At 40.6% G+C, this 115,343-nt stretch carries 114 protein-coding genes and 1 tRNA gene (1 of these 115 running past the window's edge); 80 read left to right on the top strand and 35 right to left on the bottom strand.

The annotated features are described in order from the left end of the window. The 6 genes from ACU0NF_RS06255 to ACU0NF_RS06230 form a co-directional block, all read left to right on the top strand. Positions 1–1,135 carry the 3' portion of a carbon starvation CstA family protein gene (locus ACU0NF_RS06255; RefSeq protein ID WP_445660500.1) on the top strand. The gene continues 971 nt to the left of window position 1, outside the view, so only the last 1,135 of its 2,106 coding nucleotides appear in the window; its start codon lies off the left edge, out of view; its stop codon occupies positions 1,133–1,135. Continuing rightward, entirely contained in the window at positions 1,132–1,434 is a 303-nt protein-coding gene (locus tag ACU0NF_RS06250) for a YbdD/YjiX family protein (RefSeq protein ID WP_370983067.1), read from the top strand. Before ACU0NF_RS06255 ends, ACU0NF_RS06250 begins: the two co-directional genes overlap by 4 nt. Positions 1,435–1,543: 109 nt before the next feature. Beyond that, positions 1,544–2,494 carry an AAA family ATPase gene (locus ACU0NF_RS06245; RefSeq protein WP_445660499.1) on the top strand — a complete coding sequence of 317 codons (951 nt, stop codon included), beginning with the start codon at positions 1,544–1,546 and terminating at the stop codon, positions 2,492–2,494. Positions 2,495–2,506: 12 nt separating this feature from the next. Beyond that, positions 2,507–3,412, top strand: coding sequence for a DUF58 domain-containing protein (locus ACU0NF_RS06240; protein WP_445660498.1), 906 nt, complete (start codon positions 2,507–2,509; stop codon positions 3,410–3,412). A gap of 2 nt (positions 3,413–3,414) precedes the next feature. Further along, a complete protein-coding gene (locus tag ACU0NF_RS06235; RefSeq protein ID WP_445660497.1) occupies positions 3,415–5,427 on the top strand; it encodes a transglutaminase family protein in 2,013 nt (670 codons plus the stop codon). A gap of 31 nt (positions 5,428–5,458) precedes the next feature. Beyond that, positions 5,459–5,535, top strand: a tRNA-Val gene (locus ACU0NF_RS06230). 132 nt (positions 5,536–5,667) lie between these two features. Here the strand turns inward: ACU0NF_RS06230 and ACU0NF_RS06225 are convergent. Together ACU0NF_RS06225 and ACU0NF_RS06220 are read right to left on the bottom strand one after the other, a co-directional pair. Further along, positions 5,668–6,138 carry a hypothetical protein gene (locus tag ACU0NF_RS06225; RefSeq protein WP_131315571.1) on the bottom strand — a complete coding sequence of 157 codons (471 nt, stop codon included), beginning with the start codon at positions 6,136–6,138 and terminating at the stop codon, positions 5,668–5,670. 94 nt (positions 6,139–6,232) lie between these two features. Beyond that, on the bottom strand, positions 6,233–7,483 hold the full coding sequence (locus ACU0NF_RS06220) for a YncE family protein (RefSeq protein WP_445660496.1): 1,251 nt from the start codon (positions 7,481–7,483) through the stop codon (positions 6,233–6,235). A 488-nt stretch (positions 7,484–7,971) separates the two neighbouring features. Here ACU0NF_RS06220 and ACU0NF_RS06215 point away from each other — a divergent pair, with 488 nt between their 5' ends. From ACU0NF_RS06215 to ahpF, 4 genes are all read left to right on the top strand, one after another. Continuing rightward, entirely contained in the window at positions 7,972–8,760 is a 789-nt protein-coding gene (locus tag ACU0NF_RS06215; RefSeq protein ID WP_445660495.1) for a tellurium resistance protein, read from the top strand. 19 nt (positions 8,761–8,779) lie between these two features. Next, a complete protein-coding gene (locus ACU0NF_RS06210) occupies positions 8,780–9,913 on the top strand; it encodes a toxic anion resistance protein (protein ID WP_445660494.1) in 1,134 nt (377 codons plus the stop codon). 42 nt (positions 9,914–9,955) lie between these two features. Then, positions 9,956–10,876, top strand: coding sequence for a hypothetical protein (locus ACU0NF_RS06205; RefSeq protein WP_445660493.1), 921 nt, complete (start codon positions 9,956–9,958; stop codon positions 10,874–10,876). Positions 10,877–11,104: 228 nt separating this feature from the next. After that, positions 11,105–12,670: an alkyl hydroperoxide reductase subunit F gene (gene ahpF / locus ACU0NF_RS06200; protein WP_445660492.1), complete on the top strand. Its 1,566-nt coding sequence runs from the start codon at positions 11,105–11,107 to the stop codon at positions 12,668–12,670. Between the two features lie 240 nt (positions 12,671–12,910). On the opposite strand, the gene ACU0NF_RS06195 is transcribed toward ahpF, so the two are convergent. Both ACU0NF_RS06195 and trhP read right to left on the bottom strand, forming a co-directional pair. After that, on the bottom strand, positions 12,911–13,165 hold the full coding sequence (locus ACU0NF_RS06195) for a YfhL family 4Fe-4S dicluster ferredoxin (RefSeq protein WP_445660491.1): 255 nt from the start codon (positions 13,163–13,165) through the stop codon (positions 12,911–12,913). Positions 13,166–13,178: 13 nt separating this feature from the next. Further along, positions 13,179–14,579: a prephenate-dependent tRNA uridine(34) hydroxylase TrhP gene (trhP, locus tag ACU0NF_RS06190; protein ID WP_445660490.1), complete on the bottom strand. Its 1,401-nt coding sequence runs from the start codon at positions 14,577–14,579 to the stop codon at positions 13,179–13,181. Between the two features lie 156 nt (positions 14,580–14,735). On the opposite strand from trhP, the gene ACU0NF_RS06185 reads away from it, so the two are divergent. The 4 genes from ACU0NF_RS06185 (at position 14,736) to arsH (ending at position 17,421) form a co-directional block, all read left to right on the top strand. Continuing rightward, on the top strand, positions 14,736–15,059 hold the full coding sequence (locus ACU0NF_RS06185; protein ID WP_445660489.1) for a metalloregulator ArsR/SmtB family transcription factor: 324 nt from the start codon (positions 14,736–14,738) through the stop codon (positions 15,057–15,059). Positions 15,060–15,074: 15 nt separating this feature from the next. After that, positions 15,075–15,548 (top strand): arsenate reductase ArsC, encoded by a 474-nt coding sequence (locus tag ACU0NF_RS06180; protein ID WP_445660488.1) that lies wholly within the window; start codon positions 15,075–15,077, stop codon positions 15,546–15,548. A gap of 11 nt (positions 15,549–15,559) precedes the next feature. After that, a complete protein-coding gene (gene arsB / locus ACU0NF_RS06175) occupies positions 15,560–16,615 on the top strand; it encodes an ACR3 family arsenite efflux transporter (RefSeq protein ID WP_445660487.1) in 1,056 nt (351 codons plus the stop codon). Between the two features lie 101 nt (positions 16,616–16,716). Beyond that, positions 16,717–17,421, top strand: a complete 705-nt coding sequence (gene arsH, locus ACU0NF_RS06170) for an arsenical resistance protein ArsH (protein WP_445660486.1) — start codon at positions 16,717–16,719, stop codon at positions 17,419–17,421. A gap of 1 nt (position 17,422) precedes the next feature. On the opposite strand, the gene ACU0NF_RS06165 is transcribed toward arsH, so the two are convergent. Next, positions 17,423–17,836: a MerR family DNA-binding protein gene (locus ACU0NF_RS06165; RefSeq protein WP_445660485.1), complete on the bottom strand. Its 414-nt coding sequence runs from the start codon at positions 17,834–17,836 to the stop codon at positions 17,423–17,425. Positions 17,837–17,915: 79 nt separating this feature from the next. On the opposite strand from ACU0NF_RS06165, the gene ACU0NF_RS06160 reads away from it, so the two are divergent. After that, positions 17,916–18,548 carry a cation transporter gene (locus ACU0NF_RS06160; protein ID WP_445660484.1) on the top strand — a complete coding sequence of 211 codons (633 nt, stop codon included), beginning with the start codon at positions 17,916–17,918 and terminating at the stop codon, positions 18,546–18,548. Between the two features lie 355 nt (positions 18,549–18,903). Continuing rightward, positions 18,904–19,986, top strand: a complete 1,083-nt coding sequence (locus tag ACU0NF_RS06155) for a reverse transcriptase domain-containing protein (protein WP_445660483.1) — start codon at positions 18,904–18,906, stop codon at positions 19,984–19,986. Positions 19,987–20,029: 43 nt separating this feature from the next. Here the strand turns inward: ACU0NF_RS06155 and ACU0NF_RS06150 are convergent, their stop codons facing one another. Next, a complete protein-coding gene (locus tag ACU0NF_RS06150) occupies positions 20,030–20,809 on the bottom strand; it encodes a ferredoxin--NADP reductase (RefSeq protein WP_131267450.1) in 780 nt (259 codons plus the stop codon). Between the two features lie 105 nt (positions 20,810–20,914). On the opposite strand from ACU0NF_RS06150, the gene tsaA reads away from it, so the two are divergent. Next, complete coding sequence (gene tsaA, locus ACU0NF_RS06145; RefSeq protein WP_445660482.1) at positions 20,915–21,637, top strand: tRNA (N6-threonylcarbamoyladenosine(37)-N6)-methyltransferase TrmO; 723 nt, start codon at positions 20,915–20,917, stop codon at positions 21,635–21,637. On the opposite strand, the gene ACU0NF_RS06140 is transcribed toward tsaA, so the two are convergent. Then, on the bottom strand, positions 21,634–22,884 hold the full coding sequence (locus ACU0NF_RS06140; RefSeq protein ID WP_445660515.1) for an MgtC/SapB family protein: 1,251 nt from the start codon (positions 22,882–22,884) through the stop codon (positions 21,634–21,636). The two genes, tsaA and ACU0NF_RS06140, sit on opposite strands and share 4 nt — an antisense overlap. A 257-nt stretch (positions 22,885–23,141) precedes the next feature. Between ACU0NF_RS06140 and ACU0NF_RS06135 the strand changes: the two genes are divergently transcribed. The 4 genes from ACU0NF_RS06135 (at position 23,142) to ACU0NF_RS06120 (ending at position 27,531) form a co-directional block, all read left to right on the top strand. Continuing rightward, a complete protein-coding gene (locus tag ACU0NF_RS06135; protein WP_445660481.1) occupies positions 23,142–24,899 on the top strand; it encodes a GspE/PulE family protein in 1,758 nt (585 codons plus the stop codon). A gap of 112 nt (positions 24,900–25,011) precedes the next feature. Then, entirely contained in the window at positions 25,012–25,374 is a 363-nt protein-coding gene (locus tag ACU0NF_RS06130) for a NirD/YgiW/YdeI family stress tolerance protein (RefSeq protein ID WP_445660480.1), read from the top strand. Positions 25,375–25,526: 152 nt separating this feature from the next. Then, complete coding sequence (locus tag ACU0NF_RS06125; RefSeq protein ID WP_131386346.1) at positions 25,527–26,186, top strand: response regulator transcription factor; 660 nt, start codon at positions 25,527–25,529, stop codon at positions 26,184–26,186. 1 nt (position 26,187) lies between these two features. Beyond that, complete coding sequence (locus ACU0NF_RS06120; RefSeq protein ID WP_445660479.1) at positions 26,188–27,531, top strand: sensor histidine kinase; 1,344 nt, start codon at positions 26,188–26,190, stop codon at positions 27,529–27,531. 81 nt (positions 27,532–27,612) lie between these two features. On the opposite strand, the gene hemP is transcribed toward ACU0NF_RS06120, so the two are convergent. Next, positions 27,613–27,783: a hemin uptake protein HemP gene (gene hemP / locus ACU0NF_RS06115; RefSeq protein WP_081406229.1), complete on the bottom strand. Its 171-nt coding sequence runs from the start codon at positions 27,781–27,783 to the stop codon at positions 27,613–27,615. A 155-nt stretch (positions 27,784–27,938) separates the two neighbouring features. Between hemP and ACU0NF_RS06110 the strand changes: the two genes are divergently transcribed. Continuing rightward, complete coding sequence (locus ACU0NF_RS06110) at positions 27,939–28,838, top strand: NUDIX domain-containing protein (RefSeq protein ID WP_445660478.1); 900 nt, start codon at positions 27,939–27,941, stop codon at positions 28,836–28,838. Positions 28,839–28,897: 59 nt separating this feature from the next. Here the strand turns inward: ACU0NF_RS06110 and ACU0NF_RS06105 are convergent, their stop codons facing one another. Beyond that, positions 28,898–29,446 (bottom strand): tetratricopeptide repeat protein, encoded by a 549-nt coding sequence (locus ACU0NF_RS06105; RefSeq protein WP_445660477.1) that lies wholly within the window; start codon positions 29,444–29,446, stop codon positions 28,898–28,900. A 33-nt stretch (positions 29,447–29,479) separates the two neighbouring features. After that, positions 29,480–31,876, bottom strand: a complete 2,397-nt coding sequence (mrcB, locus tag ACU0NF_RS06100; RefSeq protein ID WP_445660476.1) for a penicillin-binding protein 1B — start codon at positions 31,874–31,876, stop codon at positions 29,480–29,482. A gap of 445 nt (positions 31,877–32,321) precedes the next feature. Between mrcB and ACU0NF_RS06095 the strand changes: the two genes are divergently transcribed. Both ACU0NF_RS06095 and ACU0NF_RS06090 read left to right on the top strand, forming a co-directional pair. After that, positions 32,322–33,236, top strand: a complete 915-nt coding sequence (locus tag ACU0NF_RS06095) for an NAD(+) kinase (protein ID WP_445660475.1) — start codon at positions 32,322–32,324, stop codon at positions 33,234–33,236. Between the two features lie 3 nt (positions 33,237–33,239). After that, entirely contained in the window at positions 33,240–33,506 is a 267-nt protein-coding gene (locus tag ACU0NF_RS06090; RefSeq protein ID WP_131315514.1) for a YeaC family protein, read from the top strand. A 243-nt stretch (positions 33,507–33,749) separates the two neighbouring features. Here the strand turns inward: ACU0NF_RS06090 and ACU0NF_RS06085 are convergent, their stop codons facing one another. Then, positions 33,750–34,751 (bottom strand): glycosyl transferase family protein, encoded by a 1,002-nt coding sequence (locus tag ACU0NF_RS06085; protein ID WP_445660474.1) that lies wholly within the window; start codon positions 34,749–34,751, stop codon positions 33,750–33,752. Positions 34,752–35,176: 425 nt separating this feature from the next. Between ACU0NF_RS06085 and ACU0NF_RS06080 the strand changes: the two genes are divergently transcribed. Together ACU0NF_RS06080 and ACU0NF_RS06075 are read left to right on the top strand one after the other, a co-directional pair. Further along, complete coding sequence (locus ACU0NF_RS06080) at positions 35,177–36,523, top strand: dicarboxylate/amino acid:cation symporter (protein WP_284066941.1); 1,347 nt, start codon at positions 35,177–35,179, stop codon at positions 36,521–36,523. Between the two features lie 150 nt (positions 36,524–36,673). Further along, on the top strand, positions 36,674–37,816 hold the full coding sequence (locus tag ACU0NF_RS06075) for an acyl-CoA dehydrogenase family protein (protein ID WP_445660473.1): 1,143 nt from the start codon (positions 36,674–36,676) through the stop codon (positions 37,814–37,816). Between the two features lie 34 nt (positions 37,817–37,850). On the opposite strand, the gene ACU0NF_RS06070 is transcribed toward ACU0NF_RS06075, so the two are convergent. The 3 genes from ACU0NF_RS06070 to ACU0NF_RS06060 all read right to left on the bottom strand — a co-directional run bounded on the left by ACU0NF_RS06070 (position 37,851) and on the right by ACU0NF_RS06060 (position 40,236). Continuing rightward, entirely contained in the window at positions 37,851–38,369 is a 519-nt protein-coding gene (locus ACU0NF_RS06070) for a type 1 glutamine amidotransferase domain-containing protein (protein ID WP_445660472.1), read from the bottom strand. Positions 38,370–38,513: 144 nt separating this feature from the next. After that, positions 38,514–39,077 (bottom strand): AMP-binding enzyme, encoded by a 564-nt coding sequence (locus ACU0NF_RS06065; RefSeq protein WP_445660471.1) that lies wholly within the window; start codon positions 39,075–39,077, stop codon positions 38,514–38,516. Next, the gene (locus ACU0NF_RS06060) at positions 39,025–40,236 is read right to left on the bottom strand and encodes an AMP-binding protein (RefSeq protein WP_445660470.1); all 1,212 of its coding nucleotides are present in this window, start codon (positions 40,234–40,236) and stop codon (positions 39,025–39,027) included. The genes ACU0NF_RS06065 and ACU0NF_RS06060 overlap by 53 nt, the downstream gene beginning before the upstream one ends. A 454-nt stretch (positions 40,237–40,690) precedes the next feature. Here ACU0NF_RS06060 and pheA point away from each other — a divergent pair, with 454 nt between their 5' ends. The 4 genes from pheA (at position 40,691) to ACU0NF_RS06040 (ending at position 45,726) form a co-directional block, all read left to right on the top strand. Then, the gene (gene pheA / locus ACU0NF_RS06055) at positions 40,691–41,800 is read left to right on the top strand and encodes a prephenate dehydratase (protein ID WP_131215868.1); all 1,110 of its coding nucleotides are present in this window, start codon (positions 40,691–40,693) and stop codon (positions 41,798–41,800) included. Between the two features lie 79 nt (positions 41,801–41,879). After that, a complete protein-coding gene (gene hisC / locus ACU0NF_RS06050; protein WP_445660469.1) occupies positions 41,880–42,986 on the top strand; it encodes a histidinol-phosphate transaminase in 1,107 nt (368 codons plus the stop codon). 3 nt (positions 42,987–42,989) lie between these two features. After that, positions 42,990–45,236, top strand: a complete 2,247-nt coding sequence (locus ACU0NF_RS06045; RefSeq protein WP_445660468.1) for a bifunctional prephenate dehydrogenase/3-phosphoshikimate 1-carboxyvinyltransferase — start codon at positions 42,990–42,992, stop codon at positions 45,234–45,236. A 109-nt stretch (positions 45,237–45,345) separates the two neighbouring features. Next, complete coding sequence (locus tag ACU0NF_RS06040) at positions 45,346–45,726, top strand: hypothetical protein (protein ID WP_445660467.1); 381 nt, start codon at positions 45,346–45,348, stop codon at positions 45,724–45,726. Between the two features lie 194 nt (positions 45,727–45,920). On the opposite strand, the gene ACU0NF_RS06035 is transcribed toward ACU0NF_RS06040, so the two are convergent. Next, positions 45,921–46,550, bottom strand: coding sequence for an alpha/beta hydrolase (locus ACU0NF_RS06035; RefSeq protein WP_445660466.1), 630 nt, complete (start codon positions 46,548–46,550; stop codon positions 45,921–45,923). Positions 46,551–46,674: 124 nt separating this feature from the next. Between ACU0NF_RS06035 and yaaA the strand changes: the two genes are divergently transcribed. The 5 genes from yaaA to ACU0NF_RS06010 all read left to right on the top strand — a co-directional run bounded on the left by yaaA (position 46,675) and on the right by ACU0NF_RS06010 (position 51,132). Beyond that, on the top strand, positions 46,675–47,457 hold the full coding sequence (gene yaaA, locus ACU0NF_RS06030; RefSeq protein ID WP_445660465.1) for a peroxide stress protein YaaA: 783 nt from the start codon (positions 46,675–46,677) through the stop codon (positions 47,455–47,457). A gap of 194 nt (positions 47,458–47,651) precedes the next feature. Then, positions 47,652–47,885 carry a hypothetical protein gene (locus ACU0NF_RS06025; protein WP_445660464.1) on the top strand — a complete coding sequence of 78 codons (234 nt, stop codon included), beginning with the start codon at positions 47,652–47,654 and terminating at the stop codon, positions 47,883–47,885. A 380-nt stretch (positions 47,886–48,265) separates the two neighbouring features. Next, positions 48,266–49,588, top strand: coding sequence for an NCS2 family permease (locus ACU0NF_RS06020; protein ID WP_445660463.1), 1,323 nt, complete (start codon positions 48,266–48,268; stop codon positions 49,586–49,588). Between the two features lie 80 nt (positions 49,589–49,668). Then, a complete protein-coding gene (locus tag ACU0NF_RS06015; protein WP_445660462.1) occupies positions 49,669–50,670 on the top strand; it encodes an adenosine deaminase in 1,002 nt (333 codons plus the stop codon). Positions 50,671–50,772: 102 nt separating this feature from the next. Continuing rightward, on the top strand, positions 50,773–51,132 hold the full coding sequence (locus ACU0NF_RS06010; protein WP_445660461.1) for a hypothetical protein: 360 nt from the start codon (positions 50,773–50,775) through the stop codon (positions 51,130–51,132). A 68-nt stretch (positions 51,133–51,200) separates the two neighbouring features. Here ACU0NF_RS06010 and ACU0NF_RS06005 read toward each other — a convergent pair whose 3' ends face one another. Further along, a complete protein-coding gene (locus ACU0NF_RS06005; RefSeq protein WP_445660460.1) occupies positions 51,201–51,755 on the bottom strand; it encodes a cytochrome b in 555 nt (184 codons plus the stop codon). Positions 51,756–51,978: 223 nt separating this feature from the next. Between ACU0NF_RS06005 and ACU0NF_RS06000 the strand changes: the two genes are divergently transcribed. Both ACU0NF_RS06000 and rnhB read left to right on the top strand, forming a co-directional pair. Further along, positions 51,979–52,371 carry a hypothetical protein gene (locus ACU0NF_RS06000; protein ID WP_445660459.1) on the top strand — a complete coding sequence of 131 codons (393 nt, stop codon included), beginning with the start codon at positions 51,979–51,981 and terminating at the stop codon, positions 52,369–52,371. 66 nt (positions 52,372–52,437) lie between these two features. After that, positions 52,438–53,016 carry a ribonuclease HII gene (rnhB, locus tag ACU0NF_RS05995; protein WP_445660458.1) on the top strand — a complete coding sequence of 193 codons (579 nt, stop codon included), beginning with the start codon at positions 52,438–52,440 and terminating at the stop codon, positions 53,014–53,016. Positions 53,017–53,081: 65 nt separating this feature from the next. Here rnhB and csrA read toward each other — a convergent pair whose 3' ends face one another. The 3 genes from csrA to alaS form a co-directional block, all read right to left on the bottom strand. Beyond that, positions 53,082–53,345 (bottom strand): carbon storage regulator CsrA, encoded by a 264-nt coding sequence (gene csrA / locus ACU0NF_RS05990; protein ID WP_067723263.1) that lies wholly within the window; start codon positions 53,343–53,345, stop codon positions 53,082–53,084. Between the two features lie 250 nt (positions 53,346–53,595). Then, entirely contained in the window at positions 53,596–54,876 is a 1,281-nt protein-coding gene (locus tag ACU0NF_RS05985; protein ID WP_131383530.1) for an aspartate kinase, read from the bottom strand. Positions 54,877–54,941: 65 nt separating this feature from the next. Then, positions 54,942–57,635 (bottom strand): alanine--tRNA ligase, encoded by a 2,694-nt coding sequence (gene alaS, locus ACU0NF_RS05980; protein ID WP_445660457.1) that lies wholly within the window; start codon positions 57,633–57,635, stop codon positions 54,942–54,944. A 429-nt stretch (positions 57,636–58,064) separates the two neighbouring features. On the opposite strand from alaS, the gene ACU0NF_RS05975 reads away from it, so the two are divergent. Together ACU0NF_RS05975 and ACU0NF_RS05970 are read left to right on the top strand one after the other, a co-directional pair. Then, positions 58,065–59,090, top strand: coding sequence for a type I glyceraldehyde-3-phosphate dehydrogenase (locus ACU0NF_RS05975; protein WP_445660456.1), 1,026 nt, complete (start codon positions 58,065–58,067; stop codon positions 59,088–59,090). 415 nt (positions 59,091–59,505) lie between these two features. After that, on the top strand, positions 59,506–59,823 hold the full coding sequence (locus ACU0NF_RS05970; RefSeq protein WP_131267420.1) for a hypothetical protein: 318 nt from the start codon (positions 59,506–59,508) through the stop codon (positions 59,821–59,823). An 18-nt stretch (positions 59,824–59,841) separates the two neighbouring features. On the opposite strand, the gene ACU0NF_RS05965 is transcribed toward ACU0NF_RS05970, so the two are convergent. Next, complete coding sequence (locus tag ACU0NF_RS05965) at positions 59,842–60,141, bottom strand: AzlD family protein (RefSeq protein WP_131319285.1); 300 nt, start codon at positions 60,139–60,141, stop codon at positions 59,842–59,844. Then, a complete protein-coding gene (locus tag ACU0NF_RS05960) occupies positions 60,138–60,884 on the bottom strand; it encodes an AzlC family ABC transporter permease (RefSeq protein ID WP_445660455.1) in 747 nt (248 codons plus the stop codon). Before ACU0NF_RS05960 ends, ACU0NF_RS05965 begins: the two co-directional genes overlap by 4 nt. Before the next feature lie 158 nt (positions 60,885–61,042). Here ACU0NF_RS05960 and ACU0NF_RS05955 point away from each other — a divergent pair, with 158 nt between their 5' ends. The 5 genes from ACU0NF_RS05955 (at position 61,043) to ACU0NF_RS05935 (ending at position 65,658) form a co-directional block, all read left to right on the top strand. Continuing rightward, complete coding sequence (locus ACU0NF_RS05955; RefSeq protein WP_445660454.1) at positions 61,043–61,498, top strand: Lrp/AsnC family transcriptional regulator; 456 nt, start codon at positions 61,043–61,045, stop codon at positions 61,496–61,498. Between the two features lie 212 nt (positions 61,499–61,710). Beyond that, positions 61,711–62,877 (top strand): ATP phosphoribosyltransferase regulatory subunit, encoded by a 1,167-nt coding sequence (locus tag ACU0NF_RS05950; protein ID WP_131383520.1) that lies wholly within the window; start codon positions 61,711–61,713, stop codon positions 62,875–62,877. Positions 62,878–62,946: 69 nt separating this feature from the next. Further along, positions 62,947–64,266: an adenylosuccinate synthase gene (locus tag ACU0NF_RS05945; RefSeq protein WP_370983018.1), complete on the top strand. Its 1,320-nt coding sequence runs from the start codon at positions 62,947–62,949 to the stop codon at positions 64,264–64,266. Positions 64,267–64,457: 191 nt separating this feature from the next. Next, entirely contained in the window at positions 64,458–64,766 is a 309-nt protein-coding gene (locus tag ACU0NF_RS05940; RefSeq protein ID WP_131319277.1) for a hypothetical protein, read from the top strand. A 115-nt stretch (positions 64,767–64,881) separates the two neighbouring features. Further along, complete coding sequence (locus ACU0NF_RS05935) at positions 64,882–65,658, top strand: M48 family metallopeptidase (RefSeq protein WP_445660453.1); 777 nt, start codon at positions 64,882–64,884, stop codon at positions 65,656–65,658. A 109-nt stretch (positions 65,659–65,767) separates the two neighbouring features. Here the strand turns inward: ACU0NF_RS05935 and ACU0NF_RS05930 are convergent, their stop codons facing one another. Together ACU0NF_RS05930 and crp are read right to left on the bottom strand one after the other, a co-directional pair. Next, positions 65,768–66,817, bottom strand: a complete 1,050-nt coding sequence (locus ACU0NF_RS05930; protein WP_445660452.1) for an NADP(H)-dependent aldo-keto reductase — start codon at positions 66,815–66,817, stop codon at positions 65,768–65,770. A 192-nt stretch (positions 66,818–67,009) separates the two neighbouring features. After that, positions 67,010–67,717: a cAMP-activated global transcriptional regulator CRP gene (crp, locus tag ACU0NF_RS05925; protein WP_131383510.1), complete on the bottom strand. Its 708-nt coding sequence runs from the start codon at positions 67,715–67,717 to the stop codon at positions 67,010–67,012. Between the two features lie 146 nt (positions 67,718–67,863). On the opposite strand from crp, the gene ACU0NF_RS05920 reads away from it, so the two are divergent. From ACU0NF_RS05920 to ACU0NF_RS05890, 7 genes are all read left to right on the top strand, one after another. Beyond that, positions 67,864–68,286 carry an OsmC family protein gene (locus tag ACU0NF_RS05920; RefSeq protein WP_131383508.1) on the top strand — a complete coding sequence of 141 codons (423 nt, stop codon included), beginning with the start codon at positions 67,864–67,866 and terminating at the stop codon, positions 68,284–68,286. Positions 68,287–68,788: 502 nt separating this feature from the next. After that, complete coding sequence (gene clpB / locus ACU0NF_RS05915) at positions 68,789–71,371, top strand: ATP-dependent chaperone ClpB (RefSeq protein WP_445660451.1); 2,583 nt, start codon at positions 68,789–68,791, stop codon at positions 71,369–71,371. Positions 71,372–71,588: 217 nt separating this feature from the next. Beyond that, entirely contained in the window at positions 71,589–72,416 is an 828-nt protein-coding gene (locus tag ACU0NF_RS05910; protein ID WP_445660450.1) for a hypothetical protein, read from the top strand. Positions 72,417–72,418: 2 nt separating this feature from the next. After that, positions 72,419–73,963: a GH3 family domain-containing protein gene (locus tag ACU0NF_RS05905; protein ID WP_445660449.1), complete on the top strand. Its 1,545-nt coding sequence runs from the start codon at positions 72,419–72,421 to the stop codon at positions 73,961–73,963. Positions 73,964–73,983: 20 nt separating this feature from the next. Then, positions 73,984–75,153 (top strand): GNAT family N-acetyltransferase, encoded by a 1,170-nt coding sequence (locus ACU0NF_RS05900; protein WP_445660448.1) that lies wholly within the window; start codon positions 73,984–73,986, stop codon positions 75,151–75,153. A gap of 124 nt (positions 75,154–75,277) precedes the next feature. Next, entirely contained in the window at positions 75,278–76,555 is a 1,278-nt protein-coding gene (locus ACU0NF_RS05895) for a DUF945 family protein (RefSeq protein ID WP_370983009.1), read from the top strand. Positions 76,556–76,746: 191 nt separating this feature from the next. After that, entirely contained in the window at positions 76,747–77,193 is a 447-nt protein-coding gene (locus tag ACU0NF_RS05890; RefSeq protein ID WP_131383496.1) for a hypothetical protein, read from the top strand. 43 nt (positions 77,194–77,236) lie between these two features. Here ACU0NF_RS05890 and rlmKL read toward each other — a convergent pair whose 3' ends face one another. After that, positions 77,237–79,441, bottom strand: a complete 2,205-nt coding sequence (rlmKL, locus tag ACU0NF_RS05885; protein ID WP_131383494.1) for a bifunctional 23S rRNA (guanine(2069)-N(7))-methyltransferase RlmK/23S rRNA (guanine(2445)-N(2))-methyltransferase RlmL — start codon at positions 79,439–79,441, stop codon at positions 77,237–77,239. Positions 79,442–79,673: 232 nt separating this feature from the next. Between rlmKL and ACU0NF_RS05880 the strand changes: the two genes are divergently transcribed. From ACU0NF_RS05880 to ACU0NF_RS05845, 8 genes are all read left to right on the top strand, one after another. Next, positions 79,674–80,018, top strand: coding sequence for a hypothetical protein (locus tag ACU0NF_RS05880; protein WP_370983008.1), 345 nt, complete (start codon positions 79,674–79,676; stop codon positions 80,016–80,018). A 232-nt stretch (positions 80,019–80,250) separates the two neighbouring features. Further along, a complete protein-coding gene (locus ACU0NF_RS05875) occupies positions 80,251–81,267 on the top strand; it encodes an aspartate carbamoyltransferase catalytic subunit (RefSeq protein WP_131383490.1) in 1,017 nt (338 codons plus the stop codon). Positions 81,268–81,276: 9 nt separating this feature from the next. After that, the gene (locus ACU0NF_RS05870; protein ID WP_131383488.1) at positions 81,277–82,512 is read left to right on the top strand and encodes a dihydroorotase; all 1,236 of its coding nucleotides are present in this window, start codon (positions 81,277–81,279) and stop codon (positions 82,510–82,512) included. Between the two features lie 119 nt (positions 82,513–82,631). After that, positions 82,632–83,369, top strand: coding sequence for a hypothetical protein (locus ACU0NF_RS05865; protein ID WP_131383486.1), 738 nt, complete (start codon positions 82,632–82,634; stop codon positions 83,367–83,369). A 41-nt stretch (positions 83,370–83,410) separates the two neighbouring features. Continuing rightward, entirely contained in the window at positions 83,411–84,313 is a 903-nt protein-coding gene (locus ACU0NF_RS05860) for a lysozyme inhibitor LprI family protein (RefSeq protein WP_445660447.1), read from the top strand. A gap of 153 nt (positions 84,314–84,466) precedes the next feature. Then, a complete protein-coding gene (locus ACU0NF_RS05855; protein ID WP_445660446.1) occupies positions 84,467–85,951 on the top strand; it encodes an OmpA family protein in 1,485 nt (494 codons plus the stop codon). 154 nt (positions 85,952–86,105) lie between these two features. Next, positions 86,106–86,885 (top strand): Rossmann-like and DUF2520 domain-containing protein, encoded by a 780-nt coding sequence (locus ACU0NF_RS05850; protein WP_131383482.1) that lies wholly within the window; start codon positions 86,106–86,108, stop codon positions 86,883–86,885. A 64-nt stretch (positions 86,886–86,949) separates the two neighbouring features. Then, a complete protein-coding gene (locus ACU0NF_RS05845; RefSeq protein ID WP_445660445.1) occupies positions 86,950–87,624 on the top strand; it encodes a class I SAM-dependent methyltransferase in 675 nt (224 codons plus the stop codon). A 61-nt stretch (positions 87,625–87,685) separates the two neighbouring features. Here ACU0NF_RS05845 and trmB read toward each other — a convergent pair whose 3' ends face one another. After that, complete coding sequence (gene trmB / locus ACU0NF_RS05840) at positions 87,686–88,402, bottom strand: tRNA (guanosine(46)-N7)-methyltransferase TrmB (protein WP_131383478.1); 717 nt, start codon at positions 88,400–88,402, stop codon at positions 87,686–87,688. Positions 88,403–88,556: 154 nt separating this feature from the next. Further along, positions 88,557–90,005 carry a SulP family inorganic anion transporter gene (locus ACU0NF_RS05835; RefSeq protein WP_445660514.1) on the bottom strand — a complete coding sequence of 483 codons (1,449 nt, stop codon included), beginning with the start codon at positions 90,003–90,005 and terminating at the stop codon, positions 88,557–88,559. A 219-nt stretch (positions 90,006–90,224) separates the two neighbouring features. Between ACU0NF_RS05835 and ACU0NF_RS05830 the strand changes: the two genes are divergently transcribed. The 3 genes from ACU0NF_RS05830 to ACU0NF_RS05820 all read left to right on the top strand — a co-directional run bounded on the left by ACU0NF_RS05830 (position 90,225) and on the right by ACU0NF_RS05820 (position 91,952). After that, positions 90,225–90,836, top strand: coding sequence for a glutathione binding-like protein (locus tag ACU0NF_RS05830; protein WP_284066910.1), 612 nt, complete (start codon positions 90,225–90,227; stop codon positions 90,834–90,836). Between the two features lie 187 nt (positions 90,837–91,023). Next, positions 91,024–91,605 (top strand): NAD(P)H-dependent oxidoreductase, encoded by a 582-nt coding sequence (locus ACU0NF_RS05825; protein WP_445660444.1) that lies wholly within the window; start codon positions 91,024–91,026, stop codon positions 91,603–91,605. Between the two features lie 26 nt (positions 91,606–91,631). Beyond that, positions 91,632–91,952, top strand: coding sequence for a putative quinol monooxygenase (locus ACU0NF_RS05820; RefSeq protein ID WP_445660443.1), 321 nt, complete (start codon positions 91,632–91,634; stop codon positions 91,950–91,952). A 57-nt stretch (positions 91,953–92,009) separates the two neighbouring features. Here ACU0NF_RS05820 and ACU0NF_RS05815 read toward each other — a convergent pair whose 3' ends face one another. The 5 genes from ACU0NF_RS05815 to ACU0NF_RS05795 form a co-directional block, all read right to left on the bottom strand. Continuing rightward, positions 92,010–92,795, bottom strand: coding sequence for a thiazole synthase (locus tag ACU0NF_RS05815; RefSeq protein ID WP_445660442.1), 786 nt, complete (start codon positions 92,793–92,795; stop codon positions 92,010–92,012). 12 nt (positions 92,796–92,807) lie between these two features. Then, the gene (gene thiS, locus ACU0NF_RS05810) at positions 92,808–93,005 is read right to left on the bottom strand and encodes a sulfur carrier protein ThiS (protein ID WP_131383472.1); all 198 of its coding nucleotides are present in this window, start codon (positions 93,003–93,005) and stop codon (positions 92,808–92,810) included. Positions 93,006–93,041: 36 nt separating this feature from the next. Then, positions 93,042–93,407: a DUF423 domain-containing protein gene (locus ACU0NF_RS05805; protein ID WP_445660441.1), complete on the bottom strand. Its 366-nt coding sequence runs from the start codon at positions 93,405–93,407 to the stop codon at positions 93,042–93,044. Between the two features lie 147 nt (positions 93,408–93,554). After that, on the bottom strand, positions 93,555–94,424 hold the full coding sequence (gene rpoH, locus ACU0NF_RS05800; RefSeq protein ID WP_131267389.1) for an RNA polymerase sigma factor RpoH: 870 nt from the start codon (positions 94,422–94,424) through the stop codon (positions 93,555–93,557). Between the two features lie 136 nt (positions 94,425–94,560). Then, positions 94,561–94,794 (bottom strand): sulfurtransferase TusA family protein, encoded by a 234-nt coding sequence (locus tag ACU0NF_RS05795; RefSeq protein ID WP_131267388.1) that lies wholly within the window; start codon positions 94,792–94,794, stop codon positions 94,561–94,563. Positions 94,795–95,176: 382 nt separating this feature from the next. Between ACU0NF_RS05795 and ACU0NF_RS05790 the strand changes: the two genes are divergently transcribed. After that, positions 95,177–95,389 (top strand): cold-shock protein, encoded by a 213-nt coding sequence (locus ACU0NF_RS05790; RefSeq protein WP_004648643.1) that lies wholly within the window; start codon positions 95,177–95,179, stop codon positions 95,387–95,389. A 98-nt stretch (positions 95,390–95,487) separates the two neighbouring features. Beyond that, a complete protein-coding gene (gene rhlB / locus ACU0NF_RS05785; RefSeq protein ID WP_131319793.1) occupies positions 95,488–96,639 on the top strand; it encodes an ATP-dependent RNA helicase RhlB in 1,152 nt (383 codons plus the stop codon). Positions 96,640–96,776: 137 nt separating this feature from the next. On the opposite strand, the gene ACU0NF_RS05780 is transcribed toward rhlB, so the two are convergent. Continuing rightward, positions 96,777–97,157: a hypothetical protein gene (locus tag ACU0NF_RS05780; RefSeq protein WP_370982996.1), complete on the bottom strand. Its 381-nt coding sequence runs from the start codon at positions 97,155–97,157 to the stop codon at positions 96,777–96,779. Positions 97,158–97,383: 226 nt separating this feature from the next. Between ACU0NF_RS05780 and ACU0NF_RS05775 the strand changes: the two genes are divergently transcribed. The 14 genes from ACU0NF_RS05775 (at position 97,384) to ACU0NF_RS05710 (ending at position 110,608) form a co-directional block, all read left to right on the top strand. Continuing rightward, positions 97,384–97,959 carry a nitroreductase family protein gene (locus tag ACU0NF_RS05775; RefSeq protein ID WP_171535427.1) on the top strand — a complete coding sequence of 192 codons (576 nt, stop codon included), beginning with the start codon at positions 97,384–97,386 and terminating at the stop codon, positions 97,957–97,959. 33 nt (positions 97,960–97,992) lie between these two features. Beyond that, on the top strand, positions 97,993–99,066 hold the full coding sequence (locus tag ACU0NF_RS05770; protein ID WP_445660440.1) for an NAD(P)H-dependent glycerol-3-phosphate dehydrogenase: 1,074 nt from the start codon (positions 97,993–97,995) through the stop codon (positions 99,064–99,066). A gap of 76 nt (positions 99,067–99,142) precedes the next feature. Beyond that, a complete protein-coding gene (gene sixA / locus ACU0NF_RS05765) occupies positions 99,143–99,598 on the top strand; it encodes a phosphohistidine phosphatase SixA (protein WP_445660439.1) in 456 nt (151 codons plus the stop codon). Between the two features lie 30 nt (positions 99,599–99,628). Beyond that, a complete protein-coding gene (gspL, locus tag ACU0NF_RS05760; protein WP_445660438.1) occupies positions 99,629–100,768 on the top strand; it encodes a type II secretion system protein GspL in 1,140 nt (379 codons plus the stop codon). Beyond that, entirely contained in the window at positions 100,768–101,247 is a 480-nt protein-coding gene (gene gspM, locus ACU0NF_RS05755) for a type II secretion system protein GspM (RefSeq protein ID WP_445660437.1), read from the top strand. The genes gspL and gspM overlap by 1 nt, the downstream gene beginning before the upstream one ends. A 90-nt stretch (positions 101,248–101,337) precedes the next feature. Beyond that, positions 101,338–102,348, top strand: coding sequence for a quinone-dependent dihydroorotate dehydrogenase (locus ACU0NF_RS05750; RefSeq protein WP_445660436.1), 1,011 nt, complete (start codon positions 101,338–101,340; stop codon positions 102,346–102,348). Further along, complete coding sequence (locus ACU0NF_RS05745; RefSeq protein WP_171535421.1) at positions 102,345–102,932, top strand: CvpA family protein; 588 nt, start codon at positions 102,345–102,347, stop codon at positions 102,930–102,932. The genes ACU0NF_RS05750 and ACU0NF_RS05745 overlap by 4 nt, the downstream gene beginning before the upstream one ends. A 24-nt stretch (positions 102,933–102,956) precedes the next feature. Continuing rightward, positions 102,957–104,495: an amidophosphoribosyltransferase gene (purF, locus tag ACU0NF_RS05740; RefSeq protein ID WP_131383450.1), complete on the top strand. Its 1,539-nt coding sequence runs from the start codon at positions 102,957–102,959 to the stop codon at positions 104,493–104,495. A 131-nt stretch (positions 104,496–104,626) separates the two neighbouring features. Continuing rightward, on the top strand, positions 104,627–106,477 hold the full coding sequence (locus ACU0NF_RS05735; RefSeq protein ID WP_445660513.1) for a M48 family metalloprotease: 1,851 nt from the start codon (positions 104,627–104,629) through the stop codon (positions 106,475–106,477). A gap of 115 nt (positions 106,478–106,592) precedes the next feature. Beyond that, the gene (locus ACU0NF_RS05730) at positions 106,593–107,261 is read left to right on the top strand and encodes a hypothetical protein (RefSeq protein ID WP_445660435.1); all 669 of its coding nucleotides are present in this window, start codon (positions 106,593–106,595) and stop codon (positions 107,259–107,261) included. Then, positions 107,258–108,226, top strand: a complete 969-nt coding sequence (locus ACU0NF_RS05725) for a 2-hydroxyacid dehydrogenase (RefSeq protein WP_445660434.1) — start codon at positions 107,258–107,260, stop codon at positions 108,224–108,226. Before ACU0NF_RS05730 ends, ACU0NF_RS05725 begins: the two co-directional genes overlap by 4 nt. 86 nt (positions 108,227–108,312) lie before the next feature. Continuing rightward, entirely contained in the window at positions 108,313–109,752 is a 1,440-nt protein-coding gene (locus ACU0NF_RS05720; RefSeq protein WP_445660433.1) for a M48 family metalloprotease, read from the top strand. Positions 109,753–109,795: 43 nt separating this feature from the next. Beyond that, positions 109,796–110,164 (top strand): GFA family protein, encoded by a 369-nt coding sequence (locus ACU0NF_RS05715; protein ID WP_131383443.1) that lies wholly within the window; start codon positions 109,796–109,798, stop codon positions 110,162–110,164. 111 nt (positions 110,165–110,275) lie between these two features. Next, positions 110,276–110,608 carry a hypothetical protein gene (locus ACU0NF_RS05710; RefSeq protein ID WP_445660432.1) on the top strand — a complete coding sequence of 111 codons (333 nt, stop codon included), beginning with the start codon at positions 110,276–110,278 and terminating at the stop codon, positions 110,606–110,608. A 73-nt stretch (positions 110,609–110,681) separates the two neighbouring features. On the opposite strand, the gene ACU0NF_RS05705 is transcribed toward ACU0NF_RS05710, so the two are convergent. Next, entirely contained in the window at positions 110,682–111,128 is a 447-nt protein-coding gene (locus tag ACU0NF_RS05705) for a GatB/YqeY domain-containing protein (RefSeq protein WP_131267371.1), read from the bottom strand. A gap of 34 nt (positions 111,129–111,162) precedes the next feature. Continuing rightward, positions 111,163–111,378 (bottom strand): 30S ribosomal protein S21, encoded by a 216-nt coding sequence (gene rpsU, locus ACU0NF_RS05700; RefSeq protein ID WP_001136722.1) that lies wholly within the window; start codon positions 111,376–111,378, stop codon positions 111,163–111,165. A gap of 144 nt (positions 111,379–111,522) precedes the next feature. Here rpsU and tsaD point away from each other — a divergent pair, with 144 nt between their 5' ends. Beyond that, positions 111,523–112,539 carry a tRNA (adenosine(37)-N6)-threonylcarbamoyltransferase complex transferase subunit TsaD gene (gene tsaD / locus ACU0NF_RS05695; RefSeq protein WP_445660431.1) on the top strand — a complete coding sequence of 339 codons (1,017 nt, stop codon included), beginning with the start codon at positions 111,523–111,525 and terminating at the stop codon, positions 112,537–112,539. Positions 112,540–112,739: 200 nt separating this feature from the next. Beyond that, complete coding sequence (locus ACU0NF_RS05690) at positions 112,740–113,690, top strand: sensor domain-containing diguanylate cyclase (RefSeq protein ID WP_445660430.1); 951 nt, start codon at positions 112,740–112,742, stop codon at positions 113,688–113,690. Between the two features lie 335 nt (positions 113,691–114,025). Here the strand turns inward: ACU0NF_RS05690 and ACU0NF_RS05685 are convergent, their stop codons facing one another. Next, a complete protein-coding gene (locus tag ACU0NF_RS05685) occupies positions 114,026–114,592 on the bottom strand; it encodes a DUF4385 domain-containing protein (protein ID WP_445660429.1) in 567 nt (188 codons plus the stop codon). Positions 114,593–115,343 lie beyond the last annotated feature (751 nt).

Here is a 115,343-nt window from a genome sequence, read left to right as displayed (position 1 = left end):
TCCTGTATTTGCAGGCTCAATGTTCCCGTTCTTATTTATTACCATTGCCTGTGGTGCCATTTCAGGTTTCCATGCCTTGGTGTCTTCAGGCACCACACCAAAACTGGTCGATAACGAAGTGGATATTCGTGTGATTGGTTATGGCGGTATGTTGATGGAATCTTTCGTTGCTGTGATGGCAATGATTTGTGCCACCATTCTTGAACCGGGTGTCTATTTCGCTATCAATGCGCCTGCTGCCATATTGGGTACAACGGTTGAAAGTGCTGCTGAAGCGGTTCGTACTTTAGGCTTTGTGGTGACTCCGGAAGCATTAACATTGCTTGCGCAAGAAGTCGGTGAAACTTCAATTCTTTCGCGTACTGGCGGGGCGCCAACCTTTGCAATTGGCATGGCGCACATCATCACGGAAATTTTCAACAACCGTTCAATGATGGCATTCTGGTATCACTTTGCGATTCTGTTTGAAGCATTGTTCATCTTGACTGCGGTGGATGCTGGTACACGTGCTTGTCGTTTCATGGTTCAGGACACTGTCGGTATCGTGATTCCTGCAGTGAAAAAATCACACAGTTTCTTTGGTAACCTGTTGGGTACCGCAGTTGCGGTTGCAGGTTGGGGGTTCTTCGTTTATCAAGGTGTGGTCGATCCACTGGGCGGGATTAACAGCTTATGGCCGCTGTTTGGTATTGGTAACCAAATTTTGGCAGCGATGGCGCTGATTTTAGGTACAGTAATCCTGTTCAAAATGAAGAAAGAGAAATATGTGTGGGTAACGATTCTGCCGACCATTTTCCTTTTCATTACCTCAATGACGGCAGGTTGGCAAAAAATCTTCCATGAGAATCCAAAAATCGGTTTCCTGGCACAAGCCAACCGTTTCTCTGATGCAATTGCACGAAATGAAATACTGAAACCTGCTAAAGACATTGCTGAAATGCAGACCATTGTGTTCTCTAATCAGATCAATGCAGTGCTTTGTGGCTTCTTTATGATTGTGGCTTTTGTAATGCTGTTTGCTGCAATTGGCGTGATCCGCCGTGCATTGGCGAATCCAAATCCAAGCACGCATGAATCTAAAGCGATTTACAGTGATGAGATGAGTCCAAATAAAGTGGCAGGAGAGGTGAAATGAGTCTAAAAGATCAAATTCGCCAAAAACTGGCACTGGGTAAAATCATTAAATTTACTGTACTTGCGCAGCCGAAAAAGTTTTTGATGTTGAATGGTATTAAAACAATTCAACTGATTTGGCAACGCCTACAGCAAAGCTTTCGCTTGATGGTCGGTGTGCCGGATTATCAGACTTATCTAGAGCATATGCAAAAGAATCATCCAGACCTGGTTGCAATGGATGCCAAAACCTTTTACCGTCACTGTGTGGATGCACGCTATCCAAGCGCAGGCGGTGGAATGAAAAAATGTCCTTGCTAATGTGAGCAGACATTTGTCAGAAATCTTTTGATTTGTTTGGAAAAACCACAAAACGGTGTATGTTAATCATGCACCGTTTTTTATTGGGAAATAAGCTGTGATTTGGGGTATGAATAAGGTTCAAAAACAAGAACTCACACACGAACAGCAACAACTGAATGATCAAGTTGAATCGTATGCGGCAAAAATTCAGGTATTTCTGCATCAAATCAATAGCATCATTTTGGATAAACAACATCAGACCAAACTGGCTTTAAGTAGTTTGCTGGCCGGTGGCCACGTGCTGTTTGAAGATTTACCCGGATTGGGTAAAACCACATTATCCAGTGCCTTATCTCATATTGCAGGACTGAAGTTTCAGCGTATTCAGTTTACCAATGACATGCTTGCCAGTGATGTGATTGGCGTGAATATGTTTAATCAAAAACAGCATCAGTTTGAGTTCAAGCAAGGCCCAATCTTTACCCAAATATTATTGGCAGATGAAATTAACCGTTGTAGCCCAAAAACCCAGAGTGCGTTGCTAGAAGCGATGGAAGAAGGCTTGGTTACGGTGGATGGCGTTCGTTATGAGTTACCGCAACCTTTCTGGGTCATTGCAACACAGAACCCGCTTTTTCAAAGTGGTACGTATAGTCTGCCGGAATCGCAACTGGACCGTTTCCTGATGCGTTTGTCACTGGGTTATCCATCGCGTTCCGCAGAAAAACTGTTATTACAGCAAAACTCACGTTATGCCTTGATTGCAACCTTAGAGCACGTTTTTAGCGAGTACGAAATTTTAGAGATGCAACAACTGGTCACGCAGGTTCATATTGCCGATGTGGTGCTGGACTATCTGCTGGATCTGGCGACCGAGACCCGTAAAAGTCGGCATGGTTTATCCACGCGTGGACTATTGGCTTTGAAAAAAGCGTCACAGGCGCATGCCTTCATTGAACAGCGCAGCTATGTCACCCCCGATGATGTTCAAGCTGTATTTGTTGCCGTGGTTTCCCATCGGATTGGATTGAGTGAAGCAGAAACCTTGCAGATAATGCAGCAAGTGACGATTAGCTAAGGGAAGATCAAATTGGGCAAACCTTGGCAAAAATGGTTAGCGAAACGCTTTCAATTTGAAAAAGTAAAACAGCTTTCGCAAAAAGACATTCTGATTTTTATCTATCAGCAGGGCTATCTGTATCTGGTATTGATCTTGATTACTTTTATTGCCGGGATCAATTATGCCAACAATCTGATTTTGGGTTTTTGCTTTCTAATCAGTGCAATTTTATGCATTAGTTTTTATGTCACTTTTAAACAGTTACATGAGCTCAGGATTGAAATTTCAGTAAATGAAATCGGGCAAGTGGGAAATTTTCTTGATCTGGAATTACATTTTCAGCAGCCATACAAGCAATCGCGTTATTTATGGATTAAGACCGATCAGCATTTAGAAAAGGTCTCGATTGCTGAACTCAAGCAAAAAATCACCTTGTCTTTTTTTGCCGATAAACGCGGCAAGTTTCATTACCCGACTGTACAGATTTATGTGGTATATCCGTTTGGATTAGTTCGTGCCTGGAGCTATTTTTATTTAACAGAGTATTCATGGGTTGCACCCAAAGCTGCATTTTATAATGCGGAAAATAAACAGCATCAGCACAGTTTTGAACCCGATATGGATGAGTTTCGTGAACTGCGTAATTTTAAGTTGGGCGATAGCTTACAAGCCGTATCATGGAAGCAGGCTGCGCGTGGGCAAGGTTTATATATTAAAGTCTTTGAGCAGCATAATGATCAACCGAGTATGGAAATCCATTATGCAAACATGCCAAGTACCGAGCATGAAGAGAAACTGAGCTTAATGATGGGGCTGATTGAGCAATGTGATCAACTGCAATGCAGCTATGCGGTATTTTTACCTCAAGCTGAATTAGCTGTAGGCACAGGTGCAAACCAGTTGCTTCAGGCTAAAAAACTTCTGGCGCAGGCTTAATTATGATGCATGCTGATGTTAGAACATCGATTTTAATGACCTTACTATTATTACTGCTTGCACAAGTATTTTTTAATCCTGTTCTGTTAAGCGCAATTTTTGCCCTGATACTCCTCTGTTTATTTGTCAGCTTTAAAGATGAGACAAAAACAGTATCCAAAGTTTGGATCTTTGCCCTAGTAATTCTGGCTTTAATGACGATTTATTTTAGATATCAGAGTTTTATCGGAGTAGAAGCGGGCGTTGCGGTTTTATCCACTTTTTTATTTGCCAAAGCTTTGGAAACCAAGAATAAAAGAGATGTCATTATCTTATTTAATTTTGCTTTGTTTGTCGGGGCGAGTTCATTTCTATATAGCCAATCCATCTGGATGGCGATTGCGATTTTGCTATGCTTATTCAGTTGCCTGATCGGGCTTTACCGTTTACAGACCAGCGAATTTAAACAGCCACAGCATCAATCATCGGCATTAAAAACAGATGCCAAGCATGTAGGTAAATTTCTGATTTTGGCTTTGCCTTTTTTTATTTTGTTGTTTATCTTTTTTCCGCGCTTACCGCCACTTTGGCATATTCCAATTCCAGAACAAAAAAGTGTCACGGGGATGAGTGACAGCATGTCACCTGGGGATATTGCAGAACTTTCGCAATCTAGCAGTTTGGCTTTTCGCATTATTGGCAATATGAATAAACTGCCTTCCCGCAATGAGCTATATTGGCGGGCAATGGTTCTGGATCAATATGATGGCAGAACCTGGACCAGTAGTTTTGTCAATCAACAACCTGTCTTGAATCATAGGATTTCGATAAAAGCAGAACAGGGTTTTGATTATCAATACCTGGCTGCAGATTCAAGTGTGATGTGGATCATGGGACTAGAAAAGTCCATCCCCAAAAACCCTCAATACCAATTAAAGCAGGATTGGAGCATTAGCCCGATCCGCTCCATCACACGAAATCAGCCTATTACGCTACATTGGCTAGGCGATGCACAACTGCAAGGACAGGGCTTATCTACACCCAATTTACTGGAAAAAAGCAATACTCAAAGCAATACTCAAATCGATGAAAAATCACGTCAATTCGCTTTGGAAATGTTTCAGAAAAGTGGACGATTACCAGACCAGTATGTGCGTAATATTTTGCAGTGGTATAAGAACAATGATTTTGTATATACCTTAACACCGGGCTTACTGGGTGAAAACCGTATCGATGAATTCTTGTTTCAATCTCGGCAGGGGTTTTGTGAGCATTATGCTTCGAGTTTTGCCATGCTGATGCGATACGCGGGGATTCCTGCACGTGTGGTCATCGGTTATCAAGGCGGACAACTTGCACTGGACCGGGCAAGTTGGGAAGTGCGTCAACTGGATGCCCATGCGTGGACAGAAGTGCAATTAAATGGAAAATGGCAACGGATTGACCCAACCGCAATCATTGCTCCACAACGCATAGATGCGGGAATGCAAAATTATATTGAAAATGATCGAACTATTTTGGGAAGTAAAGAGCAGAAGTGGAAGTATCGTCAATTTTCAATGATGAAAAATATGCGAATCTGGAGTGACTATGCGAGCTATCAGTGGCAAAGCAAAGTTGTTGGATATGATGCTGAAAAGCAGCAAAGCTGGTTGGCGAAATTAGGTTTGAAAACGGCTTATGCCAGTATCCTGATATTATTCTCAAGCATTTTATTGGTGATGATTTCTTATTTTGTCTGGATTTATTATCGTAATAAACAGCACGGTTCGGCATATGAGCGTGCAGTTCAACAGTTCTCTAAGCAACTAGCGAAGCCATTACGTAAGCAGCCTGCTGAAACTTTCTTTAGCTGGATGCATCGTTTAGCCGAAGGGGTTAAAGAGGATGAACAAAAGATATTTATCCAGACAGCAGAATATTATCAGCAGCAGCGATTTTCTGTAGCGATAACTGGCCAACAAATGAAGCAATTTAAAGCAATGCTTAAAACTTGTACATATGCTTTAAAAAATAATAGAAAGTCCTTGTCTTAAAAAATAAAAATGAATATGATTCACAGCACTTAGGTGTATAGCTCAGTTGGTTAGAGCGCTACGTTGACATCGTAGAGGTCAGCAGTTCGAGTCTGCTTATACCTACCAAGATTCAATGCCATTAGGCATAAGGACTTTAAGCAAAAAAGCTTAAAGTCCTTTTTTATTGTCCCTAAGCTGGTTTTTAATTAAAAAATCTAGAATGCTAAATTAAATCCTACGGGATATTCGTAATTGAATTTATGAAGTCGCACGCTTAAGTTGCTCTAGTTGTAGAATATGTTGATTAATTTGATGATCCATAGCCGGCAAAATTTGTCTTAAAAATTGGCAATATGAAATTGCATCGTTTGCTGAAAGCACACCTGTTTTTACAAGCTGTTTTTGCTTGTCTAATAAATCACTTACCTGACGAAAATCAGGTTGCTGTCCTACACTCAATGAATTGCTGATTTCTTCAAAATCTTGATAAAGTCGGTCACGTTGTTGAATCAATTCTGCCTGATTTGATACTGTCACTGTATTTGCTTGAACCAGTGCGCTAAGTACCAATTTTTTTTCTAATATAATTTCAGTTGGAATCGGTTTTTCTTGTGGTTGTACTGTATTTGGTGGCGTTGTAGAGAGGGGTTTAAATATATAAACCACAATGATAAGTAACAAGGTCACAATAGATCCAATGATAAGACCAAGTCGTAGGGTGCTATTCATGCCAGAAATCCTGCTCTTGCATTTAAATTAAAAGCAGACCCAATCTAAAATCAGGTCTGTTCAATTCATCCATTATTCACTTATTAACTGTTTATTATTTGGTCGACCAGCCAGCCGGTGCATAACCGATACGAACACGCTGTGGATGATTACCCACTGGAACACTCAATACCTTTTCACCTGTAGCAAAATCAATGACAGTAACGACATCAGTCTCACTCTCTGAAATCACACAGCTTTTTCCATCAGCACTCTGTGTTGCCCAGTATGGCTTGCCTGCAGGAATCAGCTTGGCAGCTTTCAAGGTAGAGCGGTCGACAATAGTCGCATAGTCATCCATGGTACCTGCCACACATAATTTCTCGCCATCTGCACTAATGGATAATCCATGGTGACGTGAGTCATTTACATATTTTGTCCGGTTAGAAGGAATGGTAGAGCTACCCGGTAATTGACCAATACGAGTGACTTTATCCTGATTTAAGTCATATTCCACCAAGCCATTAAAAAACGAAACCTGTGCATAAATTTTACTTTCATCTTTACTAAATACGATGGGACGCACAGCATTGGATAAATCCTTACGACCGAATGCATCTAATGCAGGACGGAAATCAATTTTCTTGATCACTTTAAACGTATTGGCATCGGCAATGGTAATGAAGCGTTTACCCTTGGTGAAATCTTGCCATGATGCATCCATGGAGGTTTCTACATTTCCAATGGCTGAGTTCAAAATTTTTGAGCCGCCACTAAAGAAAATGTTTTCATGCGGTTTGTCGCCAGTGGCAAAGCGTCCTAATTCCTTACCCGTATTGATATCCAGAACATGAACGACGTTACCCGAGGAAGCCGATACAGCTAAGCGCTGACCATCTGGAGAAGCGGCCATATGATCGGCACGGAAACCTTCAACAGGGGTACGCCAGTTGATCTTACCCGTAGCAATATTGATAGACACTACATCTGCAAAACTTGGGCGAGATGCAACCACTGACTTGCCGTCTGGAGTTGAATACATGTCGTCAACCAATTGATCGTTACCTTCTCCAGCAGTGGCCTGAATATACGTATAGGCAATCAGTTTAATTGGATTGAGGTGGATTTCCTTCAAACGCTCTTTGCGATCAGGAATCATGTTAATCACACCGATCTTGCCAAAATCACCCGATGGACGAATGACGGTCACTGTTCCATCCCAGTTATTGCCAACAAAAAAAACTTGCTGACTATTGGGTGGAACAGGCATCGTTGGTGTAGCTGCATTTATACAAAGCGATGTGAATGCGGTAGATGCAAGCAAAACATTCGAAGTCCATTTAAAAAATAAATTTTTGTTTTTCATCTCATTTTTTTCCAGTTCAGTTCCATGAAAGCCATTTTTTATTCAAATTTTCATTATTGGCCAATACTCCTGTATTAGCAGAATAATAGAATAAAGAATTCACCCGTCAAATCTGTAGTAATCCGATAAAAAAGCGCTGATGATGAGATGAATGAATTTATAATTTTAAGAAGATTTTAATAATCAAAGCATTGACCGAATCGGGCAGATTATTTTTCCGACGGATTGTTATTTAGCCAGTATTGATTTTTTATTCAAGAAATTGATCTGACTTACTGAAATATAAGTCTTAAAACAATGGATGAAGTTATTAAAAAGAGGTGACTCATTTCTATAAATTGGATAGTGACTAAAATTGAATGAGGTTAAGAATTTGTTTAAATCTTTATCCAATTTAATATAAATATGCGCTGGAAATTGCAAAACACTACATGATATTTTCTATAAAAGCCGTAGTATAAAAATGATTTTATTGAGTTTCTAATATTATGTCACAGATAGATGTTCTTGTTCCTTTGGCTGAAATTGAGGTGAATCGGGCTGAACTTCTCTCCATTCAGCGTAATGATCTAGTGCCTTTACTGAATGATCAATATCGTCTGAATCATTATGCAGATCAAATTATTCAAGCTCAGTCGGTCTTGCTTAACGGGGTAGATCCACATCTTACCCAGCAACTCAGTTCGACGATTGAACAGTTGATTCAATCCTTGGCAGATTCAAAAAAATATTTAAAAGCCCGCAAGTTTAATGCCTTGCAAAAGTGGCTAGGTATTGATTTGGAATATGGGTCGGGGCAGGTCGAATATTATAAAAATCTGGATCAATTGCTTAATCGTGCCAATCATTTAAGTCAGAAATTGCAAATCGAGATTCAAAAGTCACAGGCACGTTTTCAACAGTTGCTGGGACACCGTGAACAAATGGCAAAATACATTCGGGCTGCGCAGGAGTTCTTGGTGGAATATCCAAAATTTGTCAAGAATCAGCATCCTCTGGATAATTTTTCAGAAAGATTATCTAAAAAAATTAATACATTACAAACTTTGCAAGCCAGTAATGATATTGCAATTACACAAATGCAGTTATCTCAACAACTTTCATTTAGCTTGCTGGATCGTTTTAAAGAGGCGCAGCAAGTCTTGATTCCGGCATGGCAATATCATGTTAAACAAAGCAATCAAAGCAATTCGACAATTGAGTTGGAAAAGCTGGATAATAGCCGAGAGAATCTGATTAAAAATTTAAGAAAATCACTACAGAAACCAACAGATTAATAATGATATTAGGTGAGATATGACCGATTTTGAGCATAAAGATTTACCGGCCGAAATAAGCACCGATGTGGTTCAGCAAAAATTTCAGCAACTGAACTTGCAAGAAATTGGTTTGCAGGATTCAGACTTTAATGAAGTAATGAATGCGCGTAAGGAACTGGCTGCAATGAGCCATAACGCCGTAGCTGAATATGGTAAAAATATTGCGACAAAAACATCAACCTATACCGATGAGTTGTTGAATCTTGTGCAAAATAAAGACCTGGACGCCACAGGTCAAAAGTTAAATCAGGTGGTGCAAGTTGCGCAGCAGTTGAATACCAGCAGTATTTTAAACAAGAAAAAAAGTTCGGGTTTTTTTGGTAGCTTGATTAGTAAAATGAAAGGTGCCAAGCAAAGTTTCGATCAGAATTTTAATAGCACCAAAGAACAAATTGATGTTCTGGTTAACGAAATTGAAACCTCACAATCGGGACTCAAAACTCGCGTTGATACCCTGGATAAAATGTTTCATGGGGTGCAGGATGAATATAAACAACTGGGGATTTATATTGCTGCCGGGAAATTGAAAGAACATGAAATTCAGCAGGAAATTGCAACTTTAAGTACCCAAACGCAAGATCAAACGTCAGTGCAAAAGGTTTATGACCTGAATCATCTGGCCAATAATCTGGAAAAACGGGTCAGTGATTTGCAGGTCTTGCAGCAATCGGCGATGCAAACCTTACCCATGATCCGAATTATCCAGTCCAATAATTTGATGTTGGTGGATAAGTTTTATGCCATTAAAAACATCACTTTACCGGCCTGGAAAAACCAGATCAGTTTGGCCATTTCCCTAAATGAGCAGAAAAATAGTGTGCAACTGGCCAATAGCATTGATGATGCGACCAATGATCTGTTACGCCGTAATGCAGACTTATTGCATCAGAACTCGGTGGATACCGCTAAAGCCAATCAACGTTCAGTGATTGATATCGAAACGCTTGAACATGTGCAAAACACCCTCATTAAAACAGTGAATGATGTGATTCAGGTGCAAAAAGAAGGCATGCAAAAACGTGCTGAAGCCACGACGCGTTTACGTGCCTTGCAAGAAAATTTGAATCATTTGGTTATAGAATCGAGTACCAGTGGAGTGAATAGATCTTAAGAATACGCTTAAGTTCATTGCCTGCACTTCAGGAGAAACCGTTTGCCTCCCTTAGATGAATATGCTGTGAATCCGCAACAGATTAAATCTGGTGTTGTGGCGCTGAAAAAGCGCCAACGCAATCTGACTTTATTTTGTATCACCAGCAGTACCGTTTTCCTTGCTTCTGTGGTGGCATTATTTTTACAACATGATTTTGTCTATAGTTTTTTTGGTGTTACCACCGAATTGAAACAACTGCATATGCCGATCAGTGTGGATGCAAATCTTGCTGAGCTCGGGCAACACACCGATTATTTTAGCAATCTGTTGTCATGGTTTGGCTGGTTGGTTCTAAAGCTGTTTGTTTCTTTTATCGGGGCATTTTTTGTCATTCATTTTTTAAAGAAAATACGCTTCTTCTATACCCGTTTTCAGTCTTTTATTTTGAAATTTGTCGGCTGGCTGGTGGCCTTTATTGTGTTGTGGTCAGGCTTAACCTTTTTGCAATATGACTTAAATGATGATGAAAATAATGCGTATAGTGAAGCGATTCAATACGATAAAAATATTCAGCAAAGTGAATTGGCTCAGGATTTACAAAAGAGCAATTTGGATGAGCCAGTGAAGGCTTATTTACTTGCACAAGCTGCGTTGTTGCATAAGCCTGTCGATAAAGATGCCGCCATTCCCCAGGTTCTGGCTTTGGTTAAAGCGGAAAAAACAGATCCTCAATTTATTGAATATGGATTTAAGCCTGAACAATTGTGGACCATGCAGCATCAACTTTATGGAAAGACCTTAACCCCGATGGCGGCAAGTGTCTCAAAGCAAGTAGATCAAGCGGAACAAATGAGCGATGTGGTGAATATCTTTATTATTGCCATGCTTATTTTATCTGCAATTTTGAGCTCAATTTTATTTCTTTTAGCGCAGCATTTAAAAGGGCGCGTGTTAAGAGTTGAACAGCGCATTGCACCTTAAATCATGCAATTCAAGAGCTCCTTAGGGGGCTTTTATTGTTTTTCACGATTATTTTATTGCAGTTTTGCTTAAGTATGGGAATGAGGCAGAGCTTATAGAAGATATGATAAATTATTTTTAATTCGATAATCCGATCTTAATAATAAAAACAAACTGTTTTACCTATTTACTAATTTACCCTAGTATAGCCTTATTAAATAAACATTTACTCCCTTGGAGACGTTAGCCATGTTAGACCAAAATACTTCAGCTCAACTTAAAACCTTATTACAACGTCTGGAAAGTCCGATTGAACTGGTGGCGTCACTCGATTCATCTGACAAATCGGACAAGATCAAGGAACTGGTGACTGAAGTTGCGGCACTGTCGGATCAGGTCACTGCCCGTTTTGACGGAACCAATAAACGTACCCCAAGCTTCGGGATTGCCAAAGTCGGTGAACAGCCGCGCGTAAACTTTGCCGGTCTGCCGATGGGGCATGAGTTCACCTCTTTGATCCTGGCATTGCTGCAGGTTTCCGGCTATGCACCAAAAGTCTCTGATGAAGTACTGGCTCAAATCAAGGGTCTAAATCTCACTGTTGATTTCGACGTATTCGTATCCTTAAGCTGCCATAACTGTCCGGACGTGGTTCAAGCCTTGAACCTGATTGCAATCAACAATCCGGGTACAACCGCGACCATGATTGACGGGGCCTTTTTCCAGGACGAAGTGGAAGAACGCAAAATCATGGCAGTGCCAATGTTGTTCCAGAATGGCGAGCACATTGGTCAGGGCCGTATGACGCTGGAAGAAATCGTGGCCAAACTGGATTCGGGTTCATCTGCCAAAGAGGCTGAAAAACTTAATGCCAAAGGCGCATTCGATGTATTGGTGATTGGCGGTGGCCCTGCAGGCAACACAGCTGCAATATACGCGGCACGTAAAGGCATCCAAACCGGGATTGTAGCGGAACGCTTTGGTGGTCAGGTCATGGATACCATGGACATTGAAAACTACACTTCGGTGCAAAAAACCCAAGGTCCAAAATTTGCCGCTGAAATGGAAGCCCATGTGCGTGCGTATGATGTCGACATCATGAACCTGCAAAAAGTGGCTGCCATTAAAGGTGCCGATGAAACCGCCAACGGTCTGGTTGAAGTCACTTTGGAAAACGGTGCGAAGTTAGAGTCAAAAACCATCATCCTGTCGACCGGTGCACGCTGGAGAGAGATGAATGTTCCCGGTGAGCAGGAATATAAAACCCGTGGTGTGGCATATTGCCCGCACTGTGATGGTCCATTGTTTAAAGGCAAACGTGTTGCGGTGATTGGCGGCGGAAACTCGGGTGTGGAAGCGGCGATTGACCTTGCGGGTATTGTCGAGCATGTGACTTTGGTAGAGTTCGATACCAAACTGCGTGCCGATCAGGTATTGCAGGACAAGTTGAATAGCTTGCCGAACACCACGGTGATTATGAATGCCTTGTCGACTGAAGTGGTTGGTGACGGTTCACAGGTGACGGCGCTGAAATACAAAGACCGTGCCACTGATGAAATTAAAACAGTTGAGCTTGCCGGGATCTTTGTACAGATTGGTCTGTTGCCAAACACCGATTTCCTGAAAGCCTCGAAAGTGGAACTCAGCAACCGCGGAGAGATCGTGATTAACGAGCGTAACGAGACTAATGTCAAGGGTGTGTTTGCTGCCGGTGACTGTACTACGGTTCCGTACAAGCAGATCATCATCGCCACTGGCGAAGGTGCCAAGGCATCGCTTTCTGCATTCGATTACATCATCCGTTCAGGGCAATAAGTAAAAAAGCCAAAGTGGCTATGTAGACTTAGACATAGACACTTTGGCTTTAGTTCCCCAAGTTTTTGTTTTACCCTTTTATAGGAGCTCAGGGCGCTAACGCTGAGTTCCTTTTTTTATCGCTACTATTTCCCTTGTTATTTTAATTTTCTACTTTTTTGTTTTGCCCTTTTTTATTGTTCTTTCCCCAAGGTTATTGCATTTAATTAAGCAAGTTTTATTCCAGTTTTATGTAAATTTCTAAGATTTGAATAAATTCAAGGTCTTAAACTTCTGAATCAACTGTTCTTGCGTTTCCACATGTTCAGGATGTGGAATAATGCACTCAATTGGACACACGGCTACACAGGTTTGGTGCTCATAAAAGCCGACACATTCTGTACAGCGCTTTACATCAATTTCATACACCTGATCGCCCTCATAAATGGCTTCATTCGGACATTCAGGCAAACACATATCGCAGTTGATACATTTGTCAGTAATCAGCAAAGCCATGGTGTCTGGACACTCAAACAGCTTGGTAAGCTAAAGATGAAGCCGAAATGTCTGCCGTTGAATTCGGCAAATTGCGAATCAGCAGGGCATAGTTCATATCGACATCCACAGGAACAGGAATATCGACGACATGGCCTGAACCTTTGGCGTCAATAATCAAGTTACCTTTTTTGTCTTTAATCTCAGTCAATGTGAAGGTGATATTGCCTGAAGTGGTCATCAGCTCAAGCGAGTCACCCACCACAAAACGGTTTTTCACCTCAATCTTGATATAGTCACCATTGCGTTCCAGAACTTCACCGACAAATTGTTGATGATCAAAACGCGATGAACCGGTTTCATAGTTTTGATATTCAGTATGCACATGACGGCGCAGGAAACCTTCGGTATAGCCACGATTCGCCAGGCCTTCCAGTTGAGTCATCAATGCTGGATCAAATGGCTTGCCCTCTAGCGCATCATCAATGGCTTTACGGTAAATCTGTGCAGTACGTGCACAGTAGAAATAGGATTTGGTACGACCTTCAATCTTCAGTGAATGAATGCCCATCTTGGTTAAACGGTCAACATGCTGTACCGCACGCAAATCTTTAGAGTTCATGAAGTAAGTGCCATGTTCGTCTTCTTCAGCGGCAAACATGTCTTCTTCATTGCGTTGTAATAAAACCGGCTCGCCAAATTGGTGTTGTTCTAGGGCGTGTTGCTCATCGGCATCTTTATTTTTGCAGCATGATGATGATTCTTCAATTTGTTGAACTGGAATGACATCTCCAGTTTCATCTTCAGCTGCTTCGTGAATTTTATAATCCCAACGACAGGCATTGGTGCACGCGCCTTGATTGGCATCACGTTTATTCATATAGCCAGAAAGTAAGCAACGACCAGAATAAGCCATACATAATGCACCATGCACGAAAACTTCAATTTCCATGTTAGGGACATTATTTTTAATTTCTTCAATTTCTTCGATAGAAAGTTCACGGGACAGAATGACACGTGTGAGTCCCATGTTTTTCCAGAATTTTACGGTTGCCCAGTTGACAGCATTGGCTTGTACAGACAGATGTACTGCCACATGCGGGAAGTTTTCACGCACCATCATGATTAAACCCGGATCGGACATAATCAGCGCATCAGGTTGCATGGCAACCACAGGTTCCAAGTCACGGATGAAATTCTTGAGTTTGCTGTTATGCGGTTGGATGTTCACCACCACATAGAATTTTTTGCCCAAAGCATGAGCTTCCTCAATACCTGTTTTTAGATTGTCATGATTAAAGGCATTATTACGTACACGTAAGCTATAACGCGGCTGACCTGCATAAACGGCATCGGCACCATAAGCAAATGCATAGCGCATGTTTTTGAGTGAGCCGGCAGGAGAGAGGAGTTCTGTTACGTGAGTAATGCTCATGACAAAATTAAAGGCATATAAAAAATATGGCTTTATTGTATGTATTTGAAAATTAGATTCAACCCAGTAAAAAGCTCGGAATTATCCGCTGTGTCATCGAAATGTCATTAAACTTAAGTTAATATATATGTAAATACGTATATACATATATATCTTATGGATCAGGTTAATTTTTTTAAATGTCTTGCCGATCAAACGCGCTTAGACATCCTCATGCTGATTGTGAAACAGGGTGAGCGATGCGTCTGTGATTTAACCGCAAGCTTAGATTTAAGCCAGCCGAAAATTTCAAGGCATCTGGCCTTGTTACGCACTAGCGGTGTTTTGCAGGATCGCCGCCAAGGGCAGTGGATTTATTACAGCTTGCAAGCGGATTTACCGCAGTGGTGTCTGGATGTTTTGAATAACGCGGCTAGCCAAGATCAGCGTTTTAATGCTGTGAATTTATCAGCCTGCGAATCTTTAAATTGTTGTGAATAAGTGATTGGAATAATAATGAATTTTCTTTTTTTATGTACCGGGAATAGCTGCCGTAGCATTTTGTCGGAAGCACTTTTTAACGCCCGTGCACCGCAAGGTTTTAGTGCCTGTAGTGCAGGCAGTAAACCGACTGGAAAGGTCCACCCTTTAACCCTTAAAACTTTACAAAATCTAGGAATTTCGACACAAGGTTTATCCAGTAAAACCATGCAGGATTGTGAACAGTTTAATCCGCAAGTGGTCATTACCGTGTGCGGCTCAGCAGCTGCAGAACCTTGTCCTTTATATCTGGGTAAAGCCATTAAAGCGCATTGGGGTCTGGAAGATCCTTCTCATTTAGAGGTGTCTGAAGATGAAAAAATGCAGGCATTCATGCAGACGGTAGAGCATATCAACCGTCGTTTTGATGCCTTTTTTGCCTTAGATTTGACCAATTTAAGCCCTGAAAAATTAATTGCTGAAATCAATAAAATTTCTGAAATTGCCTAATCGAGAAGGTCATGACTGCTAGAAAATTGTCTTTTCTTGATCGTAATTTAACCTTGTGGATTTTCATTGCCATGGCTTTGGGCGTGGCCATTGGCGTGTATTTGCCGCAAGCATCGTCTGCTTTGGATCAAATGAGCGTGGGATCGGTAAATTTACCCATCGCATTCGGCCTGATTTTAATGATGTATCCACCTTTGGCCAAGGTGGATTATGCCACTTTGCCACAAGTGTTTCAGGATAAACGCACTTTGGTTTTATCTTTGGTACAAAACTGGCTGATTGCACCATGCTTGATGTTTGGGCTTGCGATTATCTTTCTGCAAAATTATCCGGAATACATGACCGGTCTGATTTTGATTGGCTTGGCACGTTGTATTGCTATGGTTTTGGTCTGGAATAACCTCGCCTGTGGTGACAACCAATATGTCGCTGCATTGGTGGCATTTAACAGCATCTTCCAGATTCTGTTCTTTAGTACCTACGCATGGCTGTTTTTAAGTTACTTGCCGCCATATTTTGGTGTGGCAGGGCAAGTGATTGATGTCAGTTTCTGGACCATTAGCCAGGCGGTGCTGATCTATTTGGGCATTCCATTTTTGTTGGGCTTCCTAACTCGATTATTTCTGATTAAATACAAAGGGTTGCTGTGGTATCAAAGCCATTTTATTCCCAAGATTAGTCCCTTAAGTCTACTTGCCTTGCTATTCACCATTGTGGCGATGTTTAGCCTGAAAGGTGCAGATGTGGTCAGTTTACCCTTGGATGTTTTACGCATCGCCATTCCATTGACCATTTACTTTGTGCTGATGTTCTTTATCAGTTTCTTTATGAGCAAATGGATGGGTAATGACTATGCAAGAACCACCGCCATTTCCTTTACTGCTGCAGGCAATAACTTTGAACTGGCTTTAGCCGTTGCCATTGCCACATTCGGATTGGCTTCGCCTGTAGCATTTACCACCATTATTGGTCCATTGGTGGAAGTACCTGTACTGATTGCTTTAGTCAGTGTTTCACTTTGGCTGCGTAAAAAGTTTTATGGCAATGAGACCCGTATTGCTGATTAATTGGCAATGAATGAAAGAAATTCTTGTTTAAATCTTCTTAATCCTTTCTAACAACAGCGGGGGATTAAGAAGAATGTTCATAGAATAAATGTGAGCTTAAAATGTCATTACCCAATATTGATTTAAACCTGCTTGAAACTCCGGCTCTAGAGCAGGTACAGGCTAAAGCACTTGATCATCCACCACGAATTTTATTGCTTTATGGTTCAAACCGGGAACGATCTTATAGTCGTTTAGCCGTAATGGAAGCTGGGCGCATCCTTGAGCATTTTGGAGCCGAGGTGAAAATCTTCCATCCTAAAGGTTTGCCTTTGCCTGAAGATGCTGAAAGCACACATCCTAAAGTGCAGGAATTGCATGCCTTGCTGGCGTGGGCGGAAGGTATGGTCTGGTGTTCTCCAGAGCGTCATGGTTCGATGAGTTCAATCTTTAAGGCACAAATTGACTGGATTCCACTGGCGGCAGGAGCCATTCGTGCCACTCAAGGCAAAACCTTGGCCCTGATGCAGGTCTGTGGTGGATCGCAATCATTCAATGCTTTAAATCAAATGCGGGTTTTAGGACGCTGGATGCGGATGATCACCATTCCGAATCAATCCTCCATTCCTAAAGCATTTTTAGAGTTTGAGGAAGATGGGCGAATGAAAGCATCTTCATATTACGACCGAATTGTCGATGTGATGGAAGAGCTGTATAAATTTACCTTGCTCACTCGTGGACAGGCAGGCTACTTAACCGATCGTTATTCAGAACGTAAAGAATCTGCGGCTGAACTTTCAAAACGGGTGAATCAGAAGTCCATCTGATTCATTCAGCAGATTCCAGCCGTTTTAAAATCTCGCAATGATCAATGGTGGTTTGGGTAGCGCAAGATTGTTTGAGTTGTTGTAGTTGCAGCTGAAACTTTTGCAATTCGGAAATTTTGCGCTCAATATGGCTTAAATGTTCATCAATAACGTTGTTCACTGCACAACAGTCTTGCTCAGGTTTTTGTTCAAGTTCAATCAATAACTCAATTTCCTTGAGTGACATATCCAGTGCACGACAACGCTTGATAAAAATCAGTCGTTTCAGCGTTTCATCATTATAATAACGATAATTATTGACTGCCCGAAAACTCGGCTGGATCAGCTGCTTTTTTTCATAAAAACGGATCGTGTCAGTGCTGAGCTGTGTCTTATTGGCCAAATCTTTAATTAAATAATTTTTCTCTGATTTCATGGTATGGCTTGACCTTGGAGTTAGTCCATAGTTTTGAATAAGAATAATACACCTGATGTGGAAAGTAACGGAGAAAAACATGGCTTGCTGTTGCACACCTGAACCGCCAAAAATGAACAGTAAATTTCGTACCGCCTTGTGGATTGCATTGATTATTAATGCAGTGATGTTTTTGGTTGAACTGATTGGCGGAGCTTATGCACATTCATCGGCACTGTGGGCGGACTCCTTAGATTTCTTTGGCGATGCGGTGAACTATGCTATTTCACTTGCCGTATTGGGTATGAGTTTATATTGGAGAGCAACAGTCGCTTTGCTAAAAGGCATCACGATGGCTGTGTTCGGTTTTGTGGTGATGGGAAAAGTGATTTATGCCTATATGCAAGGGATTCCGCCTGAAGCAATTACCATGGGACTTATTGGCGTGTTGGCTTTAATTGCGAATGTGGTTTCAGCTGCCTTTTTATATGCATTTAGAGATGGCGATTCCAATATGCAGTCGGTCTGGTTGTGTAGCCGTAATGACGCGATTGGTAATGTCGCAGTGATTTTGGCTGCGGTAGGTGTATTCGGTACGGGCAGCATGTTGCCCGACATTATCGTGGCACTCATTATGTCAGTACTCGGTTTAACCGCAGGCTATCGGGTGATTCAAAGAGCTTTGCAGGAACGGAAGCAAAATAAAATTAAAATAATTGGAGAAAATATTTAAAATATATCCTTGAATTTAAAAAAGGTATCCCAATATAAGCTAGCAGATCTATTCATGCTCTTTCGAGCATAAAATCGCACCTAGAGGGCGAGGACGCAGAAGTGTGTTCTTGGCACTTGGCAATTGCAACCGACAAGGTTTCATCGTTGAGTAAGACCACTAGGAAGCGATCTGATGCTACTCTAAAACTATGTGACCATGACCTTGCAAGAGCGTAGTAAGACGAGAATGAAATTTGAACAATTTTGTGAACAAGAATTTGATAATATTTTGGATAGCTTTAAAACAAAAATAGTAAAAAGAAAAGCTTCTTGTAAATATCACTCAGAATATCAAACAGTTGAAAGCTTTTATAATGAAAAAAGATCAAAATAAATTAATTCTTATAAATGCTATCCGAGTAAATAATTTTAAATTCGATCCTCTGACACCTATATTTATTCCCAAAAATAGCTTTGGCGATTATCGGATGGTTTGTGTGCCATCAGTTAAAGATAGACTTATTCAATTACTTTTCATCAAATATCTAGAAGAAATACATCCTTTAAAATTTAAAAAATTTTCAACTAATGATTTTGCTTTAAAAGGTAATGGCGGTGTAAAAGCTGCACATGATAAATTATCAAAATTCAGAAAATTATATAAATTTGCTCTAAAAACAGATATTTCTTCATTTTTTGATGAATTAGATAGAAAAAAAGTTGTTGAATTATTTAAAGACAAAATTGATATTCCTGATTTAGATAAAATTTTTAATGAAATCATTAATGCAGATCCTAATTTTAAATTACTTCAAGCTACATCTGCCGAAGAGTTTAATAAGTTTTCGAGTATTATTAAAAAAAAGAGAGGTAGGGGAATTCGTCAAGGAATGCCTATAGCTTCGTTGTTAGCTTCATTTTATCTTCAGGATTTTGAAACAGTACTCGAAAATAATAGTATTAAATTTATAAGATATGCAGATGATTTGGTTGTTTTTGGTAATACTGAAAAAGAAATCGAAGATCTTTTTATTTTAATAAAAAATGAATTATCCAAAGTGAAATTAACTATCCCTGAAATTGGTATAGGTAAAACAGAAACTTATAATCAAAATCAAACTTTATTGTTCTTAGGTCTTGAATTGAGGAGGGTATCTAAAGAGTTTAAATTGTTTATTCCTAAAAAATCATTTCAAGATTTAAATACTAAGGTTATTCAATTTCAAGGCTACAGAAAGAATATCAAGGGCGGATTAAACTTTTATAAAACTTGTCAGAAATTGGATTTAATTTGTAATGGTTATTTGGCATGTTATGAACACGCGTCAAATTTAGTGGAATTTAAAAATTTTATACAAGATAAAAAGGTCTTTGTATATAAAAGGCTACTTGCCCCGATTGGGGTGGATTATGCAAGTTTAACAACTGAAAAGAAAAAGTATTTTTTTAATGAATAAAAAACCGAGGACTCAGCCTCGGTTTTTTTAATAATTAAGAATCTTATTTTTCAACGAATGCACGTTCAATTACGTAGTCGCCAAGAACACCCATTTTAGGAGATTCTTTAAGACCATGCTGATCAAGAAGAGCAACAACATCATCTAGGAATGCCGGGCTACCACACAACATTGCGCGGTCTGTTTCTGGGTTAAAACGTGGTAAACCGATTTTCTCGAAAAGAGCGCCCGTTTCAATCGCAGTCGTTACACGACCTTGAGTGTGGAAATCTTCACGCGTAACGGTTGGGTAGTACACTAATTTTTCTTTCGCGCCCAATTCTGAGAAGAATTCGTGGTTTGGAATTTCATTCAAGATCAAATCTTGATATGCCAATTCAGACACAAAGCGTGTACCGTGAACCACAATAATTTTTTCAAAACGTTCATACGTTTCAGGATCACGAATCGTAGAAAGGAAAGGAGCAAGACCCGTACCTGAAGAAAGAAGGTACAAGTTTTTACCTGGGTTTAAGTCGTCAAGGACCAAAGTTCCTGTCGGTTTACGTGATATCAAAATATCATCGCCAACTTTTACTTTTTGCAAAATAGAAGTTAAAGGACCATCTGGCACTTTAATAGAGAAAAACTCTAACTCTTCTTCATAGTTAGCGCTAGCAATAGAATAAGCACGCATTAAAGGCTTACCGTTTACTTCCAGTCCAATCATCACAAATTGACCATTTTTAAAACGTAGCGCAGTGTCGCGAGTGGTTTTAAAACTGAATAATGTGTCATTCCAGTGGTGTACGTGAGTAATCTTTTCGACGTTGAAAGCAGCCATTAAAGGTCTCAATAAATTATCAAATTAGAACAGCTTACTATTCTAATCTAAAAACATTCTCGATAAACTGAATATATTTAATTGAACTTATCAGAAAAATTGATTATGACTGAGCTTAAAGTGCCAATAATCGGGTATATGAATTCTCCTTACCGTGAAAAATTTGGCATCCCGCGACAACCGAATCTGGTTCAGGTCGAATCGTATATTGAAATGCTGGAGCCTTATAATGATTTATTGGCATTTGAAGGGATTGAGGAATTTAGTCACTTGTGGCTGATCTGGCAGTTCCATGACAATAAAAATCAACAAGATAACCCAAAATTTCGCCCACAAGTCCGTCCACCGCGTTTAGGTGGAAATAAGAAAATAGGCGTGTTTGCGACACGCAGTATGTATCGTCCAAGCCCGCTGGGTTTATCTGTGGTTCAGCTGAAAGAAGTGAAAAAAGTCGGTAAGTCGGTTCGGGTTTATGTCACAGGCAGTGATCTTCTAAATGGCACACCCATTATAGATATTAAGCCTTATATTCAATATTCAGATGCCGTGATGGATGCACAAAGTGGTTATGCTCAGGATGAACCTGAACGAATGGCGGTTATTTGGACAGAAGCGGCAGAACAGCAAAAGCAAAATTTAATCAAAAATCAAAACTTGGATAGTCGAATTGTGAGTGAATTGGAACAGGTTCTAGCGCTTGATCCAAGACCGGCTTATCAGGATGATGCAGAGCGGATTTATAAAATGAATTTCGCCCATTTTGATGTCAGCTTTAGGGTGGGATTGGCTTTTGTTACTGTGACAGAAATTATTGAACTTTCAGCTTAGCGCTGCACCATCCACCAAAGTACAGCAATTAAAATGGCCATATGTAGAATTTGCACAGGTGCAAAATAAAGGGCAAATTTTAATCCACCGCTGATGGCTGCATTAATGGATTTAGAAACAGCATGTGCAGCCAAGCCTATAATGAGGGCATACAGTAAGCTGGTATTTGAGGGGTCCCCCTGAACCACCACCGTAGCCATAGCGGCATGAATTTCAAACAGTGACGCTAAAAAGGTACCTGCAATCAACCCGGCATCACCTAATAAACGTTCCAGTCCATAAACACCTGCCTGAATCAGGGTTAAGGAAACGGCAATGATGGCTGCTTCTTTTAGGCTAAACATACGGCTATCTTCTGGTTGTGTTTCTTCAACCGGTTGTGCCTTGGCTAAAAGCCAATAAGCACAAAGCGCTAAAATAGCGATGGCAATCAGGGAAGGGACAATCAGCAGTTTTAGCCATACCAAAGACACCCCACCGATCACAATGAATAACAATACCAACGTTGAAATACAGGACATAAGTGCTGCACCGGCATTTGATCGAGCATCAGCTTCTCCACTACGGACTTGCATGCCTAAATGTGCAATCATTGCGGTACTGGAAACAAATCCAGATGCAATTGAAGAAAGAACCAGGGCTTTTTTTGTTGAAAGTAAGCGCTTGGCAATATGTGCCAAGGCTTGAACCACAAGAATTAAAGTCAGCAGTTTTAAAATAATATGCGGATTGAGCACTGCGCCCCATAAAGGTGTATTGGGGGTGAGCGGTAGACCGACTAGAATCAATGCTAGTAAAAATAAACCATCTTTAAATTCAGCTTCGGTGATCCATTTTCCGGCAAAACCATGTATCGAATGTTTCATCATGAGAATGACGGTCAGGACGACGGATAAGCTTGCTGCCAGTGTCACATTCCAGATACACAATGCTCCAATGAAATAAGTCATCACGAATGCCAGTTCAGTGGTCACACCCGGGTCTTTGAGCTGGTTTTTAAGCGAAAAAATACTGATCACAGCGACACTGATTGCGCCCACAACACCAAAAATAGGCCCAAAGATAAAGCAGAGTGCACCGAGTAATGCACAGATCACAAATGAGCGAACTCCGGCAAAACTGTGCTGATTTTCACGTTGCTTGCTGCGTTCACGTTCCAAACCAATCAGCAAACCACAGCCTAAGGCTGCTGCCATCATCATCAGCAACTCTTGAAACGATGTCTTTTGCAGGGACAGATTCAGCATATTATTCACAAGGCTCATCCAATCGCTTGGGTAGGGGAAAGAGTGCCGCATATTTGAGCAGCACATTTAGCATTATTTGCTATAAATGAGTGAAAGTAAAAGCGTAATCGTTTTCAAAAAAGTTACAGCTTGCATTTGAAAGACCGATGAGAAAAGGATCATTTTAGTAACTGGCACTGATGCTTTTTTCTAAAGCTGATTGAAGTCAGATGAAATTTAGTTTGCTATAGTGTGCTTAGGTTTTGGGGCTTAGAACAATGAATTTTAATTTTGAAATGGACACGGCTTGGTGTCTGGAACAACTACAAAAAGATGGACGTATTACCGAGCGTAACAAGCTGATGATACAAACCACACACCGCCAACGCGAACAGCTGAAATGGCATCCATTGCAGTGGATTGCACATTTTAATCTGGTCGATCTATCCCATCCACAATCTACATTGACCTTGAACCGTTTATGTCAATGGATTGCAGAAAAAGCCAAGATCCCGTTTTATATTATTGATCCCTTGAAGGCTGATGTCGGTGCTTTAACCAATATCATGTCGCAAGAATTTGCACTTCGAAATAAAATTTTGGCGGTTGAAATTCAGCCAGATAAAGTCCTGATTGCAACGGATCAGCCTTTTAAAACTGAATGGGTTGCAAATCTGGAACATACGCTGGCACCGAAAAAAATCCAGCGTGTGCTATTAAGCCCAGATCAATTACAGCGCTATTTGGTGGAATATTATCAGGTGAGTCGTGCGGTTAACTCATCACAAAAATCCAGCGCTTATGATCGTGACAACAAAGGCGTAGAAGCGCTTTTACAATTGGGCGATACGCAAAACCCAGATGCCAATGATCAGCACATTGTAAAACTTGTAGACTGGGTTTTACAGTTCGCTTTTGAGCAAGGGGCCAGTGATATTCATCTCGAACCGCGTAAAGACACAGGTAAGGTACGTTTTCGAATTGATGGGGTGTTGCATACCATTTATAAAATGCCGGCCAATACCCTAACCGCGGTGATTTCGCGAATTAAAATTTTAGGTCGCATGAATGTTGCGGAAAAACGCAAACCGCAAGATGGCCGTTTAAAAACCCGTACCCCAAAAGGACAGGAAACCGAGCTGCGTTTATCGACTTTGCCGACGGCTTTTGGCGAAAAACTGGTGATGCGTATTTTTGACCCAGAAGTGCTGGTACGCAGTTTTCAGCAACTGGGTTTTGAAGGTGGTTTACTCAAGGACTGGCAGGCTTTAACGGCGCATAGTCACGGGATTATCTTGGTGACTGGCCCGACCGGTTCGGGGAAAACCACGACACTATATTCTTCACTGAAACAGCTGGCCACAGAAGAAGTCAATGTCTGTACCATTGAAGATCCTATTGAAATGCTTGAACCAAGTTTTAACCAGATGCAGGTCAATCAAGGGATTGATTTAGGTTTTGCCGATGGAGTTCGTGCTTTAATGCGTCAGGATCCAGACATTATTATGGTCGGTGAGATTCGTGATCATGATACTGCCAATATGGCGATTCAGGCTGCATTAACCGGGCACTTGGTGTTATCCACTTTACATACCAATGATGCACCCTCAAGTTTGACCCGTTTACATGATTTGGGCGTGCAGCCATTTTTAACGGCCGCGACCATTTTAGGGGTGTTGGCACAGCGTCTGGTACGAAAACTTTGCCCGCATTGTAAAACAGAGACTTTTATTAACGAACAAGAATGGAAGCATTTGACCTACGACTTTAATATTGCGATGCCAGACTTTGTGTTTCAGGCAGTGGGCTGTGAAGAGTGTCGGCATACTGGTTATAAAGGACGTGTCGGCATTTATGAATTTATGCCTTTAAGTTTAGAGACCAAACAACTGATTAGTGCTAATGCCAATCTAAATGAATTGCGTCAACAATCCAAAAAAGAGGGTGTTGAACCGCTGCGTATTGCCGGGGCACGTAAAGTTCTGGACGGACTGACCACTTTGGAAGAAGTCTTAAGGGTGGTTCCCTTGAATTAAGGAATTTTTTGAAAATGATTTTTTGAAAATGAAGTAATCTTAAGATTCACCTCATCTTGATTTGTTTTAATAGCTTTATCGAAATGATCAACAAAAAGATGAGGGTTTCAAAATGAACATGATCTCAAAAGCAGCTTTAATTACCGGTTTGATCGGTGCAACAACATTTGCCGTCGCAAATACTGCCGTGAATCAAACTGCGATTGCACCTACAGCCACTACTACGGTTAAACAGGCTTTAAGCTTAAAAGATGACACTAAAGTACAGCTCAAAGGTTATGTGGTGAAAGCGGTCGGTGATGAAAAATACCAGTTCCGTGATAACACCGGCACGATTACAGTCGATATTGATGATGAGTTATGGAAGGGTAAACCTATAAATGCCAAAACTCCACTTATCCTGATTGGTGAAGTCGATATTGATTACAAACCTGCAAAACGTGTTGAAATTGATGTGGATGCGGTTCAATTTTAAAATAATTGAGCGGTTGAAATAAAGCGATCAGTGGCTGAAATAGCCTTTTACCAAGACCACATGAATGATTCCATGTGGTCTTTTTGATTTAAGCTCTTTTTTAAAACATGCTATGTTAAAAGCCAATCATGCCAAATACTTGAGAACAACATATGCGAATCTTACTGGCAGAAGATGATGCTTCCCAAGCAGAAAGCATCAAAACATGGTTGGAAATGGATGGTTATAATATTGACTGGGTCGAGCGTGGCGATCATGCCATTTTAGCCATTGAGCAGCATCAGTATGATTGTGTCTTGCTCGATCGCGGGCTACCCAAAGCCACTGGAGACAAGATTCTTAAAACGTTAAGAGCACAGCAGCAACAAACACCTGTGATTTTTATTACCGCGCGCGACAGTATTCAGGATCGTGTCGAAGGTTTGGATTTAGGCGCTAATGATTATCTGGTCAAACCTTTTAGTCTGGAAGAACTTTCCGCACGTGTACGTTCGCAATTAAGACAGCATCAAAGCAGTGCCGGACAAGATTTACGTTATGCAAATCTGGTTTTAGATCCGCAAGCCAAAACCCTGATTCAAGAGGGTCAAAGCGTGAATTTAACGGCCAAGGAATTTCAGATTTTGCATAAACTGATGCAAAAGCCGGAACATGTCATGACGCGTGAGCAACTGGAAGAGTCTCTCTATGCCTGGGGCGATGAAATAGAAAGTAATGCGATAGAAGTGTTTATCTATCAATTACGTAAAAAAATAGGCAGCCAATATATCAAAACCATTCGTGGTTTGGGCTATCGCATGAGTCAGGATTAATATGTCACAAGCCGTGTCGCTACAAAGCAAACTGATCAAGACATCATTACTGAGTTCAATAGTAGCTGGGGTAGTGGCATTGCTACTTTTTGTGGCGATTTCCCTGTATCAGACCATGCAAGTGCAAGATCAACTCATGGATGAAATTGCCGACATGCTGTTGATTTCGGATGTCACCGTCAGTTCAGGACAACAGGTGGATGAACTCAGCGATGAATTTGATATTCAATACCAACTCAAAGATCAGCAACAGGTGCTCACTCAATCAAAGAATTTCCAAATCGACAATCCATCTTCAAAGCTCAAAAATAATGTATCGGAAGGCTACGATTTTATTTGGCAGGAGCAGCAATTGTGGCGCATGTACACGGCTGAAGATAGCGAACTGAATATGTCAGTGTTGGTGTTACAACCGGTTGGAGAGCGCTTTAAAGATTTGATTCAAAATGTCATGGGTTATGGCCTGATTTTAGTCTTGCTCTGGTTCATCCAGTGGCTGATTTTACATTTTGCGGTAAAACGCCAATTCAAAGTGATTCACCAATTGTCCAAAGAAATTTCAGGAAAAAATGCCAATGATCTCGCTCCGATTCAGCAGCAAGTACCTGAGTTAAAAGAATTACAGCCGATGGTGTGGCAATTGAATCAACTCTTACAACGGCTCAAACAATCCTTAGTGGCAGAGCAGCGCTTTACCGCCGATGCCTCGCATGAGTTACGTTCACCGTTATCTGCCATTCAAATGCGCTTACAGGTACTGAAACGTAAATATCCAGATTTAGCACAGGACCTGGTCAGCATCCAAAATGATGTCAGCCGTGGAACACAAGTTTTAGAAAACCTGCTTTTACTTGCACGTTTAGATCCGACCAATACCAGTCAATTGCCTAAAACTGAAATAGATGTGCAACTTGTAGTGATGGATGTCATTCAAGCCTTGCAACCTTTTGCGCTTGAGAAAAATATTCAGATCCAGACCCAACTTTCGCCTCATCTTTATATTGTGGCTAATGAAAAACTGATTTTCAGTTGTCTACGCAATCTGGTGGACAATTCCATTCGCTATGCAGAGCAGGGTGGGCATGTATTTATTGATGTACAACAAAAGCAGCAATACATCATTATCAGCATTGAAGATGATGGGCAGGGCGTTACAGATGAAGTGCTACAAAGACTGGGTGAGCGCTTTTACCGCGCTTTGGGAACCAAAACTCAGGGTTCAGGTTTGGGGCTTTCGATCTGTCAAAAAATCATTGAATTGCATGCAGGGGAAATTCATTTTTCTCAATCCAATCATGGTGGATTAAAAGTCAAGCTGCAATTTCCATTTCATTTGCATCGCTAAAAAGCAGTATGTTTGCGCACATACTGCTTGTTTCCACGAATATTATTATTGGCTTGTGACTATATTTGGTCAGAATCAGTTTTATTTGGTCAGAATCAGTCGATTGTTACGGGTTAAACGTAAACGATATTCTTCGCCGGCATGCATGATTCGAATTTCTCGGCCCAAAGAAAATAGATTGTTCGAGTGCAACATCGGTAGTGAGTGTGCGACATCATTATTACGTGTAAATAGGCTAAATGGTGCGTTCATTCCTTCGGTTCCGTGGTATATAGTGAATGATTTAAATGATAATCATTATCGAATAGACCTGTCAATGAATTATTTAAGATTTCATAAAAAACTTAAATTTGCTTACACTCTGTAATATTTTCACGCAAAAACATTTTTACGTAAAGGAGTACGGCATGTCGAAACCCACGATTCACGTTGCAATTGCAATCTTGTTGCATCAAGACAAGGTACTTGTTGGATGGCGTGAAGCAAAACAGCACCAGGGAAATAAGCATGAATTTCCAGGAGGAAAAGTTGAAGAAGGTGAAAGCCCTTTAGCCGCCTGTCGCCGTGAAGTTTATGAAGAAGTGGGGATTGGTTTGCAGGGCTGGCATGCTTTTGATGTGATTCGCCATGAATATGACGATGTGATCGTCAACTTGCATTTATTTCATGCCATTGTACCGAGCGCTTTGCTGAATGAAATTCAACAGCCATGGAGATGGTATAGCCGTGATGAATTGCTCAGTTTAAATTTCCCCAAAGCCAATCAGGCTATGATCAAGCGCCTGCATTGGGCGCATCAGATTAAAATTTCAGATGGGTTAAATGCATTAGACGCATTAAAACTGGATCAGCTGATGTATTGGCGTGTTGAGGGGACTCAAGCTCAAATTATTGAAATTTCAGGATTAAGTGTTGAGCAGTTATCCAAGCTGATTGTGAATACTGAGCTTTACCAGCAGTTAAATTCAATTCAGCAACAGGCCATTTCAGCCATTCACTTAAAGCAGTCGCAAGTCATGGCTTTAATGCAAGGCGATTTAATCATGGGCAAACGCTATATTGCTGCCTGTCATGATTTAGTCTCGATGAAACAGGCAGAAAAAATAGGTTGTGATGCCATTCTATTGAGTCCGGTGCTGGCTACAGAAACGCATCCAGAAGCTCGGGCATTGGGGTGGGAACAGTTTAAAAATTTAGCTGCACAAGTCGAAATTCCTGTTTTTGCTTTAGGTGGCATGCAAGCCGGTGATTTGATGACGGCTCAGCAGCAGGGTGCTTATGGAATTGCAGGGATTCGATTTTTATAAAAAATAGAATAAAAGAATGTATTAAGCTCTGAATTGTTCATCTTAATACATCCAGAATTTTATAAGGCTTTCAGGGCTTTTTGCGCTTGCTGAATGGTTTTCTGATCTTTCTGCTGTTGTGCAGCTTTTAAAATGACCAGCCAAAGCTGCTTTTTCATGGCATTGCTTTGCGCATAACTCAGTCCACGTTGGGCTAAAGCTTCCGCATTTGCAGGCTTATTTTTTTTATTGGCCACCAAAGCCAAATACAAAAAAGTCTCGGCAGATTGGGGTGCCAAGCGCTGGGCCTGAAGTGCAGCCGCTTCAGCCTGATTCCATTGCCCCTGTTTATAGGCCAGTTGTGTTTGTTGCATCAATTTTTTAAATGCGGGAAGTTTACGACCATCATCAAATTGCTGTGTTCTTTTTTGCTCAGGAACAATCACCTGCATTTTTTTACGCTGGATTTCTTCGCGCTCATAAGGGGTAATGACCACACCAGAAGGCGTTTTAATTTCCTTTTTTTCAGAAGGTGCAGGTTTTGCCGGTTGCTTGGTCTCAGGAGCTGGCAGGCTTTGACAGCCCACCAAAGCGATTAGGCCTAAACCGGTCAGCGCCTGCTTATACATGTTGAATCGAACCTTCATTATGAATTGTCACCCTTAATTATTATAGCTACCGCTTGAAATGATCTGACTGTTATTAGATAAGTCACGTTGCATTTCAGTTTCACTTTCACGAATATAGTTTTCGATATTATCGTTTTCTACAGGTGCGGCCTGATTGTTTTCAGTGTCAGAATTGTAAACTGGCTCGACCTGATAATGCGGTAAACCACATGCGGTTGCCTGGCGTGGCACATTACTGCGCAGGATCGGAATGTACATGGCGCCTTCACAACCTTGGGCAGATAAATAGCCGCTCGCGCGATCAATCCAATGCCATTGTACATTTTCAGTTTGGCGTAAGTTCACAGGTTTTTGACGCAGCTGCTTCATCACATTGGTCCAAACAGGAAGGGCACCTGAAGAACCGGTTAAGCCAGTGACTTTATTGTCATCCAGACCCAGCCACACCACACTTAAATAATTACCCGAATAACCTGCAAACCATGAGTCACGCGTATCATTGGTGGTACCAGATTTCCCTGCCAGATTTAAATCGGTGGGCAAGGCGCTATAAGCCGAACGACCTGTACCAGAACTCATCACTTGTTGTAAGCCATAATTCAGAATATAAGCGGCAGAAGGATCAATGGTTTTTTGAACGGTCAGACCATAACGATCCAGTAAACGTCCGTTTGCATCCACCACAGAACGAATGGATTTGATTGGGTATTTAAATCCGCCCGTTGCAAAGTTGCTGTAAATGCTCATCACTTCCATAGGCGACATATCAATTGCACCGAGGAAGATAGATGGATAAGTGGGAATATCTGAAGTCACGCCAAATTTTTTCAGATGATTGCTAAACGTTGAAATTCCGAATTCCTGACCTAAACGGACTGCTGAAAGGTTGTAGGAATTTGCCAAAGCTTCGGCCATTGGTATGACACCATGATCACCGCCACTATAGTTTTTAGGCGTCCAGGTTTTTCCTTCACTGGCAATATTGAGGGCGCTGTCTTCAATTGGACTTGCCCAGTTGTAACGTCCCGATTCAATGGCACTTAAATAGATAACCGGTTTGAGTAAAGAGCCCACTTGACGTTTGGCATCTAAAGCACGGTTAAAGCCGGTAAAGTCTTGTGTAGAACCCACCGCTGCAACCAGTTCGCCATTTTCAGGATGAGAAATTAAAACTGCACCTTGCAAGTCTTTTAAACGTTTAGGATTGGCATTGGCTAAACCGGAAACAGACGCCTTAAATGCCTCTTGAACCTTGGTTTGTGCAATGGGATCAAGGGTGGTGAAAATTCTTAAGCCTTGATTGGTCAAATCACCTTCTTGATATTCAGTCCGCAATTGTCGACGGACAATGTCCAGGAAATCAGGGAAGCGGGCAGGACCCAAAGTCGGTTTTGCAATCACATTGAGTGATCGTGCCACTTCTTGCTCAAACTGTTCCTGAGTCAGATAACCCATCACCAGCATATTGTTCAGGACAATGTCACGACGTCTTCTTGCACCTTCGGGATTTCTCCAGGGATTGAACAGCGTTGGTCCTTGAACTAAACCGACCAGATACGCTTGTTGAGCTGTATTCAATTCTCTGAGCGGTAAACCAAAGTAAAACTGTGAAGCGAGACCGTAACCATTAATTGAATAACTGCCATTTTGACCCAGGTTCACTTCATTTAAATAAGCTTCCAAAATTTCATCTTTATCATAATGCAGCTCAATTAACAGCGCCATCAAGGCTTCATTGACCTTACGTTTTAAGGTTTTTTCTGGACTTAAATAGAAGTTTTTCACCAATTGCTGGGTCAGGGTTGAACCCCCTTGACGCTTGCCACCCGTGACATTACTCACTAATGCACGTGCTGTACCGCGAACTGAGACCCCATGATGATGATAGAAGTTACGGTCTTCTGTCGCAATGAGCGCTTCAATTAAAGGTTTAGGCACTTTATCCAGTTTAATCAGGACACGGTCTTCATTGTGCTGCGGGTAAATGCCGCCAATCAATAAAGGCTCTAAACGAGCGATCCCGGTAGAGGATGGTTTGGTCGCACTGACTTCACCCACCTGATTATTGTTAAAAGTGACTTTTAAAACCTGTTCAGGTTCTGCGCTATCGCCAAAGTCGAAACCACGGGTATGCACATACAGTGCATCACCTGAGCTAACGTAACTTCCTGATTTGGTGTAGCTATCAGAATTTTTATAGCCGAGTAACTTCAGCTCTTGAGTAAAGTCTGATTGATTGACCGGGGCATTGGTATAGATTTCTAAAGGACGGGCAAATACTTTTGCCGGAATATCCCAGCGCTGTCCTTCAAACTTGTCCCGCACAATATTATCCATTCGTATTAAATAGATGCTAAAAGCCAAGAAAGCAGCAATGACTAATATTGAAAAAATAAGCGCTAGTAAACCAATCCCACGTTCAGACTTCATCAATTAATATAAGATCCTGATAAATTGTGCTAATCATGCGAAGCTTTTCGTTTTTTTGCAATAATTAATCTGTGAATGAAGATAAAATAGGGTGATAAAAAACCCGCTAAACCTGTAATGAGTTATTGATTTTATAAAAGATGTTATTTTTACAGCTTGGGCTATCTTTGCAGATATTGGGCCAATTTTAAACCACCTTTCCAGAACTGAATCATTCAGCAGCGCTAAAGATCTCAAGATGCTGCCTAGAAAATGTGATTTTTATCATAACAAACCAATATTGCTCAAACTTGCAGGACTGTTTATTGTAATTCTTGTATGTAAGTAAGATAAATCATTCTTTATTAACTAATCAATTAATCTATATAGAGTGCGATATAGAACTTTAAAGTTTTTTAAAATGAATAGGGTTAATGCTATTATAGGCAGGAATCGTAGCGGAGCGATGACTCAGGTGCAAATTTCACATAAGACTTTTCGAAACATTGGATTAGTAGGACGTCCAGATAAATCCTCCGTCGTTGAAACTTTAAGTCTCATTCATGACCATCTTTTAAGTTTAGGGCTTCATCCTGTTTTTGATTCTCAAACAGCGGCGCTGGTTCCTTACCCAAATACGCAAACGGTTAGCCGTGCCTTACTGGGTGAAGTGGTGGATTTGGTCATTGTGGTAGGTGGCGATGGCTCTTTATTGCATGCCGCACGCGCACTGGTAAAACATAATACGCCTGTGATAGGCGTGAACCGGGGTCGTTTGGGCTTTTTAACCGATATTAAGCCGACCGAAGTATTATTCAAGCTCGATCAGGTGCTTAAAGGCGAGTACCAGTTGGATCGCCGTTTCTTGCTGGAAATGGAAATTCGTTCCAAAGGCGAAAGTATTTATGATGCCATTGCGCTGAATGATGTGGTTTTACATTCGGGTCGATCGGTTCATATGATTGATTTCGAAATGAATATTGATGGCCAGTATGTCTATCGCCAGCATAGTGATGGCCTCATTGTTTCTACACCTACCGGTTCTACGGCATATGCCTTATCCGGTGGTGGACCGATTGTCCATCCCGGTATGGATGCTATTTCTTTAGTGCCGATGCATCCGCATACCTTGTCTTCACGTCCTATTGTGGTCGGCGGGCATAGTGAAATCAAGATTATCATTCGTGAAAATCGCGTGTTACCGATGGTCAGTGCCGATGGTCAACATAGCGTTTCACTCAATGTTGGGGACAGTTTGCATATCCGTAAACATCCATTTAAATTGAATTTACTTCATCCACCCGGTTATGACTTCTATATGGCGTGTCGGACCAAACTTGGTTGGAATCAAGATTTTGACTCTTTACAACAGCAGGATTAAATGATGAATATTGAACAAATGCTGACCGTGCTCGATCCTGAAATTGTTTCGCGTTTAAAAACAGCAGTAGAAATTGGTAAATGGCCGAACGGTGTTGCATTAACGCGTGAACAGCGTCAGACCTGTATGCAAGCGGTATATGCCTGGGAAATGAAACATTTACCTGAAGCCGAGCGCAGCGGTTATATTGACCGAGGCACCAAAGAAGAAGATGAACATTGCGATTCGCATGTTGAAGAACCTGAATTCAAACCGATTCGTTTTGTTTAATGATGAGTTGTTTGAGTAGCTAAACTTTAAATTGAAGTTTAGCTACACGTAAAAGCCATTCGCAATTGTTCGAGGCAGGACTATATTCATATAGTCCTGTTTTTGCGAGAGATGACACTCGGTGGTATTTGCCGAGTTTTGCGAATGGAAAAAGTTTTGGTTACTTTTTAAAAAGTAACACAACGAGCTCCCGTTATTTGCTAATAAACAGTAAGACTCCGCAGAGCCTGACACTTTAAGCTATTAAACAACTTTTCGGTTTTGCCAAAGCTGTTTCGCTTTTAACATTGCCTGCTCATAAGAATCACAAGCGCCCATGGTATATAAAGCAATGCCCATGGTTTCAGTGACTGCAATTTCACCGTACTCATGACTTTGCTGACCTTCCCAGACTGCTTTAAAAACTGACAGATCCAGTTCTTCTTCAATCTGGCTACGGTTTTCAGTCAACTTTGGTAATTCGTGCTCGTATAGTTCGCCATTTTTAATACCGCAAATTAAAGTTTTAGCATCAGGGTTGCGTTCAAATTCACCACCTTCACCTTTAATGACGGCACTATTTTTATAGCCTAATTTAAAAGCCGCCTGTTGGTGCGAACCTCGATAGGCAGGATGGAAGATCGCCTGTACCGTTGCTTTGGCATTGAATGGATTGATTAAACGGGCAAGAGTGTGAATCGGTGAACGCAAGCCCATCACGTTACGCAAGGCAATCAAGTCACTTAAGATGGGTGAAATCGCTTCTAAAGGAATATAGGCAAAATTGCGTTGCTGTAATTGTTGTTCCACATCTGTGTCATTCTGGCAAATGGCATAACCCAGATATTCCAATACCTGTTCAGTATAAAGACGGTTAACGGTATGACCCGATGCGCCATGCATCACCACTTTATAACCATGCTGTGCCAAAGTCAGGGCAGCCAATAAAAACCATGGATAATGCTTACGCTTGCCTGCATAGGACGACCAATCTAAATCGACGTCCAGGTTTTTAAAATTGAGTTGATTCCGTGTGGCTTGCACAAAACCCGCCAGCTCATCTACAGATTCTTCTTTAACACGCAACAGCATTAAGAAAGCACCAAGCTGAACATCCAGCACTTCATCTTTTAAGATCATGCTAAAGGCTTGATAGGCTTCCTCATAACTGAGTGAACGCGCACCATTTTTCCCTTTACCCACAATGCGTACATATTGTGCAAAAGGATGTTCAAAATCTTTATAGATATTTCTTTTGGTTTGCATAAGTCTAACTTTATGGGCAAGTAAAATAAGTATGCAGCTATTTTATAAAGTTGACAGGAATATTGCAGCCTAATTCAAATAAAACTTCAGTGGTTGAGTTTAGACCAATGTCTAATAAGAAATTGATGATTATTTAGTCTAATTAACAAATAAGCGAGAACAAGCACTAAAAAATTAGGTAAAATTTAATCATATTAGACTTTTGTTGCATTCCAATCTCCTGATCTAGCGGTTTTGAATTTGGAAAAGTTCAGAATATCGTGATTTTTTAATCACCCTTATAATACGTATTTATTGTTCAGTATTGAATGAATTCAATGCTTTGGCGCTCTTTTGCCTGGCAAAAGGGTTTTGGGCTGTTTATTTGATGAAAATAGACAAAAACTGAATATTTCTTATTTAGAAATATATCGTGAAGTAATGTCATGGCTAAAAAACCAATTTATAAGTCACTTTATTTTCAAGTGATTGTTGCCATTATTGCGGGTATCCTCGTTGGTCATTTTTCACCAAGTGGAACGCAAATAATCAATGGTGCAGAACAGTATGTTCCGGGTTTAGGTGAACAACTTAAACCTTTAGGTGATGCTTTTATTCGTTTGATTAAAATGATCATCGCACCAGTAATCTTCTGTACAGTCGTCAGTGGTATTGCTGGTATGGAAAGCATGAAATCAGTGGGTAAAACTGGTGGTATTGCTTTACTTTACTTTGAAATTGTATCAACGATTGCCTTGCTGATCGGTTTGCTTGTCATTAATGTTGCAAAACCGGGCGTAGGCATGAATATCGATGCTGCATCTTTGGATACCTCAGGTATTTCTAAATATGTAGAATCCGGTGCATCACAATCGACGCTTGATTTCTTTATGAATATCATTCCGAATACGGTTGTGGGTGCATTCGCTGAAGGTGAAATTCTTCAAGTATTGTTATTTGCAATTCTGTTCGGTTTTGCGCTGCATAAACTGGGTGATGCAGGTAAACCGGTACTCAAATTTATCGATCAAGTTTCACACGTTTTCTTCAATATCGTAAACATGATTATGAAGTTGGCGCCGATCGGTGCGTTTGGTGCGATGGCATTTACCATCGGTAAATATGGTATTAGCAGTCTGGCGCAGTTGGGTCAATTGATCTTGTGCTTCTACGTGACATGTTTGCTGTTCATTTTCATCGTATTAGGCACAATCAGCCGTGTTTGTGGTTTTAGTATCTTAAAAATGATTCGTATGATTCGTGAAGAATTATTGATTGTTTTAGGTACATCTTCTTCAGAGTCTGTATTGCCTCGTATGTTGAAGAAACTTGAAATTGCAGGTTGTGAAAAGTCAGTGGTGGGTCTGGTAATTCCTACAGGTTATTCATTTAACCTTGATGGTACGTCTATTTACTTGACTATGGCAGCAATCTTTATTGCCCAAGCAACCAATACCCAGCTGGATATTGAGCATCAAATTACATTACTTGTGGTGTTATTGATTTCATCTAAAGGTGCAGCGGGTGTAACGGGTTCTGGTTTCATTGTGATGGCTGCGACCTTGTCAGCAGTAGGACATATTCCAGTGGCAGGTTTGGCCTTGATTCTGGGTATTGACCGTTTCATGTCTGAAGCACGTGCATTGACTAACCTGGTGGGTAACTCATTGGCGACCATCGTTGTTGCAAAATGGGTCGGTCAATTGGACACTGAACAGCTTCATCATGCGTTAAATAACCCTGAATATGTGGATGCCAAGATGCTTGAAGAAGCAGATAAACCACATAGCTAAAAGATTGGATTAAGAAAAAGGAAGCTTCGGCTTCCTTTTTTATTGACCCAAAAGTCATGAAATAACACCGCTACAGAACATGACAGATGTTTATAAAATGAATAGGATGGGGGAAGGAATAAATACAACAACTCAATACAAGGACGCTATATGTTGGCTTATGACGCTGATTTAGAACTATTTCGTGATAATTACAAACGCTTTATGAATGAGCATGTTGCACCGCATTATGAACAATGGGAGCAGCAAGGCATCATGCCTCGTTCTATCTGGAATTTGATGGGCGAAAATGGTTTCTTGTGTATCGATGTACCTGAAGAATATGGGGGTTATGGTGTTCCAACCCATTATTCATTGATGTTGGTTGAAGAATCTGCGCGTGCCGGATATAGCGCATTATCCACCGGTATTTCATGCCATTCTGAAATTGCAGCGCCGTATATTTTACACATTGGGACTGAAGAGCAAAAACAATACTGGCTACCGAAAATGGTATCGGGTGAAGTGATCGGTGCCATTGGCATGACCGAGCCGGGTGCAGGTTCTGATTTACAAGCTATGCGTACCAATGCGATTTTGCAGGGTGATCACTACATTTTAAATGGCTCAAAAACCTTTATTTCAAATGGTCAACATGCGGACTTGGTGGTATTGGCTGTAAAAACCGATCCTCAAGCACGGGCAAAAGGCGTGTCTTTGATGCTTTTGGATACACATTTAGACGGCTTTAAAAAGGGCACAAACCTCAACAAAATTGGTTTGCATTCGCAAGATACTTCAGAATTATTCTTTGATAATATCAAAGTGCCGAAGGACCAATTACTGGGTCAGGCAGGGCAAGGTTTTGCTTACTTAATGCAAGAATTACCACGTGAACGTACAGCAATTGCCTCAACTGCCATTGGTGCGATTCGTGGTTCAATTGATGTCACGGTTGCTTATGTAAAAGAGCGTCAAGCCTTTGGTCAGCCGATCAGTCAATTTCAAAATACCCGTTTTGTACTTGCACAGGCAAAAATTGATGAATTGGCAACAGCAGCATTTTATAATCAGAATGTCGAACTCTACATGCAGGGTAAACTCGATGTAGAAACAGCGGCAGCATTAAAAAGTTTCAGTACAGATATGCAAATGAAAATTGCCGATAACCTGCTACAACTGTTCGGTGGTTATGGCTATATGAGTGAATATCCAATTTCACGTTTCTTCGTGGATGCCCGTATTCAGCGTATTTACGGCGGAACCAATGAAATTATGAAAGAGATTGTTGCGCGCAGTATATTGGGACGCTAATCCATACAATAAAAAAGAGCCATCTGGCTCTTTTTTATTGACTTAATACCATCAGGCTTTCTTCAATAAAGGCGGGTAAATCATCAGGCGAACGTGAAGAAATATATAGATTATTGTCATTTACCACGCCCATATCGTAATACACTGCGCCAGCATTGATCAGATCATTGGCGAAGCTTTTAATGGTCGTCATTAACCGGCCTTGAACCACTTTTGCGGTAATCAGCAGTTGTGGATTGTGACAAATACTCATTATTGGCTTTTTTGCATGGGCAAAGTTACGTATAAAATGGATGAAACGATCATCGGCACATAGGTGGTTAGGGGAATGGCCACCGGGAATGAGCAAGGCATCAAAATCATGCACCGAAACATCATCTATACTTTGGTCGATGGTCACTGCAGATTTGCGTTTATGGCCGTAGACAATATTGCCTGCTCTATTTTCAATATTCAAAACACTATGACGTGCAGCACGAAAGGCCTGTACCGGTTCTGAGTATTCCGTATCTTCAAAATCATGAGTCACTAAAACGGCGATTCTTTTTGACATTATTATTCTCTGAATTGCTTTGTTAAAAGACTATAGAGCAAACATTACACTTTTGTGATGTATTTTGGTAAATAGCTATTGCAAATGAAAAAGCCCCGAAAATAGGGCTTTAGGGCTTAATGTAAGTGCTGTAATGAGTTGACTCTAGGCGATATTTTGTTGTTGTTGCATTTTTCGAAGCTCGGCACGCAGAATTTTTCCGACGGTTGACTTTGGTAAATCGTTCAATATCTCAATGAATTTTGGGACTTTATATGCAGTCAGGTTTTCTTCGCAGTGTTTTAAAATGTGATCGCATGAAAGGTTGGGGTTACTGGAGGTAATGAAGGCTTTGACGGATTCTCCAGTTTTTTCATCTGGTATGCCTATTACTGCAGCCTCAATGACATCTGGGTGTTCTGCCAAAATAGCCTCAATTTCATTGGGATAAACATTAAAACCTGAAACAATCACCATGTCTTTCTTACGGTCTAGAATATAACAAAAGCCATCTTGATCCACTTTGGCGATATCACCTGTATGTAACCAACCATCCACAAAAGTTTCTGCTGTCTCGGCTGTACGGTTTAAATAGCCTAAGACAATCTGTGGACCTTTAACACAAAGTTCACCCGCCTCGCCCAAGGGAACTTCCTGACCTTCTGCATTGACAATCTTAATATCTGAACCGGGGGAGAGGAAAACCGACTGAACCTTGACGGATTTCACTGATCGGTGGATGCAGCAGTGCTGCACAACTGGTTTCGGTCATGCCAAAACCTTCAATAATTGTACCGACTTTGGCTTTCCAGTTTTCGGCTGTAACAGGGCGTAAAGCTGTCCCGCCGGAAATGGCGCAGGTCAGTTTCGGTGGATTCTGTACAAACCAGTCTTCTGCCAGAAGTCCTGCATATAAAGTATCTACACCGGTTAGCCAGGTGACATTAAATTTCTCAAAAGCAGGTCTTAAATTACTGACTGGGCGTGGCGATGGAATCAACAGGTTATGAGAACCCCCTTCGAAGAACATCAGGAAGTTCACACTAAAAGCAAAAATATGGTACAGCGGAATAGCGGTTAAAATACAGTCTTGATAATTAAATCCAGACTGATGCGCCCGTAAATAATCGCCGGTGATTTTGATCAGCGACGCTACATTTTGATGACTGATCACCGCACCCTTACTGCGTCCAGTGGTTCCACCTGTGTATTGATACAGGGCAATATCATGTTGAGTCGGCAGGTATTGTCCTAAAGTATTGCCAATGGCTATAGCATCGGCGAAAGTGGAATATTCAATACTGGGTTTGAGTGAGCGACCTTGCGCTTCGGCATCCGCTTGCATCTTTTGTGCAATCATGCCGCTATACGGTTCATCAAAAAATTCACTTAAACTGGCTGTGACTAAGGCAAGCGATTTAAGTTGAGGATTGTTTTGAATGACCCTTTCAAAGGTCGCTAAAAACAGCTCCGAAACAATCAGCGCTTTTGCACCACTGTCTGCCAATTGATACTTAAGCTCACGTGGGGTATACAGCGGATTGATATTGGTAATGATCAGCCCGACTTTCCAGCAGGCAAATACTGCAATTGGGTATTGCAGGGAATTCGGCATTTTCAAACCGACCACATCACCTTTTTGAAGCTGAAGATGATGTTGTAAATAATTGGCAAATGCAGTCGAGAGATCATCAATTTCCTGGAACGTTAAAGTATTGCTTAAGCCAACCGGCAATACCACACTGAATGCGGGGGATTGGGGGAATTGCGCCGTGGTATGGGTGAGTAATTCTGCCAGATTAGCCCGGACTTGCTCTGGTTGAAGTTGATAGCCATGTAATGAGCTTGGTAGATGTTTTTCCCATGGGCGCTGTGCGTAATGACTCATCGATTATCCTTAAATTTATTTTTAAAATATTTTTGATTTTTTATGTCAGTCTTGGTATTCGTCTTTTAATATCGAGTAAACAGGTATTTTGCGCAAGGATCAAGTCTGCCAATCAGTGGGAGGGAAACTGAAAAAAGCCAGATAAAAATAATTATTATTAAGAGCTTTAAAATCTGACCTTATTTGCAAATGCCGATAAATTAATTTAATTAAATGCCATAAAATCGGCATAACTGTTGTGTATTTAAAAATCTACGCTTGTTACGAAATTTTGGGCAAATTGGCAAAAAGTCATCAATTTTAAATATTCATGGCAAAAACATCAGCAATAAAATTACTGATTAAATCAACTGTATGTTTTTAAGACTGAATCAATCAAAGTCTTATTGCGTAACATTTGAAAGCTAACTATTGTTATACTGTTTGCATAATGTTTTCGAAGGGCGACATAACAATGATCCACGACGATCAAAACACCACGACTTCTCTTGACCTGGCTAAAATTCGTGAGGATATTGACTCTGTAGATCAGCAGATTCAACAACTTATCAATCGTCGAGCGAAATTGGCAGAAGCAGTGGCAAAAGCAAAATTTGCTTCTGAAGAGAATCCGTTGTTTTACCGTCCTGAACGTGAAGCGCAAGTTTTGCGCAATGTTATGCAGCGTAATGAAGGACCCTTATCTGATGTGACTATGGCGCGTTTATTTCGCGAAATCATGTCAGCATGCTTGGCGCTTGAAGCTCCGCAAAGTATTGCATTCTTGGGTCCTGTTGGAACGTTTACTCATTCAGCAGTCCTCAAACATTTCGGACAAGATGCCATTGTCCGCCCACTTCCAACCATTGATGAAGTGTTCCGTGAAGTCGAAGCGGGCAGTGCACATTATGGTTTAGTGCCTGTTGAAAACTCATCTGAAGGTGTGGTGAACCATACTTTAGACTGTTTTAAAGCCTCGCATTTAAACGTGATTGGTGAAGTGGAACTGCGTATTCATCACCAATTCCTGGTGTCATCCAATACCCGTAAAGACAGCATCAAACAGATTTATGCACATCAGCAAACATTGGCGCAATGCCGTGGCTGGTTAGATGCTCATTATCCGGGTGTAGAACGTGTTGCCTTAAGTTCAAATGCCGAAGCGGCGCGCCGTATTCGCAATGAATGGCATTCAGCAGCAATTGCATCTGAAGTGGCTGCAAGCATTTATGACCTGGAAATTCTACATGGCAACATCGAAGATAATCCGGAAAATACCACACGTTTCTTGGTGATTGGCCGTGAAAAAGTGCCGCCAAGTGGCAATGACAAAACTTCATTGCTGATTTCTGCGCATGACCGTGCTGGTGCATTGCTGGAAATTCTTGCGCCCTTTGCAAAACACAACATTAGTCTAACCAGTATTGAAACCCGTCCGGCTTTACCTGAAAAATGGGCCTATGTGTTCTTTATTGACCTGGAAGGCCATGTCGATCAAGAAAATGTCAAAGCGGCAATTGAAGAGATTCGTCCTTTGGTGAAAGAAGTTCGAGTCTTGGGTTCTTACCCGATTGCAGTATTGTAAATTTTATCCATCAAAGCGATGGTCAATTTTTGCATTGAAGTTGACCACATTTATCACTTGAAATAACTGGAAGAGTAACATGTCGTTTGTTCCTGCCAATGAAGGCATCTCAAAGTTAAAGCCTTATCAACCAGGTAAACCCATTAGTGAACTTGAGCGCGAGTTGGGGATTACTGATATCGTTAAATTGGCCTCAAATGAAAATCCATTAGGCTGTTCTGACAAGGTCAAGCAAGCCGTGGCGGCTGAGTTGGCAGAAATCGGACGATATCCGGACGGTGGCGGTTTTATCTTAAAAGACCAGATTCAAGCACAATTTGGCATGACTGCTGACCGGATTACTTTGGGTAATGGTTCAAACGACTTGCTTGAAATGTTTGCCCGTGCATTCGTTTCTTCAAGCGACTCTGTGGTATATAGCCAGCATGCCTTTGCGGTATATGCCTTGGTGACTCAAGCGATTAATGCAGAAGCGATTGAAGTGCCGGCAAAAGGCTTTGCCCATGACCTGGATGCCATGGCAGCAGCAATCAAAGCCAATACCAAACTGGTCTTTATTGCCAACCCAAACAACCCGACCGGAACCTGGTTTGAAGAAGCTGAATTTGACGCCTTCATGCAAAAAGTACCGACCAACGTGATTGTAGTTCTGGATGAAGCCTATGTGGAATATTTCCCGGAAAACTTCAACAGCTTAAAACTCTTAGAACAATATCCAAATATCATTGTTAGCCGTACCTTGTCTAAATGTTATGGTCTGGCTGCACTGCGTGTTGGTTTTGCCTTGGCATCGGTTGAAGTGACTGATTATCTGAACCGTATTCGTCAACCCTTTAACGTGAATCATCTTGCGATGGTGGCTGCTGTGGCGGCACTTAAAGATGAAGACTTTATTGAGCAATCACGTATTGTAAATAAAGCGGGCATGAAACAGCTAGAACAGGGCTTTGAGGCACTGGGCTTAAATTATGTGCCTTCACGTGCCAACTTTATTTTGGTCGATGTACAGGCTGATCCTGCGCAAACGTTCAATGCCTTGTTAAAAGAAGGTGTGATTGTGCGTCCGGTCGGTATTGCAAATCATCTTCGTGTATCGATTGGTACTAAAGCTGAAAATGCTAAATTCTTGACAGCACTGGGCAAAGTTCTGAATTTGACCAGCAGTGCTGTAGAGGAAAAAGCTTAAGCCATGTCTCAGCCACTGTTTGAAAAAGTTGCCTTTATTGGACTTGGGCTGATTGGCTCAAGTCTGGCTCGTGTCATTATTGCTGAAAAATTGGCAAAGCAAATTGTTGCCTCTACGCGTTCGCAAAAAACACTAGATGATGCAAAAGCGCTTGGACTGATTCAGGAAGGCTATAGCAATCCTGTCGATGCGGTCAAAGGTGCTGATCTGGTGGTGTTGGCTTTGCCTGTGCGTGCAACGCAAAAAGTGCTGCAAACCATCAAGCCTTACCTGTCAGAGAACACCATCATTACCGATGTGGGCAGTACCAAGGGTAATGTGGTGGATGCTGCAAAAGCGGTGTATGGGGAAAACTTGCCTGCAGGTTTTGTACCCGGTCATCCAATTGCAGGTGCAGAACATACCGGTGTGCATGCAGGTAAGGTCGATTTATTTGCCAATCATAAAGTGATTTTGACACCGCTTCCAAGCAGTGGTAGCTGGGCCGTGAATCAACTGATTCAACTGTGGCAAGCGGCAAAAGCGGAAGTGATTTGCATGGATGTGGACAAGCATGATGAAGTGCTGGCACATACCAGCCATCTTCCGCATTTAATGGCCTTTAACCTGGTTGAGCAACTGGCAAACCGTGAAGATAATCTGGACATTTTCCGCTATGCTGCGGGTGGTTTTCGTGATTTCTCGCGTATTGCAGCCAGTGATCCGCAGATGTGGCATGACATCTTTTTTGCCAATAAAAAAGCCATTTTGAATGCAGTGGATGGTTTTGAGCAACAACTGACCCAAATCCGTAAACTGATTGAAACTGAAGATTCACAGGCATTGATGGGTCTGCTAGGGCATGCTCAAGCGGCCCGCCAGCATTTTAATTACATGCTTTCCAAGAAACCCTTGATGGAGAAAAATAAAGTGACACAACAATTTACCATTTTGCCAGGTGCTAAAAAATTCCAGGGTAAATTTACCGTGCCAGGTGACAAATCTGTGTCACATCGTTCCATCATGTTTGGTGCGATTGCCGAAGGGACAACGCATGTGACAGGTTTCCTGGAAGGTGAAGATGCTTTAGCGACGCTTCAGGCATTCCGTGACATGGGGGTGAGCATTGAAGGGCCTAAGAATGGTGAAGTGACCATTCATGGTGTTGGTGTCAATGGCTTAAAAGCCCCTGCAAGTGCCTTATATATGGGTAATTCGGGTACTTCTATGCGTCTGCTTTCAGGCATGTTGTCTGCACAAAAATTTGATTCAGTCATGACCGGTGATGCATCACTATCTAAACGTCCTATGGAGCGTATTGCCAAGCCATTACGTGAAATGGGTGCACAGATTCAAACCACAGGTGAGCGTGGCACACCGCCAGTTTCTATCACGGGCAGCCAAAATCTTCAAGGTATTCATTACGACTTGCCAATGGCATCTGCTCAGGTGAAATCAGGGATTTTATTGGCAGGTCTTTGGGCAAATGGTGAAACTTCGGTGACTGAACCAGAGCCTACCCGTGACCATACCGAACGTATGCTGCGTGCTTTTGGTTATGAGGTAAAAACTGAAGGCAATCGTATCTCACTGCAAGGTGGAGGAAAACTCGTAGCTACTGAAATTCAGGTGCCTTCTGATATTTCATCTGCAGCATTCTTTATGGTCGGTGCCGCCATTACGGAAGGTTCGGATGTAACCCTTGAAGCGGTCGGTATTAACCCAACCCGTACCGGTGTGATTGAAATTCTGAAACAGATGGGTGCTGACCTAACTGTAGAAAATGAACGTATTGCTGGTGGTGAACCGATTGCAGACATTCGTATTCGTGGTACACGTACTTTAAAAGGCATTCATATGCCAGAAGATCAGGTACCATTGGCGATTGATGAATTCCCAGCATTGTTTATTGCGGCTGCCTGTGCAGAAGGTCGAAGCATTTTGACCGGTGCTGCAGAGCTTCGCGTTAAAGAATCTGACCGTATTCAAGTGATGGCAGATGGCTTGAAAACTCTGGGCATCGACTGCACACCAACCGATGATGGCATTATTATTGAAGGTAAAGGCAAATCAGGTGACTGGTCTACAATTTTCAATGGTGGTGAAATTGAATCGCATCATGACCATCGTATTGCGATGAGTTTTAGTATGGCAGGCTTACGTACTTCAGGCGAAATTAAAATTATCGGTACAGAAACTGTGGCAACCAGTTTTCCGACATTTACTGAACTTGCAAATCAAGCCGGTTTAGCGATTCAAGTGAGTGAGTAATTAGTCTAATATTGTATATTTTTTAGACAACAGCCAAGCTTTTGCTTGGCTGTTTTGTTTTTATTGCTTATGCTAAAACCATACAAGAAAAATGCGTTTGGATGCACCGATGAGAAAATTACAATTTACTGCAAACTGTGAAAAGCATGCTCATGTGTCGCAGCAACCGAAAGATTGTCACGTGACTCAGGAATATGTGGCAGATCTTTTGTCTAAAGAATTAGGCCAATATGGTTTCCAAACTTTGTCGCAAAGTGGTGATCAGGTTGCTGTAAGTGTAGACAATCAATCTTTACCTTTATCTGTCACTTGTCAGAGTCATGATGAAGAAGGGCATTTAGTTTGCGAGATTACCTCGTATCCAGATGAAGAGCAGGATTGGCTAGATCGTATTACCGAACAAAGTCTATTAAATCAACTGGCTCAAGCGGTTGAGAACACTTTAAAAGAAGATGAATCTTTTAGCGAGTTTAAATGGACGACGGGCTAATCATAAAATATAAATATCAATGCGGCTTTTCTAAGTCGCATTTTTTTTCATCTAAATTTTTAATGGGTTATTTTTTGGATTTGCACGCTTGGTAAAAATAATAAAAAGCGATCTCAATACAACTACTTTTATTGGAAAAATTAAATTAAAAAAGACCGTCTGATGACGGTCTTTTGATCTCTTCTCTATACCGGTTAAGCAACTAAAAAGCGAGAGATTGCAACACGCAATTGCTTTAAATATCCAGTAAAGAAATGGTTTGCACCCGGTAATATCGTTAACAGGTGACGTTGTGGTCTAGCCCATTCGATTAAGTCAGATAATAAAGTGACTTCATCGGCCTCACCATGGATAAACAGAATATCACCTTTAATGGCAGGGGTAACATAATGGCGTAGACCTGCCACAGTTGCTGTTGGTAAACCACATAAAATCAATTGCTTCGGTTTAATTTCATCAGACAGTGCATTATAGCTTTTTGCCATCACATGGGCGCCAAAACTAAAACCACCTGCATAAAAAGGCAGGCTGATATGTTTACTGCGAATTTGTTTAATGGCTTCTAAAATGTCATCCGTTTCACCATAGCCTTCGTCATGCAGGCCATCGCTTTGACCTGAGCCACGGAAACTCGGACGATAAACAATGCAACCGCGCTCAAGAAACATTTGAGCCAAAAGCGTAGGTACCTTATGCTGCGGATTACCGCCTTGCAAGGGATGGGGGTGGCATACAACCGCGAATCCTTTCACTTCACCCTGTGGATAATCAACAAAAATTTCAAGTTGACCCACAGGACCTTGAATGAAAATTTGCTCGGACATATTACAACCGATGAATAACAGGAGAATGAGGTATTTTACCGATAATGTTCAGCAAAAACACAAATTGGAAATAAAATAAGTCTACTGTTATAGTTTGTTTAATTATTTTTTGATCAGGTTATTCATGCTCGCCTTAATTTCTCCTGCCAAGACTTTAGATTATGAATCTGCACTACCAACCGATACACATACCTTACCAAGATTGCTGGAACATTCACAAGAACTTATAGACGTAAGTCGTAAACTGTCTGCTGCAGATCTATCCAATTTAATGAGCGTGAGTGAAAAAATTGCCAAATTGAATGTTGAGCGTTTCAATGACTGGCAGTCCGAGTTCAATTTCTCCAATGCACGTCAGGCTTTGTTTGCCTTTAAAGGAGATGTGTATACCGGGTTAGATGCGTATGATCTGAATGATCGACATATTGAATTTGCACAAAATCATTTACGTATGTTGTCTGGGCTTTATGGTTTGTTGCGACCTTTAGACTTGATGATGCCGTACCGTCTAGAAATGGGCACAAAATTGAACAATCCACGTGGGCATAACCTATACCAATTCTGGGGCGATCGTATTACCGGCTTGATCAATGAAGATTTGGAAAATGCCAATTCAGAATTATTGGTGAATATTGCATCGGACGAATATTACAAATCCGTCATTGAGCCTAAAGTTAAAGCTGAAATTATTAAGCCGGTATTCTTGGATCAAAAAAATGGCAAATATAAAGTCATTAGTTTTTATGCCAAAAAAGCACGGGGTTTGATGGCACGCTATATTATTGAAAACCAGCTAAATCGGGCTGAAGATTTAAAATCATTTAATACTGATGGTTATTACTTTGATGCGGAAAGTTCACTTAAAGGTGAACTGGTATTTAAGCGGGATGAGCAGCAGGCAGCTTAAAGTTGTTTTTGTAGACAATGAAAAATCCCGAAACTGATCGGGATTTTTTTTAAAGGTGAAAAGAATAATTTTTATAACAATTAGATAGTTATATTTAAATACAAAAAATATTTTGAAAAGTGTGAAATACATCACGTTTTATTGTGATTGTTTGTTAATATAATAAAAAGTTACCTGACTAATAAAATTTTGTTATGAAAAGATTATTAATTCTAAGCATCATTTTTGCCGTGCTAGTGCTTGGTTATTGGGTTTACCAAGATGCAGAAATGAAAAAAAAGAGAGAGGTGAATCAGTTAATTCATGAAAGCTCTCAGTCACTCAATATTATTGAGCTATCTCCTCATAATTTTATTTATAAGAAGCTCGATGAAGTTGTTGAAGTTCGTTCCTCAGTTTACTTAATTGCAAAATCAAGTGAACTTTAGTCGCTAAACCTGAATTGGTAAATTAAAAAAGATAGATATGCTATTGAATTTTATTGAATAATAAATTTTAGAAACAATAAAAAATCATTGTGCTATAATTTGCCACGACCATAATTGAATCATTATATTTATTTTATAAGTATATGATTTATTTAAATGAAGTAGAGCTGCATAACATTTATGCAGCTTTTTTGTTTTACAATTTTTGTCATCTGGCTGTTTTAGCTTCACTGATAAATTGTTCAATCTACTTGTTTTTAAATATAAAAGTTGGCATATCCATTGCTTAGACATCTATAAAATTAATGGTGATTCGACCTAGCGGATCATTAATTTTATAGCGTGCTGACGGCATAAAGTTTACTTACCGGGGTAAAGTCATGACGACTCCTAATCCATCTTCAGAGAATATGCTTGAACGCTTATTTAAGTTAAGCGAAAACAAAACCAGTTTTCGCACCGAAGTTCTTGCAGGTGTAACCACTTTCTTAACCATGTGTTACATCATTATTGTCAATCCAATGATTTTGTCCGAAACAGGCATGGATCATGGGGCTGTGTTTGTCGCAACCTGTCTCGCAGCCGCAATCGGTTGCCTGGTGATGGGACTTGTTGCAAATTATCCGATTGCACTCGCGCCGGGTATGGGCCTAAATGCTTACTTCACCTATTCGGTGTGTATGGGAATGGGTGTGCCTTGGCAAACTGCACTGGCTGCGGTATTTGTTTCAGGTTTGATCTTTATTGCGATCAGCATGTTTAAAATTCGTGAAGCGATTGTCAATGCAATTCCAATGTCATTAAAACTGGCGATTGGTGGCGGTATTGGTATGTTCCTCGCGCTGGTTGCTTTAAAAAATGCCGGTATTATTGTCGATAATCCCGCAACCTTGGTAGGCTTGGGTGATTTAAAACAACCTTCAGTACTTCTGGCTTTGCTTGGTTTCTTAATGGTTGTGGTGATGCATCAGTTTAAGGTGCGTGGCGCAATTATTATCAGTATTTTGGTGATTACTGCCATTTCTACAGCATTGGGCTATAACCAGTTCCAGGGTGTGGTTGGTGAGATTCCATCTCTTGCCCCAACATTGCTGCAAATGGACTTCGAGGGCTTGTTCACTGCTAGCTTAGTGGGCGTGATCTTTGTGTTCTTCCTGGTCGATCTGTTTGACTCAACAGGCACATTGGTCGGCGTATCACATCGTGCAGGCTTATTGAAAGACGGTAAATTACCACGTTTGAAAAAAGCACTTTTTGCGGATTCAACAGCAATTGTTGCAGGTGCGGCTTTAGGTACATCTTCGACAACACCTTATATTGAATCATCTGCAGGTGTTGCAGCGGGTGGTCGTACAGGCTTAACCGCTGTTGTGGTTGGTGTTATGTTCCTGTTATGCCTGTTTTTAGCACCGCTTGCGCAATCTGTGCCAGGTTTTGCTACAGCTCCGGCCTTGTTGTTTGTCGGTGTGTTAATGATTCAGGGTATCGTCCATATTGAATGGGATGACATTACTGAAGCGGTTCCTGCCTTTTTGACCATCGTATTTATGCCTTTTGCGTACTCAATTGCAGACGGTATTGCGATGGGTTTTATCAGTTATGCATTGATCAAACTATTCACAGGTAAGGCAAAAACTGTTCCATATATGGTCTGGATTATTGCTGTACTTTGGGCATTGAAATTTGCTGCATTTGGTGGCTAATTCACCAAATTCACAGTAGGGTGTAAACTCAGTTTGCACCCTTTTTTATTTTTTTAAAAAAAGTTTTATAAGGATAAGATATGAATCAACTTGAGCTTATTCAAGCGCTGCCAAAGGCAGAGTTACACGTACATATTGAAGGGACTTTTGAGCCTGAACTCATGTTCGCCATTGCTCAACGTAACCATATTGATATTCCGTATAAATCTGTAGATGAAGTGAAACAGGCCTACAACTTTCATAACTTACAGTCTTTCCTCGATATTTATTATGCAGGTGCCAATGTTTTGGTGCTCGAGCAAGATTTTTATGATCTGGCCATGGCCTATTTTGAAAAATGCGCTGCAGATAAAGTGGTTCATACTGAAATGTTCTTCGATCCGCAAACGCATACAGATCGTGGTGTAACATTTGCAACCGTGATCAATGGCTTGCAACGTGCCTGTGATGATGCAAAAACCAAATTTGGCATTAGCTCACATTTAATCATGTGTTTCTTGCGTCATTTAAGTGAAGAAGCAGCATTTGAAACTTTAGAACAGGCTTTGCCGTTTAAAGATCAAATTATTGCTGTAGGACTGGATTCAAGCGAAGTAGGGCATCCACCATCTAAGTTTGAGCGTGTATTTGCCAAAGCACGTGAAGAAGGCTTTTTGGTGGTAGCGCATGCCGGTGAAGAAGGTCCAGCTGAATATGTCTGGGAAGCTTTGGACTTGCTTAAAGTCAATCGCGTGGATCATGGTGTACGTTCAGAAGAAGATCCGAAACTGATGCAGCGTTTAATTGCGGAAAAAATGCCTTTAACGGTGTGTCCTTTAAGTAACTTAAAGCTTTGCGTCGTCGATGATATGGCGCAGCACAATATCCGTCGCTTATTGCAACAAGGCGTGCATGTGACTGTAAATTCGGATGATCCATCATATTTTGGTGGATATATGAATGACAACTTTATTGCGATTGCTGAAGCCTTGGATTTATCCAATGATGAACTAAAGCAATTGGCTAAAAATTCGTTTGAAGCGTCATTTATCTCTGATGCTGAAAAGCAAAAATGGTCACAACAGATTGATGCTTTGGTGTAATTCCTCTATCTGAAAATACTTCTGGATTGAGCGGATGGATATATTGATCCGCTTAATCATGGCTTGTTAAATCATATTGCGTGTAAAAAGTTAGGTTTTATTTTGAAAAAGAGTTTTTGCTGGATAGCGATTATTGCTTTGCTGGTTGGTTCCGTAGCGTTTTTTGCGACGGATAAAAATTCTACTTTAACCCAGAAAATGTTAAAGCCAGTGGTTGAGCAAGGGTGTAAAAGTGAACTCAATGATTCGAAAATCTGGAAATCGGCTGCCTTGTTTATGAGTTCAGAGCGTCAAAGTTTGGTGCAAAAACAAATCTGTGGTTGTGTCAGTGACCATGCCCTGAATGATGTGTCTGTGAAGGAATTAGCCATGGCATCGTTTAGTGAAGATGCTAAAAATAATCTGATTAAACAAGCTGTGTTAAATAGCGTTAAAGGTTGTGCTCAAGCAGCCTTGAAGTAAGTTTGAAATAAGAAAAAGCCGCATCCGTATATAAACTGATGCGGCTTTTTTTATTGGACTTTATGGTGCTATTTTTCTTGTTGAGTCATGCTACGTAAAACATGATCTTTATCTATAAAATGATGTTTTAAAGCAGCAGCGATATGTCCTATCACCAGAAAACCGGCAAACCATGACAAATAAATATGGACAGGTTTAACAATGGCTAAAAGTTCAGGGTTGTCTTGAACCAGACGTGGGATTTCAAATAAATACAGAACAGGCGCAGGATGCCCGGCACTCCAGCTAAACAAACAGCCGGTAATGGGTAATGCAAGCAGCATTAAATATAAAGCCAAATGCCCAAGATGTGCCAAGACTTTCATAAGTGGCGACATCGTATCTGGCAGTTGTGGAACGGGGTGGGTATAACGCCAAAACAGACGAATTATGACCAGAAAGATAATCGTTGTCGCGATGTTTTTATGTAAAGTGATAACTTGGCCTTTAAAGCTGCCATCAATATCATAACTTAAAAAATTTCCGCTATAAAAACCAATCAACCATGCGGCAATGAAAATAACCGCCATCAGCCAATGAAGCATTTGTGCTGTACGGGTATAGTGTTGTGAAGTGCTTTTCATGTTAGACCAACATGTAATTTATAAGTCTAGGCATGCTAATCAAATTGCAGATTTTAAAAAATGATGAATATGGAACGAAGCGTATAATCCTTGCAACGCTGAAAGCTGTATTGTTTTTGCACAGACAATACCCACCTGGAAAATTCATTTGAAATATAGATTTCTTCTAGGGAGAAGTTTCGGCAGAATATGCGCAACAGATTTTATAACAAAGGATTTAACTGTGAAAAAATTAATTGCTTTACTTGCACCTTTAACTTTAGCGCTCACTGCATGTGTGTCAACTGGCACAACGACAGGTACAACGGGTGCAACAGGTACACAATCAGCAACTCAGCAACTGGGTAGCGCGGCAATTAAAATTGCCATCAATGCAAAATGTACAACTGAGCTGAATAACATTGCTGCATGGCAAACAGCCACTAAATTGATGACTGCAACTCAAAAACAAAATATTCAGTCAGAAATTTGTGGCTGTGTAAGTGAAAAAGCGCCACAAAGCGTGACAGCTGTAGATTTGGCAACCGCAGCGATTGATCCTGCTGCACGTACCACTATTGTTTCAAATGCTGTGACTAAAACTATTAATGCCTGTGTCGCTGAAGCAGTTCAATAATTATTAACGAAGTAATAAATAGGCTGATTTGTTCAGCCTCTTTTTTTGTAGGTAGGTAGGTAGGTTATGAAAATCGCTGGTGCAGATGAAGCAGGACGTGGTCCACTTGTGGGCTCTGTGGTTGCAGCTGCAGTTATTCTAGATCCCGACAACCCGATTGAGGGCTTGAATGATTCTAAAAAACTCACTGAAAAAAAACGTGAGAAGCTATTTGTAGAAATACAGGAAAAAGCCTTGGCTTGGGCCATTGCTGAAGCGAGTCATGAAGAAATTGACGAGATCAACATTCTTCAAGCATCATTGTTGGCGATGCGCCGCGCTGTAGAGGCTTTAAACATTCAGCCTGAGCATGTGTTGGTCGATGGAAATAAAGTCCCACAGGGCTTAACCATGAGCTGTGATGCAGTCGTGGGCGGAGATGCCATACATGCAGAAATTTCAGCTGCCAGCATTCTGGCAAAAGTCACCCGTGACCATCAAATGGTAGAGCTTGACTTACAATATCCGCAATTTGGATTTGCGAAACACAAGGGTTATCCAACCAAAGCTCATTTTGAAGCGATTGCGGAGCATGGCGTGATTGATCAGCATCGTCGCAGTTATGCACCGGTCAAAAAAGCCTTGGCTTTGCTTGAACAAAGCTAAAAACCAATAGCCAGATAAACTTAAAGCGGCTTATGTAAGCCGCTTTAGGAGAAAAACATTTAATCTTAACGATTAAAGTCATTCTGGGTATTCTGTGGAAAATTATCTTCTTCGAAAGAAGGTTGATAATCTTGATCGAGATGTTGAAGATGTTCGTGCATAGCGCGTTCATGTTGAATACGTTGATAAATTTCTTCACGATGAACGGATACTTCTTTTGGAGCATTAACGCCAATTCGAACCTGATTTCCTTTAACACCAAGCACAGTTACACTGACCTGGTCCCCAATCATTAATGTTTCTCCGACACGTCTAGTCAGAATCAGCATGTTTATCTCCTTGCAAAATGCTAAACCTGCAATTGATCTAAAATGTAAAAAACACAACCTTAAATATCAAAGAAAATTTTAACAAAGCAATGTGACAAACCTCGTCCCATACAGCGTTTTTGCTAAAATTTTCTTAAAAGCTCTTGGCTAATATAACAGAGCCACTATAAGAAAAACTATAGTGGCACTGTTTTTTTCTACTTTTTTAAAAACTGTCTAACAATGACAATTTTTGTCAGTTTTTCCGATGTTATGCACGTACGCTTGATTCGCCATGCTCACGATCTAGACCAAAAGCAGTGTGTAGGGTGCGCACAGCAAGCTCTAAATAATTTTCTTCAATGATCACGGAAATTTTAATTTCTGAAGTAGAGATCATCAAAATATTGATTCCTTCTTCAGCGAGGGCAGTGAACATTTTGCTTGCCACACCTGCATGTGAACGCATACCTACACCAACAATCGATACTTTTACGATGTCGGAACGCGTTGCAACTTCACGAGCACCAATTTTTTTAGCGGTATCTTCAAGAATTGTTTTGGCTTTGGTCAATTCACCACGGTTAACCGTAAAGGTGAAATCAGTTGTACCATCTTCTTCAACGTTCTGGATAATCATATCCACTTCAACGTTAGCATCGCCAATTGGACATAAGATTTTAGCTGCAATACCCGGTTCATCAGGCACACCTAAAATAGTCAATTTTGCTTCGTCACGGTTAAATGCGATACCAGAGATAATTGGCTGTTCCATGTTGTCTTCCAATTCAGTCGTAATAAGTGTACCAACGTTTTGTTTAAAGTCTTCGTCAAATGCGCCATCGTCGTCATTATCAAAACTAGATAATACACGTAAAGGCACTTGGTATTTACCAGCAAATTCAACGGAACGAATTTGAAGAACTTTAGAACCCAAAGATGCCATTTCAAGCATTTCTTCAAAAGAAATACGATCAACTTTTTTTGCTTTAGGTGCAACACGAGGGTCGGTGGTATAAACACCATCCACGTCTGTGTAAATCTGGCATTCATCCGCTTTCAGGGCAGCAGCAAGTGCAACACCAGAAGTGTCTGAACCACCACGACCTAGAGTCGTTGTATTGCCTTGTTCATCAAAGCCTTGGAAGCCGGCAACAACCAGCACACGACCTGCGTCTAGATTTTCAGTTAAAACATCAGTATCAATTGCTTCGATACGTGCTTTAGTGAATGCGCTATCTGTTTTAATGCCAACTTGGCGACCAGTGAGCGACTTTGCTTCAACACCAATAGAATTGAGTGCCATCGCTAACATAGAAATCGTAACCTGCTCACCGGTAGAGACCATTTGGTCGAGTTCACGCGGGTCAGGGGTTTCGGTAATGGCCTTCGCTAAAGCAAGTAGACGATTGGTTTCGCCACTCATTGCTGATACAACAACCACTACCTTGTGGCCGTGGTCATGCCAGCGCTTTACACGACGAGCAACATTTAAAATGCGCTCGGGAGTACCCATAGAGGTACCGCCATATTTTTGAACGATTAATGCCATAGTTGTTCCATAAAAGCCATGACCCTGATGTACCTATCAGGGTCCGTTACACAAAAAGTGAAGTCTTATTTTGCCTCAAGCCAAGCAGCTAAATCTGCCATCACTGGTGCAAACTTCTCGTTAAGTGGCGCGCCACCTTGTGCCAAGTCAGGTTTACCACCACCTTTACCACCGAGTTCGGTCGCCAAGTGTTTGATGATGTCGCCTGCTTTAATGTTTGCAGTGAATTCTTTTGCCACAGAGGCAAGCAGGCTGACTTTATCGCCTTCTACACCCGCAAGCACAATCACTGCATTGTCTAATTTAGATTTCACACCATCATGCAGGTTACGAAGTGATTTCGCATCCATATTTTGAACGGTGGTAATCAACGTCGAACGACCTGCAACAGTTTGAACTTGGCTTAAAAGTTCAGCTGCCTGGAAGTTCGCAAGTTTTTGGTTTAGTTGCTCAATTTGTTTTTGCAATTGGTGGGCAGTTTCAACAACGGCTTCAACTTTTTCTACCGTTTGATGATTTTGTGCTTTTAACAGACCATTGATGTATTGAACATCACGATCGGTTTTTTGCACAATTTCCACTGCTTTAGTACCGGTTACTGCTTCAATACGACGTACACCCGCTGCAACACCACCTTCAGAAGTGATTTTGAACAGACCGATGTCACCAGTGCGTTTCACATGGATACCACCACAAAGTTCGATCGAGAAGTTTTTTTCTTCAATGATTGAACCCATAGAAAGTACACGGACTTCATCGCCATATTTCTCACCGAACAACATCATCGCACCTTTAGCTTTCGCAGATTCGATATCAAGCAGTTCAGTAGATACAGCAGTATTGGCAATCACTTCAGCGTTAACTAAACGTTCAACGTGTTGTAGTTGTTCAAATGTCACCGGTTGGTCATTGGCAAAGTCAAAACGCAGGATGTCGCTTGCAACCAATGAACCTTTTTGTTGTACATGAGAACCTAGCACTTGGCGTAGGGCGGCATGTAACAGGTGAGTCGCAGAGTGGTTACGCGCAGTTGCAGCACGAATGTCAGCTTTAACAGTAGCTTCAACGCTTTGAGAAGCTTTTAAGCTACCCATGGTCACGATACCTTGGTGTACAAATGCACCACCAGATTTCTTGGTATCTTGAACTTCGAAAATACCGGTATCATTTTTGAATAAACCTGTATCACCGATTTGACCACCGCTTTCTGCATAGAAAGGCGTTTGGTTTAATACGATAAGAGCTTCATCACCCTCAACAACTTCATCAACTTGTTCGCCATCTTTATAGATTGCGACAATTTGACCTTGACCAACAGTTGCGTCATAGCCTTCGAATTGGGTTTCGCCTTCAACTTTCACAATGCTATTGTAGTCAACTGCGAATTTACCTGCGTCACGTGCACGTTGACGCTGTGCAGCCATTTCAACTTCAAAGCCAGCTTCATCGATGGTCAAATCACGTTCACGTGCGATGTCAGCAGTTAAGTCAGTCGGGAAGCCGTAAGTGTCATACAGTTTGAATACTGTTTCACCCGGAATCACATTGCCTTTTAAGTGAGCCAGTTCGCCTTCAAGCAATTTCAAACCTTGCTCTAAAGTTTTTGCAAACTGTTCTTCTTCTTTGAGCAATAACGCTTCGATACGTGATTGTTGTGCTGCAAGTTCAGGATAAGCTTCGCCCATCACTGCAATTAAAGGTTGCAACATTTTGTGGAAGAATGAACCTGTCGCACCCAGTTTGTTACCGTGACGAACCGCACGGCGGATAATACGGCGAAGTACATAACCACGACCTTCATTTGAAGGATTTACACCGTCAGCAATCAGGAAGCAGCATGAACGTGCATGGTCAGCCACAACTTTTAAAGATGCAGGGTATTCAACTGGTTTGTTATTTGCAGCAGCTTCAGCATCAATAGCGGTCGTATCCATGCCAATGATTTCTGCAGCTGATTTTAATAAGTTTTGGAATAAGTCGATTTCGTAGTTTGAGTTTACATGTTGTAAAACTGCCGAAATACGTTCCAAGCCCATACCTGTATCTACAGATGGAGCAGGGAGTTCATGTAACACGCCATCTGCGGTACGGTTGAACTGCATGAATACGTTGTTCCAGATTTCAATGAAACGGTCGCCATCTTCTTCAGGTGTACCTGGTAGGCCACCCCAGATATGATCGCCATGGTCAAAGAAGATTTCAGAACATGGACCACAAGGACCGGTATCGCCCATTGCCCAGAAGTTGTCTGATGCGTATTTTTCGCCCTTGTTGTCGCCAATACGGATAATGCGGCTTGCATCTAGACCAATTTCTTTGTTCCAGATGTCAAATGCTTCGTCATCAGTATGATAAACAGTGGCATAAAGTTTATCTTTAGGAAGCGCTAACCATTCGTCGCCAGTAAGGAATTCCCAGGCAAATTTGATGGCATCACGTTTAAAGTAATCACCAAATGAAAAGTTACCTAACATTTCAAAGAATGTATGGTGACGTGCTGTATAGCCGACATTATCTAAGTCATTGTGTTTACCACCGGCACGTACACATTTTTGTGAAGATGTTGCGCGAACATAATCACGTTTTTCCAAACCAAGGAAGCAGTCTTTAAACTGGTTCATCCCGGCATTGGTAAACAATAAAGTCGGGTCATTGGCGGGTACTAGTGAACTCGACGCGACACGTGTATGCCCTTGCGATTCAAAGTAACGCAAAAATGCTTCACGAATTTCAGCTGATGTCATAAAACGAGTACTCACAACCAAGTCACTCCATATTTCGTATTGGCGAGTAGTGTACCGGGCATTTTCATAGAAGATGAACTGTCTCAATACACTGGGCTTAAAATTTTAAAACGCCAAATTATAACGGAAAAAGCTGCATGCACCAATCACTTTCAGGTGAATTAGTGACAATTCTCTGTATTGGATATCTAGGCGTATTGAGGTCAATCCAAGCTTTAATTTATAACAGAGAATTGCTATAAAAGTTGAACAAAAGGTTGAATGAATATTTTTAGCTGGCTTTTTCTGCTGCTTATTTTTGGCAAAACTACTTTATCAAGTGCGATAGCGTGTGACTGACGCACTCTATTGAGTAAATAGAGGCGAAGAAATGGTATCGGTTTTCGGTTGAAATCTATTAACATACACAAGTGTTTACATCTACCCAAGAGTTAAGGATATCTGATGCAACGAGTAGCCATTAATGGTTTCGGGCGAATTGGTCGCAATGTATTACGTGCTTGGTTTGAAAATCCGAAGGATTTTCATTTTGACATTGTTGCGATTAATGATGTTGCAGATGTAGAAACTTTGCTACATTTATTTAAATACGATACCACGCATGGGCGTTTTAAAGGCAAAGTTGAAGTATTGTTGGAAAATGAACAGATTTTTTTGCATATTTCAGCCGGTCTGGCGCAATTGAAAGTACAGGTATTTTGTCAGCCACAGCCTGAACACTTGCCTTGGAATGATTTAAATATTGATGTGGTGCTTGAATGTACCGGTTTGTTCCGTTCTCGTGAAGCGGCAACTCGGCATATTACAGCAGGGGCGAAGCGCGTGATTATTGGCGCTGCGCCTTTTGACAGTGTTGATGCGGCCATTGTCTATGGCGTAAACCATTATGAAGTCAAAGACACGGATCAAATTATTTCCAGCGTATCCTGTACCACGCAGGCCCTGGTGCCTTTGGTAAAAATCATTGATGATGCTTTCGGAATTGATAGCGCTTTAATGACAGAAATTCATGCGGTAACAGCGGATCAATCGGTACTGGATCATGCGCATCGCGACCTGCGTCGTGCGCGGGCTTCCGGACAAAATATTATTCCCACTACTTCTTCAGCATTGGGTGCGTTAAAACGTGTGATGCCAAAAATGGAAGACCGGATTGATGGTTATTCAATTCGTGTACCCACCATTAATGTGGCAGCGATTGACTTAACTTTTGTTGCTCAATCGCATGTCACAGTGCATAAAATTAATGAAGTATTAATCAAATCGGCACGGCATGATTATGCGGAAATTATGGATGTAACCGATGAGCCTTTGGTGTCATCTGATTTTAATCACTCACCTTACTCTTTAATTGTGGATTTAAGCCAAACCATGGTGGTTGGGCATCAGGCAAAAGTTTTGGCTTGGTATGATAACGAGTGGGGCTATGCCAATCGTTTGCTGGACTTGTGTGAGTCGTTTACCTCATAAATTTAAGGCACGTTACAGATTTAACGTGCCTATATTTAGGTGACTATATTCTTAATCAAGAGTTCCTTCCTTGACACGCTATATGGATCATGGAAGTGAACTATTCAGGATGACAATCAAATTCTAAAAATAGAACAAATCTTAATAAATTGATTATATAAACACCAATAAAATGATGTTTTAATTATTTTTGATCGATTAATAAATATAAGTTCAGTGTGATAAAAATATAATCTATTCAGTACGTTTACGTAATTTAAAATGGTTTTTTGATCGTTTTAGAAAAAGGCCAAGCTTGTTTACAGTAATTTTAAATAGAAAAAATAAATTGCTTGAATCAAGCTTTTAAAAAATCCACATCATTCATTCGCCATGATGTTGAATAATAACTAAATAAGAGAAGAGCAGCACAGCTATGTTGATATTCATATGGGGTTTTATTCTCCTTTTAGCCATTGCAGTCATTTTTTTGATTTGGGCTCAGTTTACCAATCAGAATGATGCCTTAAGTGAAATGCAATTGAATCTACAACTCGAAGAAAAAGTGATTCATTTGGAACTGAACTTAAAGAAAACCTTGGAAATTATGCAGGACTTGGCCAAAAAGATGCACATTCAGCAAGAAGTGCTGGATAAAACCAGCGCTAAACTGAGTCAAGTCGAATTGCAAAATGCCGAATTGGTGGGATTGTTGGCAAAGGCGGTCAATTCTTCGGACAGACCCTCCGTATAAATTCATCCTTTTTAAGGTTTAAATAAGAACGAATCTTAAAATGGCTGCTGAGGTCATGCTAATCAAAACGGTAGGTAGTAATGAAAAACGAGAAGCCGCGATGAGGGTAATCACAATTGCAAGCAGGTCAGCCGGGTTGTCCTTGACAAAATAAGGTGCAATTACAGAAATAAGCACACAGCCGGGAACAACCTCTAAAATGCGTTTTTGGCGATTTGTTAAAGTCTTATTTTTTAATAATACATAGCCTAAGACACGGGTGAGATAGGTCGTTACTGCAATAAAAACAATAGCAATCAGCGTTGCGGAGTGAATCATTGTTCATCTCCCGTTAAAAAGAACGCAGATATGATTCCAGAAATTGCGCCAATGGGTACATACCAGCCTTGCGGTAAATATAAATAAGCCAAAGCAGCGGCAACCAGACTGACTAGCCATGGGCGAGCCGCTTGAACGCCTTTCCACATACTGCGCAATAGCACCAAAAATACCGCAGGGAATGCCATATCAAAACCGAGGCGATTAATGTCACCCAGAACCGGGCCAATGATTGCACCTAAGCTGGTAAAACCGACCCACATGATATACAGGGCAAAGCACAACCCTGCATAAAATGGCATGCAGAATGCGTGTTGATCACCCCAGATCGATTGTCTCTTTTGCGCGTCGGCTAAACTGACTGCCCAACTTTCATCGACCATAAAAAACAGGGCCGGAAAAACCTTTTTATTGGGCAAATGGCGCAAATAAGGCACCAAACTCGCGCCCATAAGTAAATGTCGGCTATTTACCAAAAAAGTAATAAACATCAGCATGAAAATATTGGGTGGATTGGTCCAGACTTCCAGAATGGCAAATTCAGAACCGCCTGCAAAATTCATTCCGGTTAATAATGGTACTTCTAAGAAGCTAAAACTTTTCTGTGTGGCTTGAGCACCTAAAACTAGTGCAAATGGAATAATGCCCAGCAGCATAGGAACAGACGTTTTAACACCACGCTTAAATTCAACATAATCATTTGAATACGTTAAATCTTGAGCGGTATTTTTGAACGTCAACATGCGGTTTTACCTAAGCGAGAATATCTGATTTGCAAGAAGGCTATTTTATGAGTGTTGGCGTGGAATTTTTCGCTTAAATTAGCTTGATTTAGATTGAATTGAGCATTAAAAATTAACAATTGCTGTTTTATTGAAATTAAATTTTTAAGTAGGGTGAAATGGATCAAACCGATAAACATATATTAAAAGCCTTACAGCAAAATGGAAAGTTGCAAAATAATGAATTGGCTCAAGTGATTGGATTATCTCCATCACCGTGTTTACGCCGGGTAAAACAACTGGAAGATGATGGCATCATTGAAAAATATGTGGCTTTGGTCAATTCGGCGAAAGTGAATTTGGGTTTAACGGTTTTTGCACGCATCTGGCTGAAAAGTCAGGACGCTGAAACTGTGGATCAGTTTGTAGATGCGATTCAGGATATGCCCGAAGTTGTAGAATGTCAGTTAATGGCGGGGGATTGTGATTTCTTCTTGCGCATTGTCGTGGCTGATTTAGATGCGTACCGTCAGTTTCAGATTCATCATTTAAATAAAATTTCAGGTCTGCAAAATGTGAAAACTGAAATTCCATTACAAAAGATTAAACAAACCACTGAATTGCCCTTGGGTTAATAATAAGCAGTTTTAGCCTCATCTTTGAGCGGTGTAACTGCTTTAGTCGAATTGGGCTATTTTTGTCTGATTAAACAATAAGTATTCCGCCTGTTTTTGTGAAAAAGTCAGGTGCACAGCCAAAACTATCGTGCTAGACTAGGAGAAATCGGGTGTGCTCCCGATTTTTTTATGCGGATAACTTCCGCTCTGACAGAATTTAGGTTTACAACATGCCCATTTCAGAGACATGGTTATTACCTGATGGTGTAGCTGATGTATTACCAGAACAGGCGCAAGTGATTGAAACTTTGCGTCGTGACGCACTAGATTTCCTCGCATCTCGAGGTTATCAATTGGTGTACACGCCATTTATCGAATACATCGAATCTCTATCTTCTCTTTCAGAATCGAATCAAGATTTAGACTTAGCCACTTTTAAAGTCATCGACCAGTTATCCGGTCGTTTGCTTGGTGTGCGTGCCGATATGACACCACAAGTGGCTCGTATTGATGCGCATGTACATCCAGTTGATGGTGTGGCTCGTTACTGCTATGCGGGAACGGTTTTACATACGAAACCACAAGGGTTTAATACCACACGTGCACCATTGCAATTAGGTGCAGAGCTATTTGGTTCAGACAGTATTGATGCAGATGTCGAAATGGTTGATGTCATGCTGGGCTTGATTGAACAAGCCGGTTTGGCAGATGGTACCCATCTAGATTTAGGGCATGTCGGTTTGTTCCGTAGTCTGGTGAAACATGCGGGCTTGACCAAGGCTGTGGAAAGTCATCTTTCAGACCTTTATCAACGTAAAGCATTACCTGAACTGGCTGAATTTACCCAAGAATTAAAATTTGGTGCAGATTTTTATACACTAGGTCGCTATTCAAGTGATTTGGATGCATTACAAGCCAATTTAAGTGCTGAAATTTTCGCAGATGAAGCATTCAAGCAAGCCTTTGATGCCTTGAAGACCACTCAAATCGAAATTCAGTCACGTTGGCCAAATCTGCATATTGGTATTGATGTTGTAGAATTACGTTCATACCATTACCACACTGGTTTAATGTATGCAGTCTATGCACCAAACCGTGCGGCTCCACTGGCTCAAGGTGGTCGCTATGACGGTATTGGCGAACATTTTGGCCGTGCACGTCCTGCAACAGGTTTTAGTTGTGACTTATATGCATTAAGCGCAGGTCAATTTAAAGATTTAAATGTGGTTGTTGCACCCAAGGGTACCGATGCAGATTTGCTTAAAGCAATTTCAAATGCACGTACACAAGGCTTTGGTGTAATTCAATTACTTGGAAATGACAGTTTAAACTCGGTACCGCACGCAACTCACCAATTGGTGAATGTGGCAGGTGAGTGGAAAGTCGAAAAGATTTAATGACGTGAACTGGTTTTAGCTAACCTATTCAAGTTTTCAATTTTAACAGCATGATGCAATGAGGCTATTATGGGCAAAAATGTTGTGGTACTCGGTACCCAATGGGGCGACGAAGGTAAAGGTAAAATCGTTGACCTGCTCACAGATCAAGCGGCTGCGGTAGTTCGTTACCAAGGCGGACATAACGCGGGTCATACACTCGTGGTTGGTGGTAAGAAAACCGTATTACACCTCATTCCATCTGGTATTTTACGTGATAACGTACTTTGCTTAATTGGTAACGGTGTTGTACTTTCACCTGCTGCATTAATCGAAGAAATGGACATTCTTGAGAAAGAAGGCGTTCCAGTTAAAGAACGTTTACGCATTTCTCCAAACTGTCCATTAATCTTGCCGAACCACATCGCGCTTGACCAGGCACGTGAGAAAAAACGTGGTAATGCGAAAATTGGTACCACTGGTCGTGGTATTGGTCCAGCATATGAAGATAAAGTTGCTCGCCGTGCAATCCGTGTTGCGGACTTGGTACGTGGTGGCGCTCATCTTAAAGCTCAACTTGAAGAGCTTCTTGAATACCATAACTTCCAGTTGACTCAATTCTACGGCGTAGAAGCGGTTAACCTAGAAGAAGTATTGGCACTTTGTGACCAATGGCGTGAAGTGGTTGCTCCATTAGTGATGGATGTTACCAAAGAATTACATGATTACCGTAAAGCGGGTAAAAAAATCATGTTTGAAGGCGCGCAAGGTTCACTTCTTGACGTTGACCACGGTACGTATCCGTATGTCACTTCTTCAAACACCACTGCGGGTGGCGTAAGCTCAGGTTCAGGTCTGGGTCCTTTGCACCTTGACTATGTATTGGGTATTACCAAAGCTTACACGACTCGTGTAGGTGCAGGGCCATTCCCAACTGAACTTGTTTACGATGCTGCTAACGATGTTGGTGATGCAATTGGTAAACACTTGGGTACAGTAGGTTCAGAATTTGGTGCTTCAACTGGTCGTCAACGTCGTTGCGGTTGGTTCGATGCAGAAATTCTTCGCCGTTCAGTAGATGTAAACTCACTTTCAGGTATTTGCCTCACTAAACTTGACGTTCTTGACGGTTTAGAAGAAGTGAAAATCTGTGTAGGTTATGAAGCTGCGGATTCTGGTTGTATCGGTTCTTCTGATGCGCTTGCATTCGAAACTTTAAAACCAATCTACGAAACGATGCCAGGCTGGTCTGAGTCGACTTTCGGCGCGAAATCAATCGAGCAATTACCTCAAGCTGCACTTAACTATGTTAAGCGTCTTGAACAACTGATCGAATGCCCAATCGACATTATTTCGACTGGTCCAGACCGTGAAGAAACAATTGTTTTACGTCATCCATTTGATGCTTAATTTAAGCTGATACCCAGATGATAAAAAAGCCTCGCCATTTGCGGGGCTTTTTTGTATTTACTCTTTTGAAATGCAGTCAGTGAATATATGGGGGGAATTTTGCCAAGACTAAAGTTGCATCAGAGAATACTGTTTAAATAACTGGCACTTGTTAGAATACAAAACATAAGATAAATGGAAGGTTGTGCGGGATGCATAAGAATATTTCAGCAACGATATTTTATTCCTTGCTATTTGCCATGGGTGGTGCGCCCACAATTGCGATGCTGATTATTCAGGCACAAACCCAGGATCCCAATATTATTTATAATGCATTTATCGGTTTAAGTGTAATTATTGCCTGTATTTTAGTCCCATTAATCCTGATTCAAAATGCTATTTTATTTTTCAAGAGAAAAAATGAGCAGCTTGAGCAGAAAATCAAGCCATTTTGCCAAGTGTATTTGGTTTTGAATGTTTTATGTCTTATTTATTGGCTTAGTTTTCAGTTTCTTAAATGAGTGCAGTTACATAAATGATATGAATATGGATGGAATAATAATTTAAAGCTTATCCACTATTACCCTATAATCTGCTTAAAACTGATTATCTGTTTTCAAGGTGGAGATTATTATAATGAAGAGCAAACTCGTTTTAAGTTTGTGTGCAGCGAGTGTGATCACTATTTCGGGTTGTACCACTGTCGCGGAAATGGCAGGGGCGGATTCATCGACATTAAATGTAGCTGCGGCACAAGGTTTTAATAAGACAGTTCAGGAAGCGAGTGCAAATAAAACCTTAGATACATCTTCAGCCACTTATAAACGCATTAATTCGGTATTTTTACGTTTAAAACCTTATGGCGATCAAATCAATCAAACAGGTCAAAAGTTTGACTGGAGACTTGCTGTTCTAAAATCAGATCAGGTGAATGCTTATGTCGCACCTGGTGGTAAAGTGGTGTTCTATACCGGAATCGTGAGTAAATTAAACCTGACTGATGCGGAAATTGCAGCAGTGATGGGTCACGAAATGGTGCATGCTTTAGAGGAACACTCTAAAAATAAAATTGGTCAACAAGCATTAACTGACTTGGCTTTAAGCATTGGTCTAAGTGCTGCGGGAAGTAATGTGGGGCAGTTGGGTAGTGCGGCTGCTCAGTTGGGCGCGCAAGTGGGTGTAGGTTTGCCTTATTCACGTAGTTTGGAAAGCCGTGCTGACCAAGGTGGTTTGATGCTGATGGCGCGTGCAGGCTATAACCCACAAGCTGCTATTACACTTTGGGAAAAAATGAATAAATTGGAAGGTGCGGGCGGTGCCTCATTCTTGTCGACTCACCCTTCAAATAGCCAGCGTATTGAAGCAATGCGTAAAAACTTGCCAGCCGCACAAGCGATTTATAACAAACGTTAATTGTGATTTGGCTCATTAAAAAGGATGCAATATGCATCCTTTTTAGTTTTTTACCCTCATCCCCTTACGGAATATATTCCTCATCCCAAAGGGAGACGGAGATATATGTTTATGGAGCAGGATTTGGCTGTTGACGATGGATATCCTCAATGCCTTGTAAAACTTCTGCTGATAAATCAATTTTGAATGCTTGGATATTTTCTTTGAGTTGATCCAGGTTGGTTGCGCCAATAATGGTACTGGTCACAAAGAACTGCTGTTTAATAAATGCCAATGACAGTTGGGTCAGGGTTAAGCCATGTCGTTCAGCAAGTTGAGCATATTGTTCGGTTGCCCATTCACTCTCTGGATTGCTATAGCGACTAAAACGTGAAAATAAGGTAACGCGTGCATTTGCAGGGCGCGCACCATGACGGAATTTTCCGGTCAAATAACCGAAAGCTAAAGGGGAATAGGCAAGGAGTCCCACATTTTCATAATGGGCAATTTCGGACATGCCAATTTCATAGGTACGGTTGAGCAGGCTATATGGGTTTTGTACGCTGACAAATTTTTCCAGGCCTAATTTTTCAGCCAAATGTAAAAACTTCAAGGTTCCCCAAGGGGTTTCATTGGAAAGGCCAATATAACGAATACGGCCTTTTTTAATTTCATCACTTAAAGCGCTTAAGGTTTCTTCTAAAGCCGTGATTTCTGTATTCTGCTGAGCTTCAGCATTACTATAACCGAGCTTGCCAAAGAAATTGGTTGGACGTTGTGGCCAATGCAGTTGATAAAGGTCGATATAATCGCTCTGCAGGCGTTTTAACGAACCATCTATGGCTGAGCTAATCTCTGCAGCGGTAAAGCGGGTTTGTCCGTCACGGATGTGGCTGCCGCCTTGTGAGGGACCCGCTATTTTTGAAGCAATAAAAAGCTGATCTCGATTGCCGCGCTGTGCAATCCAATTGCCAAGGATGGTTTCAGTTGCACCTTGCGTTTCAGGTTTCGGCGGCACCGGATACATTTCAGCCGTGTCCCAAAAAAACAAGCCTTGATCTAAAGCATATTCAAGTTGCTCAAAGGCCTCTGCTTGGCTATTTTGCTCACCAAAAGTCATTGTGCCTAAACAGATTTCAGGTACAAGAATGCCTGTATTGGCTAAGGGTTTAAGTTGCATAGGGCTTGATCCTTGAATTTTTATCATGAAATTTTAAATGGCTTAAGCCTAACTGATTTTTTGATCAGCGTTAAATCATGAATAGTTTTAAAGTTGTCACAAAATTTACAAAAGGATAGGCATAAAAATCAATGTATAAAAAAAAGCAAACCCTAAGATTTGCTTTTTTCATGAGCGCTAAAGAATAAAAACTTATTCTTCGTCTTCAAGCTCGTCTACAGCGACATTTGCATCTTCAGTTGAAACATCGAAAATAAGAATGGCTTTACCATCCGTTTCGATCATGCCTTGTTCTTCAAGGGTTTTCAAAACGCGTCCCACCATTTCGCGGGAACAACCGACAATACGGCCAATTTCTTGACGCGTAATACGGATTTGTCGGCCATTAGGTAAAATCATGGCTTCCGGTTGAGAAGAAAGATCGATTAAGCAACGCGCAATACGGCCAGAGACATCAATAAATGCCAGGTCAGTCACTTTACGTGTGGTATTTTTTAAGCGACGGACCAGTTGGGCAAATACAGCATAGCTCAGGTCTGGATACTGTTTGCTTAATTCGTGGAAGTTATCATAGGTGATTTCAGCAATTTCACAGACGTCACGTGTACGGACTTCCGCAGTACGTTGTGGATTTGCTTCAAAGAGACCCATTTCCCCAAAAAAGTCTCCTGCATTTAAATACGCAACCACAATCTCACGTTCATCATCTTCACGTAAAATAATGGATACTGAACCTTTTAAAATTAAATAAAGTGATTTTGATTCAGTGCCTGCGTCAATAATTGCAGTACGTTTTGGATAGCGATTTATATATGCACGTTTTAATAATGCTTTGACTGACTCTGGTAATTGACCAGGAGAAAGTGCATCAGTGCTAAGTTGTGAAAAGCTTGCAGTCATGCTAACGGTTCCGAATATGGATAAGTAATAGATCGCACAGACCTAAAATGAACTTGTCACATAGAAGAGATGAAATTCCTTATCAACTCAATTTATGTTAGTGTACAGGTACTTCGTAAATTTATAGCTTTTTTCAGGTAGTTGCAATGCAAACAAGCGTACATTGGCTAGAGAATGTTGCTTTTGAAGCAAAATCAGAAAGTGGTCATCACATTGTCATGGATGGTGCTGAGGCATATGGTGGTGAAAACCGTGGTCCACGTCCCATGGAGCTGATATTAATGGGACTTGGTGGCTGTGCTTCCTTTGATATTGTGACTATTTTAAAGAAATCACGCCAAGATGTGACAGGTGTTGTATGTCAGCTCAAAGCGGATCGTGCCGATACGATTCCTGCAGTGTTTACCAAAATTCATTTACATTTTGTCGTGACCGGTAAAGCAGTGAAAGAAAAACAGGTGGCTAAGGCTGTTGAACTTTCTGCTGAAAAATACTGTTCAGCAAGCAAAATGTTATCCGATGGTGGCGTTGAAATTACCCACGATTTTGAAATAATTGAAGCTGCATAATAAAAAGTTAATGGCAATTCCAAGTGAATTGCCATTTTTTATGAAAAATAAAACTTAAAAATATTTTATAAAATACAATTGGTGCAAGCTTAATGCACATTCTAAAAAAACAGTTTCATTACTTCATATATTTGCCTTATTTAAATTCAATTTCCCCGCTTCAGCTAAAATCAAAACTTTGATCAATTTAATGAGCTTCTTAATATAAATTAAAAGCAAAGATATAATTTTTAAAAACTTATCTGCTATTCAATCGTAAATAATTCATCCAATTGCTTAAACCTAATGATGAAATATCTTTGAAATAGAATTTGATACACAAGATATTAGAATTACCTTGAAAAGAAGCGCTCAAATACCCATATTATAACTAAAATCCATGTTTTATCTTGATTGCTTTAGTTATTGAAAATTAAAATATTTTTTAAGAAATTTTATTGAAAAATATCAAACCATTCCCATCTATTATCCAAGTACAGAATTTGTTGTGAGGAAAATAAGAATGCGTTTTGAAAAATTTACAAATCGCTTGCAGCAAGCTTTATCAGATGCTCAATCTTTAGCCATGGGTAAAGACAATACCTCTATCGAAGGTATTCATATTTTATCGGTGCTATTGCAGGAGCCTGCCAATATCAGCTTGCTACAGCAAGCCGGGGCAAATCTACGAGATCTTCAGACCAAGCTAGATCAAGCGTTGAATAATGCAGCGACCATTGCCAATCCAACAGGAGACATCAATCTTAATCCTGAAGCGGTACGTGCCTTAAATCTGGCAGACAGCTATGCACAAAAAGCCGGAGATGAGTTTTTATCGACCGACTGGGTGCTGCTCGCTTTAGCGGAAACCGGTGCAACCAAAACTTTACTGAATAATGTAGGCGTAACCTCTGAAAGTTTACGCAAAACAATTGAAAATATTCGAGGTGGTGAAAAAGTCATGAGTAATACCCACGAAGATCAACGTGATTCACTCAATAAATACACCATTGATTTAACTGAACGTGCCATGTCCGGCAAACTGGATCCTGTGATTGGGCGTGATGAAGAAATCCGCCGTACCATTCAGGTTCTGTCACGTCGTACCAAAAATAATCCGGTACTGATTGGTGAACCGGGCGTTGGTAAAACTGCAATTGTAGAAGGCTTGGCTCAACGAATTGTCAATGGTGAAGTACCAGAAGGCTTAAAAAGTAAACGTGTTTTATCTTTAGATTTGGGTTCATTGCTGGCTGGCGCAAAATATCGTGGCGAATTTGAAGAACGCTTAAAAGCAGTTCTGAAAGATCTGGCCAAATATGAAGGCGAAATTATTCTCTTTATTGATGAATTACATACCCTTGTTGGTGCCGGTAAAGGCGAGGGTGCCATGGATGCAGGCAACATGCTGAAACCTGCATTGGCACGTGGTGAACTGCATTGTGTGGGTGCAACGACTCTAGATGAATATCGTCAATTCATTGAAAAAGACGCTGCACTGGAACGCCGTTTCCAGAAAGTTTTGGTGGATGAACCGAGTGTTGAAGATACCATTGCGATTTTACGTGGCTTGAAAGAGAAATATGCAACACATCATGGTGTTCAGATTCTGGATTCGGCCATTATTGCTGCTGCGAAAATGTCGCATCGTTATATTACCGATCGTCAATTACCCGATAAAGCTATTGATTTAATTGATGAAGCAGCTTCGCGTATCAAAATGGAAATTGACTCCAAACCGGAGCCACTTGACCGTTTGGATCGTCGTTTAATCCAGTTGAAAATGCAGCTGGAAGCAGTCAAACAGGATGCCGATTCAGTCAGTAAGGCTGAAGTGTCACACCTGGAAAAACAGATTGCTGAAGTTCAGAAAGAATATAGCGATTTGGAAGAACAGTGGATCGCCGAGAAACGACTGGTTGAAGGTACAAGTCAGGCACAAGTTGAATTGGATAAAGCGCGTACGGCTTTTGAAAAAGCCCAACGTGAAGGGGACTTGGCAGAAGCCAGCCGTTTGCAATATGGGGTGATTCCTGAATTGCAAAAACGACTTGAAAGTGAAGAAGTTGCTGAAGAAAACAATGAAGAGCCAAAACTCATTCGGACCAAAGTAACCGAGAATGAAATTGCGGAAGTGGTCAGTGCTGCAACCGGTATTCCAGTGGCAAAAATGTTGCAAGGTGAACGTGAAAAACTGCTTCACATGGAAGAATTTTTGCATAACCGTGTTGTTGGGCAAGATAAAGCGGTAGTTGCAGTCTCGAATGCAGTACGTCGCTCACGCGCAGGCTTATCTGACCCGAATCGTCCAAGTGGTTCATTCTTGTTCCTTGGACCAACAGGTGTGGGTAAAACTGAATTGACCAAGGCTTTGGCCAACTTCCTTTTTGACAGTGATGATGCCATGGTTCGTATCGACATGAGTGAATTCATGGAGAAACATTCCGTGAGCCGCTTGGTCGGTGCACCTCCAGGATATGTAGGTTATGAAGAAGGTGGTGTATTAACCGAAGCTGTACGTCGCAAACCTTATAGTGTGGTGTTGTTTGATGAGGTAGAAAAAGCGCATCCAGATGTGTTTAACATCTTGCTGCAAGTTCTTGATGATGGACGCTTGACTGACTCTCAAGGCCGTGTGGTCGATTTTAAAAACACCGTTATAGTCATGACCTCTAACTTGGGTTCGCAGGATGTACGCGAATTAGGTGACAATCCATCCGATGAGGAAGTTCACTCAGTGGTAATGAGTGCGGTTTCTCAACACTTCCGTCCAGAATTCATTAACCGTATTGATGAATTGGTGGTGTTCCATTCATTGAAAAAAGCACAAATTCGTGGCATTGCAGATATTCAGTTGAATCGTTTGCGTTCACGTTTAAGTGAAAAAGACATGCGTCTTTCTGTGGATGATAGTGCTTTTGATCAATTGATTGATGCTGGTTTTGACCCTGTGTACGGTGCGCGACCATTGAAACGTGCAATTCAACAGCAGGTCGAAAATTCCTTGGCTCAAAAAATCTTGAGTGGAGATTTTCTACCTGGCGACACGATTTTGATTAAAGGTGAAAATGGTCATCTTGAGTTTGAAAAAATGAAATTAAGTTAATCACTTGCTTAAGATTAAAATATAAAAACCCAGCCTCGGCTGGGTTTTTAATTTGTACCTTTATCGTATTTATTGTTTAGATACGTAAAGCTAATTGCAATTTATCAATTCATGGTTCTAATATTGCATCCGAATCTACAACCTGGATGTGTAGATCATAGCTTTATAAAAAAACAAAAAAGTGTTTGCTGGATAGCAAGCGAAAGGGATAAGAACTATGATGGAATTTAAACTTTTACGGCAAATAAAAAAGGAGCCGTATAGTCAGTATAAACATACCGGTGCTGTGACAATACAAGAAATCAAACGTATGTATGATATTTACCAAAAATATTATGCCAATACCCGTTATGAAATTTTTGAACGGGATTTCTTAGAAAAAACGGGTGTTTTCTTTATTATTGAACCTAAAAACAAACAAATCGTTGGCTTCTCTACCGTTATGGAACGTGACTTCGTGGTCAATGGTAAAGCTCGCCATGCCTTTTTTAGTGGTGACACCATTATTGAGCAAGCTTATTGGGGAAATCGTGCTTTAACGCGTGCCATGTATCGTTATATCGTTAGTTTTAAACTGCGATATCCACTTACACCGATTTACTGGATCTTAATTTCTAAAGGCTTTAAAACCTATCTATTGCTGGCGAACAATTACTACAGTTATTATCCACACTATGGTGAAAAGAATTCGCATTTACAAGACTATGTGGATTCGTATTGCCGACAGTATTTTGCCGAATATTATGACAAAGCCTCAGGTCTACTCAATTTTGGTGAAGATTATCAGCCCTTAAAAGCAGATGTCGCACCCATTACTACAGACTTACGCGAGAAAAACACCAAAATCGCATTTTTTGAAGATAAAAATCCGACATGGGAGGAAGGGACAGAATTGCCCTGTATTGGTGAATTACGCTGGAGTGATCTATATCGCTTTATTAGCCGCTTTATGACCAAAAATATGAGTGTGGGCAAATTGGAAAGTCAAATGCCACGAAAGCGTCCATTACATATTGCTTCGGATTCAGATTCTAAGGTAGCGTAACTATGGGATTGCTGCTGTCAGCTTCACATCAAATATTGGAATTCGCCTGCCGAAAAGCATTTCAGCGTTATCGGCAGCAAGCGAATGATCTAGAAGCGGTACAACGCCGAAAATTAGATCAGTTCTTAACACAACATACTTCGCAAAGTTTAAGTTATGAAGCGTTTGTAGAAAAGTATCCAATCACCCGTTATAGCTATTGGAAAGAAAAAATTGAACAGTCTCGCCAAAGTGGCAAAAACTGTTTGGGGCGGGAAAAAATTGTTCGCTTTCAACCCACCAGTGGTTCAAGCGAAGCGCTGAAATTTATTCCTTATACGCAAAGTTTTTTAAATGAATTGGATGAAGCCATTGGCTTATGGCTCACTAATTTATATCGTGAACATCCACAACTAAAAAATTCAACCCATTATTGGTCAGTATCATGGTTGCCGGAAAGTCAACGTAAATTGTTAGAAAACAGTAATCTGAATGATGATAGTGCATTATTGAATGTCTCAAAACGTGTTTTAAGTAAAATTACTCAAGCTGTACCGGCTGAAATTGCCTTGGCAGAGTCGGCCGAAGACGCGATGTTTGCGACCGCCGTATTTTTAGTAGCAGATAAAAATCTAGGCATGATTTCAGTGTGGAGTCCAACTTTTGCGCTGCAATTATTGGACGTGATTGAACAAAATCAAAATGAAATTGTGAACGTGCTGAGAATGGGGCAATGGAAGCGTCGCAGTCTGGATTATTTAAAAGCCCCCCAATCATCAGAGCAGAGTTATAAATTACAACGTTTAGATTTAAAACAACCAATGGCTTGGGCCGACCTTTGGCCTAAATTGACATTAATTTCCAGTTGGGATACAGCAAGTGCTGAACGCTGGGCCAAAAATTTACAAGATCGTGTAGCAAATGTCGCTTTTGAAGGCAAAGGTTTATGGGCAACAGAAGGGGTAGTCACGATACCTTTTGATAATCGTTATCCGCTCAGCTATCAGTCCCATTTTTACGAATTTTTGAATTTGGAGAGTGGTCAAACCGTCCCTTCATGGGCGCTCAAAGCGGGTGATATTGTGAGTCCTGTTATTACCACAGGTTCTGGACTGATCCGGTATGTGATTGATGACGAACTTGAAGTGACCGGTTTTTATGATCAAGTCCCATGTTTTTTGTTTTTAGGACGAAAGATGACGGTCGATCTGGTCGGTGAAAAAATTGATCAAATTACCGCACAAAAAGTATTGGCAACATTTCAACAAGAAGATTATGTCCCGGTAAGTTTGTTAGGGATTGAGTTTTGTGAAATTAAAAAACCTCACTATGTTTTATTAAGTGAAGGTAATTTAGCCAAGCAACCTTCAGCGACACAATTAGATGAATTGTTAAAAGAAAATTTTCATTATGAGTTGGCGCGAAATTTAGGTCAATTAGATGAACCTGAAGTGAAACATGTAGATGATGCTTGGCATTACTATAAAACTTTGGCAATGCATAATGGAATGATCGAAGGGAATATCAAACCTGAACCATTGAAGAAAATGAAAACAAAAATAATTTAAGTATATTCGAGTAAAACTATATGAGCTTAAACGTATTGTATGCACAAAATGACAATGATAACCCAATTTATCGCTCGAAAAATGAACCAAATTTTTTGGTACGGGATGCCACTCAGGCAGATGACGAACAACTGGTACAATTGATTGCAGAGACTATGCCGAGCAATGGTATGACTTTGGCTTTTGAGCGTTATCCAAGTTATCTGAGTGCCAGTCATGCCCAGTACAATCGTCCCGATATCAAACTGGTTGTACCCGAGGAAAATCCGGCACAAGTGGTCGGGATGATGAATCTGGGTTGGCGCTATTGTTTTATCAATGGTCAACCAGAATTATTGCGTTATGTCGCAGATTTGCGCATGCATCCGGCGCATCGTGGTAATAAAGTACTGCGTCTACTGATGGATTATGTCTATGATGAAATTCCACTCGATACTATTTTTGAAAGTGTGGTTTTAGAAGATAATACTGTCGCATGTAATATTTTACATAATGAGCGTAAAGGCTTTCCAAAACCATTTCATTATGATGATATTCGTACCTTTACGGTGTCACAAGCGCGAAAACCGGCGCAATTTGGACAGTATCATTTTGAGCAAATGAATACGAACCATGTAAGTGAAGCCAATGCATTTATTTCAACAATGAAGCAGCATTATAATTTTCTACCGAATTATGATTTTTCAGGTTTGGCGGAATCCAACCATCCATTTTGGCTGGGCATGAACATCCACGATTTTTATCTGATGTATGACCAGAATCATCAAATTGTTGGTTTATATGGTTTGTGGAATCAAAAAGCTTTTAAACAAACCCGTGTTGTTGATTATTCTTTGCCTTTAAAAGTCATGAAACCTTTTTATAATGTTTATGCGGGTATTCGAGGTGTTTTGTCTTTACCCAAAAAAAATGATGCCTTTGAGTATTTGATGATTCATAGTGCTTTATGTCATCCCGAGCAACAAGATGTATTTGCCAGTCTGATTTTCCATGCGAAGCAACAGACGAAACTGCGTCGTAAACAAGCCTTTTGTATTACCTTGGCAAATAATGATCCACGTATGCATTGGATGAGCAATACCACGTCTCATGTAATTCAAGCCAAGCATTATTTTCATAGCTTTAAAGGCAATCCCTATAGCACCTTTGACCGTAATAAAATTAGCTATTTTGAAGTGGGTCGTATTTAATTCGTATGTGGCAATCACCCAATCATGCAATGTGATTGGGTGCAGAGAGTCATTTAAAAAATTATATTAATTTACGTTTTTAACTTATACTTGTTTACAAAATAAGCAAAAAATGAGACAGGTGATGTCAAAATTAATATGGGGTTTGGGTGGTCTTGTTGTATTGGCAACGGCGGCGATTGGGGGAAATTTGTATGCAGACAAAAGTTTACATTTGTATTATCACCAAAATCAAAAAACCAATTTAGTTTCGATTCAATATAAAAACTTTAATATGGGCGCAATGCAGGGTTCTGCAGACTGGGCGGCTCAATTGTCATTTGATCCGTGTAAACCTAAAGATGTCTTGCTGCTCACAGGCAAGGATGAAATTAAACGCAGCTGGAATGGTTATCATATTGAATCGAAAATTAATTTACAGCAAGGTAGTGAGGTTTTTCAAAAAATACTCAAACAGCCTTTAACTGCTCAAACCCAAATTGATTGGTTGGGTGTGGTGCATTCCTCATTGACGACACCAGTTTTTGAAAAAAATGATGCGGATATACAAACTCGAATTGATTCGATGACGTTTAAAGTAGATGCAAAATCCAAAGACGATCAATTAAAAATATTGAATGCCAAACTTGAAATACCGAATATGACTGTGAGCGATAAACTGGGTCACCTAGAGATGCGGGAAGTAGAGCTTGAAACGACTCAAGGTTTAAGTTCTACCCTTGATGAAGGGAAAACCCAATTGAATATTGCTTCGATTAAACGTACCGATCGAAATGTGCAGCAATTTGGCAGTGGAGAATTTAAAGATTTTGCTTTGATGATGAATACGGGGATTGATCAACATACGGTAAATTTTGATACTCAGCTGAATATTAAAGAAGTGGTTATGCACAAAATACCGACTTTGCAAAAGTTGCAAATGAATTTCAATCTGAAGGCGCTAAACAAACAAAAAGTACAAGCTTTCTTTGATCTATTAGAAAAAAATAGTGAAGTGTGTGTAGCTAAAGAAGAGCTGACTCCAGAATTGGCTAATCATCTTTTATCCATTGTGAATGAAGGTTTTGCTTTTGAATCGCAAAATAACCAGATTAACTTGGGTGAAGGGTTTGCTAAGGCAAGCTTGAGTGGCAAGGTAATGCCCGGTCATCAATCTTCATTTGCCAGCTTGGTTAAAATGGCACCCAGTTTAGTCGAGTATCAGGCGAATGTTGAATATGACAAGAAAATCATGAAAACCCTAATGAGCAATTACATGCAGCAAGGGGGTAAAACATTGTCTGATCAGGAACTTGAACAAATGCTAAATGGCATGCAGCAAGCAGTACAAGCCAAACGAGAAGGTGATGTTTTAAAGATAGGAATTGAATATAAATATGGCGAAAAGAAATTTTTAAATTAACAACTCGATTTTAAGTAAAAAAGGCTGCCAAATGTGCAGCCTGAACAAGCACAAAGTGCTGCCTTGTTCGAAGTCTAAGGAATAAGGATATTTTTGCTGCTACAGAATATCGGGAAGTCCTGAAAGCACATTGGTGTTGTATATAAAAATTGTTAGCGTTCATTATAAATAATAAAAAAGGAAAGCTCATCATGAAGATGAAAAATAAAAAACGCGTTTATAGTCAGCTACAAAAAGATATAGTGATCATAAATCTTCTGTTGATCATCTGTTCAGGATCTTATGCAGAAGTTCCGTTAACAGACCAAAAACTGTCAGAACAAAGGAGTGATTCTCGGCATCTGGATGCCGAGAGTATTCAGCGTGCTCAAAATAGTATTGCGCAACCGATTGATCAGCAGAAAAAAGAAAGTAAAAAATTAAGTGATCAGAACAATCAGGCGATTCAGAAGCAGAATATTGATGAAACGGCATTATCCGATTATCAAATGCAGAAAAAGAAAGCGGCTGAACAATTAATGCTAAATGAAAAACAAGCCAGTACTGAATCCACCATTCGTTTATTTGACTCGGTGAATCAGTCAGATAATTTGCGAATGAATTATTACGATGGCATTACCATTGAGATGAAACGCTAAATCACGCTCCATCTCAATTTGGATTATTTAAAGCAAAGCATCATTAGATTGGGTGATGTTTAATTTTCCATGCTTTATGGATTTTGGTATTGCGTTTGAAATCTGGCCCAATGGTTTCACTGGTAATTTCTTGCACATCGAACATGGCTTGGACTTCTTCATCCATCTCAAAACCACGGTAGTTATTCGAGAAGTACAAGGTGCCTTCAGTGGTTAAACGATTCATGGCACGTTTAAGCAAAGAATTGTGGTCACGTTGTACATCAAAAGTACCGTAGAATTTTTTCGAATTTGAGAACGTTGGTGGATCAATGAAGATCAAGTCATATTGTTCATGACCTTCTTTTAACCATTCAAAACAGTCACTTGAGAAGAATTGATGCTGTTCATCAGCATGATCTACCGTCAAACCATTAAGTACAAAGTTTTCTTTTGACCAGTTTAAATAGGTATTGGATAAATCGACACTTGTTGTACTTGCTGCACCGCCTAAAGCTGCATGAACGCTGGCAGTAGAGGTATAACTGTACAGGTTCAAGAAGTGCTTGCCTTTGGCTTCAGCAGCAATGCGTAAACGCATCTGACGATGATCAAGGAACAGACCCGTATCTAAATAATCGGTCAAGTTGACTAAAAGTTTGGCTTTGCCTTCTTGAACGATAAAACGCTTAGAAGCAGTACTTTGTTTTTCGTACTGAGTTTTACCTTCCTGACGGGCACGGGTTTTAATAAAGATCGCGTCACGACCTAGACCAGTGACTGCACGAATAGACGCCAAAGCCAAGTTAAAACGTTTTTTCGCTTTTTCAGGATCAATAGTTTTTGGGGGTGCATATTCTTGGACATGCAGACGGTCGCCATACAAATCCACCGCGACATTAAAGTCAGGTAAATCTGCATCGTATAGACGTAAGCAATAGATATTTTCTTTCACAGCCCATTTTTTTAAGGCTTGAATATTTTTTTGCAAACGGTTGGTAAAGTCCTCGGCACCTTCAATTGGCTCAAATTGTTGCGGTTGCCAAGTTGCCAAAAATGGCTGGCTTGCAGTTGCAGGTTTGATGGTGCCGAAACGTACGTAAATAGGAAGTTTACCATTCATCAAACGCAGAATTTGCGGATCATTGAATGCCAGCACATCGGCTTGTTCAACTTGTGCAGCAATGACTGCCGCATATTGATTCGGGAAGTTCTTTTGTAAAAGAGCCGATAAGCCTAAATACAAGGCGCGATTTGAGGCTTTTTCACCTAAACGCTCCCCATACGGTGGGTTGGTCACGATAAATGAAGTTTTTCCTTCAGCCTGGAAATCAGGCCAATCTGCAAGGGTACGTTCTTCAATTTTGATTTGATCGAGTATGGCTTCAAAGCCTGCTGCAATAATGTTTTGCTTGGTCGCCTTTACCGCTTCCCAGTCAGCATCATAAGCATAGAACTGAGGGAGTGGTTTTTCTAATGCGGCTTGATGGCGTTCAGCTGCTTCAGCTTTAATCGACATCCATAAGTCATGATTATGTCCATTCCAGCCACTGAAACCAAAACGACGGACCAGACCCGGTGCACGATCGGTGAGCATCATCAATGATTCAATAATGAATGTTCCTGAACCACACATTGGGTCTAAGATAATGTCAGGCTTACGTTCGATTAATTTGGCTTTTTGCAGAATTGCAGCTGCAAGGTTTTCTTTAATTGGCGCATCGGTCATGAAATGACGGTAGCCACGTTTATGTAAAGAATCACCTGATAAATCCAGGCAATAGGTATGCTGAGTTTTACCAGCAAGCACATATAAAGTAATTTCAGGTTGTTTGATGTCGATGCTTGGGCGTTTGCCTACAGCTTCCATAAAGGAATCGACCACACCATCTTTTACTCGTAACGTCGCAAATTGAGTATTTACTTTGATGTCACGTTCAACGTGTAAACGAATGGCAAATGTACTTTGTGTTGCAAAAATAAGAGACCAGTCAAAGTTCATTGCACCTTCGTACAATTCTTCCGCCACATCACGTGCATCATGTGTGAACTCTAATTCATGGGTATGAATAGGTGTCAAGACACGAGAAGCCAAACGTGACCACATGCAAATACGGTATGCATTTTCTAGCGTGCCTTGGAAAACTAAACGTCCTGGAAAGCGTTCAATATTTTGAACACCTAAACCTTCCAATTCTTCTTGGAGTAAGGTTTCAAGCCCATCTGCACAGGTGACCCAGTATGTAGAAAGACGTAGTTTCGAATTCATGCAAATTTCCAAAAGCAGCTAAGCAATCTATCATTTTAACGTATTTTAGCCCTGAAAAGTTTATAAATTCGGGCAAAGCTTGGGCTTGATGAGGAAATATATGATTTTTCTCTATTAAGCTTGCCTAACTGGTATGTATTTTGCTGATCATCCTGTTTATTGGTTATGAGTCATGTGATTTTGACTGTAACTATTATTTTTTAATTCGTTTGATTTGATTAGGGGACATTGGATGCAAGACACGACTATAAATGGGTTTTTGAACCGTTCTGAAGCATTTTCTATTGCAACATTGATTTATGCCCGATTAAGGCGGGTAACAGGGCGTGTGATTGATGTGACGTATCTGATGCAAAATCAAGATTATACAAAACATGTGATTGATCTTGCTTTATCTGCGAATGATTCCGAGTTGCAGCGGCAAGCTGAGCGTCTGCGTTCTTTACTGGTATTTGACCTTGAACCTGATCAAATTAAGATTGAGAAAGAAATAGCAGAAACATATGAATCGGAAGTAACAGAAGAAGAAATTTATAGAGCACAAGTGTCACATCACTATATTGGTGCATTGCGTTAATTTTTTAGGCTCTAAAGACTGTCTTGATTTAGAGCCTGATTTTAATCAATCTCCCATAAATAGAATTTGTTAAATAAGATGTTGGGACAGATCAATGGGTAAAAATAATCACTTACTTTTAATTAATAAATTTACATGACATGTAAATAGTCACTGAATGCTGAAAACTTCAACTGCCAACCACAGGGGAATATCTGTATAATAGTTCAACTTAACTGAACGGGAATCTCTCATGCACTTGGCGGCATTGCATACTCCGAGCCAGATTCAACTCAATCAACAGGGTAATCTCAAACATTTCTTGACCATTGATGGTCTTTCTAAAGAAACCCTGACCAAAATCCTTGATACAGCCAATTCCTTTTTTAATGATCAAAATCAACTGATAACGACTCCTTTATTAGAAGGTCGTACGGTCATGAATTTGTTCTTTGAAAATTCCACCCGTACGCGTACCACTTTTGAAGCAGCAGCAAAACGCTTGTCAGCCAATGTACTGAACATTGATATTGCACGCTCAAGTACCTCAAAAGGTGAAACATTACGAGATACCTTGTGGAATCTTGAAGCGATGGCAGCGGATATTTTCGTGGTTCGTCATTCCTCTTCAGGTGCGGCACATTTTATTGCACAAACTGTTTGCCCACATGTTGCGATTATTAATGCCGGTGATGGCCGTCACGCACATCCGACGCAAGCGATGCTGGATATGTTGACCATTCGCCGTGAAACTAAAAAGCCATTCGAAGCTTTAAGTGTGGCCATTATTGGTGATATTAAACATTCACGTGTGGCACGTTCAGATGTGGCGGCCTTGCAAACTTTAGGCTGTAAAGATATTCGCGTGATTGCACCGAATACCTTGCTGCCGTATGGCTTTGAAGAATATGGCGAAGATGTTCGTCTGTTCAATGATATGGAAGCCGGAATTAAAGATTGCGACGTGATTATTACCTTACGTATTCAGAATGAACGGATTGATTCTCCTGCGTTGGCGTCACAAGCTGAATTCTATAAAATGTACGGTTTGAACAAAGAACGTCTAGCAATGGCGAAACCGGGCTGCATCGTGATGCATCCGGGGCCAATGAACCGTGGCGTCGAAATTGATTCCAGTATTGCTGATGGTCCACAAGCGGTCATTTTGCATCAGGTGACCAATGGGATCGCGGTGCGTATGGCGGTACTGGCACTGTCTATGCAAGGTCAGTTGCAAGAAAAAGGTTTAATTGAAGCAATTGCGGGATAAGGTAAAGTCATGAGTATTGTAAAAATTAAAAATGTACGTGTCTTAGACCCTATTCAAAAAACTGATCGCGTACAAACGGTATTTATTGAAAACGGCAAACTGGTTGCGGAAACAGATCAGATCAGTGAAAGCATTGATGGTCAAGGTCAATGGCTGATGCCAACCATGGTCGATTTGTGTGCACGTTTACGTGAACCGGGTCAGCAACAGCATGGTACTTTAAAATCTGAAGGAAAGGCTGCGCGTGAAAATGGTATTTTGCATGTCTTTACACCGCCAGATTCAAAACCCATCGTACAAGACAATGGAGCACTGATTCATGGCCTGGTTGAAAAAGCCATGCTCGATGGCGGCATTTATCTACAAGTGATTGGTGCGCAAACACAAGGTTTGCAAGGTAAACAACCGGCCAATATGGCAGGCTTGAAAAAAGGCGGTTGTACGGCTGTTTCGAATGCCAATGCACCGTTTGCGGATGATGACGTGGTAATTCGTACCCTTGAATATGCGGCCGGCTTAGGCATGACAGTCGTGTTCTATGCAGAAGAACATCAAATTGCGAAAGATGGCTGTGCACATGAAGGCTTTATTGCTTCACGTCAAGGCTTGCCGATGATTCCCGCATTGGCGGAAACTGTTGCAATTGCCAAATATTTGCTCATGATCGAAGCCACTAAAGTGCGTGCACATTTCGGGCTGTTATCTTGTGGTGCGTCTGTTGAATTGATCAAAATTGCAAAAGATAAAGGCTTGCCTGTTACTGCTGACGTGGCGATGCATCAACTGCATTTAACCGAAAACTTAACCGACGGTTTTAATTCTTTGGCACATGTACGTCCGCCACTTCGTGCTGAAAAAGATAAATTGTTACTTCGTCAGGGTGTGAAAGACGGTGTGATTGATGCGATTTGTACCCATCATGAACCGCTTAGCAGCTCTGCAAAGTTAGCCCCTTTTGCTGAAACGCAACCGGGTATGACGGCTTTTGATACTTACGTTGCATTTGGTATTCAGCTCATTAATGAAGGGTTATTTGAACCTTTAGAATGGGTTGAAAAAGTGACACTTGCACCGGCAAAAGTTGCCAATATGATCGATCGCTGGACTGAGGAATCGGGTTGGGCTTTGGTTGATCCTAAACTTGAATGGACAGTTTCTAAAGATTCTATCCTTTCACAAGGTAAAAATACGCCGCTTATTAACCAAAAAGTTGTAGGTAAAGTGGTTCAAACTTTTACGGCTTAATTGATTTAAAAGTTTTTTTAAAAATTATAAAAGTCAGCCTCGGTTGGCTTTTTTTGTGATCAAATTGTTATTAATTGCTAATTTTGTTTATAATTATGTAAATAAAAGAGGGTATATTAATGAAACTTAACAATAAAACACTTGTGGTCTTTGCATCAGTGTTGGCTTTAACTGGCTGTAATAGTCTTTTTTCAAAACATGTGAAATGTGATGATGAATCCGCAACATCATTGGTAACACAGGTATTACAGGATAATTTGGAACAATCTTTAGAACGTGAGCTCAAAGAATTAATTAAAAATGGTTCGATAAAGGATTTAGATCCGGCAAAACTTAAACTATCAGCAAAAAATATCCAATTTAGCCTAGTTGATAGCAGAACAGATTTTATTGATCCAAATAGTCCAAAAACGACATGCTCAATTGATTTAACAGCAACGATTCCCTCTGATTTAGTCAAAAAATCTGATGAAGCGAGAGCTAAAGTTGATGCAGTTAGTGTAGAAGAACATGCGAATAATTTAGGTGTTAATTATGAAAATAATAAGATTCATTTAACTCTAGAGTATGTTCTGCAACCGACTGACAAAGGTGACAAAGTTTTAGCTCTACTTAAGAATACCTCTAACGTACAAACCTTAATTTCAGAAACTTTAACTTATGCATTCTTAAAACCACAAATTGAAAAGAATCAAATTAGAAATCTGGAAGCGAGTAAAGCCGCTATACAAAGAAATAATGCCAACACTGCAACTTATGATGCAAATAATGAAGCCATCGTAGCTGCTGATGCAGCAACAGAAGCAGCACAAGCAGCCGTTGCAGCAGCGGAAGGCTATGACGAAGAGTATGAATAATTAGTTTTTTAAAATAAAGATGAATTGAAAATAGGATAATCATGAAACTTAAATTATTAGCATTAGTGGGTTGCATGTTGCTTGTGTCGGGTTGTGACAAAGTACAATCAATCGCAGGCAGTACAGTGAAATGTGATAATGAAACTGCAAAGCAGTTGGTTGTTGAAAGTTTCAGTAAAACGGTAAGCGATATTGCTGCAGAGCGTGTCAAAGAGTTGATTGATAGTGAAAACGTTACAATTGATATGGGGAAATTAAGAAGTACTCTTCAGCAAATTACATTCAATGTGAATGATGTCCGTACCAATAATTCTGATCCCAATAGTAATAAGCAGTATTGCGTAACTGAATTTGTAGTCAAAGTTCCAGATCAAATGGTAAAAGATGCGGATGCCGCTCGTGCTGTTTATGATGAAAATAATATTGCTCAGGCTGCAGTATTGTCAGATCTGTCATTTGAAGCAAACCAGCTGAAAAAAGAAATTGAATATTTAGTTCAGCCAACAGATGACGGTAAAAAAGTTTATGTCACTTTAGAAAATCCAGATGCTCTAGCATATTTCGTCAGGGATATCGCAGTTGATTCCTTGGTTAAAACTGCACGTCAAAATGCAGCTGAAGTTGCCAAGCAAGAAGAGATCAAACGTGTAGCGGAAGAAGAGGCGACTGCACAGGAATACCAGTCTGTATTAATATCAGAAGCGAAAACCAATTTAAATAAAGCGAATGAGAATTTAAATTTGGTTTGGAACTCGACAACCAAGGAAGTTCGTAGTCAGCTTTTAGATGAGCAAAGACTTTGGCTTAAAAAACGTGAGTTGGAATGTAAATTAGAAAGTACTCATTCAGATAATCCAGAAATCCATCGAATAAATTGTGAAACCAATATGACAACGCAACGGACTTCAGAGTTGCGTCAAAAAATTTATTATTTAGAAGAATAATTATTTTTTGAATATAAGAAAAGTCAGCCTCGGCTGGCTTTTTTATTGCTGAAAAATAAGAGTATTCAAATAATACAATTAATTACACTGTCTGAAAAATGAGCAGATAAACTGAAAATACACATGATAAGACCAGAATAAGAGGAATAATGGATGAATATTAATTTGATTGATTTATTGAAGCAGAAAGTATCTGCGATTGTCCTTGAGGGCGAAACAGAATATCTTAGCGAAAAGAGTCAGGCATTAAGCAGTTTTTTTCCTATCCTCTTGGCACTTTTTAAATCTAAGCCAGAGCTTATTGGAAACTTACAGAGTCAATTAAATCCGAGATTGAGTGATATTTTTGCAACACATCCCGATTTAAAGCAGCAATTTTTAGAACAGGTTTCAGGCACAGTCCCGACTGGAACCATTGAATCCACTTTAAATCACTCAATTGCGCCGACACTGGGGTTTTTAGAAAGCGAAGCTGGTTCTTCTGAACCTAGCGCGATTGCACATCTTATTGAGACACATTGGCCAGCGGTGTCGAGTGCCTTGCCACATTGGGCACCCGCACTATTAAGCGCTTTAGGTATCAGTATTGCATCTGGGCACGCATTGCACCAAGCACCCGCAGTTGAACCTTATAGGGCAGTTGAGGAAAAAAAGAAATCGGGGTTTCTCTTGCCGCTGATTGCTTTTATTATTTTGGCAGCACTGCTGGCTTTAATGTTTAAGGCTTGCTCTGATAAAAAAGAAACTGAGCCTGCAAGTAGTGTGCCTGCCCAGACTGCAACCAGTGAGCCTGCAAAATTGCAACTCAGTACCGGTTCGACAGGGGATTTAACCACGTGTCAGCTCTATTCTGGCAATGCGAGTTATATCGATATTTTGCAAAAAGACATTAAACAAATTTTTAATCACAATATCGGTTGTGGCGTAGAGACGAATGCAAGCTACCATACTGAATTTATTGATCAAGATGCTATTCCAAGTGTATTGAAATTAGTCAAAGATGTTCCAAATGCATCATTGACCTGGATGGGGGATCAACTTTCTATTCAGACCGCAAATCCTGCTGATGCAGAGCAATTGGCAGCTAGAATTCAGCCACTGGTTAAAAATATGACCGTGATGACGCAAGCTGCTAGTGCTGCTTCTGAACCTGTTGATAACACGACTGCAATAAGCGCAGGTAATATCAGTGCTGAAAAAGCCTTGGCAGAAATTAATCCAGATAATATTCGTGCATTAGATATTGCAACTGCACTGAACATGCAAATTATCAATTTTGATACCGCAAGCAGCAATATCCCCGATGCCAATAAATCTATTTTAGATCAAGCTGCAGCCTTGATTCAGCGAGCATCACAGGTACATTTAACGATTAAAGGCCATACCGATGCTATGGGCGATGTTGCAGCAAATAAAGCATTATCACAAAAACGTGCACAAGCCGTTGCAGACTACTTGGTAAAACAGGGGGTTGACCCAGCACAGCTGCAGGCTGTCGGTTATGGTTCGGAACAGCCTGTAGCCGATAATGCAACACCTGAAGGCCAGTTTAAAAACCGTCGTATTGAGTTTGAAGTGTTAAATACTGAAACAGGTGTCGCGCGTGAAGTAAATGAGCAAGGCGTTAACAAACAGTAGAAGTCTAGTTTGGATCGCTTTCATAACTAAATCCCTGTATGACGCAGGGATTTTTTATAAGTATTTTTTTTCAATGGTGATTCAACAAAAGGATGAATTGATTCATTCTTTTTTTATTGGCATGCTGTGATCAATTGTAAATTGTGAAAATACTATGCGTATTAGCTTTATTGGAGCAGGGCGGGTTGCATATCATTTGGCACATGCCTTAAGCCAGCATCATCAAATCATCCAAATCTATAGTCGCAGTTTTGAGCCTGCACAGGCTTTAGCTGCACAAGTGGGTGCAACGGCAACGGTGAATATCACCGAGATAAATCCTGAAGTAGATTTAGTGATTATTGCAGTCAGTGATCAAGTGATTGCATCCGTAATTGAAGAAATTCATCATCAACTAGCTGATGCACTGATTGTACATACCTCGGGCAGTACAGATGTTGAAGTCTTGGCAAAAATTCATGCACGTGCTGGCGTGTTTTATCCTTTACAAACCTTTAGCGTGGATCGGGAAATAAGCTGGGCAGATACGCCATTATTTGTAGAGGCCAAGTCTGAAGATGATCTGATTTTATTAACAGTGCTTGCCAGTCAGTTAAGCCGTCGCGTTTATCAATACACATCGGCACAGCGTTTAAGCCTGCATTTGGCTGCGGTATTTGCCTGTAATTTTAGCAATTATTGTTATGACATGGCGCAGCAGATTGTTGATGCGCAACAGGTCGATTTCTCCCTGCTTTATCCACTGATTTTAGAAACGGCCCATAAAGCCGTCCAGCATGATCCTAAACAGATGCAGACTGGACCCGCAATGCGGGGCGATCAAAATATCTTGAATATGCATCAACAGATGTTACAAGATGCTCAGCGCGAAGATTTAAAAAAAGTGTATAACTTAATGAGTCAGCAGATTTTGCAATCGCATCATCCTCAATAGTCACTTAAACTGAAATAAAGTTAAACAAATAAATTTAGGCAATCTGTTGTAAAAGGAGGTTCGTATGGCAAAGGATTTTAATAGCCAGTATGTGGTGGATGGTTATGATGAGCATATTCGGAAATTAATTCCCGGCTATGATGTTGTACACCAGCAAATCAAGGCTTTATTGCAAACCTATGCGGATGAATATGCCCATGTATTGATTGTAGGCTGTGGCACAGGGTATGAGCTGGGTTATCTATTGCGATCATTTCCTGACTGGACTTTTACTGCAACAGAGTTGTCGGAAACCATGCTGGATAAAGCCAAACATCATATCCATGCTTTAAATGCATCGCATCGGGTGGAGTTTGTGCTGGGAGATGTCGACCAGTTAAAAACAGATCAAACATACGATGCAGCGCTTTCTATTCTGGTTACGCATTTTGTAGGTTATTCTGACAAGTCTAAGTTTTTTAAAGCGATTTATTCACGTTTAAAACATCAGGGACTATTCATTACTTTTGATTTGACCCGAATCAAGTCAGATCAGGAGCAGGAAATACTGAAACATGTATGTGAGACAAATGGCTTGACGACTTCACAATCAGCAGCAATGATTGAGCGTTTAGACGATGACTTTTATCCGTTGTCGGAACCGGAAACATTTGAACAATTAAAATTAAATGGCTTTGATTCTGTAGAGCGTTTTACCCAAATTTTATCCTATCAAGGCTTTATGGCGCTCAAAGCCTAAATTTTGATAATAAAAAAATGGCTCATATGAATGAGCCATTTTTTGAACTTGTTTTTCAAGTTTATTTAATTTTCTTGAACAGGAAGTCATTAATGGTATGACCTTCCTCTAAGCCGCGGCGTTCAAACTTGGTTTGTGGACGCCAGTCAGGGCGAGGGTAGCTGTTGCCTTTACCTGCCATGTTTTCAAGATTTGGACGGTTATCTAACACATCCAGCATCCATTCAGCATACGGTACCCAATCTGTAGCGGAGTGGAAGGTACCGCCCATTTCCAGTTTTTGTTCAACCAGTGGCATACGGTCATGCGATACAAAACGACGTTTAAAATGACGTTTCTTTTGCCAGGGATCGGGGAAATAAAGCTGTACGGCATTAATGCTATTGTCCGGCATTTCACGAAGCACTTGAATCGCATCGGCATCGAGTAAACGCAGGTTGGTTATACCTGCCATACCAGCTTCATATACACATTGTGCGATACCCGGAACATGCACTTCGATACCGACATAATTGCGTTCAGGATTGGCTTTTGCCATAAGTACCAGCGAACGGCCCATACCAAAACCAATTTCAACCGTTAAAGGACGTTCTGGATGTTCAAAGTGCTGACGTAAATCACCCACCGGATATTCCAAAATTAGGTGACCATATTGTTCAAGCGCAGTACGTTGAGAGGTATTCAGCGGAGATGAACGACGCATAAAAGTGACAATTTCGCGATGTTCATTCAAGTTGTCCAGCTCGACGACTTGCGGGTCTAATTGATCGTTCGACATAACTTTGGCAAATGTAATAAATTCGAATGCGGTATTTTAAGTCTTAAGACAAGCAAGTCAAACTTTTCTAGGATTTTTCACAGGCTAAAAATACTTTAGCCGTGTTAAAAATATAAAAGAGTCCGAAGACTCTCTATATTTTCTTTATATTTAATTAGGCTTGGTTATATTGATCAACCAGGGTACTGCTGGCTTCATTTAAGCCGACAACCGTTACTTCAATATTTTGATCTTTAAATTTCTGCACGACATTGTTCAGCATGTTGACCGAAGTAATATCCCAGATATGCGCATGGGTAAGATTAATCTCAACCTTGGAAATATTTTCTTTAAAGTCAAAAAACTGGAAAAACTTGTCTGAACTGCTAAAGAAAATCTGTCCTGAAATCGTGTAATGACGTGTGGATTGATTAATTAATACAGAACTGACTTTGACTTCGCTTTCCAGTTTATTCACTAAAAATAAAGCTGAAAGTAACACACCGACAAATACACCCAGCGCAAGATTATGGGTGGCTAAAACGATAATGACCACAGCCAGCATCACGATATTACTTTGCTTCGGATGCTTCTTGAAATTACGCACCGAATCCCAGTTAAAGGTGGTGAAAGACACCATAATCATAATCGCAACCAGTGCTGCCATCGGAATGTAGGCCAGCCAATCTTTAAGAAAAACCACTAAACACAGTAAAAACACACCCGCAACTAAGGTGGATAAACGTGTACGTGCACCAGATGATACGTTAATAATGGATTGACCAATCATGGCACAACCAGCCATGCCCCCCATAAAACCACTGACGATATTGGCATAACCTTGACCGCGACATTCCTGATGACGGTCGCCCTCAGTGTCAGTGACTTCATTCACCACGGTTGTGGTCATCATGGTTTCTAATAAACCCACGGTTGCAAGGGTAATTGAATAAGGAAAGATAATTTTTAAGGTTTCGAAGTTCAGTGGAATTTCCGGAATCAGGAAAATAGGCAAGGTATCGGGGAAATGTCCCAAGTCACTGACGGTACGCATATCACCGCCTAAAAATAAGGCAATTAGACTCAGCAAGACAATGCAAATCAGGGGAGAGGGAATCAGTTTGCCAATTCTTGGAAGGTAAGGGAAAAGATAAACCACCACCAAACCTAGGCCGACAAACAAATAGCCTAAGCTATCCATCTTGCTTAACTCAGGAAGTTGAGCCACAAAAATCAAAATTGCCAAGGCATTTAAAAAGCCATAGACCACAGATTGTGAGACAAAGCGCATCAACTTGGCGACTTTAAAATAACCTGCAATCATCTGAATGATGCCGGTCAAAATGGTGGCGGCTAATAAGTACTGCAAGCCATGCTCTTTGACCAGAGTAATCATGAGTAAAGCCAGCGCACCCGTCGCCGCAGAAATCATGGCAGGGCGACCGCCAAAGAAAGCAATGGTGACGGCTATACAAAATGATGCATATAGACCGACTTGCGGGTCAACACCGGCGATGGCTGAAAAGGCTATCGACTCGGGGATGAGGGCTAAACCCACCACCAAACCTGCTAATACATCGGTGCGGATATTGGAAAACCATTCTTCTTTTTTAAGGCTAATCACAAGGTTAATTTTCATCAAACTTTAAAGTGAGGTATGTTAAAACAGTTTTATGGAAAAAAGCACTTCGGATTGACTTGAAAAATACTGCATTTTGGACAATATTCTAAAGGTAAAGGTTTTTTACGCATTGATGCTTTTTTGCAATTTACAGGTATGATCACTTGAAAGTTTGTTAGAAGAGATTTAAAACAGTTAATAGTTAAATAACAAGGATCAGATATGAAGCTTTATTACGCCCCTGGCGCGTGTTCACTAGCATCACATATTATTTTAAATGAAATTAATGTCGATTTTGATTTAGAGCGTGTAAATTTAAAAACCCATACAACAGAGAAAGGTGCTGATTACTACGCAATTAACCCAAAGGGCTATGTTCCAGCTTTAGAAATTAACCCGGGCTTGATTCTGACCGAAAATGTGGCAATTTTACCGTTTCTTGCACAACATGATCCCAAACAAGATCTAATTCCGCCATCAGGTTTAGGGCGTGCCAAAGTTCTTGAATGGTTGGGGTACTTGAACTCTGAATTACACGATGCTTATGCAGTATTTTTCGGTGCGCCATTGTCAGATGAAGCGAAAGAAAAAGCTTATGCAGAAATTGACCGTTTACTTACTTATATTGAAAAAGCCTTTGGCGAGTCTGATAACGACTATTTAGTCGATGATAATTTTGGTCCGGCAGATGCCTATTTATTTGTGTTAACCAATTGGTCTAAGGGTATTGGGCATGACCTCACGCCGTATACTAAGATTAATGCCTTGCGTAATAAAGTGGCAGAACGCCAATCGGTACAAATCGCCATGCGTGATGAAGGTCTGATTCCTTAATTTTTTGCAACGATTTGAAAAGCACCTGAGGGTGCTTTTTCTTTGCTTTAAAATAATTGAGTGTTGAATGAGCTAATCATTCTATTGTTGATTTTTTATCAATAATGTTTTGCAAATTTATGAATTTTTAGCAATAAAATATTTAAGTATATTGGCCTCTGAAAAACAAATCATCAAAGGCGAATGAATGAGTAATATCCTGATTGTGAATGGCGCCAAGCAATTTGCACACTCGAATGGCGAATTAAATGACACGTTGACTGAGTTGGCAAATGCTGTGCTTGGCGAGATGGGTCATAGTATTAAAATTTCTCGTGCAGAGAGCGACTATGACATTCAGGAAGAAATTCAAAAATATATCTGGGCAGATGTCATTATTTATCAAATGCCAGGCTGGTGGATGGGCGCGCCCTGGACAGTTAAAAAATATATTGATGATATTTTTACAGAAGGGCATGGAACTTTATATGCCAGTGATGGCCGCTCACGTTCAGATGCCTCGAAAAAATATGGTTCAGGTGGTCTCATTCAGGATAAAAAGTATATGTTGTCATTAACCTGGAATGCACCCATGGAGGCGTTTAATGATGCTGATCAATTTTTTCATGGCGTGGGGGTCGACGGGGTATATCTGCCATTTCATAAAGCCAATCAATTTTTAGGGATGAAAAGTTTAAACACCTTCATCGTAAATGACGTAATTAAAATGCCCAATGTCACTCAATATGAGCATGAGTATCGTCAACATCTGATGGATGTTTTTGCCTGATTGTTGGATTTTTTAAGGAATAAGCTATGTTGACCGTTATTGCAGATATTCAGATTCGCTCAGGTGCCCAACATCGTGAAAATGTATTAAATGCATTTAGAAAGATAACACCTATAGTTTTGCAGGAAGATGGTTGTTATGGCTATGAGTTACTGGTCGATCATGAATCGGATGTGAGTTATCAGACTAAATTACCCGATTCAATTACGATGTTGGAACATTGGGAAAGTGTTGAACACTTGAATGCACATTTACAGCAACCACATATGCAAGCTTATCAACAGCAAGTTAAGGATGATGTGCTTGAAGTTAAAATCCGGATTATGCAAAAGGGTTTAATTCTTTAGTACAATTTTGAAATATAAAAAAAGGACACTTTTGAGTCCTTTTTAATGCTTAAAACTTTATTTAAAGAAATAGCCTGTTTCAGGTGAACTGGCATTTGCCATGCGTTTACGGGGCATGCGACCCGCTAAAAAGGCTTCACGACCGGCTTCTACGGCTTTTTTCATTGCAGAAGCCATTAAAATCGGGTTTCGTGCAGCCGCAATCGCGGTATTCATCAGTACGCCGTCACAGCCGAGTTCCATGGCAATAGCAGCATCACTTGCTGTACCGACCCCAGCATCGACCAATACAGGAACTTTGGCATTTTCCTTAATGATAGAAATGGTGTGCGGATTCAAAATGCCTAAACCTGAACCAATCAGGCTGCCTAAAGGCATAATTGCAACACAGCCCATGCTTTCTAACTCTTGCGCTACAATCGGATCATCCGAGGTATAAACCATGATTTCAAAGCCATCGTCAATTAAGGTGCGGGCAGCTTTTAAAGTTTCGGTAATATTCGGATAAAGGGTTTTTTCATCACCCAACACTTCCAGTTTCACCAAGTTGTGACCATCCAGTAGTTCGCGGGCGAGCATACAGGTACGAATAGCACTGTTGGCATCAAAACAACCTGCGGTATTCGGCAGAATGGTGTACTTTTCAGGCGGTACAACAGAAAGCAAATTTGGCTGGTCAGGGTGCTGTCCGATATTTACACGACGAATCGCCACTGTCACAATTTCTGCACCGCTGGCTTGAATAGCTAACTCAGTTTCAGTTAAATCTTTATATTTACCTGTACCGACCAATAAGCGTGAATTAAAGGTACGAGAACCGATTATAAGCGGGGTATCTTCCATGGGAGCTCCGAATTAGCCGCCACCGACGGCATGAATAATTTCAATATGATCGTCAGCGCAAATAGGGGTATGTGCCAATTTGCTTTTGGAAATGATCATTTCATTCTGTTCTACAGCAAAGCGTTTGCCTTCCAAGGCCAATTCTTGAATCAATTCTAATAAATTAGTGCATGAGGTATTTTTTGCTTCGCCATTTAAATAAATCTGCATGGTCATTTCTTCCTGTTGCTTAATTATCTTGATTAATTATCTTGCGTATTTTAAAGCATTCCATGCCAGTACCAGCCAGCCAGCAATCATTAAAGCGCCACCAATTGGAGTGATTGCACCCAAAACGCGCGGTAAACCTAAAGCCATTAGGTAGAGTGAGCCACAGAAAAATAAAATACCGACTTGAATCAGGATAAAACTGGCTTTAATAGGCAGTTGGGGAATAACTTTGCTTAGAATGGCGAGCGCCAAAAGTCCAAGGGCATGATAGAAAAAATAATCAGTTGCTGTATGCCACCACGCCAATTGTGCTTCGCCTGCATGTGCTTTTAAGCCATGTGCGCCAAATGCGCCCAGCATGACCGCAAATGCCAGGTTAAGGGCTGAAATTGCAATCCACATAAGCAATGATCACCTGAGGAAATTTGCGCTTAACTTAGCATAAATTAGGGTTTATACGAAAGGCAAAAAGCAACAATACAAAGGTCTAAATATAAAAAAAGAGCACGCAGCCCTTTCTTTAAAAATGAATAAAATAAGTCCAATAGCTTAATTAGAAGACATTGCGACTTTGATTTTTTCCATTGCATTTTTTTCTAGCTGACGAATACGTTCGGCAGACACATTATATTCAGCCGCCAATTCATGCAGCGTTGATTTTTCATCATCTAGCCAACGGCGCTGCAAAATGTTACGCGAACGATCATCAAGCTGACCCATGGCACTATGCAGGGCAGACGTACTTTGTTGCTCGTAGTCTTCTTCTTCAGCTAAACGTGCTGGATCGTAACGATTGTCTTCTAAATATAAAGCCGGTGCGACATGAGTTGAACCTTCATCATCGTCATCGCCCTGAGCCTCAAATGCTGCATCATAAGCGGTTAAACGGCCTTCCATTTCCAAGACTTGTTCTGGTGTTACATTCAATTCATTGGCAATCGATTTTGCTTCTTCGAGTGTCAGCTTTTTACTCGATTTTTTTAAGCTACGTAAGTTAAAGAACAGCTTACGTTGCGCTTTGGTGGTCGCAATTTTAACAATGCGCCAGTTGCGAATCACATATTCATGAATTTCAGCTTTAATCCAATGCACGGCAAAAGAAACCAAACGCACACCCATATTCGGGTCAAAACGTTTAACCGCTTTCATTAGACCCAAGTTGCCTTCTTGAATCAGGTCGCCCTGTGGCAAACCATAGCCTGCATAACTGCGTGCAATATGAACCACAAAACGCAAATGAGACATGACCAGCATTTTAGCTGCATCTAAATCTTGGTCGTAATAATAGCGTTCGGCCAACTCTTTTTCTTGTTCAGCCGTTAAAATAGGAATCTGATTGACAGTACTGATATAAGCACCGAGATTTACCCCTGGCGCCGATAATGACAGGGGCATCAATTGATTGCTGCTGTCACTCATGTGTTCTCCTTCAGAATGGATGACATAACCACTTAAATTTTATCTTAATCCAATATTTTCCTGAAATAAGGAATATTGGGTAGAGAAATGTAATTTTTTATGCAAATTTGAAAAGTACTAGTTTAATTGAAAATAATTAAGATTCAATTAAGTAGTGATATTCAGCGTCAGTTATTTTTGTCATATTGCATTTCAATTGATGCATTTGGCAATAGCGAGTTACATCTTGCTGACTATGTGGATCTGACGATTTCAATAAAAATAGATGATCTGATTTATTCTTGATCGCTCGCTTAAGCATCAATAATGGCATGGGGCAGGGTTGGCCCATCGCATCTATGATAATTGCTGGATTGGCTAGATCATTCATCACATTAAATTTCAGAAAAAACTTTGTGAAATGTTAGCAAATTTAGTGCCAAATCTAAATGAAATTATATAATTTCAACATAAAAAGTACCGATATAAAATAGAGAAATAATTAGTAAAATAAAACTCGATCAAAAGGTAAATTATTCAAAAAAAACAGTATGAATTGTTATAAACCCATGATAAGCTCGTCGCGTATTCAAATTAATGACACAGTTAAATTTGTCTTAAAGTTGGATATTGAAATGGATGTAACCGGGATTTTGTTAATAGTAATACAGAATGATTACAAGCTTAGAAATAATAATTATTTTTAAACCTTGTTTACTCTGCTGTTTGCAACACCGGGTGGTCCTTCTATTAAATACAATGAGGATTAACTTATGACAGCTCGTGAACAAGGCGTAGTTAAATGGTTCAACGACACTAAAGGCTTCGGCTTTATTCAACGTAACGGCGGCGACGACGTATTCGTTCATTTCCGCGCTATCCAAGGTGACGGTCACCGTTCACTTCGTGACGGCCAACGTGTTGAATTCAGCGTAGTTAAAGGTCAAAAAGGCTTCCAAGCTGAAGAAGTACAACCTTTAGACTAATCGCCTGATTATTCATGAGAACGCCCCAATGTAATTTGGGGCGTTTTTGTTTATAATAGGCTACAATTATCCTGATTATTAAGTTAGAGCACATTTATATGTCATCTGGTTTTGAAACCTTAAATTTACATCCGAAACTTAAACAAGCGATTGATGCTTTAGGTTTCAAAGAAATGACACCAATTCAGGAAAAGGTTTTAAAATTTACTTTGGCTGGACATGATGCCATTGGCCGTGCTCAGACTGGTACCGGGAAAACAGCTGCTTTTCTGGTCAGTGTAATTAATGATTTGCTCAACAATCCGATTAAAGAACAACGTTTTCGTGGCGAAGCACGCGCACTCATTCTGGCTCCAACACGTGAGCTGGCTTTACAGATTGAAAGTGATGCTAAAGATTTAACTAAATTTACCGATTTACATGTGGTTACCTTGTTGGGTGGGGTTGATTTTGATAAGCAAAAAGCCCAACTGGATAAACAGTTTGTCGATATTATTGTGGCGACACCGGGTCGTTTAATCGACTTTGTTGAACAAAAAGAAGTTTGGCTAGATCAAATCGAATTTTTGGTGATTGATGAAGCAGACCGTTTACTCGATATGGGCTTCATTCCATCTGTTAAACGAATTGTGCGTTATTCACCGCGTAAAGAACAGCGTCAAACGCTCATGTTCTCTGCAACCTTTAGTTATGATGTTTTAAACTTGGCGCAACAATGGCTGTTTGAACCCGTTACTGTTGAAATTGAGCCAGAAAAGAAAACCAATGCAGATGTTGAACAACGCGTTTACATGGTTGCAAAAACAGATAAATATAAGTTACTGCAAGAAATTTTACGCGATGAGCCGATTGAAAAAGTCATGATTTTTGCCAATCGTCGTGACCAGGTGCGTAAACTCTATGATCATCTAAAAAGAGATGGCTATAAGGTGGTCATGTTGTCCGGTGAAATTGCCCAAGACAAACGTACCAAAATGCTCGATCAATTTAAAAATGGTCAACATAATATTATGATTGCAACCGATGTTGCCGGTCGTGGTATCCATGTAGATGGCGTTTCACATGTTATAAACTTTACTTTGCCTGAACAATCGGATGATTATGTGCACCGTATCGGTCGTACAGGCCGCGCAGGTGCACGTGGTGTAAGTATTAGTTTCTTGTCCGAAGATGATGCATTCTATCTTCCGGAAATTGAAAAGGCCATTGGTCAAAAACTGCCATTAACCCGGATGGAAGGTTATTGTTAATTTGCCTTAGCAAAAAGTGTTAAATAAAAAGCCGCTTATTTTAAGCGGCTTTTTTGTGTATCTCTCTAAACTTCATAGAATTTCTATAAACATCATTATTTGATTGATACGATGCAGTAGAATTATTTTCTAGGAATTTAGTTAGCCCGGCAGCTAAAGGTAAGCACGGTTTGGTAGTCTTCATCACGAGCGAGACTGCCACTATTTCCTGTCAAAGTACCCAATACGCTGGTTGCAGCTTGAATCATTTGTCCGGTTTTTTCATCAACAACGCCTTTTAAAGCACCGTTGTATTCAGTTTTTTCATCAATCACGACGGCAGTGGCTTTTTTGCCGCAAGTATTGTTTGCAGCAGTAATCGCATTGTTTTTAGAAATAAGATTGCTTTTACCTACGCCTGTCACTTCATATTGGTTATTTTGTTTTTGAATTGCTAGTGATGTGGTTGGATTGGATGCACATGCAGTTAAGGCTAGAGCAACAGCGACTGTGGAAGAGAGCGCAAAAACTTTATTCATCTTTTTCCCCTGATTCGTTTTAAAAGAATAAAAAGCATTTGAGCATAACTTTTTGGATGTATTTTGAAAGAGTTGTATGAAATATGCAGTTTTATAGGGTCTATCTGTGACTTTCTTATAAGCAAGAATGGAATTGAGTACAAGGGGTCGGCTAATTGCTCTAGAGTATCTGAATAAGAATATGCTAATCTTAATGAAATATTTTAGTACACAGATATAGAAGTTAATGACTGATTCCGCGGTAGATATGGTTCATTTTAATATTCATCAACGTCAGTCGATTGGTCACTTGGTCGAGCCTGCACCGAATGCAGAGCAGTTGGAAAAGGCCTTTCAAGCGGCACTGACGGCACCCGATCATCACCGTTTAAAACCCACCCGTTTTGTGGTTATTCCGGCTGATCAATGTGAAGCTTTTGGTGAGTTACTGTCTAAAGCTTTGGCAGATTTGGGCGAAACCGATCCGGCTCAGTTAGACCGTGTCAAAAACCATCCATTTCGTGCACCCCTTTTGGTTCTAGCATTAACTCAGTTTCAGCCCCATCCCAAAGTTCCCGATTTTGAACAGACCTTAAGTACTGGTGCGGCAATACAAAACTTTTTGTTGTCGTTACAAGTTCAGGGTTTTTCAACTATGTGGCGAAGTGGTGCTGTAATTAAGTCGAATTTGTTTAAACAGGCTTTAGGTCTTGCAGAAGATGATTTAATTTCTGGAATTATTTATATTGGAACTGCGGTAAAAGCAATTCCTGCACGTGCAGAAATAAATACACAAAATTATGTGAGTTATTGGAATAAATAACTTTATTGAATACTGAGTCGAGATATAAAAATAATGTCAGAGTTGAAATTTTCAGATCTTGTTGAACCTGTATCCTTAGATCAAAAAACGGCGTTACGCGTAACAGTTTTAGGTGGTGGTAGTTTCGGTACTGCAATGGCCAATACAGCAGTGCGTAATGGTTGCGATACCATGATCTGGATTCGTGATGAAGTTGCCGCAGCAGAAATTAATCAAACGCATGTCAATAAACGTTATTTACCCGATTTTACTTTAGAGTCGGGTTTAAATGCGGTAACCGATTTGGAAACGGCTATTTGTAATCGCGATATTATTTTAGTGGCGATTCCAAGCCATTCTTTTCGTGATGTACTCAAACAAATTAAGCCCTTCATTACTTCACAGGCGGTCATCTCCTTAACCAAAGGCATAGAAGCAAAAACCTTTAGTTTTATGAGCGATATTATTCGTGAAGAATTACCCGAAGTGCCTTATGGTGTGCTTTCTGGGCCGAATTTAGCCAAAGAAATTATGGCGGGACAACCGGCAGGCACCGTGATTGCAAGTCAGTCTGAACTGGTGCGTTATGCTGTGCAACAAGCCTTACACAGCGCATTATTCCGTGTATTTGGCAGTGATGATGTGCATGGGGTGGAACTGGGGGGGGCATTAAAAAATATCTATGCAGTAGCGATGGGTATGGCTGCAGCTTATAAAGTGGGTGAAAATACCAAGAGTATGATTTTAACCCGCGCATTGGCCGAAATGAGCCGTTTCGCGGTGAAATTGGGTGCAAATCCGTTGACCTTCCTGGGGTTATCTGGGGTGGGGGATTTATTTGCGACTTGTAGTAGTCCACTGAGCCGGAATTACCAAGTCGGTTTTGCTTTGGGTTCAGGTAAGAGCTTGGAGCAGGCGACTAAAGAGTTGGGTCAAACGGCAGAAGGGATTAATACCATTGTTCAGGTACGCAGCCGTTCAGAAGAACTGGATGTCTATATGCCTATCACCAGTGCCCTATATGATGTTATTTTTGAGGGGGCGCCACCTTTAAGCATTGCACTTTCACTGATGAAGAATGGACATCGTAGTGATGTGGAATTTGTTTTGCCACACCATGAAGTGTAATTTCAAATGCTTGAATAAATGAGCTCTGTCATAAAGCTGGGTTATAATTGCTGCATATTGAGGATAAGGAAATTTTATGCAACTCACTTTAGTCCGTCATGGTGAAGCCTCTCCTGCGGTCAATGGAAATGATGACAAACGTCCATTAACCAAGCGAGGGCATAAGCAGGCGCAACACACCGCAGAATATTTAAAGGACATGATTCAACCCGATGTATTTGTGGTGAGTCCTTTATTGCGTGCACAAGAGACTTTGGCACATCTGCAACATTATTTTAATGATGTACCTGTGCTGGTGTGTAATAAGATTAAACCTGAAGATGATGCGAAATCCGCAGTTGAATGGTTGTCCCAGCTGCCTTATGAGTCGGTTGTTGTGGTTTGTCATATGAATGTGGTGGCACATATTTCATCATTATTGACATCTGAGTCATTCCATCCTTATGCTCTGGCTGAAGCGCGCATATATGAGCAAGCAGTCATTGCAACCGGATTATCGACACAGTTAAAAAGTTTTATTCCAAACACATAAAATATTAATTAAAACGGCAGAAAAACATTAATGTTGTATTTATGGATGCCTGAAGCCAATGGGGTTTGGCAATGGTCGACTGGAGAGAGCTGGTATCAGGCTTCCAGTCTCGAGCATTTGATTCAAGAGACGCAAGCCTATCATGGGGAAGAAGCGGTCATATTTTTTCCAAGCCGTGATGTGCAAATGGTGCAGCAGACTTTAGCCAAATCACAATATAAAAAATTGGGTATGGACGGGGTTAAATATCTATTAGAAGAATTTGTGGTTTTACCTATTGATTCAATGAAGGTATTACATCATTTTCAAAATCCGGATCAGTTGTTCATTTTGGGTGTCGCAAATAGCACAGTTGAAATGCTGCAACATGCCTTGAGTTTGATTCCGGTTAAAGTCATTTCTTTATTGCCTGATTTTCTGATTTTACCCATTCCTGAAGCAGGACAAGCCGTCATTGCCAATGTATCAGGACGTTTATTGGTACGTGAAAATGAATTTCTGGGAAATTCGGTTGATGATTTAGCCTTATTTTTAGATTATCAGCCGCAAGGACAGCGTTATAAAATCAGCAATTTTACTGCTGAACAAATGCAAAGCCTTGAGGCGATGGTTACGCATGAGCAGATTGAATCTTTTCATTATGAATTACCGGTGTTAAAAAAAGCCAAAGCTCATCCTTTTAATATCCTGCCGAAAGCAAAAAACAGCACCGGTGTAGCGGGATATTGGAAAGCGTGTGCGGTTGTGTTGCTCGCTGCTTTAATGGTTCAGTTCATTTATGATGCAACTCGCTGGTACAAATATAAAAAAGTGGCAGATCAGACCGCAGTACAAGCGATTGACCAGTATAAATACTGGTTTGGGCAGAGTAGCCGTGTTACTGAGCAGAATTTAAAAAGCCAGTTTGAAAGTCATGTGCGTTTGAATAAAAGTGCCAGTACGCAAGCCTTGCAGTTACTAAGTCGAGTAGGTCCCGTTTTAATGCAAAATCAGATTGTGGCCAATCGTATCAATTACGATGCTTCAGTTTTAAATATGGAACTGAAAGCCAATTCTGCTACGGCATTGCAGAATTTAACCCAACAACTTAATCAGCAAGGGTTTAAAGTTGAATTAGGCAATATTCAGCCGAATGGTGCGGGTGCAATTGGATTGGTGAAAATACAATAATGAAAACATCAGAAAAACTGCAAAGCTCGATTGATCAATCGATAGAAAAAATCACGGATTACTTAGATCGGTTGTCTGTACGTGAGCGCTATCTGGTGATTTTTACCAGCATTTTTGTTCTGGTTGCGGCCATTGGTTCGGCACTTTGGTTTATGCATGCAGCGGCCAACAAGCAGCAAAATCGGGTCAATGATTTAAAAGACATGATGGTCTGGATGCAAAGTAATGCCGTGACCATGAAACCTGCAGATGATTTGCAGTTAAGTGCGGCAGATAAAGTGCAACGTGTTGCCCAGCAGCAAGGGTTATCGGTTGCATCACAGCAAGCAGGTGAGCAAATTCAGATTGTGGCGGCGCATGAAAATTATGCGATTTTGGCAAATTTTTTAACCCAACTCGCTCAAATGGGCCTAAGTCTTGAAAAATTAGAATTAATTTCCGAAGCGGGTCAGATTAAATTAACAGCGACAGTGCAATAATGGGTAAAAATAAAGACCTGCTAAGCATGGTGTTTTCTATGCGCTATGCCTATAATATGGCGACTTAAAAAGCAGTAGACTTTTACAGATATGTTGTATTCTCTTGCCCGCCCTTTGTTGTTTTCTTTAGCACCAGAGCGTGCACATGAGCTGACACTATCGTTATTGAAATCAGCTCATCGCATGGGCATGATGCGTCAAAGCATTGCCGCTAAACCAGTGACCTGTATGGGAATTCAATTTCCCAATCCAGTGGGTTTAGCTGCCGGCCTAGACAAAAATGGCGCTTATATTGATGCCCTGGCTGGACTGGGGTTCGGTTTTATTGAAATTGGAACCATTACACCGCGTCCACAAGCAGGCAATCCTCATCCCCGTTTATTCCGTTTACCTGAAGCCAAAGCCATTATTAACCGTATGGGTTTTAATAATGACGGGGTAGACAAACTCATTGAAAATGTCAAAGCTGCAAAATTCAAAGGCATCTTGGGGATTAATATCGGTAAAAATGCCGATACTCCAGTTGAAAATGCAGTCGATGATTATCTGATCTGTCTTGAAAAAGTCTATAACTATGCCTCTTATGTGACTGTCAATATTTCATCACCGAATACCAAAAATTTGCGTAGCCTGCAAAGCGGTGATGCGCTGACAGAATTGTTGCAAACTTTAAGAAAGCGTCAGCTTGAATTGGCTGAAGAACATCAGCATTATGTCCCTTTGGTGCTTAAAGTTGCTCCGGATTTAACGGCTGAAGATATCGAATTTATTGCAAAGCAATTGATCCAGTTTAAAATTGATGGTTTGATTGTAACGAATACCACTTTGTCACGTGAAGGCGTGGAAAATCTCAAGCACGGTAATGAAGCGGGTGGCCTGTCTGGTGCGCCAGTCTTTGAAAAAAGTACCGCTTGTCTTGCAGCATTTTCAAAAGCATTGAAAGGTCAAGTTCCATTGATTGGTGTCGGCGGTATTTTGTCAGGTGAGCAGGCAGTTGCAAAACAAGCTGCTGGTGCAAACCTTGTACAAATTTATAGTGGCCTCATATATACAGGTCCAACACTGGTTAAAGATTGTGTTGATGCGCTAAATACACCATGAATACACTGGATATCTTCATACTGATTATTTTGCTCATTGGAGGGCTCAACGGTTTGCGACAAGGATTGGTTTCAGCCTTTGCGAACTTGGTAGGATGGATTTTTGCACTCATCATCGGTGCAAAATATGCAACCATCCTGGCACCTTCGATGGTCTCACTTAGTGGAGATCCGGTGGTACAAAAAATTGCAGCTTTTGCATTTATTGTATTGGTTATGGTGGTTTTAACCTGGATTATTACTGCATTTCTCAACAAGATATTAAAGAGCCTAAAACTTGGCCCCCTCAACAGACTGGCAGGTGGTGCTTTTGGCTCTTTGAAGGGCTTAATGATTGTACTCATTACCATGCAAGGCATTGGTCCTTGGGTGGAAAGTTCTCCGCACTGGAAACAGTCTAAGTTTGTACAACTTCTTATCCCTTATGCACCGTGGGCAGCTCAGCTTTCCAAAGAAGCTGCGAATGGAGCACTCAATCATATCAAGTCCGATGAAGGTGCGCCGACATCTTCCGACTCATCATCTGATAAAACGCAAAAGCATGCAGCGCGTACAGATGAATCAACAAATAATCCTTTTTATTAATCCTAGCTTGTTTGCGAGGTTGCTATGTGTGGAGTAGTTGGTATAGCTGGTAAATCACCTGTTAACCAAATGTTGTTTGATGCATTAACGATGTTACAGCATCGTGGTCAGGATGCAGCCGGAATAGTAACTTGTCATGAAGGGCGTTTGTTCCTGCGTAAAGACAACGGTATGGTACGAGACGTCTTTCATACGCGTCACATGCGTGCACTGCTAGGTAATTACGGTATTGGTCATGTGCGTTACCCAACGGCAGGTTCTTCAAGTAGTGCAGAAGCACAGCCGTTTTATGTGAACTCGCCTTATGGTATTACCTTGGCGCATAACGGTAACTTGACCAACGCTGAAGAAATTCACGATGATTTGTTTAAGACAGATCTTCGTCATATGAATACCGATTCAGACTCTGAAGTGCTGCTCAACGTTTTTGCACACGAAATGCAAAAAAGTGGCAAGCTGAATCCAACTGCAGAAGATATTTTCCAGGTGGTTTCACGTGTACATGAGCGTTGTAAAGGTGCTTATGGCGTTGTGGCAATGATCACTGGACATGGTCTGGTGGGCTTCCGTGATCCAAACGGTATTCGTCCATTGATTTATGGTTCGCGTGAAACTGAAAAAGGCATGGAATATATTATTGCTTCTGAATCAGTGGCAATTACTGCTTTAGGCTTTAAAGTTGAACGTGATATTGAACCGGGTGAAGCAATCTTCATTACTTCTGAAGGCGAGATGTTTACCAAACAATGTGCGGAAAATCCTGAATACCGTCCTTGTATCTTTGAATATGTGTATTTTGCACGTCCAGATGCAACCATCGATGGTATTTCAGTTTATAAAGCACGTCTGAAGATGGGTGAAAAACTCGCGTATAAAATTTCGCGTGAGTGGGGCGAAGAACACGACATTGATGTGGTGATTCCAATTCCAGATACATCACGTACTTCCGCTTTGGAACTTGCCAATATTCTGGGCGTTAAATTCCGTGAAGGCTTCATGAAGAACCGTTATATCGGACGTACCTTCATTATGCCGGGCCAGCAACAACGTGAAAAATCAGTTCGTCAAAAATTGAACCCGGTTGAACTTGAGTTTAAAGACAAAAACGTTTTACTGGTGGATGACTCGATTGTTCGTGGTACCACCTGTAACGAGATTATCCAAATGGCGCGTGATGCCGGTGCGAAGAAAGTATTCTTTGCCTCAGCTGCACCGATGGTGAAATATCCAAACGTCTACGGTATTGATATGCCTGCAAAAGATGAGCTGATTGCATCGGGTCGTAGTGTTGAAGAAATCCGTGAAATTATTGGTGCCGACCGTTTGATTTTCCAGGATCTGGAAGATTTGAAAGGTGCAGTTCGTACCAGTAAAGTCCCAGCACTGCAAGAATTTGACTGTTCAGTTTTTGATGGCGTGTATGTGGCAGGCGGAATTGATGCAGCTTATCTAGATGAGCTTGAGCGTAAACGTAATGATTCTGCAAAAAAAGCCGTTGGTGGTTATATCGATGTGAATATTGATGCTGCATCGGTGGATCTTACCGGAGTGAAAGAAGAATAAAAATTCTTCTTAATTCTATGAAAAGCGGGAAATTCCCGCTTTTTTAATTTATGATGTTCAAACAAAATACAATGTAATAAAGGATCTTCACATTGAAGAGTGCGGGTTATTCTTTTATTCAAAACAAAAATATGCTTTGGTCTGCAAGTATTTGTATGCTTGCGGTAGTGCTCACACTATTCATTTTAAATACCATCACCGGCCTGATGGTCTTTTATCTTAATCCTAACCAGTCTGTGTTTTGGCATGCTTTGAGTCCTTATCTCATCGTGCTGCTGCTGAGCGTGATGACGATTTCCGTCCTGTACGAGTTTTATGTATTTCGTTCCGGTGGGCATTCGCTGGCAATACAGTTGGGGGCGCGTCGATTAAGCCTGATTGAAAGTATTCCTGAGGAAAGCATTGCGCTTAAAATCACTGAACAATTAGCAGATACTTTTTTAATTGAAACGCCAGCCGTCTATGTGCTTCCCGGTGAAGTGGGTGTAAATGCACTGACCGCAGGTTTTTATCCGCGTGATATTGTGATTATTTTGACTTGGGGTGCGTTACAAAATTTAGATGAATTAGAGCTATATGGTTTACTCAGTCATGAATTTAATAAAATTCTATCGGGTGAAACGGCAGAAAACACCCGTCTAAAAATCCTTTACAGCAGTCTGACGACCTTCAGCCAGTGGGGCAGTAAAATTGCCAAACTGGGTTTTACCAAGCATGGGCAAGCACATACCCATAAATTTGCGACCTTTTTTGTTGCGATGGGTGGAGTGATCTGGCTGATTGGAAGTCTAGGGGTTTTGATTACCCGATTTATTAAATATATTTCATTGGGTGGACGGACCTTTAAAAATGACCAAAAAACCAGACGGTTAATTCAAAACGATGCTAATGTGCAAACTTTATTAAGGGTTTATGTGCATCATTCAGGCTCGCAAATTCACAGTGAATACGCTGAATCTATTGCTCACATGTGTTTTGCCAATTCTTTAAGTCCGCAAAACTGGATGAATATCCACCCAAGTATTGAGCAACGTATTTATGAGTTGAACCCAGGTTTAGTGCAGGATTTACAGCTCGAAAATTTAAAAAAATTACGCAATCAGCCACTTTTTAGTTTGTTCCGGTCATTAGATGAAGTGAATGGTCAGATATATTCACCGTGGAGTTCACCACAACCCTTGCCATTACTGCGTTTATCGCCAATTAGCTTTGCTATTAATGATGCGATTAAACCTTTAAATCCAGAAATCCGAAATAATATACAGCGTCCTGAGCTGATCCAGCGGGCATTGCAAACAGCAACCGGTTCACGAGAAGTGATGGTATCCATTTTAATGATTCGACAGTACCGTGAATTTATTCCTGCAGATGCGGAAGTTAGCCGGGCAATTGTCGATTCATTGCTCAATTTAGATGGTCGGGTTCATATCTCTATTTTTTATGATGCGTGTAAAAATATTGGCGCAATGCCTGCCACTATTGCACGGCAGTTTTTAATGAAATTGGCGCGCATTATTCAGGAGGATGGTGAAATTGGTCTGCTGGATGCCTTGCTGCTTGAGTATGTGAAATTTGAATTGAATCTTCTTCCATTACATACGCCGACTTCACTGGAGGAAGTTAAGCCGCATATTGTGCGCCTGATTGATGCCTTGTTACATGTGCAGCAAATCAATAGCCTGAACCAGCTGGATGTACGTGAAAAGATTCTCAAGCGTGTACTTACTGCCAAAGAATTGGAGATGTATACCGAAATCTCGGATGAGCCCATTGATCTGGCAGAAATATTGAATGATATCGCAGGCTTACTACTGCGCGACCGTTTAAGTATTTTGGGTATTGCAGAGTTGTGCTTGTGGAATGATCGTATTATTACCCAGGATGAACTGGATGTTTTGCAATTACTCTACTGGCGTTTTGGTTTTGAAACGGATGAAATTGTTGAGCAAATGCAGAAAAAAAATAGTTTGATGATTGTATAAACAAGCTGCGATAAAATTATAGATGAGTGATGATTAAACTAATCTTTAATAAAAGATCAGCAAAAGGCAACTAATCTCGTTAGAATACCAAGCATTCAATGGGTGATGAAAAAAGATGATAGGGCATCAGCGTGACATACTGGCAACATTAGGAATCGATATCTGGGTTCCTAAGGATGCTGCATGTCAAAATATGCCGTCCTCATCCATTTGGCGTGATCAGGCTGCACCCGAATATCTGAGTGAAATTGTGGTGGCGAAAGCTCAGCCGCTCATCGTGCCGGAACTAAAGGCTGAACAGCTTAAAACGCTTGATCAAGCAGAGCCCTTACCAACGCCAACGCCGGTGGTCAAAGAAGTTCAAGCTGAAATTGTGCCTCAAGTTGTTGAGGAACGACCTGCGCTACACATTGCAGCTTTTCAATTGCAGGCTTTTGGTTTGCCACATTGTGTCATCGTGACTGATGCGACTGAACTGAGCGCTGAACAACAGCAACTATGGAATAATATTCAGCAAGCTCTTCAAGCGGAATACTATGAATTGCAGTGGCCATTTCCTTTAATCAATTTCCAGGATGGCCGCGGTGCAGAAAGTTATGTGCAAGGTTTTATAGATGCCATTAGTGCAGATAAAAATATTATTTTTTTAGGGCAATTTCCTTATTTTAATCATTCAAAAAGTATTCATTTGGCTGGCTTGCAAGAGATGCTGGATCAGCCTTTATTAAAAAAACGTTTATGGCGATTTATGCAAAGAACCAATCAGAACACGGATGTTACATGAAGAAGAAAGTTGTTGTTTTTAGCCAGTTAGATTCAGATGTGCTGCAACGTTTACAAGCTCAATATCAGGTGGAGATCATTAATCCAAAACTGGGTGATGTTAACCAGCAGATCAGAGTACAGGTTAAAGATGCAGATGCCATGATTGGTGCAGGGCGTCTACTCAATGAAAGCAATTTGGCGACTGCACAACAACTTAAAATTATTTCCAGTGTCAGCGTCGGTTATGACAACTATGACCTGGCTTATTTAAATCAGAAAAAAATCTGGTTATCCAATACGCCTCATGTGCTCACAGAAACCACTGCCGATTTAGCTTTTACCTTGCTGATGAGTGCTGCGCGTAAAGTTCCTTACTTGGATCAATGGACCAAGCAAGGACAATGGAAGCGTACTGCAGCTGAAGCCCAATTTGGCCGCGATATTTCTGCTAAAACCTTAGGTATTATTGGTCTGGGTAATATTGGTGCTGCTATCGCGCGTCGGGGCTTTTACGGCTTCAACATGAATATTCTTTATCATAATCGTCGTGAAAAGCTGGAATTGGCACAGCCTTTAAATGCTCGATATTGCGGTCTGGATGAACTGTTACAGCAGTCAGATTTTGTTGTGGTTGCTGTTGACTTAAATACAGAATCTAAAGCGCTGATTGGTCAGCATGAGTTCGATCAGATGCAGCCGCATGCGGTGTTTGTCAATATTGCACGTGGTTCTGTGGTCGATGAGCAAGCACTCATTGAGACCTTGAAAGCTGGTAAAATATTTGCTGCAGGTCTGGATGTTTATTTGAAAGAGCCTTTACAGGAATCTGAACTTTTTAATTTGGATAATGTGGTGACGATGCCGCATGTCGGTTCTGCAACTGCGGAAACACGTAAAAAAATGGCTGAACTGGCTTATCGTAATGTGGTCGATGCACTGGAAGGGCGAACCCCAGCTTATGTGGTGAATCCTTCATTTTCTTAAAATTTGATAACACTTCATTGCAAATCCCTCCAATTTTCAATGTTATAGTCTGATAAATTGAAAAAAAGCAGTTTGAGAATATAACATTGAAACGGTATTTATTGGCTTGCAGTATTGGTTTGGTCTCAATTGTGGGATCGACGCACAGTGCGAATCTGAATTCAATGCCCCAATTTAATGTTCCTGAAATTGGCAGTGGTGTCGGTTTAATAGACCAGCAAAAAGAAAAAATGATTGGCGAAAAAGTATTTCGTGAAGTTCATAAACAAATGCCTGTGCTGCAAAATCCATGGCTAGAAGATCAATTGGTCAGTGTATTTTCCCATATTTTAAGTCAAACCCAGCTTGGACAGCCTATAGGGCTGGTCATTATCAATGATCCTCAAATCAATGCTTTTGCCGTTCCTGGCGGGTTATTTGCCATTAATACAGGAATGGTGATTTCTGCTCGAAATATGGATGAAGTGGCGGGCGTCATGGCGCATGAAGTTGCACATATATCACAACGTCATTATAGCCGTTCGCAAGAAGCTTTTAAGGGGCAGGGCTTACTGACTTTGGCAGGGCTTTTGGTGGGAGCATTGGTGGCTTCGCAGGCCGATGGTGATGTGGGTACAGCCGTGATGTTGGGGTCGCAAGCTGCATTAATGGATAAGCAGTTGAATTACAGCCGTAACCAGGAGCGTGAGGCGGACCGGATTGGTATGCAATATATGTATACTGCAGGTTATAATCCGCAAAGTATGGCTGACTTTTTTGAAGTGATGGACCGATCAACCAGTAAGGTTAGCTTCTTGCCTGACTTTTGGTTAACTCATCCCTTAAGTACGGAACGGATGAGTGAAGCACGTTTAAGGGCGAACCAGTTTCCTAGAGTGAAATCAAGTTTGCATGATGAAGATTTTGAAATACTGAAATGGTACAGTCGGGTAATTTCCAATCAGGCCACTGAACAGCAATTACAGATTCTAGCCAATCGTAAAAATTTTGCAGGGCAGTTGGCTTTATCCGCTTTTTATCTCAAACAAGGCGACTATGTTTTAGCTCAGCAAGTTTTGGATCAGGCAAAGGCACAGCAGCGCTTAAATAATTTGTTGGTACTCATTCAAACTGATATTTATTTGGGGCAAAATAAAATCGATGAAGCCTATAAATCCCTTCAGTCTGCCGCACGAATTATGCCTGAAAATCGGGCTTTAGCATTTAAATTGACTGAAGTATTTATTCGTCAAAAACAGGTTACTCAAGCACAGAACTTGGTTCAGCGTTTTATCAATAAGAACCCTCGTGATATTCAGGCCTGGCGCTTAATGCAGCAAGTAGCAAATATCGATCAGCAGTCGCCATTTAGAACCGTTAATGTATTGCGTTATCGTGCGGAAGTGGAATATTGGTCCGGCTGGGAAGAAAATGCGATTAAGTCCTTATTGCATGCACAGCGCTTGGTCAAAAATAATGAGCTGTTATCTGCAAAACTTAAAATTCGCCTTAATGAAATGCAAAAAGAGCGGCAGCTAAAAATCTAATCGTAGATGATGATTTTGCAATGATAATAAAAAGGAGTTAAGCATGATAGAAGGTCAATGCTTATGTGGAATAGTCAAGTATCGTTATCATGGTGAAATTGAAAAAACCATCATATGTTACTGTAAAGACTGTCAAATGGCTCAAGGTTCAATTTTTGGCTGGAACAGTCCTTTGCAGAAATCCAAATTTGAAATTATGAGTGGGATTAAATTTCTAAAAGAATATTTTCATAGCCCAAATAAGGCACGGGTTTTTTGCCAGGAATGCGCTAGTCCCATTTATTCTTATCGGGTAGATTTGCCTGAAATTATTCGTTTGCGTTTGGGATCAGTTACTTCGGGTAAATTACCCGCACCTACAGAACAGGCTTATACCCAAAACAAGCCATCTTTTTTGCATATTGATAAATAAAATCTGCATCTAGAAACTTCAAGTCTATGATAATCTTGGGCTGGATTTATATTTCTAATGATGAACAGTATTGATTGAATTATGAAAAAAATATTATTTTGTTGTTTTTTAATGGGGTGTGCGACATCAAATATTGCCTGGGCAGATGTTGAACAATATGTAACATCGGTGGAGAAAATTTCTCAACAATATAAGCAGGACACCAGAAATTTTTTTAGTATCCTAGATGCTCAGCAAACCAGTTTTACTTCACAACAACACGTCCAATTCTGCGGAATCGTAGGTAATTATGTGGAACAGCTGTATCAAGCGGCAGATCGAAACCGGGATGCTTTGGATCGTAAATTTAGACAGATGACCAAGCAGGATGTGATTCATCAAGTGATGGCATCAAAAGAAATGCTGATTTTGAAAAAATATAATGTTCAGTGTGATCTGAAATAACAAGGGAATACGCCCGAACTGTCTTTGAATAAAGGCAGTTCAACGTTAAAGAAACAATGATATAGAAGTGGGGTTATGCAAGTTTCGCTTTAATTTTAGCTGAAACTTGTGCAGGATCGGCGCGCCCGGCTATGAGCGGACGCAGAGAATTCATCACCTTACCCATATCTTTCATGCTAGTAGCTTCTTGAGCAGAAATAGTCTGCGCAATGATAGAATCAAGCTCTTCCTCAGTCATAGCTGCTGGTAGAAATTGAGACAAAATCTCAAGTTCGGCTTGTTCCTTACTAGCTAAGTCTTGTCGATTAGCGCCTTCAAAGGCTTTAATCGAATCTTTACGTTGTTTGATTTGCTTTTCAATGACCGCAAGAACCTGAACATCGTCAAGCTCTTTGCGCTCATCGATTTCGATTTGCTTAATTGCCGCCTGAAGACCACGTATTACCGTTAACGTCGACATTTCTTTGGCACGCATAGTTGCTTTCAAAACGTCGGTTATTTGGTTTTTTAAAGTAGTCATTTATCTTGTCCAGGCAGTCAATCACAAATTAATCTTAGTAAAGGCGAGTAGTACGTACAGATTCACGCGCCAATTTCTTTTGGTAGCGTTTAACTGCAGCAGCTTTTTTACGTTTACGTTCTTGAGTTGGTTTTTCGTAGAATTCGCGTTTACGAACGTCCGCTAAAACACCAGCTTTTTCGCATGAACGTTTGAAACGACGGATAGCTACGTCTACTGGTTCGCCTTCTTTCAATTTAACTTGTGGCATGAAGAATCCTCATAAGTTATGGATAAGATCTAGGCACGATTGCCTTAGATCACAAGTGAAGGACAGTATTTTACTCATTTACATCTCATATCACAAGTCTATAATAGCTTTAGCAATATTTAGATACGGGTAAAAGGCAGTTTAATGATCGTTCTTGGCTTAGAAACTTCTTGTGATGAAACTGGGTTAGCACTCTATGACAGTGAAGTCGGCTTGATAGGACAGGTATTATATAGTCAGATTAAACTGCATGCAGAATATGGTGGTGTTGTTCCGGAACTGGCTTCACGCGACCATGTAAGAAAATTAATTCCTTTAATTAATCAGTTGCTTGAACAAAGTAATATCAAAAAATCAGATATTGATGCCATTGCATATACCCGTGGTCCAGGCTTGATGGGCGCATTAATGACAGGTGCATTATTCGGTCGTACTTTGGCATTTGCATTAAATAAACCGGCAATTGGTGTGCATCATATGGAAGGTCATATGCTTGCGCCCTTATTATCAGCAACACCACCAGAGTTTCCGTTTGTCGCTTTATTGGTCTCTGGCGGCCATACCCAGCTCATGGCAGCGCACGGTATTGGTCAATATGAATTGCTTGGCGAATCGATTGATGATGCAGCGGGTGAGGCTTTTGATAAAGTCGCGAAAATGATGGGTTTGGCTTATCCGGGCGGGCCAAATATTTCTAAATTGGCGATGCAAGGTAGCGCAACAGCCTTTGATTTCCCACGTCCGATGCTGCATCAAGGTTTAGACTTTTCTTTCAGTGGTTTAAAAACTGCGGTTTCAATTCAATTGAAAAAAGTTGAAGGTCAAAACCGTGAAGCTGATATTGCGGCATCCTTCCAAGAAGCCTTGGTGGATACCTTGGTGAAAAAGTCCGTTAAAGCGCTGAAACAAACTGGTTTGAAACGTTTGGTGATTGCAGGTGGGGTGAGTGCCAATAAACGATTACGTGAACGCTTGGAAGCGGATTTAGCCAAAATTCAAGCTCAGGTATATTATGCAGAACCAGCTTTATGTACCGATAATGGCGCAATGATTGCATTTGCAGGTTATCAACGTTTAAAAGCAGGGCAGTATGAAGGCTTGTCGGTAACCACGACTCCGCGTTGGCCGATGACTGAATTGACCAATCCTTCAGAAGCATAAGTTTTAAGAATTTTAAAAGAGGCGAAATGCCTCTTTTTTTATTTCAGTTAGAACTGATTTTGCAAAAAATAATTACTCATCTCCATACTTATCTGTCTAGAAATCACGTTCAGGATAAGTTTTATTCAATTCTGGAAAAATCTTTTAAATTAGGTCATGGAAATTAATTATTTCATGACCATAAATATAGGCCAATTCGGATGGATCATAAAAATTTCAGAAGTTTTCAAGAAGCTGGACAAGCTGTGTTGCAGTATCTCTACCAACGCTTCGGATTTAATTTATGGATGATTACCCGGGTAGAAGCCAAAGACTGGATTGTGCTCCAGAGTGAGGATCACGGCTATGATGTAAAGCCTGGACAGGTATTTCAGTGGGCTGATTCTTTTTGTTCTCATATGGTTGCCGGTAAGGGGCCTAAAATTGCACCTCGTTCTGAAGACATACCTTTATATGCTACTGCGCCGATTAACCAACAAGTCAGTATTAAATCCTATATTGGGCAACCTCTGTTTCATGAAGATGGAAGTCTGTTTGGTACGCTGTGTGCCATTGATCCGCAAACAAAATCAGAAGCTATTATTCAGGAGGTCGAATTAATTGAATTATTCGGTAACTTGTTAAGTAATATTCTGCAAGCTGAATTGCGTCAAAATGAACAAATCCGTCAGTGTGAGCGCTTAGAAGCGGAAGCTTTAAGAGATGGATTAACTGGACTCTACAACCGTCGAGCTTGGGAGCAGTTGGTAAATGCAGAAGAAGAGCGTTGTAAACGTTATGGGCATCCCACTGCAGTTTTTTTTATTGACCTGAATAATCTAAAAAAAGTGAATGACAGCTTAGGACATAATAAAGGGGATGACCTTATTCAACAGGCTGCCCATGTATTACGTGATACCGCACGCAGCAACGATATTGTGGCGCGCTTTGGGGGTGATGAGTTTGTTATTTTAAGTGTAGAAAATGATGAGATAGGCGCGAAGCTACTTTTAAATCGCATTAAAGAGGCTTTGACACAAGCAAACATCTGCGCAGCGATTGGAGTTGCCATGCGTCATCCTACACATGGATTATTCAAAGCAGTTATAGATGCGGATCAAAAAATGTTTGAGCATAAACGTCAAATAAAGTCTAAAGATCAGAAAATCTAAATAAACATTACTTTTGACTATTTATTTTCGATCAAAACTTAAATTGGTCTCTTACTTTAAGATTCTCGTTATCTATTTTTACATCACCCCATTTTTTAAACATTGGGTGGTGATAACTTTAGTATTGTCTGCAAATTCTCAATAAACCTTTCTGCCATGTATAAGCAATACAAACCCCCTAATGAGTTGTAACGAGAGCAAACTTATACAGCAGGAAAATTCATGAAATATTGTATGGTGAAAAGTGATTTTCCATAATAAAAAAGAGCAATTTCCAAATTTGAAATTGCTCTTTAAGTATCAGCTATTATTGATAATTCTATAACAGTGTTGAATTAATCTTGACGGATTAACTCGTTGAATTGTTCTTTAAGCTCAATGTATTTTGGATTTAATTTTGCCTGATCGCTTTTATCTTTAAAAATTTTCGCAACAGCAGCTTTCACCTGATCTTCAGTGTTACGTGGCTGTTTCTCAGCTATAACCGCATCATTAGGTTCTACTTTAACTATAGAGCTAACGCCTTTATTTTTTCGGCCAGTTTTATGGGTGCCTTTTTTATGATGTGCATAACGACGTGCACGGGTATAGCCCATCAGCAAAAATTTTCTTGCCATGTCTGCGCCGACAAAATCATTTTTTTCTAAATAATCTAAAAATAATGCAAAAATCTTCGCGCTACTTTCAGTAGCTTGTGCCTCATCTTCAAATTGCCAAAATGGTGAAATTTCAGATGTATAGGGTTGAACCAATAAAACACCATCTTCACCACGACCAATGCGATACAACTCTGGACGCTTTCTAAAATTAACCTTTTCAAAGTCGAGTGAAAAGTCAAAGCTGCGTGAAAATGGTTTGGCGTCTGGCTTAGGCGTTAATGAATCTTGTTCGTTATCGGTCATGGGGAGATTCCTTAAAATGTGTGAGTCTGCTGAATAATAAACAATATTCGTGACTCTCAAGAAGTTTTACAGAGTTTGAAGCATTTTGATGGACTTTGATATGTCAAAATCGAAATGGATACAACAACAGTTGTTTATATGGTCCAAATAAAATGATTCAAAGCTTTTTTAGAGCAAAGTCTGCAAGTCAATAATCCAGAATTTTTACAAAGTTTAGCGATCAAAATAAAGATCTGAAGCCAGCTTGATGTGAAGTTTGGATCTTTATTTCGGTATTTAAAAAAGGGGTGAAAATGGCTAAATGATAAAAAATTAGGACAATGCTAATTTTTGCCAAACCATCCAAGATTTAGAAAAATGCTACGCAGCACCTACCGAATATTGTTTACTTGGCTGACATCAAAATAAAGTTTTAGTACCTTTTGGACTTGTCCATTTTTTGATTTGTCTGTATCTGGATTTTTCACTTTCATTATTTATTTTTAATTCCATGAAGATGGTAAAAATTACTATTCACGATTTTTTCGCCGAGACCCTCAAAATCATTTTGTTAAAATTTTGTTTTTAAAGTTACAAATCATATAAATATTATTCTAAACAATTCTTTTTCGAAAAAAATTCAAAGCTTGATTAGACGAGGGTTAAGTCTAGGGTGTGTCCTCATTTGATGTACATATTTCATTCTTCTCATCTATTCAATTAAAATATCTTATATCTCCCTTCTAAAATTAAATTTTCCAACATGTCACGC

Source organism: Acinetobacter sp. F16, from assembly GCF_052712855.1.
The sequence above is the reverse complement of the archived record's forward strand: the minus strand, read 5'-3'. Positions and strand labels throughout refer to the sequence as shown.

Excerpts from the sequence above, each read along its gene's own strand:
- ACU0NF_RS06250 (WP_370983067.1), top strand. The coding sequence starts at position 1,132 with ATGAGTCTAAAAGATCAAATTCGCCAAAAACTGGCACTGGGTAAAATC.
- ACU0NF_RS06245 (WP_445660499.1), top strand. The coding sequence starts at position 1,544 with ATGAATAAGGTTCAAAAACAAGAACTCACACACGAACAGCAACAACTG.
- ACU0NF_RS06235 (WP_445660497.1), top strand. The coding sequence starts at position 3,415 with ATGATGCATGCTGATGTTAGAACATCGATTTTAATGACCTTACTATTA.
- ACU0NF_RS06225 (WP_131315571.1), bottom strand. The coding sequence starts at position 6,138 with ATGAATAGCACCCTACGACTTGGTCTTATCATTGGATCTATTGTGACC.
- ACU0NF_RS06220 (WP_445660496.1), bottom strand. The coding sequence starts at position 7,483 with ATGAAAAACAAAAATTTATTTTTTAAATGGACTTCGAATGTTTTGCTT.
- ACU0NF_RS06215 (WP_445660495.1), top strand. The coding sequence starts at position 7,972 with ATGTCACAGATAGATGTTCTTGTTCCTTTGGCTGAAATTGAGGTGAAT.
- ACU0NF_RS06210 (WP_445660494.1), top strand. The coding sequence starts at position 8,780 with ATGACCGATTTTGAGCATAAAGATTTACCGGCCGAAATAAGCACCGAT.
- ahpF (WP_445660492.1), top strand. The coding sequence starts at position 11,105 with ATGTTAGACCAAAATACTTCAGCTCAACTTAAAACCTTATTACAACGT.
- ACU0NF_RS06195 (WP_445660491.1), bottom strand. The coding sequence starts at position 13,165 with ATGGCTTTGCTGATTACTGACAAATGTATCAACTGCGATATGTGTTTG.
- trhP (WP_445660490.1), bottom strand. The coding sequence starts at position 14,579 with ATGAGCATTACTCACGTAACAGAACTCCTCTCTCCTGCCGGCTCACTC.
- ACU0NF_RS06185 (WP_445660489.1), top strand. The coding sequence starts at position 14,736 with ATGGATCAGGTTAATTTTTTTAAATGTCTTGCCGATCAAACGCGCTTA.
- ACU0NF_RS06180 (WP_445660488.1), top strand. The coding sequence starts at position 15,075 with ATGAATTTTCTTTTTTTATGTACCGGGAATAGCTGCCGTAGCATTTTG.
- arsB (WP_445660487.1), top strand. The coding sequence starts at position 15,560 with ATGACTGCTAGAAAATTGTCTTTTCTTGATCGTAATTTAACCTTGTGG.
- arsH (WP_445660486.1), top strand. The coding sequence starts at position 16,717 with ATGTCATTACCCAATATTGATTTAAACCTGCTTGAAACTCCGGCTCTA.
- ACU0NF_RS06165 (WP_445660485.1), bottom strand. The coding sequence starts at position 17,836 with ATGAAATCAGAGAAAAATTATTTAATTAAAGATTTGGCCAATAAGACA.
- ACU0NF_RS06160 (WP_445660484.1), top strand. The coding sequence starts at position 17,916 with ATGGCTTGCTGTTGCACACCTGAACCGCCAAAAATGAACAGTAAATTT.
- ACU0NF_RS06155 (WP_445660483.1), top strand. The coding sequence starts at position 18,904 with ATGAAAAAAGATCAAAATAAATTAATTCTTATAAATGCTATCCGAGTA.
- ACU0NF_RS06150 (WP_131267450.1), bottom strand. The coding sequence starts at position 20,809 with ATGGCTGCTTTCAACGTCGAAAAGATTACTCACGTACACCACTGGAAT.
- tsaA (WP_445660482.1), top strand. The coding sequence starts at position 20,915 with ATGACTGAGCTTAAAGTGCCAATAATCGGGTATATGAATTCTCCTTAC.
- ACU0NF_RS06140 (WP_445660515.1), bottom strand. The coding sequence starts at position 22,884 with ATGCTGAATCTGTCCCTGCAAAAGACATCGTTTCAAGAGTTGCTGATG.
- ACU0NF_RS06135 (WP_445660481.1), top strand. The coding sequence starts at position 23,142 with ATGAATTTTAATTTTGAAATGGACACGGCTTGGTGTCTGGAACAACTA.
- ACU0NF_RS06130 (WP_445660480.1), top strand. The coding sequence starts at position 25,012 with ATGAACATGATCTCAAAAGCAGCTTTAATTACCGGTTTGATCGGTGCA.
- ACU0NF_RS06125 (WP_131386346.1), top strand. The coding sequence starts at position 25,527 with ATGCGAATCTTACTGGCAGAAGATGATGCTTCCCAAGCAGAAAGCATC.
- ACU0NF_RS06120 (WP_445660479.1), top strand. The coding sequence starts at position 26,188 with ATGTCACAAGCCGTGTCGCTACAAAGCAAACTGATCAAGACATCATTA.
- hemP (WP_081406229.1), bottom strand. The coding sequence starts at position 27,783 with ATGAACGCACCATTTAGCCTATTTACACGTAATAATGATGTCGCACAC.
- ACU0NF_RS06110 (WP_445660478.1), top strand. The coding sequence starts at position 27,939 with ATGTCGAAACCCACGATTCACGTTGCAATTGCAATCTTGTTGCATCAA.
- ACU0NF_RS06105 (WP_445660477.1), bottom strand. The coding sequence starts at position 29,446 with ATGTATAAGCAGGCGCTGACCGGTTTAGGCCTAATCGCTTTGGTGGGC.
- mrcB (WP_445660476.1), bottom strand. The coding sequence starts at position 31,876 with ATGAAGTCTGAACGTGGGATTGGTTTACTAGCGCTTATTTTTTCAATA.
- ACU0NF_RS06095 (WP_445660475.1), top strand. The coding sequence starts at position 32,322 with ATGACTCAGGTGCAAATTTCACATAAGACTTTTCGAAACATTGGATTA.
- ACU0NF_RS06090 (WP_131315514.1), top strand. The coding sequence starts at position 33,240 with ATGAATATTGAACAAATGCTGACCGTGCTCGATCCTGAAATTGTTTCG.
- ACU0NF_RS06085 (WP_445660474.1), bottom strand. The coding sequence starts at position 34,751 with ATGCAAACCAAAAGAAATATCTATAAAGATTTTGAACATCCTTTTGCA.
- ACU0NF_RS06080 (WP_284066941.1), top strand. The coding sequence starts at position 35,177 with ATGGCTAAAAAACCAATTTATAAGTCACTTTATTTTCAAGTGATTGTT.
- ACU0NF_RS06075 (WP_445660473.1), top strand. The coding sequence starts at position 36,674 with ATGTTGGCTTATGACGCTGATTTAGAACTATTTCGTGATAATTACAAA.
- ACU0NF_RS06070 (WP_445660472.1), bottom strand. The coding sequence starts at position 38,369 with ATGTCAAAAAGAATCGCCGTTTTAGTGACTCATGATTTTGAAGATACG.
- ACU0NF_RS06060 (WP_445660470.1), bottom strand. The coding sequence starts at position 40,236 with ATGAGTCATTACGCACAGCGCCCATGGGAAAAACATCTACCAAGCTCA.
- pheA (WP_131215868.1), top strand. The coding sequence starts at position 40,691 with ATGATCCACGACGATCAAAACACCACGACTTCTCTTGACCTGGCTAAA.
- hisC (WP_445660469.1), top strand. The coding sequence starts at position 41,880 with ATGTCGTTTGTTCCTGCCAATGAAGGCATCTCAAAGTTAAAGCCTTAT.
- ACU0NF_RS06045 (WP_445660468.1), top strand. The coding sequence starts at position 42,990 with ATGTCTCAGCCACTGTTTGAAAAAGTTGCCTTTATTGGACTTGGGCTG.
- ACU0NF_RS06040 (WP_445660467.1), top strand. The coding sequence starts at position 45,346 with ATGAGAAAATTACAATTTACTGCAAACTGTGAAAAGCATGCTCATGTG.
- ACU0NF_RS06035 (WP_445660466.1), bottom strand. The coding sequence starts at position 46,550 with ATGTCCGAGCAAATTTTCATTCAAGGTCCTGTGGGTCAACTTGAAATT.
- yaaA (WP_445660465.1), top strand. The coding sequence starts at position 46,675 with ATGCTCGCCTTAATTTCTCCTGCCAAGACTTTAGATTATGAATCTGCA.
- ACU0NF_RS06025 (WP_445660464.1), top strand. The coding sequence starts at position 47,652 with ATGAAAAGATTATTAATTCTAAGCATCATTTTTGCCGTGCTAGTGCTT.
- ACU0NF_RS06020 (WP_445660463.1), top strand. The coding sequence starts at position 48,266 with ATGACGACTCCTAATCCATCTTCAGAGAATATGCTTGAACGCTTATTT.
- ACU0NF_RS06015 (WP_445660462.1), top strand. The coding sequence starts at position 49,669 with ATGAATCAACTTGAGCTTATTCAAGCGCTGCCAAAGGCAGAGTTACAC.
- ACU0NF_RS06005 (WP_445660460.1), bottom strand. The coding sequence starts at position 51,755 with ATGAAAAGCACTTCACAACACTATACCCGTACAGCACAAATGCTTCAT.
- rnhB (WP_445660458.1), top strand. The coding sequence starts at position 52,438 with ATGAAAATCGCTGGTGCAGATGAAGCAGGACGTGGTCCACTTGTGGGC.
- csrA (WP_067723263.1), bottom strand. The coding sequence starts at position 53,345 with ATGCTGATTCTGACTAGACGTGTCGGAGAAACATTAATGATTGGGGAC.
- ACU0NF_RS05985 (WP_131383530.1), bottom strand. The coding sequence starts at position 54,876 with ATGGCATTAATCGTTCAAAAATATGGCGGTACCTCTATGGGTACTCCC.
- ACU0NF_RS05975 (WP_445660456.1), top strand. The coding sequence starts at position 58,065 with ATGCAACGAGTAGCCATTAATGGTTTCGGGCGAATTGGTCGCAATGTA.
- ACU0NF_RS05970 (WP_131267420.1), top strand. The coding sequence starts at position 59,506 with ATGTTGATATTCATATGGGGTTTTATTCTCCTTTTAGCCATTGCAGTC.
- ACU0NF_RS05965 (WP_131319285.1), bottom strand. The coding sequence starts at position 60,141 with ATGATTCACTCCGCAACGCTGATTGCTATTGTTTTTATTGCAGTAACG.
- ACU0NF_RS05960 (WP_445660455.1), bottom strand. The coding sequence starts at position 60,884 with ATGTTGACGTTCAAAAATACCGCTCAAGATTTAACGTATTCAAATGAT.
- ACU0NF_RS05955 (WP_445660454.1), top strand. The coding sequence starts at position 61,043 with ATGGATCAAACCGATAAACATATATTAAAAGCCTTACAGCAAAATGGA.
- ACU0NF_RS05950 (WP_131383520.1), top strand. The coding sequence starts at position 61,711 with ATGCCCATTTCAGAGACATGGTTATTACCTGATGGTGTAGCTGATGTA.
- ACU0NF_RS05945 (WP_370983018.1), top strand. The coding sequence starts at position 62,947 with ATGGGCAAAAATGTTGTGGTACTCGGTACCCAATGGGGCGACGAAGGT.
- ACU0NF_RS05940 (WP_131319277.1), top strand. The coding sequence starts at position 64,458 with ATGCATAAGAATATTTCAGCAACGATATTTTATTCCTTGCTATTTGCC.
- ACU0NF_RS05935 (WP_445660453.1), top strand. The coding sequence starts at position 64,882 with ATGAAGAGCAAACTCGTTTTAAGTTTGTGTGCAGCGAGTGTGATCACT.
- ACU0NF_RS05930 (WP_445660452.1), bottom strand. The coding sequence starts at position 66,817 with ATGCAACTTAAACCCTTAGCCAATACAGGCATTCTTGTACCTGAAATC.
- crp (WP_131383510.1), bottom strand. The coding sequence starts at position 67,717 with ATGACTGCAAGCTTTTCACAACTTAGCACTGATGCACTTTCTCCTGGT.
- ACU0NF_RS05920 (WP_131383508.1), top strand. The coding sequence starts at position 67,864 with ATGCAAACAAGCGTACATTGGCTAGAGAATGTTGCTTTTGAAGCAAAA.
- clpB (WP_445660451.1), top strand. The coding sequence starts at position 68,789 with ATGCGTTTTGAAAAATTTACAAATCGCTTGCAGCAAGCTTTATCAGAT.
- ACU0NF_RS05910 (WP_445660450.1), top strand. The coding sequence starts at position 71,589 with ATGATGGAATTTAAACTTTTACGGCAAATAAAAAAGGAGCCGTATAGT.
- ACU0NF_RS05905 (WP_445660449.1), top strand. The coding sequence starts at position 72,419 with ATGGGATTGCTGCTGTCAGCTTCACATCAAATATTGGAATTCGCCTGC.
- ACU0NF_RS05900 (WP_445660448.1), top strand. The coding sequence starts at position 73,984 with ATGAGCTTAAACGTATTGTATGCACAAAATGACAATGATAACCCAATT.
- ACU0NF_RS05895 (WP_370983009.1), top strand. The coding sequence starts at position 75,278 with ATGTCAAAATTAATATGGGGTTTGGGTGGTCTTGTTGTATTGGCAACG.
- ACU0NF_RS05890 (WP_131383496.1), top strand. The coding sequence starts at position 76,747 with ATGAAGATGAAAAATAAAAAACGCGTTTATAGTCAGCTACAAAAAGAT.
- rlmKL (WP_131383494.1), bottom strand. The coding sequence starts at position 79,441 with ATGAATTCGAAACTACGTCTTTCTACATACTGGGTCACCTGTGCAGAT.
- ACU0NF_RS05880 (WP_370983008.1), top strand. The coding sequence starts at position 79,674 with ATGCAAGACACGACTATAAATGGGTTTTTGAACCGTTCTGAAGCATTT.
- ACU0NF_RS05875 (WP_131383490.1), top strand. The coding sequence starts at position 80,251 with ATGCACTTGGCGGCATTGCATACTCCGAGCCAGATTCAACTCAATCAA.
- ACU0NF_RS05870 (WP_131383488.1), top strand. The coding sequence starts at position 81,277 with ATGAGTATTGTAAAAATTAAAAATGTACGTGTCTTAGACCCTATTCAA.
- ACU0NF_RS05865 (WP_131383486.1), top strand. The coding sequence starts at position 82,632 with ATGAAACTTAACAATAAAACACTTGTGGTCTTTGCATCAGTGTTGGCT.
- ACU0NF_RS05860 (WP_445660447.1), top strand. The coding sequence starts at position 83,411 with ATGAAACTTAAATTATTAGCATTAGTGGGTTGCATGTTGCTTGTGTCG.
- ACU0NF_RS05855 (WP_445660446.1), top strand. The coding sequence starts at position 84,467 with ATGAATATTAATTTGATTGATTTATTGAAGCAGAAAGTATCTGCGATT.
- ACU0NF_RS05850 (WP_131383482.1), top strand. The coding sequence starts at position 86,106 with ATGCGTATTAGCTTTATTGGAGCAGGGCGGGTTGCATATCATTTGGCA.
- ACU0NF_RS05845 (WP_445660445.1), top strand. The coding sequence starts at position 86,950 with ATGGCAAAGGATTTTAATAGCCAGTATGTGGTGGATGGTTATGATGAG.
- trmB (WP_131383478.1), bottom strand. The coding sequence starts at position 88,402 with ATGTCGAACGATCAATTAGACCCGCAAGTCGTCGAGCTGGACAACTTG.
- ACU0NF_RS05830 (WP_284066910.1), top strand. The coding sequence starts at position 90,225 with ATGAAGCTTTATTACGCCCCTGGCGCGTGTTCACTAGCATCACATATT.
- ACU0NF_RS05825 (WP_445660444.1), top strand. The coding sequence starts at position 91,024 with ATGAGTAATATCCTGATTGTGAATGGCGCCAAGCAATTTGCACACTCG.
- ACU0NF_RS05820 (WP_445660443.1), top strand. The coding sequence starts at position 91,632 with ATGTTGACCGTTATTGCAGATATTCAGATTCGCTCAGGTGCCCAACAT.
- ACU0NF_RS05815 (WP_445660442.1), bottom strand. The coding sequence starts at position 92,795 with ATGGAAGATACCCCGCTTATAATCGGTTCTCGTACCTTTAATTCACGC.
- thiS (WP_131383472.1), bottom strand. The coding sequence starts at position 93,005 with ATGCAGATTTATTTAAATGGCGAAGCAAAAAATACCTCATGCACTAAT.
- ACU0NF_RS05805 (WP_445660441.1), bottom strand. The coding sequence starts at position 93,407 with ATGTGGATTGCAATTTCAGCCCTTAACCTGGCATTTGCGGTCATGCTG.
- rpoH (WP_131267389.1), bottom strand. The coding sequence starts at position 94,424 with ATGAGTGACAGCAGCAATCAATTGATGCCCCTGTCATTATCGGCGCCA.
- ACU0NF_RS05795 (WP_131267388.1), bottom strand. The coding sequence starts at position 94,794 with ATGAATGATCTAGCCAATCCAGCAATTATCATAGATGCGATGGGCCAA.
- ACU0NF_RS05790 (WP_004648643.1), top strand. The coding sequence starts at position 95,177 with ATGACAGCTCGTGAACAAGGCGTAGTTAAATGGTTCAACGACACTAAA.
- rhlB (WP_131319793.1), top strand. The coding sequence starts at position 95,488 with ATGTCATCTGGTTTTGAAACCTTAAATTTACATCCGAAACTTAAACAA.
- ACU0NF_RS05780 (WP_370982996.1), bottom strand. The coding sequence starts at position 97,157 with ATGAATAAAGTTTTTGCGCTCTCTTCCACAGTCGCTGTTGCTCTAGCC.
- ACU0NF_RS05775 (WP_171535427.1), top strand. The coding sequence starts at position 97,384 with ATGACTGATTCCGCGGTAGATATGGTTCATTTTAATATTCATCAACGT.
- ACU0NF_RS05770 (WP_445660440.1), top strand. The coding sequence starts at position 97,993 with ATGTCAGAGTTGAAATTTTCAGATCTTGTTGAACCTGTATCCTTAGAT.
- sixA (WP_445660439.1), top strand. The coding sequence starts at position 99,143 with ATGCAACTCACTTTAGTCCGTCATGGTGAAGCCTCTCCTGCGGTCAAT.
- gspL (WP_445660438.1), top strand. The coding sequence starts at position 99,629 with ATGTTGTATTTATGGATGCCTGAAGCCAATGGGGTTTGGCAATGGTCG.
- gspM (WP_445660437.1), top strand. The coding sequence starts at position 100,768 with ATGAAAACATCAGAAAAACTGCAAAGCTCGATTGATCAATCGATAGAA.
- ACU0NF_RS05750 (WP_445660436.1), top strand. The coding sequence starts at position 101,338 with ATGTTGTATTCTCTTGCCCGCCCTTTGTTGTTTTCTTTAGCACCAGAG.
- ACU0NF_RS05745 (WP_171535421.1), top strand. The coding sequence starts at position 102,345 with ATGAATACACTGGATATCTTCATACTGATTATTTTGCTCATTGGAGGG.
- purF (WP_131383450.1), top strand. The coding sequence starts at position 102,957 with ATGTGTGGAGTAGTTGGTATAGCTGGTAAATCACCTGTTAACCAAATG.
- ACU0NF_RS05735 (WP_445660513.1), top strand. The coding sequence starts at position 104,627 with ATGCTTTGGTCTGCAAGTATTTGTATGCTTGCGGTAGTGCTCACACTA.
- ACU0NF_RS05730 (WP_445660435.1), top strand. The coding sequence starts at position 106,593 with ATGATAGGGCATCAGCGTGACATACTGGCAACATTAGGAATCGATATC.
- ACU0NF_RS05725 (WP_445660434.1), top strand. The coding sequence starts at position 107,258 with ATGAAGAAGAAAGTTGTTGTTTTTAGCCAGTTAGATTCAGATGTGCTG.
- ACU0NF_RS05715 (WP_131383443.1), top strand. The coding sequence starts at position 109,796 with ATGATAGAAGGTCAATGCTTATGTGGAATAGTCAAGTATCGTTATCAT.
- ACU0NF_RS05710 (WP_445660432.1), top strand. The coding sequence starts at position 110,276 with ATGGGGTGTGCGACATCAAATATTGCCTGGGCAGATGTTGAACAATAT.
- ACU0NF_RS05705 (WP_131267371.1), bottom strand. The coding sequence starts at position 111,128 with ATGACTACTTTAAAAAACCAAATAACCGACGTTTTGAAAGCAACTATG.
- rpsU (WP_001136722.1), bottom strand. The coding sequence starts at position 111,378 with ATGCCACAAGTTAAATTGAAAGAAGGCGAACCAGTAGACGTAGCTATC.
- tsaD (WP_445660431.1), top strand. The coding sequence starts at position 111,523 with ATGATCGTTCTTGGCTTAGAAACTTCTTGTGATGAAACTGGGTTAGCA.
- ACU0NF_RS05690 (WP_445660430.1), top strand. The coding sequence starts at position 112,740 with ATGGATCATAAAAATTTCAGAAGTTTTCAAGAAGCTGGACAAGCTGTG.
- ACU0NF_RS05685 (WP_445660429.1), bottom strand. The coding sequence starts at position 114,592 with ATGACCGATAACGAACAAGATTCATTAACGCCTAAGCCAGACGCCAAA.